This is a genomic window from Paenibacillus sp. NPDC101420 (genome assembly GCF_050277435.1).
Classification (GTDB): Bacteria; Bacillota; Bacilli; order Paenibacillales; family Paenibacillaceae; genus Paenibacillus_AQ.
Genome location: NZ_JBNNSE010000003.1, coordinates 461,374 through 576,716, shown reverse-complemented (window position 1 = coordinate 576,716; position 115,343 = coordinate 461,374). Strand labels below are relative to the sequence as shown.

The 115,343-nt window shown below is 44.6% G+C and carries 90 protein-coding genes and 1 riboswitch (1 of these 91 running past the window's edge); of the genes, 11 read left to right on the top strand and 79 right to left on the bottom strand.

The window, feature by feature from the left end; genetic code table 11:
* The 4 genes from ACQKMP_RS17730 to uvrB form a co-directional block, all read right to left on the bottom strand.
* Positions 1 to 225: the 5' end (the start) of a S1C family serine protease gene (locus ACQKMP_RS17730; RefSeq protein ID WP_427470207.1), read on the bottom strand. It extends 885 nt beyond the left edge of the window; only the first 225 of its 1,110 coding nucleotides appear in the window; the start codon lies at positions 223 to 225; its stop codon lies off the left edge, out of view.
* Positions 226 to 377: 152 nt separating this feature from the next.
* A complete protein-coding gene (locus ACQKMP_RS17725; RefSeq protein ID WP_042192275.1) occupies positions 378 to 587 on the bottom strand; it encodes a hypothetical protein in 210 nt (69 codons plus the stop codon).
* 1,058 nt (positions 588 to 1,645) lie between these two features.
* Positions 1,646 to 4,519 (bottom strand): excinuclease ABC subunit UvrA, encoded by a 2,874-nt coding sequence (uvrA, locus tag ACQKMP_RS17720; RefSeq protein WP_042192277.1) that lies wholly within the window; start codon positions 4,517 to 4,519, stop codon positions 1,646 to 1,648.
* 379 nt (positions 4,520 to 4,898) lie between these two features.
* Positions 4,899 to 6,890, bottom strand: coding sequence for an excinuclease ABC subunit UvrB (uvrB, locus tag ACQKMP_RS17715; RefSeq protein WP_042192280.1), 1,992 nt, complete (start codon positions 6,888 to 6,890; stop codon positions 4,899 to 4,901).
* A gap of 277 nt (positions 6,891 to 7,167) precedes the next feature.
* Between uvrB and ACQKMP_RS17710 the strand changes: the two genes are divergently transcribed.
* Together ACQKMP_RS17710 and ACQKMP_RS17705 are read left to right on the top strand one after the other, a co-directional pair.
* Positions 7,168 to 7,950, top strand: coding sequence for a flagellar motor protein (locus ACQKMP_RS17710; RefSeq protein ID WP_042192282.1), 783 nt, complete (start codon positions 7,168 to 7,170; stop codon positions 7,948 to 7,950).
* Positions 7,947 to 8,783 (top strand): flagellar motor protein MotB, encoded by an 837-nt coding sequence (locus ACQKMP_RS17705; RefSeq protein WP_427470204.1) that lies wholly within the window; start codon positions 7,947 to 7,949, stop codon positions 8,781 to 8,783. Before ACQKMP_RS17710 ends, ACQKMP_RS17705 begins: the two co-directional genes overlap by 4 nt.
* A 455-nt stretch (positions 8,784 to 9,238) precedes the next feature.
* On the opposite strand, the gene gcvH is transcribed toward ACQKMP_RS17705, so the two are convergent.
* Positions 9,239 to 9,631 (bottom strand): glycine cleavage system protein GcvH, encoded by a 393-nt coding sequence (gene gcvH / locus ACQKMP_RS17700; RefSeq protein WP_042131286.1) that lies wholly within the window; start codon positions 9,629 to 9,631, stop codon positions 9,239 to 9,241.
* A gap of 179 nt (positions 9,632 to 9,810) precedes the next feature.
* A riboswitch (glycine riboswitch) is annotated at positions 9,811 to 9,909 on the top strand.
* A gap of 185 nt (positions 9,910 to 10,094) precedes the next feature.
* Here gcvH and gcvT point away from each other — a divergent pair.
* The 3 genes from gcvT (at position 10,095) to gcvPB (ending at position 14,123) form a co-directional block, all read left to right on the top strand.
* Positions 10,095 to 11,207, top strand: a complete 1,113-nt coding sequence (gene gcvT / locus ACQKMP_RS17695; RefSeq protein WP_042192287.1) for a glycine cleavage system aminomethyltransferase GcvT — start codon at positions 10,095 to 10,097, stop codon at positions 11,205 to 11,207.
* A gap of 106 nt (positions 11,208 to 11,313) precedes the next feature.
* Positions 11,314 to 12,666, top strand: coding sequence for an aminomethyl-transferring glycine dehydrogenase subunit GcvPA (gene gcvPA / locus ACQKMP_RS17690; protein WP_427470201.1), 1,353 nt, complete (start codon positions 11,314 to 11,316; stop codon positions 12,664 to 12,666).
* Positions 12,663 to 14,123 (top strand): aminomethyl-transferring glycine dehydrogenase subunit GcvPB, encoded by a 1,461-nt coding sequence (gene gcvPB / locus ACQKMP_RS17685; protein WP_427470199.1) that lies wholly within the window; start codon positions 12,663 to 12,665, stop codon positions 14,121 to 14,123. The genes gcvPA and gcvPB overlap by 4 nt, the downstream gene beginning before the upstream one ends.
* 178 nt (positions 14,124 to 14,301) lie before the next feature.
* Here gcvPB and ACQKMP_RS17680 read toward each other — a convergent pair whose 3' ends face one another.
* From ACQKMP_RS17680 to ACQKMP_RS17655, 6 genes are all read right to left on the bottom strand, one after another.
* Positions 14,302 to 17,316 (bottom strand): efflux RND transporter permease subunit, encoded by a 3,015-nt coding sequence (locus tag ACQKMP_RS17680; protein ID WP_427470197.1) that lies wholly within the window; start codon positions 17,314 to 17,316, stop codon positions 14,302 to 14,304.
* 252 nt (positions 17,317 to 17,568) lie between these two features.
* Positions 17,569 to 18,723 carry a cation:proton antiporter gene (locus ACQKMP_RS17675; RefSeq protein WP_042192295.1) on the bottom strand — a complete coding sequence of 385 codons (1,155 nt, stop codon included), beginning with the start codon at positions 18,721 to 18,723 and terminating at the stop codon, positions 17,569 to 17,571.
* Between the two features lie 222 nt (positions 18,724 to 18,945).
* Positions 18,946 to 19,269 carry an L-rhamnose mutarotase gene (locus ACQKMP_RS17670; protein ID WP_042192298.1) on the bottom strand — a complete coding sequence of 108 codons (324 nt, stop codon included), beginning with the start codon at positions 19,267 to 19,269 and terminating at the stop codon, positions 18,946 to 18,948.
* Between the two features lie 117 nt (positions 19,270 to 19,386).
* Positions 19,387 to 20,547 carry an ABC transporter permease gene (locus ACQKMP_RS17665; protein ID WP_076285708.1) on the bottom strand — a complete coding sequence of 387 codons (1,161 nt, stop codon included), beginning with the start codon at positions 20,545 to 20,547 and terminating at the stop codon, positions 19,387 to 19,389.
* Positions 20,540 to 21,712 (bottom strand): ABC transporter permease, encoded by a 1,173-nt coding sequence (locus tag ACQKMP_RS17660; RefSeq protein ID WP_042192302.1) that lies wholly within the window; start codon positions 21,710 to 21,712, stop codon positions 20,540 to 20,542. Before ACQKMP_RS17660 ends, ACQKMP_RS17665 begins: the two co-directional genes overlap by 8 nt.
* 16 nt (positions 21,713 to 21,728) lie before the next feature.
* Complete coding sequence (locus tag ACQKMP_RS17655; protein WP_076285706.1) at positions 21,729 to 22,664, bottom strand: ABC transporter ATP-binding protein; 936 nt, start codon at positions 22,662 to 22,664, stop codon at positions 21,729 to 21,731.
* A 166-nt stretch (positions 22,665 to 22,830) separates the two neighbouring features.
* Between ACQKMP_RS17655 and ACQKMP_RS17650 the strand changes: the two genes are divergently transcribed.
* Positions 22,831 to 23,988, top strand: coding sequence for a sensor histidine kinase (locus ACQKMP_RS17650; protein ID WP_042192307.1), 1,158 nt, complete (start codon positions 22,831 to 22,833; stop codon positions 23,986 to 23,988).
* A 57-nt stretch (positions 23,989 to 24,045) separates the two neighbouring features.
* Positions 24,046 to 24,699, top strand: coding sequence for a response regulator transcription factor (locus ACQKMP_RS17645; protein ID WP_076285705.1), 654 nt, complete (start codon positions 24,046 to 24,048; stop codon positions 24,697 to 24,699).
* Positions 24,700 to 24,747: 48 nt separating this feature from the next.
* Here ACQKMP_RS17645 and ACQKMP_RS17640 read toward each other — a convergent pair whose 3' ends face one another.
* The 5 genes from ACQKMP_RS17640 to ftsE all read right to left on the bottom strand — a co-directional run bounded on the left by ACQKMP_RS17640 (position 24,748) and on the right by ftsE (position 30,762).
* Positions 24,748 to 26,058: a PDZ domain-containing protein gene (locus ACQKMP_RS17640; protein ID WP_427470193.1), complete on the bottom strand. Its 1,311-nt coding sequence runs from the start codon at positions 26,056 to 26,058 to the stop codon at positions 24,748 to 24,750.
* Between the two features lie 177 nt (positions 26,059 to 26,235).
* Positions 26,236 to 27,702, bottom strand: a complete 1,467-nt coding sequence (locus tag ACQKMP_RS17635) for a S41 family peptidase (RefSeq protein WP_042192313.1) — start codon at positions 27,700 to 27,702, stop codon at positions 26,236 to 26,238.
* A gap of 125 nt (positions 27,703 to 27,827) precedes the next feature.
* Positions 27,828 to 29,141 carry a murein hydrolase activator EnvC family protein gene (locus tag ACQKMP_RS17630; protein WP_339243708.1) on the bottom strand — a complete coding sequence of 438 codons (1,314 nt, stop codon included), beginning with the start codon at positions 29,139 to 29,141 and terminating at the stop codon, positions 27,828 to 27,830.
* A gap of 30 nt (positions 29,142 to 29,171) precedes the next feature.
* Positions 29,172 to 30,086: a permease-like cell division protein FtsX gene (gene ftsX, locus ACQKMP_RS17625; RefSeq protein WP_427470190.1), complete on the bottom strand. Its 915-nt coding sequence runs from the start codon at positions 30,084 to 30,086 to the stop codon at positions 29,172 to 29,174.
* Positions 30,076 to 30,762, bottom strand: coding sequence for a cell division ATP-binding protein FtsE (gene ftsE / locus ACQKMP_RS17620; protein WP_042192319.1), 687 nt, complete (start codon positions 30,760 to 30,762; stop codon positions 30,076 to 30,078). The genes ftsX and ftsE overlap by 11 nt, the downstream gene beginning before the upstream one ends.
* A gap of 229 nt (positions 30,763 to 30,991) precedes the next feature.
* Between ftsE and ACQKMP_RS17615 the strand changes: the two genes are divergently transcribed.
* The gene (locus ACQKMP_RS17615) at positions 30,992 to 32,419 is read left to right on the top strand and encodes a VanW family protein (RefSeq protein ID WP_339799020.1); all 1,428 of its coding nucleotides are present in this window, start codon (positions 30,992 to 30,994) and stop codon (positions 32,417 to 32,419) included.
* Between the two features lie 151 nt (positions 32,420 to 32,570).
* Positions 32,571 to 32,972 (top strand): CBS domain-containing protein, encoded by a 402-nt coding sequence (locus ACQKMP_RS17610; protein WP_339267497.1) that lies wholly within the window; start codon positions 32,571 to 32,573, stop codon positions 32,970 to 32,972.
* A 45-nt stretch (positions 32,973 to 33,017) separates the two neighbouring features.
* Here the strand turns inward: ACQKMP_RS17610 and ACQKMP_RS17605 are convergent, their stop codons facing one another.
* The 8 genes from ACQKMP_RS17605 to ACQKMP_RS17570 form a co-directional block, all read right to left on the bottom strand.
* The gene (locus tag ACQKMP_RS17605) at positions 33,018 to 33,620 is read right to left on the bottom strand and encodes a DL-endopeptidase inhibitor IseA family protein (RefSeq protein WP_339267499.1); all 603 of its coding nucleotides are present in this window, start codon (positions 33,618 to 33,620) and stop codon (positions 33,018 to 33,020) included.
* Between the two features lie 195 nt (positions 33,621 to 33,815).
* Positions 33,816 to 34,421 (bottom strand): type 4a pilus biogenesis protein PilO, encoded by a 606-nt coding sequence (locus tag ACQKMP_RS17600; RefSeq protein ID WP_427470187.1) that lies wholly within the window; start codon positions 34,419 to 34,421, stop codon positions 33,816 to 33,818.
* Complete coding sequence (gene pilM / locus ACQKMP_RS17595; RefSeq protein ID WP_427470185.1) at positions 34,405 to 36,030, bottom strand: pilus assembly protein PilM; 1,626 nt, start codon at positions 36,028 to 36,030, stop codon at positions 34,405 to 34,407. Before pilM ends, ACQKMP_RS17600 begins: the two co-directional genes overlap by 17 nt.
* 14 nt (positions 36,031 to 36,044) lie before the next feature.
* Entirely contained in the window at positions 36,045 to 36,794 is a 750-nt protein-coding gene (locus ACQKMP_RS17590; RefSeq protein ID WP_427470183.1) for a prepilin peptidase, read from the bottom strand.
* A gap of 167 nt (positions 36,795 to 36,961) precedes the next feature.
* Positions 36,962 to 37,402 (bottom strand): type II secretion system protein, encoded by a 441-nt coding sequence (locus ACQKMP_RS17585; protein WP_427470181.1) that lies wholly within the window; start codon positions 37,400 to 37,402, stop codon positions 36,962 to 36,964.
* Between the two features lie 167 nt (positions 37,403 to 37,569).
* The gene (locus ACQKMP_RS17580) at positions 37,570 to 38,775 is read right to left on the bottom strand and encodes a type II secretion system F family protein (protein ID WP_076119116.1); all 1,206 of its coding nucleotides are present in this window, start codon (positions 38,773 to 38,775) and stop codon (positions 37,570 to 37,572) included.
* On the bottom strand, positions 38,775 to 39,824 hold the full coding sequence (locus ACQKMP_RS17575) for a type IV pilus twitching motility protein PilT (protein ID WP_427470179.1): 1,050 nt from the start codon (positions 39,822 to 39,824) through the stop codon (positions 38,775 to 38,777). Before ACQKMP_RS17575 ends, ACQKMP_RS17580 begins: the two co-directional genes overlap by 1 nt.
* 43 nt (positions 39,825 to 39,867) lie before the next feature.
* Positions 39,868 to 41,532 carry a GspE/PulE family protein gene (locus tag ACQKMP_RS17570; protein WP_427470177.1) on the bottom strand — a complete coding sequence of 555 codons (1,665 nt, stop codon included), beginning with the start codon at positions 41,530 to 41,532 and terminating at the stop codon, positions 39,868 to 39,870.
* A 375-nt stretch (positions 41,533 to 41,907) separates the two neighbouring features.
* Between ACQKMP_RS17570 and ACQKMP_RS17565 the strand changes: the two genes are divergently transcribed.
* The gene (locus ACQKMP_RS17565) at positions 41,908 to 46,530 is read left to right on the top strand and encodes a DUF5057 domain-containing protein (RefSeq protein ID WP_427470175.1); all 4,623 of its coding nucleotides are present in this window, start codon (positions 41,908 to 41,910) and stop codon (positions 46,528 to 46,530) included.
* A gap of 75 nt (positions 46,531 to 46,605) precedes the next feature.
* On the opposite strand, the gene ACQKMP_RS17560 is transcribed toward ACQKMP_RS17565, so the two are convergent.
* The 3 genes from ACQKMP_RS17560 to ACQKMP_RS17550 are packed head-to-tail and all read right to left on the bottom strand — an operon-like array spanning position 46,606 to position 49,427.
* The gene (locus ACQKMP_RS17560; RefSeq protein WP_427470173.1) at positions 46,606 to 48,378 is read right to left on the bottom strand and encodes a hypothetical protein; all 1,773 of its coding nucleotides are present in this window, start codon (positions 48,376 to 48,378) and stop codon (positions 46,606 to 46,608) included.
* A gap of 13 nt (positions 48,379 to 48,391) precedes the next feature.
* Complete coding sequence (locus ACQKMP_RS17555; protein WP_427470171.1) at positions 48,392 to 48,913, bottom strand: PulJ/GspJ family protein; 522 nt, start codon at positions 48,911 to 48,913, stop codon at positions 48,392 to 48,394.
* Positions 48,897 to 49,427, bottom strand: a complete 531-nt coding sequence (locus ACQKMP_RS17550; RefSeq protein WP_427470169.1) for a type IV pilus modification PilV family protein — start codon at positions 49,425 to 49,427, stop codon at positions 48,897 to 48,899. The genes ACQKMP_RS17555 and ACQKMP_RS17550 overlap by 17 nt, the downstream gene beginning before the upstream one ends.
* Before the next feature lie 188 nt (positions 49,428 to 49,615).
* Here ACQKMP_RS17550 and ACQKMP_RS17545 point away from each other — a divergent pair, with 188 nt between their 5' ends.
* Positions 49,616 to 50,404: an alpha/beta hydrolase gene (locus tag ACQKMP_RS17545; protein ID WP_427470167.1), complete on the top strand. Its 789-nt coding sequence runs from the start codon at positions 49,616 to 49,618 to the stop codon at positions 50,402 to 50,404.
* A 140-nt stretch (positions 50,405 to 50,544) separates the two neighbouring features.
* Here ACQKMP_RS17545 and ACQKMP_RS17540 read toward each other — a convergent pair whose 3' ends face one another.
* The 52 genes from ACQKMP_RS17540 to ACQKMP_RS17285 all read right to left on the bottom strand — a co-directional run bounded on the left by ACQKMP_RS17540 (position 50,545) and on the right by ACQKMP_RS17285 (position 115,232).
* On the bottom strand, positions 50,545 to 51,375 hold the full coding sequence (locus tag ACQKMP_RS17540) for a phosphoenolpyruvate hydrolase family protein (RefSeq protein ID WP_076297888.1): 831 nt from the start codon (positions 51,373 to 51,375) through the stop codon (positions 50,545 to 50,547).
* 43 nt (positions 51,376 to 51,418) lie between these two features.
* Positions 51,419 to 52,627, bottom strand: a complete 1,209-nt coding sequence (locus ACQKMP_RS17535; RefSeq protein ID WP_427470165.1) for a Tm-1-like ATP-binding domain-containing protein — start codon at positions 52,625 to 52,627, stop codon at positions 51,419 to 51,421.
* Positions 52,628 to 52,726: 99 nt separating this feature from the next.
* Positions 52,727 to 53,926, bottom strand: coding sequence for a phosphoenolpyruvate hydrolase family protein (locus tag ACQKMP_RS17530; protein WP_379424767.1), 1,200 nt, complete (start codon positions 53,924 to 53,926; stop codon positions 52,727 to 52,729).
* 145 nt (positions 53,927 to 54,071) lie between these two features.
* Positions 54,072 to 55,487 carry an argininosuccinate lyase gene (gene argH, locus ACQKMP_RS17525; protein WP_076285684.1) on the bottom strand — a complete coding sequence of 472 codons (1,416 nt, stop codon included), beginning with the start codon at positions 55,485 to 55,487 and terminating at the stop codon, positions 54,072 to 54,074.
* 93 nt (positions 55,488 to 55,580) lie between these two features.
* Positions 55,581 to 56,816, bottom strand: a complete 1,236-nt coding sequence (locus ACQKMP_RS17520; protein ID WP_042192353.1) for an argininosuccinate synthase — start codon at positions 56,814 to 56,816, stop codon at positions 55,581 to 55,583.
* A gap of 311 nt (positions 56,817 to 57,127) precedes the next feature.
* Positions 57,128 to 58,096: an ornithine carbamoyltransferase gene (gene argF / locus ACQKMP_RS17515; protein ID WP_379424766.1), complete on the bottom strand. Its 969-nt coding sequence runs from the start codon at positions 58,094 to 58,096 to the stop codon at positions 57,128 to 57,130.
* Complete coding sequence (locus ACQKMP_RS17510; RefSeq protein ID WP_427470162.1) at positions 58,093 to 59,379, bottom strand: aspartate aminotransferase family protein; 1,287 nt, start codon at positions 59,377 to 59,379, stop codon at positions 58,093 to 58,095. The genes argF and ACQKMP_RS17510 overlap by 4 nt, the downstream gene beginning before the upstream one ends.
* A gap of 70 nt (positions 59,380 to 59,449) precedes the next feature.
* Positions 59,450 to 60,280: an acetylglutamate kinase gene (argB, locus tag ACQKMP_RS17505; RefSeq protein WP_427470160.1), complete on the bottom strand. Its 831-nt coding sequence runs from the start codon at positions 60,278 to 60,280 to the stop codon at positions 59,450 to 59,452.
* A 41-nt stretch (positions 60,281 to 60,321) separates the two neighbouring features.
* Complete coding sequence (argJ, locus tag ACQKMP_RS17500; RefSeq protein ID WP_341126672.1) at positions 60,322 to 61,554, bottom strand: bifunctional ornithine acetyltransferase/N-acetylglutamate synthase; 1,233 nt, start codon at positions 61,552 to 61,554, stop codon at positions 60,322 to 60,324.
* Between the two features lie 20 nt (positions 61,555 to 61,574).
* A complete protein-coding gene (gene argC, locus ACQKMP_RS17495; protein ID WP_076285680.1) occupies positions 61,575 to 62,630 on the bottom strand; it encodes an N-acetyl-gamma-glutamyl-phosphate reductase in 1,056 nt (351 codons plus the stop codon).
* Between the two features lie 175 nt (positions 62,631 to 62,805).
* Positions 62,806 to 63,690, bottom strand: a complete 885-nt coding sequence (locus tag ACQKMP_RS17490; RefSeq protein ID WP_427470158.1) for a YitT family protein — start codon at positions 63,688 to 63,690, stop codon at positions 62,806 to 62,808.
* A 151-nt stretch (positions 63,691 to 63,841) separates the two neighbouring features.
* Positions 63,842 to 64,955 (bottom strand): peptide chain release factor 2 gene (gene prfB / locus ACQKMP_RS17485; RefSeq protein ID WP_143759238.1). Its coding sequence is split into 2 segments (ribosomal slippage): positions 63,842 to 64,882 and positions 64,884 to 64,955, totalling 1,113 coding nucleotides; the frame shifts between segments, so codons are not numbered across the junction.
* Between the two features lie 364 nt (positions 64,956 to 65,319).
* Complete coding sequence (gene secA / locus ACQKMP_RS17480; RefSeq protein ID WP_042192370.1) at positions 65,320 to 67,827, bottom strand: preprotein translocase subunit SecA; 2,508 nt, start codon at positions 67,825 to 67,827, stop codon at positions 65,320 to 65,322.
* A gap of 279 nt (positions 67,828 to 68,106) precedes the next feature.
* Complete coding sequence (gene hpf / locus ACQKMP_RS17475) at positions 68,107 to 68,655, bottom strand: ribosome hibernation-promoting factor, HPF/YfiA family (protein WP_427470156.1); 549 nt, start codon at positions 68,653 to 68,655, stop codon at positions 68,107 to 68,109.
* Between the two features lie 229 nt (positions 68,656 to 68,884).
* Positions 68,885 to 70,330 carry an S-layer homology domain-containing protein gene (locus ACQKMP_RS17470; protein ID WP_427470155.1) on the bottom strand — a complete coding sequence of 482 codons (1,446 nt, stop codon included), beginning with the start codon at positions 70,328 to 70,330 and terminating at the stop codon, positions 68,885 to 68,887.
* A 387-nt stretch (positions 70,331 to 70,717) separates the two neighbouring features.
* On the bottom strand, positions 70,718 to 70,915 hold the full coding sequence (locus tag ACQKMP_RS17465; protein WP_019915069.1) for a cold shock domain-containing protein: 198 nt from the start codon (positions 70,913 to 70,915) through the stop codon (positions 70,718 to 70,720).
* Between the two features lie 235 nt (positions 70,916 to 71,150).
* Positions 71,151 to 71,486, bottom strand: coding sequence for a hypothetical protein (locus ACQKMP_RS17460; protein WP_339243743.1), 336 nt, complete (start codon positions 71,484 to 71,486; stop codon positions 71,151 to 71,153).
* Positions 71,479 to 71,877: a flagellar export chaperone FliS gene (gene fliS, locus ACQKMP_RS17455; protein ID WP_427470152.1), complete on the bottom strand. Its 399-nt coding sequence runs from the start codon at positions 71,875 to 71,877 to the stop codon at positions 71,479 to 71,481. The genes ACQKMP_RS17460 and fliS overlap by 8 nt, the downstream gene beginning before the upstream one ends.
* A gap of 28 nt (positions 71,878 to 71,905) precedes the next feature.
* On the bottom strand, positions 71,906 to 73,444 hold the full coding sequence (gene fliD, locus ACQKMP_RS17450) for a flagellar filament capping protein FliD (RefSeq protein WP_379424759.1): 1,539 nt from the start codon (positions 73,442 to 73,444) through the stop codon (positions 71,906 to 71,908).
* A gap of 17 nt (positions 73,445 to 73,461) precedes the next feature.
* Entirely contained in the window at positions 73,462 to 73,878 is a 417-nt protein-coding gene (locus ACQKMP_RS17445) for a flagellar protein FlaG (RefSeq protein ID WP_427470150.1), read from the bottom strand.
* A 198-nt stretch (positions 73,879 to 74,076) separates the two neighbouring features.
* Positions 74,077 to 75,282: a flagellin gene (locus tag ACQKMP_RS17440; protein WP_076297901.1), complete on the bottom strand. Its 1,206-nt coding sequence runs from the start codon at positions 75,280 to 75,282 to the stop codon at positions 74,077 to 74,079.
* Positions 75,283 to 75,523: 241 nt separating this feature from the next.
* Positions 75,524 to 75,766, bottom strand: coding sequence for a carbon storage regulator CsrA (gene csrA / locus ACQKMP_RS17435; RefSeq protein ID WP_076297902.1), 243 nt, complete (start codon positions 75,764 to 75,766; stop codon positions 75,524 to 75,526).
* A 1-nt stretch (position 75,767) separates the two neighbouring features.
* Positions 75,768 to 76,223 carry a flagellar assembly protein FliW gene (fliW, locus tag ACQKMP_RS17430; RefSeq protein ID WP_379424757.1) on the bottom strand — a complete coding sequence of 152 codons (456 nt, stop codon included), beginning with the start codon at positions 76,221 to 76,223 and terminating at the stop codon, positions 75,768 to 75,770.
* 109 nt (positions 76,224 to 76,332) lie between these two features.
* The gene (locus ACQKMP_RS17425) at positions 76,333 to 76,899 is read right to left on the bottom strand and encodes a DUF6470 family protein (protein ID WP_379424756.1); all 567 of its coding nucleotides are present in this window, start codon (positions 76,897 to 76,899) and stop codon (positions 76,333 to 76,335) included.
* A 15-nt stretch (positions 76,900 to 76,914) separates the two neighbouring features.
* The gene (gene flgL / locus ACQKMP_RS17420; protein WP_379424755.1) at positions 76,915 to 77,832 is read right to left on the bottom strand and encodes a flagellar hook-associated protein FlgL; all 918 of its coding nucleotides are present in this window, start codon (positions 77,830 to 77,832) and stop codon (positions 76,915 to 76,917) included.
* A 15-nt stretch (positions 77,833 to 77,847) separates the two neighbouring features.
* Complete coding sequence (gene flgK / locus ACQKMP_RS17415) at positions 77,848 to 79,431, bottom strand: flagellar hook-associated protein FlgK (protein ID WP_427470146.1); 1,584 nt, start codon at positions 79,429 to 79,431, stop codon at positions 77,848 to 77,850.
* A 54-nt stretch (positions 79,432 to 79,485) separates the two neighbouring features.
* On the bottom strand, positions 79,486 to 79,986 hold the full coding sequence (locus ACQKMP_RS17410; protein ID WP_042192416.1) for a flagellar protein FlgN: 501 nt from the start codon (positions 79,984 to 79,986) through the stop codon (positions 79,486 to 79,488).
* 12 nt (positions 79,987 to 79,998) lie between these two features.
* Entirely contained in the window at positions 79,999 to 80,283 is a 285-nt protein-coding gene (gene flgM, locus ACQKMP_RS17405) for a flagellar biosynthesis anti-sigma factor FlgM (protein WP_042192418.1), read from the bottom strand.
* 102 nt (positions 80,284 to 80,385) lie between these two features.
* Complete coding sequence (locus tag ACQKMP_RS17400; RefSeq protein ID WP_076285720.1) at positions 80,386 to 80,796, bottom strand: TIGR03826 family flagellar region protein; 411 nt, start codon at positions 80,794 to 80,796, stop codon at positions 80,386 to 80,388.
* Between the two features lie 168 nt (positions 80,797 to 80,964).
* Complete coding sequence (locus ACQKMP_RS17395; RefSeq protein ID WP_427470144.1) at positions 80,965 to 81,783, bottom strand: ComF family protein; 819 nt, start codon at positions 81,781 to 81,783, stop codon at positions 80,965 to 80,967.
* Positions 81,780 to 83,795 carry a helicase-related protein gene (locus ACQKMP_RS17390; RefSeq protein WP_427470142.1) on the bottom strand — a complete coding sequence of 672 codons (2,016 nt, stop codon included), beginning with the start codon at positions 83,793 to 83,795 and terminating at the stop codon, positions 81,780 to 81,782. The genes ACQKMP_RS17395 and ACQKMP_RS17390 overlap by 4 nt, the downstream gene beginning before the upstream one ends.
* A 127-nt stretch (positions 83,796 to 83,922) precedes the next feature.
* Complete coding sequence (locus ACQKMP_RS17385) at positions 83,923 to 84,369, bottom strand: glycosyltransferase family A protein (protein WP_042192424.1); 447 nt, start codon at positions 84,367 to 84,369, stop codon at positions 83,923 to 83,925.
* Positions 84,370 to 84,606: 237 nt separating this feature from the next.
* Positions 84,607 to 85,329, bottom strand: coding sequence for a response regulator (locus ACQKMP_RS17380; protein WP_042131342.1), 723 nt, complete (start codon positions 85,327 to 85,329; stop codon positions 84,607 to 84,609).
* Positions 85,330 to 85,333: 4 nt separating this feature from the next.
* Positions 85,334 to 86,494 (bottom strand): sensor histidine kinase, encoded by a 1,161-nt coding sequence (locus ACQKMP_RS17375; RefSeq protein ID WP_042192427.1) that lies wholly within the window; start codon positions 86,492 to 86,494, stop codon positions 85,334 to 85,336.
* Between the two features lie 57 nt (positions 86,495 to 86,551).
* On the bottom strand, positions 86,552 to 89,284 hold the full coding sequence (locus ACQKMP_RS17370) for a stalk domain-containing protein (protein ID WP_081951226.1): 2,733 nt from the start codon (positions 89,282 to 89,284) through the stop codon (positions 86,552 to 86,554).
* Positions 89,285 to 89,513: 229 nt separating this feature from the next.
* A complete protein-coding gene (locus ACQKMP_RS17365; RefSeq protein WP_427470139.1) occupies positions 89,514 to 93,554 on the bottom strand; it encodes an Ig-like domain-containing protein in 4,041 nt (1,346 codons plus the stop codon).
* A gap of 201 nt (positions 93,555 to 93,755) precedes the next feature.
* Positions 93,756 to 94,958: a methionine adenosyltransferase gene (gene metK / locus ACQKMP_RS17360; protein ID WP_042192431.1), complete on the bottom strand. Its 1,203-nt coding sequence runs from the start codon at positions 94,956 to 94,958 to the stop codon at positions 93,756 to 93,758.
* 341 nt (positions 94,959 to 95,299) lie between these two features.
* Positions 95,300 to 95,566, bottom strand: a complete 267-nt coding sequence (locus ACQKMP_RS17355) for an alpha/beta-type small acid-soluble spore protein (protein WP_042192433.1) — start codon at positions 95,564 to 95,566, stop codon at positions 95,300 to 95,302.
* Between the two features lie 153 nt (positions 95,567 to 95,719).
* On the bottom strand, positions 95,720 to 96,256 hold the full coding sequence (locus tag ACQKMP_RS17350) for a hypothetical protein (protein WP_339243769.1): 537 nt from the start codon (positions 96,254 to 96,256) through the stop codon (positions 95,720 to 95,722).
* Between the two features lie 87 nt (positions 96,257 to 96,343).
* Complete coding sequence (locus ACQKMP_RS17345; protein WP_427470136.1) at positions 96,344 to 99,085, bottom strand: Ig-like domain-containing protein; 2,742 nt, start codon at positions 99,083 to 99,085, stop codon at positions 96,344 to 96,346.
* Positions 99,086 to 99,874: 789 nt separating this feature from the next.
* Positions 99,875 to 100,216, bottom strand: coding sequence for a hypothetical protein (locus tag ACQKMP_RS17340; protein ID WP_042131350.1), 342 nt, complete (start codon positions 100,214 to 100,216; stop codon positions 99,875 to 99,877).
* 155 nt (positions 100,217 to 100,371) lie between these two features.
* On the bottom strand, positions 100,372 to 104,289 hold the full coding sequence (locus ACQKMP_RS17335; RefSeq protein ID WP_427470134.1) for an S-layer homology domain-containing protein: 3,918 nt from the start codon (positions 104,287 to 104,289) through the stop codon (positions 100,372 to 100,374).
* Positions 104,290 to 104,448: 159 nt separating this feature from the next.
* Positions 104,449 to 105,576: a glycosyltransferase family 4 protein gene (locus ACQKMP_RS17330; protein WP_339243775.1), complete on the bottom strand. Its 1,128-nt coding sequence runs from the start codon at positions 105,574 to 105,576 to the stop codon at positions 104,449 to 104,451.
* 116 nt (positions 105,577 to 105,692) lie between these two features.
* A complete protein-coding gene (locus tag ACQKMP_RS17325) occupies positions 105,693 to 106,448 on the bottom strand; it encodes a WecB/TagA/CpsF family glycosyltransferase (RefSeq protein WP_042192439.1) in 756 nt (251 codons plus the stop codon).
* Positions 106,449 to 106,454: 6 nt separating this feature from the next.
* On the bottom strand, positions 106,455 to 107,591 hold the full coding sequence (csaB, locus tag ACQKMP_RS17320) for a polysaccharide pyruvyl transferase CsaB (RefSeq protein ID WP_427470132.1): 1,137 nt from the start codon (positions 107,589 to 107,591) through the stop codon (positions 106,455 to 106,457).
* Positions 107,567 to 109,603, bottom strand: coding sequence for a DUF5693 family protein (locus ACQKMP_RS17315; RefSeq protein ID WP_076285657.1), 2,037 nt, complete (start codon positions 109,601 to 109,603; stop codon positions 107,567 to 107,569). Before ACQKMP_RS17315 ends, csaB begins: the two co-directional genes overlap by 25 nt.
* Before the next feature lie 134 nt (positions 109,604 to 109,737).
* Positions 109,738 to 111,459 carry a phospho-sugar mutase gene (locus ACQKMP_RS17310; RefSeq protein ID WP_427470130.1) on the bottom strand — a complete coding sequence of 574 codons (1,722 nt, stop codon included), beginning with the start codon at positions 111,457 to 111,459 and terminating at the stop codon, positions 109,738 to 109,740.
* A gap of 47 nt (positions 111,460 to 111,506) precedes the next feature.
* Positions 111,507 to 111,929, bottom strand: a complete 423-nt coding sequence (gene fabZ / locus ACQKMP_RS17305) for a 3-hydroxyacyl-ACP dehydratase FabZ (RefSeq protein ID WP_042192447.1) — start codon at positions 111,927 to 111,929, stop codon at positions 111,507 to 111,509.
* Between the two features lie 257 nt (positions 111,930 to 112,186).
* Positions 112,187 to 112,423 carry a DNA-directed RNA polymerase subunit beta gene (locus tag ACQKMP_RS17300; RefSeq protein ID WP_042192450.1) on the bottom strand — a complete coding sequence of 79 codons (237 nt, stop codon included), beginning with the start codon at positions 112,421 to 112,423 and terminating at the stop codon, positions 112,187 to 112,189.
* 10 nt (positions 112,424 to 112,433) lie between these two features.
* On the bottom strand, positions 112,434 to 113,255 hold the full coding sequence (locus ACQKMP_RS17295) for a flagellar hook-basal body protein (protein ID WP_339243781.1): 822 nt from the start codon (positions 113,253 to 113,255) through the stop codon (positions 112,434 to 112,436).
* Positions 113,256 to 113,307: 52 nt separating this feature from the next.
* Entirely contained in the window at positions 113,308 to 114,186 is an 879-nt protein-coding gene (locus ACQKMP_RS17290; RefSeq protein WP_149645345.1) for a flagellar hook-basal body protein, read from the bottom strand.
* 47 nt (positions 114,187 to 114,233) lie between these two features.
* Positions 114,234 to 115,232: a rod shape-determining protein gene (locus ACQKMP_RS17285; RefSeq protein ID WP_042192456.1), complete on the bottom strand. Its 999-nt coding sequence runs from the start codon at positions 115,230 to 115,232 to the stop codon at positions 114,234 to 114,236.
* Between the last annotated feature and the right edge of the window lie 111 nt (positions 115,233 to 115,343).

Sequence of the window (115,343 nt, the reverse complement as noted above, 5' to 3'; positions counted from 1 at the left end):
CCCCCCACTATCGTCTTTGCCGATAATGCCCACTACGGAGGGGGTGATACTTTTAATAATCCCTGGTACGGGGTCTTCCGCTGATGTTGAATTTTTGATTTTGTCTCTCTGGGTTGTGGTCGCCGCGCTAACCGTCTTAGTCGTATCACCCAACGCATAAACCGACTCACTCCATACTCCTGACAGCAACACACCGCACAGCAGCAAGCCCATTCCTTTCTTCACCAGTTTCTCCACAGTCCTCATCAACCTTCACCAGACCCTCTCTCTGCGAATGGATAAATTTTACATTATATAATTTGAAAAAAGACACCTTCAATGCGCCCACGGCGTTAAAGGAGTCTTTTGGTGCAAAGCTGTTCAATTTAATTCTTCCGTTAACTTAACCAATGCATCACCATGGCATAGTCAGAGATTATAAAAACCAACAAACTAACCGCTCCGAAAGCAATGGCGAACTTGTTCTTTTGGGGAGCTCTCAGTAACCGAACGACTCCAACCAAAATTAGGATAGTGAATAAAATCATAAAAACATCAAAGGTATGAAATTTAGACGGTCCTTGCGCGGCAACTTCTGCAAGTAGCATTACCTTACCTCCTCAAAAATGTTGTCAAGCAAGATCCAGTATTCCCCATATCCTCTTCTATGTTATCGCTACCATTTGGGCGATGCAATAGGTTTTGTAGAAAAATTATGCATTTGTCGCAAAAAAAATATTTTATTACTGCAAAATCGGATAAATTATTGATTTTGTTCATTGACATTTGGTGTTTTCCGGCGAAAATGATGAGACCTAACGGGTAATGGTCGATCTTTGTGAATGTAACTAAGGAAGTTATTTAGCATCTCTGCCGGGAGTTAGTATCTTACTAGTCAATTTGTAATTTTGAGGTTAGGGGTTAGAATTTAGAATTAAAAATCTGGTACTAGAGTCTATACTTTTAAGGATTAGGGAAATCCTCCCTGAAATTAGCCGTTTATTACTTCAATTTGAGGTTTTTAGGGAATTCCTCCCTAATAAACACGAGAGAACCCTCATTATGGATGAATCGCCTCGATAAATAGGGAGGTTTTCCCTGATTTGAGCTTAAAAGCTGCAAAACATCAGATTATTAGGGAGGTTTTCCCTAATCTAGTATCACAAGCATTTGATAGAGCTAGCAATATAGCCGTTTGTTATTTATTTTTCAAAGAACCATTGAGCCTGCTGTTATTCTTTTAACCATTAAGCGAACATACAGCAAAAGCATGCTCCTCATTCAATCTTACGACGGACACGCCCTACATATGCCTATCTCTTCTACTATTTAGTTTTCTTTTTAAAGGAGCCGTAATACTTTTACTAGAAACTCATATCAGATCGGATAATCAAAATACGTAACTCACACGAACAATCAAGCAACACTCCAACGAAGATTTTGACTACATGCAAATAACCCGAACTGATAGATGATTTGATTTTGATTTTGAAATTGCCTATGAGCTTAAAGTTGCTAGTGAGCTCTAATTTACTGGTGACTACCAGCAATTGTACCGATCAATTGTTTTCCCAAAATAATAATTTTGGACAACAAACAATAAAGGCCACGGCAAATTGCCGCGACCTTTATTATTTAGTAGTTATACTATCCAGCTATTTATAGCTTAGGTAGTTTCCGCCGTCTCAAGCATAAGCGCTTCAGTACGCTCTGTATCACGAATCAGAACTGGCTTCAGATACTTACCTGTGTAAGACTCCGTAACAGTAATGATCTTCTCTGGTGTTCCTGTTGCCAGTACGGTTCCGCCGCCACTGCCGCCTTCTGGTCCCATATCGATGATATAATCAGCAGTCTTAATAACGTCCAGATTATGCTCAATGACAAGAACCGATTCTCCGGAATCCACCAAGCGGTGCAATACTTCTAGTAAACGACCAATGTCGTCCACATGCAGACCTGTTGTAGGCTCATCCAAAATATAGAGTGTCTTGCCTGTACTACGACGGTATAGCTCAGAAGCCAACTTCACACGCTGCGCTTCACCACCGGATAATGTTGTACCTGGCTGACCAATCTTAATGTAGCCAAGACCCACATCCATCAGCGTTTGCATTTTACGGTGAATACGAGGGATATTCACGAAGAACTCTGTAGCATCCTCTACAGTCATCTCCAGCACGTCGGAAATGTTTTTCCCTTTATATTTCACTTCTAGTGTTTCCCGGTTATAACGTTTACCTTTACATACCTCGCAAGGAACGTATACGTCAGGCAAGAAGTGCATCTCAATCTTGATAATTCCGTCCCCACGGCAAGCTTCACAGCGTCCGCCTTTTACGTTAAAGCTAAAGCGTCCCTTTTGGAACCCCCGTACCTTTGCCTCATTCGTCTTCGAGAACAGATCACGAATGTCGTCAAATACGCCAGTATAGGTTGCTGGGTTAGAGCGTGGTGTACGCCCAATTGGCGATTGGTCGATTTCAATAACCTTATCGAGATTTTCCAAGCCACGAATTTCTTTGTGCTGACCCGGACGAACCTTCACAGCCTTATTCAGCTGCCGTGCCAAGCTCTTGTACAGAATTTCGTTAATAAGTGAGGATTTACCGGAGCCCGACACACCAGTCACCGCCGTAAATACACCCAATGGAATCTTCACATTCACATTTTTCAGGTTATTCTCTTTAGCGCCACGAATTTCTATCCAACGATCATCGGTAGCACGACGCTTAGCGGTAACTGGAATAAACTTACGACCGCTCAAATATTCACCGGTTAAGGAATTCGGATCTTTCATAATCTCTTCCGGTGTTCCTTGCGCCATAACTTGTCCACCATGAATACCCGCACCCGGTCCGATATCAATAATATAGTCCGCTGCCATCATCGTATCTTCGTCATGCTCTACAACAATCAACGTATTGCCTAGGTCACGCATATGAGCAAGCGTAGAGATCAGGCGATCATTATCCCGTTGATGCAGACCAATACTTGGCTCATCCAGAATGTACAGAACACCCATCAAACTGGAACCGATCTGAGTGGCCAACCGGATACGCTGTGCTTCACCACCAGATAGCGAGCCTGCTGCGCGGCTAAGTGTCAAATAGTCCAGTCCGACATTCACCAGGAATCCCAGACGATTGCAGATTTCCTTAAGAATGAGATTGGCGATAGCTGTCTCTTTCTCACTTAACTTTATTTCTTCAAACCAATGCTGACAGTCACCAATCGAGAGATCGGTAATATCCGAAATATTTTGTTCGTTGATCGTAACCGCCAAAATTTCTTTCTTCAGACGTTTGCCCTTACAGACATGACAAGGCTTAGCACTCATAAATCCTTCAATAAATTCACGAATACCGTCAGATGCGGTCTCCCGGTAACGACGCTCCAGATTCGGAATAATCCCTTCAAAAGCAACCATCGCATCTTTCTTTTGTCCAAAATCATTCTCATATTTGAAGCGAACCTTCTCGCTACCTGTACCATGCAGTAGTTTATTCATATGATCAGGTGTTAAACTGCTCACTGGAACGTTCTGTGGGATATTAAAATGCTCACACACGGACTTCAGAAATTGCGGATAGTAATTAGAAGTACTTCCGGTCCAAGCTAAAAAAGCACCTTCTTCAATCGATTTCTCAGCATCAGGAATAAGCAGATCTGGATCGACCACCATCTTCATTCCAAGTCCATCGCACTCTGTGCAGGCTCCAAACGGACTGTTGAAGGAGAACATACGTGGTGCCAGCTCTTCAATACTAAAACCACAAATCGGACAAGCAAAATTAGAGCTGAACAGAAGCTCTTCCTGACCGATGATATCCACAAGGATTTTACCGCCAGAAAGTTTAAGTGCCGTCTCCAGTGAATCCGTCAGCCGGGTCTCCACATCGTCTTTAACGACGATCCGGTCTACAACAACTTCTATGGTGTGTTTTTTATTCTTCTCAAGTTCAATATCCTCAGACAGATCTCTTAGCTCACCGTCCACACGCACACGTACGAACCCTTGCTTAGAAATGTCTGTGAAGAGTCCTTTGTGTTCCCCTTTACGCCCTGAAATGATAGGTGCCAGGATCTGCAAACGAGTCTTCTCTGGATACTGCATAATCCGGTCTACCATCTGTTCTACAGTCTGGGAGGTAATCTCAATTCCATGCTCTGGACAATGAGGGTGACCGATCCGTGCGAAAAGCAACCGCAGATAGTCATAAATTTCAGTTACCGTACCTACCGTAGAACGTGGGTTGCGGCTTGTTGTCTTCTGATCAATAGAGATTGCCGGGGATAATCCGTCTATCGAATCCACATCCGGCTTCTCCATTTGCCCCAAGAACTGACGAGCATAAGCTGACAAAGATTCAACATAACGCCGCTGTCCTTCAGCATAAATCGTATCAAATGCAAGCGAAGACTTACCCGAGCCGCTCAGCCCCGTCAGCACGACGAAACGGTCACGTGGAATCGTCACATCGATGTTTTTGAGATTGTGCGCTCTCGCGCCTTTAATTACAATATTATCGTTCGCCAACGGAACCTCTCCTTAATGAATCAAATATCAAAGCTTTAACGATTTCAGAGACTTTATTAAAAGCGTTTTCGATCCCTCCCAAACCCTCCCTTCCAAGGGAGGGCCCCAAGGGTTGCACCCTCTGGACACCCGCATTTTTTTGGCGAAGGAGGTTGGGGGACGGGACTTAGTGACGACGGCGTTCGGATCGCTTATCCCTACGGGACCGCTTGGACGTTAGGCGCACACTAGGTAAGAGGTGCGAGATTACCGCAACTGCTATAGCGTTGCGGGGCGCTGTCCCTGCGGGATGCGCGTCCATCTATTTATTCAAAAAGAACGGCCAGGACAGCACCGTTCAATTACTTATTTTAAATATCGGTGATGCATTTAAGGTTTATTACTCGGCCCGAAGCTCCAACAATGCGTCACGCAGTTCTGCCGCGCGTTCGAATTGCAGGTTCTTCGCAGCGTCCTTCATCTCCGCTTCCAGACGCTGGATTAGGCTTTGTTTCTCTTTCTTATTCATCTTGCCACCAACACCCGTGAGGTAATCCGCTTTAGACTCGGCAACCTTCGTTGCCTCAATGATGTCACGCACCTTTTTATTAATGGTGGTTGGGGTAATGCCGTGTTTCTCATTATGGGCGATCTGGATGGCGCGACGACGCGACGTTTCGCTCATCGCCTTCTCCATCGAATCAGTGATTCGATCACCGTACATGATTACACGACCCTCGGAGTTACGGGCTGCACGACCAATCGTCTGAATTAGGGAGCGTTCGGAACGAAGGAAGCCCTCTTTATCCGCATCGAGAATAGCGACCAGCGATACTTCCGGAAGGTCGAGACCTTCTCTTAGCAGGTTAATCCCTACCAAAACATGGAATGTACCAAGTCGAAGATCACGTAAGATCGCCATCCGCTCCAGCGTTTTGATATCAGAGTGCATATAACGAACCTTAATCCCAATTTCCTTAAAGTAATCCGTCAGATCCTCCGACATCTTCTTCGTCAACGTTGTGACGAGTACACGTTCGTCTCGTTCCACCCGATCACGAATTTCACTAATCAAATCATCGATTTGTCCCTCTGTAGGACGCACCTCAATGATCGGATCCAAAAGACCTGTAGGCCGGATAATCTGCTGCACCATGGTGTCGCAGTGCTCCATTTCATAGGGTCCTGGTGTCGCTGAAACATATACGATCTGCTTCACTTTTTCTTCGAATTCCTCGAACTGGAGTGGACGGTTATCCAGCGCAGACGGCAAACGGAAACCATGCTCTACCAGTACCGTCTTACGCGCCCGGTCACCATTATACATCGCCCGAATCTGTGGAAGTGTTACATGGGACTCATCAATAATGATCAGCATATCATCCGGAAAATAATCCATTAATGTATACGGAGTTGCCCCTGGTTCACGGAAGGTGAGCGGTCCGGAATAGTTCTCAATCCCAGAGCAGAAGCCCACTTCTTTCATCATCTCAATATCATAACGTGTCCGCTGTTCCAGACGCTGAGCTTCAAGAAGCTTTCCTGCGTCACGAAGAACCGTTAAGCGGTCTTCCAGCTCTTTTTCAATGTTGACCAGTGCCACTCGCATCGTTTCTTCCTTGGTAACAAAGTGAGACGCCGGAAAAATAGCGACATGATCGCGCTCCCCGATCAGTTCACCCGTCAGTACATCAATCTCAGTGATTCGCTCAATTTCGTCACCGAACAATTCGACCCGAATGGCATGCTCACCCTGAGATGCCGGGAAAATCTCAACCACATCACCACGTACACGGAAGGTTCCGCGTACAAAATTGATATCATTACGCTGGTACTGGATATCCACTAGCCTGCTCAAAATCTCATTTCGAGGCTTCTCCATCCCTACCCGCAAGGACAAAAGCAAGCTTCCGTATTCCATCGGCGAACCGAGGCCGTAAATACAAGACACACTCGCCACAATAATAACGTCACGCCGTTCGAACAAGGAGCTCGTTGCGGAGTGGCGCAATTTATCAATCTCTTCATTAATACTGGAGTCTTTCTCGATATAAGTATCGGAGGAGGGAATATACGCCTCTGGTTGGTAATAGTCGTAGTAGCTGACGAAATAGTCTACCGAATTATGCGGAAAAAACTCCTTAAACTCACTCGCCAGTTGGGCAGCCAAAGTCTTGTTGTGCGCAATAACTAACGTCGGGCGGTTTAATTTGGAAATAACTTGTGCAACGGTAAACGTCTTACCCGTACCCGTCGCGCCCAGCAGCGTCTGGTGCTTCTTGCCCTGCCGGATGCCTTGTAGTAATTCCTCTATGGCATGAGGCTGATCGCCCTGGGGTGTATACTCGGACTCCAATTCAAAAGTCTTTGTACTGACGACAATATCACTCATTTGCCCGTCTCCCCTCTATCGTCTAAACTAGATTAATATATTATAATTGTTGTCTGAATGTTCTCTCTCCATACGATGGCAAGCTAAAACGCCTTTGGCGTCTCTAAAAGACGTTAAGCGTTTGTGCGAGAATTATAAGGATTAAAGTATAACGTGAAACTTATACTTTCTTATAATTAAAAAATATGGAAGATAAGAATATGTGTTCCCGTTCATTATACAGTGTTGCCTAGATCGTTGCAAACCATAATACATAGAAATGTTAGGAGCTTGAAGCATGGATATTACCTCAATAATCGGCCTATTGGCTGGACTGGCTGCGTTAATCGGCGGCTATCTCTGGGAAGGCGGAAGCCTCTCAGGACTGCTGCAGCTTAATGCAGCTTTGATTGTGTTCGGGGGTACATTTGCCGCCGTTATGATCAGCTTCCCGGCATCTAAGCTGCGCTCCATTCCAACAGCATTACGCATGGCTTTCGGTAGCAACCCTGATCGTGATGAAGAAAAAGCAGAAGAACTCATTGCAATGGCAACCGTGGCTCGTCGCGGCGGCGTTCTAATGTTAGAAAAACAAGCTGAAGAACATCCGGACCCTTTTACACGTGAAGGTCTACTTCTTATTGTCGACGGCACTGATCCTGAGCAGGTAAGACAGATCCTTGAATTAGAAATGGATGCTAAAGAATTGAAGCATGAGAACTATGCTAAGATTTTTGAAGCTGCAGGTGGATATGCACCAACGATGGGAATTATCGGGACGGTGATGGGGCTCATCCGTGTACTTGGCAACCTTACAGATCCGTCAAATCTGGGCACATCTATCGCAGTGGCATTTACCGCAACACTGTACGGTGTTGCCATCGCTAATTTAATATTTTTACCCATCGCTTCCAAAATCAAATCCCGCAGTCAAAGCCAGCTACATAGTATGGAAATGCTGCTCGTCGGCATTCTTTCTTTGCAGAACGGGGATCACCCCTTGCTGGTGCGTAAAAAACTGAACTCATTCATCTCAGACACGGACACGAATGACCGTGCGGAAACTAGAGGTCTTCTATGAGACAAAGAGACCGGCGCAAGCGGCGTGTAGAGACTCGGGAAAGCCGCGACCGTTGGATGATTACTTATGCTGATCTAATTACACTTTTACTTATTTTTTTCGTTATATTGTATGCGATGAGCAGCCTGGATACTGACAAATATAACATCGTGACAGGCTCGTTATCCGAGACCTTCAAATCTGGCAGCACTGTCCTTGAGGGTGGGAACGGCATTTTAGATGCTGGGAAATCAACTGAGAACAAACCGGAAAGTACAGACGGGAATGGGAATGCAGCTGCAACTGCGAGACCGAATGATGGATCTGCTGAACAAACGGAGAACGAAACACCTTCGGCACGTGAACTTGCTTTTCGAGAACAAGAGGCTAAACTTGCTGAATTAATGGGTGTGATTACGAACTATGTAGAGGAAAATAATCTCGGAGAACAAATTTTTGTTGCCGACAAACCGCAGGGGATAGAAATCACGCTCAGTGACCGTTTTCTCTTCGATATAGGTAAGGCAGATCTGAAGTCTCCAGCCCTGCCTGCTCTTCAGCAGTTATCTGGCTTATTCAGCGATATCGGCGCAAAGATCAGCATTGAAGGACATACCGACAATACTCCAGTATCTTCGGCTTCTCACTATAACGACAACTGGGAGCTATCTGGTGCTCGTGCGCTGTCAGTGCTTCGCTTTTTCTTAGATCATGAAGGGTTGAACCCCGACAATTTTCAATATGCAGGGTATGCTGATACCCAGCCCACCGCGGAGAACACATCAGCTGCAGGTAAGCAAAAGAACCGCCGTGTAGAGATCATTGTGCTGCGGCAGCTTCAAGAGGGTACCTAAAAAATGTTTTACTCAGAGCTAGTTACAGTAGCTAGGCCTGTGCGGGAGCGAATCTGCTTATCAACATACCAAAATGGGCTCGCCACTATTTATTACGGAAATACTCCCTGATTATCTGCCTATTCCCTTGTCCAGGCGCAGAATTAGGGAATTCCTCCCTGATTAATACCCTATTTAGTCAGAAATAGCGCTTTTCACTGAAACTTTAGGGAGGAATTCCCTAAACCCCTTAGTGTCACGCTATACTCGTCTAAAATAAGGGAGGTTTTCCCTAATTCCACAATCAGTAGATTCGCTTTAAATAAAATCCCATAATTCCAAACAGTCCCAGGATTTAACTCAAAGATCCCGACCGCTATCTATATAAAAACACCAAACAGCAAGTCCCCAAAAACGGAAACTTGCTGCTACAAATATCACATGCAGTGAAATTAATATACAGTGAAAAATCCCAATTACTCTCCTACCAATGCACGATATCCAGCTGCATCTAGCAGTCCTTTTACAGCATCAGCGTACTCTCCGTCCACTTCAATTTCAAAAATCCAACCCTCGCCATAAGGCTTATCGTTGATCAGTTCTGGACTAGCTTCTAAACCGTCATTAATCTTGGTAACCGTCCCTGAGACGGGTGAATACAGTTCCGATACGGTCTTAACGGATTCGATACTGCCTACGCTGTCGCCAGCTGAAATGGCCGAACCCACTTCTGGAAATTCCACAAATACGATATCGCCTAACAAATGCTGAGCATGATCCGTAATCCCAACACGTACTACGCGTCCTTCCACTTGCTGTGCCCACTCATGCTCTTCGCTGTAAAGAAGGTTATCTAAAACTTCACTCATTTCAAGCCGCCTCATTTCCAAATTGGAATTCTAAATTTAGTTATAGCCTAAGTGATCGCGGAGCATAATGTCAATATTACTAAAAGTAAAATAAATTTGTCGTTTTTTTGACTTTTTCTTGTTGACAGCGCCCTCCTATACCCGTTTAATGGAGACATAAGAAACAAATACAGTTGCGGATGATGGCATAGGGAGAGACTGTCTCACTTGAAGACGGCGCCGAAGGAGTAAGCCCTAACAGGGGTGAATCTCTCAGGCAAAAGGACCTTTGTCGGACGTACCTCTGGAGAGCATCAGACGCGAGGCTGAGTGCGTCAGGTCACCAACGGGGAAACTTGCATGTTAGTTACGCAGGGTAACTCTCAGGTACAAAGGACAGAGCAGAAAGCGATTAGTGCATTTATGCATGATTGCTTCTGCCTGTCCTTTTTTTCGTATGTAATCAGACTAGGGGAGTGACGACATGGATGCTTTGAAAAGAACGCCTTTTTATGATCTCTATTCCGCATATGCGGAGTCCAGGTGCATTGATTTTGGCGGCTGGGAGCTGCCAGTACAGTTTACAGGTATCGTGAAGGAGCATGAGGCTGTTCGCCAGCAGGCTGGACTGTTCGATGTATCGCATATGGGTGAATTTATGGTGATCGGAAGCGGCGCTGAAGCCTTCTTACAAAAAATGACGACCAACGATGTCAGCCGCCTTACCGATGGTGCGGCACAATATACGCTGCTCTGTTATCCAAACGGCGGGGTGGTCGACGATTTACTCGTGTATCGACTAAGTGAAGGCCGTTATATGCTTGTCGTAAATGCCTCCAACATCGATAAGGACTTCCAGTGGCTGCAAGAACATCTGACCTCTGAATTCGGTGAAGTCACACTCACTAATGTCTCTGACGAGACGCTTTTGCTCGCCTTGCAAGGTCCGCTGGCAGAGACCATACTCGCAGAAGTTACTGATGCACCGATCTCAACGCTCAAGCCTTTCCACTTCATCGAACGCGCAACCGTCTGCGGTGTAGAAGTACTGATCTCCCGTACGGGTTATACCGGTGAAGATGGCTTCGAAATTTACGCTCCGCTGGATGGGGCAGCAACGTTATGGAACGGCCTTCTCGCAGCTGGCTCTCCTCACGGATTAACACCTGCTGGACTGGGCGCACGGGATACGCTTCGTTTCGAGGCAAAATTGCCATTGTACGGTCAGGAGCTGTCGGCTGACATCACGCCTCTTGAAGCTGGAGTACAGTTCTTCGTGAAGCTGGACAAAGCGGACTTCATCGGACGCGATGCGTTGATACAGCAAAAAGAAGCCGGTCTTCCCCGCCGTCTTGTCGGTCTAGAAATGATTGATCGAGGCATTCCACGCTCCCATTACCCAGTCTATGCGGACGGCATCAAAATCGGAGAAGTCACAACCGGAACCCAATCTCCAACGCTGAAACGAAACCTGGGATTAGCTTTACTTGATACAGCTTACAGTGAAATAGGCACAGAGGTTTTCGTAGAGATACGTGGCAAGCAGCTTAAAGCTGTCGTGATTAAGGCCCCTTTTTACAAGTATAAACGCCTTTAGCGTCCATATTAGGACGGTGAACTTTTAAGCGAGAAATAAAAGGATAAAGTATAACGTGAAAATTATACTTTCTTATATTTTAAAAAAGCCAAGGAGTGAAACCTTAATGAAGCACCGTTATCTGCCCATGACAGCACAGGACCGCGTAGAGATGATGGAAACCGTCGGGATTCAGTCCATAGATGAGCTGTTCTCCGATATCCCTGAAGCCGTCCGTTATCAAGGCACTATGCCGATGTCTGAACCGCTCGATGAGTACGCCCTGCTACGTCACATGAAAGGTCTCGCTGACCGCAATGCTGACTTCGATTCGCACGCCAGCTTCCTCGGCGCCGGATTATACGACCATCACATCCCCGTGGTGATCAACCATGTCATTTCCCGTTCAGAATTCTACACTGCTTACACCCCTTATCAACCGGAGATCAGCCAAGGCGAACTGCAAGCGATCTTCGAATTCCAATCCTACATTTGCGAACTAACCGGTATGAAAGTAGCCAATGCCAGCATGTATGATGGCGCAACCGCATTATCCGAAGCAGCAGTCCTCGCAGCTGGTGCTACCAAACGCAAAAAAATAATTGTCTCCCGCACCGTTCATCCTGAAGCGCGCCAAGTGTTACGCACATCGGCTAATGCTTGGGGTCTTGAGGTAGTGGAGATTGACTATAGAGACGGTGTTACCGATCAGGCTAAGCTTGCTGAGGCCATTGATGGTGATACGGCTGCAGTACTGATGCAATCGCCTAACTTCTTTGGCAGCATCGAAGATCTTAGCTCCGTTGAGCCGCTGATCCATGCTGTTAAAGGGTTGTTCGTCGTCAGTGCAAATCCGATCGCTCTTGGCGTACTAGAAACACCAGGCAAGCTCGGAGCCGACATCGTAGTCGGTGACGCTCAGCCACTCGGTATTCCCGCTTCCCTCGGCGGTCCAACCTGTGGATTCTTCGCTGTAGCAGAGCATTTAATGCGCCGCATGCCAGGTCGTATCGTTGGTCAAACTGTTGACCGTAACGGTAAACGCGGCTTCGTTCTGACACTCCAAGCTCGTGAACAGCATATCCGTCGTGAAAAAGCGACATCGAATATTTGCTCCAATCAGGCGCTGCTCGCACTCTGCGCATCCGTCTACCTGTCCGTAATGGGTAAAGAAGGGATGCGTGAAGTAGGCGAGCTGAACATTCGTAAAAGCCATTACGCCGCTAATAAACTAAGCGAACTAACAGGGGCTGAACTTACCTTTTCCTCCCCATTCTTTAACGAGTTTGTCGTGAAGCTTCCGGAAGGAAGCAGCGTAAGTGCAATTAATTCGAAGCTGCTGAAGGAAGGCTATCTAGGCGGTTATGATCTGGGCCGTGATTATCTTGAACTTGCTGGACATATGCTGGTAGCCGTTACGGAAAAAAGAAGCAAAAACGAAATCGACCAATTCGCTAGCGCACTGGAGGGCTGTTTATGAAACCGGAGCAAAGTCTAATTTTTGAATTAAGCCGTCCCGGCCGTTCGGCCTATTCCTTGCCAATATGCGATGTGCCGCAGGAAGAAACCTTGGAAACTCTGATTCCATCAGGTTTACTCCGTAGCGAACCCGTCGTGCTTCCAGAAGTATCCGAAGTGGACGTCATTCGCCATTACACTTCCTTGTCACGCCGCAACTTTGGTGTAGATAACGGCTTCTATCCACTCGGTTCATGCACGATGAAATACAATCCGAAGATTAACGAAGATGTTGCCCGCATCGTAGGCCTAGCTAAGATCCACCCTTACCAGCCAGAAGAAAGCATTCAAGGTGCACTGGAAATAATGTATACCCTGCAAAATGACTTATCCGCACTAACCGGCATGGATGCTGTATCTTTACAGCCTGCCGCAGGTGCTCATGGTGAATGGACCGGCCTCATGATGATCCGCGCCTACCATGAAAGCCGCGGCGAGACCCGCACGAAGGTTATCGTGCCGGATTCCTCACACGGCACCAATCCTGCTAGTGCTTCAGCAGCAGGACTTGAAACGATCACGATCCCTTCCACAGATAAAGGGATGGTTGATCTTGAAGCACTCAAAGCAGCTGTTGGCAGTGACACAGCCGCACTGATGCTGACTAACCCAAGCACACTCGGCTTGTTCGAGACCCAAATCGTCGAGATTGCTGAGATCGTGCATGAAGCAGGCGGCTTACTCTATTACGATGGAGCCAACTCCAATGCCATTATGGGCATTACCCGCCCTGGCGACATGGGCTTTGACGTTGTGCATCTGAACTTGCATAAGACAATGAGCACCCCGCACGGCGGAGGTGGCCCTGGAGCCGGACCTGTCGGCGTAAAATCCATCTTGATTCCGTTCCTACCACAACCAACTGTGGTGAAAAACGAAGATAGCAGCTTCTCACTCGACTTCGGCGGTCCTGAATCAATTGGACGCGTGAAAGCTTTTTACGGCAACTTTGGTATTCTCGTTCGTGCCTACGCCTATATCCGCACCTATGGTCCAGACGGACTGCGTGAGGTATCCGAAAATGCTGTGCTGAATGCGAACTATATGATGCACCGTCTGGCGCCGTATTTTGAAATCCCATATCCGGGCGTATGTAAACATGAATTCGTAATGTCCGGCAAAAACCTCAAGCAGTATGGTGTACGCACCTTAGACGTTGCTAAACGATTACTCGACTTCGGCTACCATCCGCCAACCGTGTACTTCCCTCTGACTGTTGAGGAATGTATGATGATCGAGCCGACGGAAACGGAAAGTAAAGAAACGCTCGACGGCTTCATTAATACGATGATCCAGATCGTAAAAGAAGCTCAGGAGACACCGGAAATCGTAATCAACGCACCTCATACCACAGAGATTAGCCGTTTGGATGAGACCCAAGCCGCACGTAAGCCGGTATTGAATTGTTCTTGCGGTTAACAGCTAATGAGTAGTATTAAAAAAGCAGGCCACGATACCAAGTATCGTCGGCCTGCTTTTCGCACTGTCCAACTACACGAAAAGTTCTCATCCTCTAAATCATCAGGCCCTTCCCAGCATCATTAAAAATGTCTGAGAAGGGCCTGTTTCAGTTGTTTATCACTATAACTTTTTGATATTACGCACCATGCGTCGGAGTTTCTACTTTCGCCACGCCTTTGCGCTCCTTAGCCGATTTACGGAAGTAGAACAGCTCGTAAATCGCTGGAACCACAACCAGCGTAAGCAGCGTTGCCGCGGTCAAGCCACCGATGACCACAATCGCCAAGCTTTGCGAGACGATGCTGCCCATCTCGGCATGGCCGAACAGCAGTGGAGTCATGGCACAAATGGTAGCAATAGCCGTCATCAGAATCGGGCGCATCCGTGTTCCGGCCGCTTCCAGAATGGCTTCGCGAATACCCATATGCGTTTCATTCTGCTTAATACGGTCGATAAGCACAATCGCATTCGTAACGACGATTCCAATTAGCATCAGAGCCCCGAACAGGGCAGTGAAATCAGGTGTTACGCCGGATACGATCAGTCCAACAATTGCCCCAATCGCAGCCAAAGGCAAGGAGAACATGATTGCCAGCGGAGCACGAAGGGTTTTGAAGGTGAGGACCATGATCAGATACACCAACCCGATGGAGATCAGCGCTGTCATACCAAGGTCAGCGAAATCCTCTGACTGATCAACCGAGGCTCCGCCTGCAAATAGAGTCACACCCTTTGGAAGGGTAAGACTATCGGTTTGCTTTTTAATATCCGCTCCGATTTCAGACACCTTCTTCGGATCGACTTCCGCTGTAATTCTCGCATATGGCTTCCCATCTTTATGGAACAACAGTGCTGGTTCATTCCGAACCTCATAGGTTGCTAGTTGAGACAACGGCTTTGGACCTTCAGCAGTCATGAGCGTCATTGCTTTTAAATCTTGCTCCGACTTCGGCTCAGCCATAGGATCTAACACTACTCCTGCAGGTGTACCATCCAATTCGATTTGCCCCATAGGGATCGGATTCAGCATAGCTGACAATTGCATGGTAATTTCTTGTGCATTCGTCTGTGCTGGATCTACCTTAAATGTAAAGACAGGCTTGGTATCCTCCATATTGCTACTGACCTTCTGAATACCCTCCACAGTCTTCAACTTATTCGTAACTTCTGCTGCAACAGCAGTAATATCTGTAAGATTATCACCCACGATATCAATATATTCGCTAGTGGAGCTTGAACCCATCATACTCATTTGATTAGCAACAAGTGTTGCCCCAGCGTAGGAATCCTTCACATCACGGACATGATCGATGAAGCCTTGCGCATCCGCACCTTTTTTCATCACAACGGTATAGTCCACTAAGGTCTCCGAGCTGACAGACCCCCACTGGGCCGCATCTGCACTGTTCCCTGATTGCATGATCACCGTTTCCGCTTCAGGCTGTTTCATCAAATCTTGCTCTAACTGCTTTCCTTTTTCTAAAATCTCTTTGACAGGAACATCCTTCGGATAATTCAACTGAACAGAGACATAGCTGGCATCTGAAGCATCAAGCGCGCCTTTTGGCATAGTCACGTAAGCAGCGATGGAGCCAATCAGAAGGAGAAGACCTAGCGATAAAGTTATCCATTTCCGGCGCAGATTCCAATCGAGGAATCGAGTGAACCATTTAGACGGCTCGTGTTCTTTCATTGAAGTCCTTCTCAGCAGCCATGAGCTTAACAGTGGCACTACCGTCAAAGCTACAACGAGTGAAGTAAGCAATGAATACGTGACTGTTAAGGCAAACGGAAGTAGAAACGCCTGTAAACTACCACGCAGAAGACCCATCGGCAGAAATACCGCTACCGTTGCAATCGTAGATGAAGTAATCGCTCTAGCCACTTCCCCAGTTGCGCTTATAATCATTTCACGGGAGAAAGGTTCTTTTTGCAGCCTACGGTAAATGTTCTCAATCACTACGATACTATCATCAACCAAGCGACCGACCGCAACGGCCACACCACCGAGCGTAATAATATTCAGACTTATGCCGGATATATCAAGCAGATATAAGGTAACTGCTAGAGAAAGCGGGATAGAAACCGCCGTAATCAGGGTTGCCCGCAGGTTGCGTAGGAACAGTAAAATTACGATCGTCGCGAACAATGCGCCCAGCAATACTTCACGCATCATACTGTTCACTGAGGTAACCACCATATCTGATGTGCTGAAAACGACCGCTGCCTCTGCATTTGGAATGGTTTTGTTAATATGTGCTACGGTATCCTGTATATGATCTCCGACACTTACTGCATTCGCATTAGCTTCTTTGGTTACTATGGCGAAAAGAACATCTTTCCCATTCGAGCGGCTAACGCTCTCTTGATCTTCCTTCAATTCGATGACAGCAATATCCTGTAGCTTAACACCCGAGGATACGGGTAGCTTTTTTAGAGTATCGATACTATCAATTGTAGAAACCACATTTACGTTACCTGTCTGACCACCAATCGTCTGCTCTCCAAGGGATGCCGATACATTACGTCCCTGAAGTAACCCTAGTACTTGAGGTGTCGTAATTCCTTTCTCAGCCATTAATTTTGGATCTAGCTTCACCCGCACTTGCGGAGTTACTTTCCCATATAAGGCGACGTTGGCTACACCTTCAGCTTGTTGCATCTCTGGAATGATCGTTTCTTCCGCAAGCTTAAGGTTTTCTTTAGTCAGACCTTCGTCAAACGAAAGGGTGACCTGCGACACAGGAATCATGGAAGTATTCAGTTGAAGTACAAAAGGGGCCATCACACCTTCAGGGAACTGCAACGAATCTACAACCTTTTGCACCTCCCCAGCTGCATCCTTCATATTTGTTTTTGAGTCATAAAAAATATTCACCTGTGCGTATCCGTCTCCGGAAGTGGACAGTATTTCTTTCTTTCCCTTAACAAATGCGGCCCCAGCCTCAATCGGCTTCGTAACCTTCGTCTCCATCGCATGGGCATCCTGACCCGGACCGAGCACCGTTACAGTCACTTGCGGATTATCTGCCTCTGGCATAAATTCCATTGGTAGCGAAGTGTAGCTCAGCCCTCCCACTACAAGCGCCATTACTACTAAAAGCCCTACCGCCGCCTTGTTACCGAACGACCATTTGGTTAACCATTTCATTATCGTTTCCCCTTCCACCCCGTATATTTCTGGTACTCCTCTTATGACTGCCCCATTATGTATTATTTTCCATCCCGAGATTTAGTTTAGACATTTTTGGTCGAAGTCAAAACAGCCCTACGGCTGGTTTTATACTCAGTCTTAAGACGGGGGGCTTTCTCCTTCCGAAGGATAGGGAATTAGAGCAAACAAAAAAAGAGCACCCCAAAAGCCATGTAAAATGGCTTTCGAGACACCCTTTTGCTATGATTATTATTTTTGTTTAGCGCGCACTGGATCGCGGAACATATATTTTAAGAGTGGTGGTGTTACAAGTGTAGTTACAATGACAACAATAATTACGGAAGTAAAATACTGCTGCTGCAACAATCCGCTTTGCAGACCTGTTGCCGCGATGATCAATGCAACCTCACCCCGCGAAATCATCCCTGAACCAATAATAAGCGATGAATGGTTATTAAATCCTGTAAGACGCGCCCCCAGACCGCCACCAAACAACTTGGTCAGAATGGCAATCACCGTCAACAAGAGGACGAATCCTAGTTGACTGCCAACCCCTTCAAAGGAAACATTAAGTCCGATACTGACAAAGAAGACCGGAACAAAAATCGAATAGGCGATAGGCTCAAGCTTAGATTCCACAGTGTGCTTAAAGGAGGTTTGTGAAATAGCAATCCCAGCTGCAAAAGCACCGATGATGCCTGCCATCCCCATAATTTCAGCAAAATACGCGAACGCAAAGCAAATCATTAGCGCCGCTGCGATAACAGCCTCTGTCACCTTTAACGGAGCCATCCATTTCATAACCCGCGGCACAACGAACCAACCCACAACAAGCGCTACAGCGAAGAACAACACTTTTTTCGTAATTAAAAGACCAATGGACACTGATTCTCCTGTGCCGAAAAAGCTCATTAATACAGCGAGCAAAATAACAACCAGAATATCATCGACTACAGCGGCTCCCAGAATGGTAGAACCTTCACGTGTATTCAACTTATTCATATCCTTCAGTACCTGAACCGATATACTGACCGAAGTTGCACTAAGAATGACACCCATAAACATAGCATTATGATAAGCAAAACCAAACATTTCTCCGATGGCGAATCCACCTAGAAAAGGTAAAATAATACCTCCGACGGCTACTGCGAAAGCTGACTTCCAGTTCTTGCGCAGTTGATCCAGATCAGTCTCAAGCCCTGCTATAAACATTAACAATAGAACACCGATCTCCGAAAAATAATGAATAAACTCTCCATTTTGAATCCAACCCAGTACCGCAGGACCTAGTATAATACCGACAATTAACTTACCCAGTACCGACGGTTGTCCCAGTCGTACAGATAAATCACCAGCTAGCTTGGTGAATAGTATAATCAGCATAAGATATAGAACAAACTCCATGTTTCATCCACTCCCTTGTTGTATATAAGAACTGCCAACCAGGGACATCTCCAAGCCAAAAAAAGACAAAGAGGAGCCCTTGTTGACAGGCTCCTCCAAAAAACAAAAAATTATTCAATTAAACAATATTAAATATATTATAACCGTAATATAAAAGACTGTAAACAAAATACGCCGATATTTTACCTTATGCAAATTTTAGTTAATAAAGAATCAGCTTCACTATTTTAGATAGAACACTTCACGTAAAGGCAACATTGGCACCTCATCATTGAAATCAAATGACCCTTCAACCATCTTTGAAGTAATGGCATTCCATCGGTTGCAGGCGTCACTTTTAGCAATGTAATCGAAAGCCGCTTCTGTATCCTCACATTCAAAGCAATAAAAAAATTGATTACCATTCTGAAAGATGGAGTAGTTAGAAATACCAGCCTTACTGTGCTCCTCCAAAACTTCTGGCCAAGGATTTAAATGCATCGCTACATACTCTTCCAGACATTCTTCCTTCACCCGCCATGTCCAAGCCAATTTATTGCTGCTCATCTGTTCATCCTCCTAGAAATGTCCTCTATTGTACATAATAAGAATCAAATACATTTGATACCTATTATTGTACCTGAAGGTAACAGCCCAAGCTATGAATATCTAGCCTTATGCTTTCTAAGCATTAATTCCAGCTTCACTTGGGCGGAGAATGGCAGAACCAATCGCCAGTAGCACAGCAGCCATAAGACCTAAGATGGCAAAGGGTAACCACAACTCATTCCAGCCCCCACCGGTTGCAGCGATGTCGACCGCTTGGATGGCCCATTTTTGCGGAACAAAGTTAGCCGCCTTCTGCATATAGTCCGGCATAATGGATAAAGGCCAAAAGCAGCCGCCAAGCATACAAGTCGGTGTGATAATAAGGGAATTCAGCATACCAGCATTATTAGGATTACGAATTAATCCTGCCACTGTACTCGCGATCCCCATAGACACCAGCATAAATGCCGCAAGAACAAGGAAATAGAGATAGATTGGAACTTCATAATCATAGTGCAGCACCCAGCGACCTAAGGCGAGCACTACGACGATCTGAATCAGTCCGACCATGAAGCTACCCAGAAAATTACCAATAGCAATCTCGTAAGAACGAACCGGAGCACTGAACATCCGCATCATCGTCCGGCCTTTCCGATCATCCATAATCAGAGACACAGAGCTCGTGACCAGGCTCATGAGAAACATTAGCGTTAAGCCCGTAACGACTCCCAATCCCTCCCGAGGATATAGATTATAATCAGTTCGAATGCTGCCAATACTGTGCTGTTCCGCTCTTTGCATAACCGTAGTAAACTGTGCGTCAACGTCCTTAGATCCGTTATTAACTGCCCCTATGATCGCGGCCGTACTCCTCATTTCATCAGCAATTGTGCTCGCTTTTAATTTAATCATAACGGAAGTTTCATTCGTCTTCAGCTCATACACACTAATTTGTGGTTCTTCTCCAGCAAGTAGTGCCGAAGTGAAGCCTGCTGGAATTAGAATCCCAGCTTCTCCATTCTGATCGACTACGCCTTCTCTTAAAGCAGTCTCGTCAGTCTTTTCTACAAATTTATATTCTCCGGAATTCTTTAGTTCAGTGAGCAAATGCTTACCTGCTGCCCCGTTATCCATATTCGAATACAGCACAACAGCTGGGTTCTCTCCCATCGTTCCAGTAACGGAAACAATACCTGCAAGTACAATACAAGGAAGCAGAATATAGATGAGCACCCCCTTCCTAGTACCAATGGTTCGTTTCACCATGTTCCAGGCAATCGTTAAGATTTTATCCATGATAACCCACCTTCCGGTACGAGATAGCCGCTGCACTGAACAACACTAGGCAGATCAGCGATAACACTCCCAAATTCGGCATGATTTGCGATACATCGGCATGTAACATCATTTTCAGAATAGCCTGCATTGCCCAATGATTAATCGTAAACGCCCCTATAGAGTTCACCCACGATTCTGGAAGTGGTGCCATTCCCCCGCTAATGAAGGTCATGCTTACAGTGAGTACCGTAACCACACTTCTTGCGCTTGCTCCAGTCTTGCTGAACATAGAAATAACGATAGATAAGGTCATTGAAGCCACTATCATCAGCAGGCAAAATAGGAGTAACAAGCCCGGGCGATTTCCCCAATTCACACCGAACAGCACATTCGTCAGAATAATAATCGCTGCGCACTGTACTATACTTACAACACCCACACCAAGCATTTTGCCAATAAACAATTCTGAGCCTTTGACTGGCATTGAATTTATCCGGAAAAGGGTATGATTTTCTTTTTCATTAAAAAGAGAAGTACATACCGTCAAGCCGCTATACAGCAAAAACATCAGCATCATGGATACCGCATAGAACTGGGAAGAAGTATATGAATATCCTCCCTCGCTCAGTTCTCCAAGCTTTACGGAAGGCTCATTACTGGTGGAACTAGGTGCCATAACATTCAAAGCTTCTGGACCCAGTGTCATCGCCACAGACTGTTTATAATTAAGATTCCTCAGAAAATTATCGAAGACCGTCCCTGCCACCCTGTTATCTGTACTTTTTTGGCCCAGTATAAATTCCAGCTGTGCGGCTTCACCGCTCTGTACCTTACTATCAAAGCCTGGAGGAACAACAACCGCATAACCATATTTTCCTGTTCGCAGACCGCTTTCTGCCGCCTCTCGACTATCCACCATAACCGGAGTAATGATATCCTTAAGCTCTGTTGACTTCAAAAAGCTATCCATCATCGCCGAGCTCTCATAGCCCTCGCCAGAAAGATTAACAACAGCCACTCGCACAACATCAATAGTAGTGGAGCCTTTGTCACCAACGACACCGGAGAGCGAAGCACCTAAGAGAAAGATCAATAACAGGGGCAACAAAAACATATTTAATATCATAGAACGTGAGCTAAATAGTCTTCGCAGCTCATAGATCATAATCGTCCAAGTATTCATCAGAATAATCCCCCCTTTAATCTCTTAAGGTCCTTCCGGTCAAGCTTAGAAACAACGTCTCCAGATCAGGTTCTTCAATATTTAGCGAGCCGATAATCCCCTTATGCTTGGCAAAAATAAAAAGGATGTCCTGTAGCTCCCCTTGTGAAGAAGGCAGATACAGCTCGACTACTTCATCCTTTGCTTCTACGCGTCTAATTCTAGGGTGAAGCGTCAGCTCCTGAACAAGCTCCGGTGTGATATTAGCAGCTTTAATGACGATTTTTTCTTCCTTGGCAACGCGTTCTCGCAGTTCTTTTTCCGTGCCGCAAGCAATGATATGCCCTTTATCCATAATGGCTACCCGATCGCAAATGGCCGCAACCTCCTCCATATAGTGACTGGTATAAATAATCGTTGAACCGAGTCGATTGAGCTCCTTAACCGATTCAAGAATATGATTACGAGATTGCGGATCAATCCCCACCGTAGGTTCATCCATAATAATCAGCTTGGGACGATGCATAATAGCACAGGCAATATTCAGACGTCTTTTCATCCCTCCGGAAAAGGTTGAGGGTTTCTCTTTAGCACGATCGCTAAGGCCTGTGAACGCAAGAGCCTCTTCTACCCGTTCCTTCAAGAGCTTGCCACGCAAACCATACAATCTTCCGAAAAAGGTAACGTTATCCGCCGCTGTCATCGTGTCGTATAAGGCTAATTCCTGTGGAACCAAACCAATTCTTTTCTTCACCTCAAGTGATTTCGAGGAAACGGGCAGACCGTCGATAACAATGTCTCCCCCGTCAATCTTAAGCAAGCCGCAGATCATACTGATCGTTGTACTTTTACCCGCTCCGTTCGGGCCTAGCAAGCCAAAGATTTCTCCTTCTTCTATCGTCATGTTCACATGATCTACTGTTAATTTACCTTCATATCGTTTCACCACATCGGTTAATACGGCGATTGCCATCTTTTCATCGCTCCTGTCTTTGCGCTTCTATATTTACAATTTTAGCTTAAAGGGATTGACCACGGAGGTACGAAAGGTCATCTTTTGAAGGTGACTTAAGTCATCTCCTGAAGAAGTAGGCGAATATGCTAAGATTAGAAGAAACTCTATAAAGGATGTCTTAGGTGTGACTAGAGAACTGACCCTATTGCGATACCTACTCATCATAATTCCTGCTTGTATTAGCATTTACATCTACCCATATGCCGACTATGGAATCTTCACGCTGCATATTCTGATGCTTCTATTCCTTGTGGTCATGGTGCCAAAGTTACCCCGTTCCTTTCATGCCTTAATAAGCATTGTGGAAATACTGTTCACTGCCTGGTTATGTTACCAGTACGGCAGCATAATGATTTTCCCGGCCATTTCAGCATTACTTTATTATTCTAGACTTCAGCCCCAAGCAGTACCTCTCGTGTTTACGGTTGTGCATCTGATTACCTTGAACATAGCGCTCTGGGATTCTCCAAAGCTTATAATCACATTCATCAATATTACTTTTCTGCTCATCGCCTATCTCAACGAATTGTTACAGAGGGCGGGTCGGGGCCGTGAGAACACCCTCAATCTTTACGATGAGCTGCGAAAAAAGCATTTCGAGCTGGATGAAGCCCGCAACCGACTGCTGGAGTTTAACGCCCAAATAGAAGATGCAGCCCAGTCCAAAGAACGGGTTCGCATCTCCCGCCAGCTCCATGATGATATCGGCCACCGCCTCATCCGCATTAAAATGATGATGGAAGCCGCGCTACTCACCTTACCCACCTCCCCTGAAAGCGGAATGCAGATGATGGAGCTCATTCGAGATCAATTGTCAGCCAGCATGGACGATATGCGCTCTGCAGTGAAGCGTATCAACTATACGCCACAATTAGAGGGAGCTTATGCGTTAGACCGTCTGCTAGAAGAGATCGGCCGCGATACGGGAATTGAGACCTCATACCAAGTGCATGGGATACCTTACCCGCTATATCCTAGTATTCAGGTGATCTTGTATAAGAACGCCCGAGAAGCCATAACCAATGCCCTACGTCACGGAAATGCAACTGCGATTTCGATTAAAGTCGACTTTAGTGATACTGGAGTTACGATGGAGGTCAGCAACAACGGGACGCTTCCCGAAGGCAATAAACTAACCAAACTGCCGGAAAGTGGAGGGGTCGGGATGAAAGGAATGTTCGAACGAACACATCTGATCGGCGGAACCTTGGAATGGCGGCAGGAGCCTCAATTCACCATTGTTACGCGGTTGCCCATTTATAAGCAGGGAGAGATTGTATAGGCAACGTAGGACTTGAAGCAAAAAAGAAATCTATATTATGAAGAAGGAGCCACGCTAATGATTAAGGTGATGATTGTAGATGACGATCCTTTTATTCGTCAAAGTCTGCAAGTACTGATAGGGATGGACCCCGATATTGAAGTGATCGGAGCTGCCAGTGACGGAAATGAGGCCTTGAATTTGCTCCAAGCGGGAAATATGGCGGATGTGATTCTGATGGATATTCGGATGCCAGGCTGCGGTGGTGTTGAAGGGACAGAAAAAATTAAGCAGGCTTTTCCTCAGGTTTCGATACTGATGCTAACTACCTTCGATGACGATGAGTATATCATTGAGGCGCTGCGGAACGGAGCCAGTGGATATTTGCTCAAAAACATACCGCCTGACCGTATCATACAAGGTGTCAAAACAGTTAATGAAGGCAACATGCTAATCCACCCTGATATCGCGCGTAAACTAACCACCTTTCTACAGCCCGCGGCCCGTCCTGAATCTCCACAGGTACAGCCACTGGAATCTTTCGGACTGACCAAAATGGAATTGGCCGTTGTCGCTTCTATCGCTGAGGGGCATACCAACAAAGAAATCGCCGGACAGCTATTTCTTAGCGAGGGTACGGTCAAAAATTACATAACGGATATTCTAAGTAAATTAGAGCTGCGAGATCGTACGCAAATCGCTATTTTCTATTTGAAGGGTGGGCGTGGATAGGAGTTCTACAAAAAAGCCCGGACTCGATTTCCAGAGTCCGGGCTTTTTTTATCCTTCCGCCGATTCCTTGTTGGCTTCAGCGGCTTTGTTCCGTTTGAGTCGGCCGTTCGGAAGATTCCGGCTGCGAGTACCTGTCTTCATTGCGATGATGCTGAAGATGCTGGATGGCTTCGCCTCCGCAGTAACCGCTCCATCTGTCTCCGGTACCAGAATGATGCCGAGCTGATGATGGTCCCCGTCGTAGATCGGGCTCTGAAGGTATTTGCTCTCCCCTTCACGGTTCTGCACCTCCAGCTTACAGAACGCTGGATTCATGCGCAGCGCCTCATGTAGCTGCGCGGCATCGGTCAACAGGACCCCGTTGACCTTCAGTAAAATCTCACCGGGCAGAATGCCCAGCTCCTGTCCGGGACTGCCCGGCAGCACGGCCAGCACCTTGCGGCCGCGCGGTGGATGCACGAAGATGGGGCTGATGCTGCGCTCTTCCAGAGCGCTGTACCAGCTTAACCCTTCGTGCAGCACCATCGCTGCGAGCGCCGCGAGCAGGGTCAGCGGGCTCCACCAAGCGGCAAGCAGGCTTAAGCCGAGCAGGACGATGCTGTACATCAGCAGCCGTCCTGAAGTGCGGGCCGCCTTGCGCCCGGGCAGCATGCCCTGCGTCATCTCGCTGAAGCCGATGATGACGGGCAAAGAGACAATGCCAAGCCCGCCGCCCAGCAGCGGCTGCCATGGCAGATCCGTTCCTGCGCCCGAAGGGATCAGCAGGAACAGCGGCAGCGGCCAGAAAGCCTGCAGCTGATAGCCGCCGACAACCATGCCGCGCTTGCCCTTCAAGAAAAGGGGCGTCGCAAGCTTCGCCCCTTGCCAGCGGGCCAGCAGCGCCTCTGCCATGTGCAATAGCGCAGCTAGAACTAGCAAAGCGGGAATATCCATCTCCCGTATGGCTGTTGTAATATTCCCGACCGTTCCGCCATGTAAGGCATCCGGAAAGAAAGACAGTATAAATTGAATCACACCTAGCAGACCTATAGAATAAGCGAAGCACAAATACCGCACTCGCAATAGCGACAACAGAATACTAACTACCCAAATGCAGGCCACAGCTGTACCTGATAAGGATACCCCTAACAATATGGCTGCAATAGAAACTACTAGTCCCATCACCAGCCCGCTCCACACCGTTCGCCACGTTTCTTGACCCCAGCTATGTAACTTCACATGAATTAGCTTACGTTCTAATGCCACCTGCCGACGGTAATACAACGCAATAAATATAATAGCAATATAGTAATATGGCTGGATCAATAAGTGTAAGAACGCAGTGCCCAAGCTTCCTAACCATTCCTGAATCACATTCAAACTGTTCGTCACACTCCTTTTCTTCCGGTTAATGATAAGTTTATAACAAGCAGAGACGTCTTCGGCGTCCTTTAGAGACGACAAAAGATTCTGCTGCGCATTGAACTGTACCCTTCTGCCCTAAGTGTTTACCTTTTCTAATCTTAACAGAAAAAAAGAAGGCTGAATTCAGCCTTCTTACTTTTTCGACGCTGCCGCCTTAATTTCCTTCTGAATCTCAGCAATCCCTCTATTCCGTTGGTTGTCGTTGGCAGGGTCCTGGATCACTTTGATCAGTGCCACCTCCAGCGCCTCCGCAGTCTTGGCATCAATCATGCCTGTGACTTGAAGTTTCGCTTCACTCTGGAATTTCTTCACTGCATTCTTAGTGCCAGTATCGAAATAGCCATCTTTGCGACCAGGCTTGTAGCCTAAGCCATCCAGCATCGTCTGTGCACTCTTTACATCACCGTTGTTCATGTTATATTGCAGCGTCACGCTCTTGTTAATCGGAGCCACTGAGAAGTAATCCGGCTGCGCTACCGCGATATCCGGTTTAATTCCCTTGCCGTGGATCCATGTGCCGTCCGGTGTAAGCCATTTAGCAATGGTAACCTTCAGTAAGCTGCCATCTCCAAGCTGTTTGTCAAAGCTTGTCTGCACCGTGCCTTTACCAAATGAATTATCACCTATTAGCTTGGCTCCCGCTGACTGCTGCAAGGCACCCGCCAATATTTCCGAGGCGCTCGCGCTACCTTTATTCATTAGCACTACCACTGGATAAGCCTTGCTAGATCCCTTGGAGGTGCTAACTTCGCGTTTTTTATCTTTGTATTCTATTTGAACTATGTTTTTACCAGCTGGAATGAACTCTTCAGCCATCTCAATAACAATCGGGAGGACACCGCCTGGATCATTACGGACATCAATGACCAATCCCTTCATGCCTTGCTTCTCTAGCTTTCCAAGCTCTTCCTTGAATCGTTCTGCAGTATTTAGGGAGAACTGAGTGACCTCGATTACCCCTACACCGTCTTTTTCCATAGTTGAGTATACCGTCTCAAGCTTCACATCATCCCGAGTAAGAGCGAACTCTAGAGGCTCTACAGAGCCGGAACGTTGTATTTTCAAAGTAGCCTTACTGCCTTTAGGTCCGCGTATCTTCGCAACAGCAGCATTTAGATCCATGCCTTCTAGCGATTCTCCGTTAACGGACAAAATGACATCTTTAGCCTGAATTCCTGCTTTTTCAGCAGGTGAACCCTTGATTGGGGAGACCACGACTACTTTACCGTTATCCGAAGAGACTTCTGCACCGATACCTGAAAAGGAACCCTCAATGCTCTCTTCAAATTTCTCAGCAGTTTCTTTACCCATATAGTTGGAATAGGGATCGCCTAGCGCTTCCATCATACCGTTGACAGCACCATCTATCAGCTTCTCCCGATCTACCGTCTCGTAGTAATTGCTCTCAATCAAACTGAGCGCAGTCCCAAGCTTCTGGGATTCCTTCTGCTGTAGACCTGCAACCTGCAACGCAGAGGCTAATCCTTGTCCTGCAGCTTGTCCAAAGACATGAGTATAACCCGTCACGCCCAAGGTTACTAAACTACCGCATAGCAGGGCGGCGATAATCATAAACGCCGCGGTGCTTTTTTTTAACATGATGTTCCCACCGTCCCTTCTTGTCCATCTTGTAAACAACATCCTAAGTCCGTCCTGAAAGGTACGGTATCTCTTCCAGTATATGCCGTACAATCAAATAATATGAGTTATAAGTTCGTTAAAAATTAGAGATAAGGCATAGGATTTACAATCTTACCGTCAATCCGTACTTCGAAGTGAAGGTGGGGACCCGTTGAATTACCTGTGGAACCTGATTCAGCAACCACATCTCCGCGATTGACTTTATCCCCGGCACTAACTCTAAGACCGCCTTTACGTATATGTCCGTAGAGCGTCCAAACTCCGCCTCCATGATCAATAATTACACAATATCCATAGCCGCTCCACCATTCAGCCAAGATAACCGTTCCGGAATCCGCCGCATGAATATTGGTTCCTTGTGGAACCGCAAAATCGACGCCGGTGTGTACTTTCCCCTTCTCACCCGTGATTGGATGTGTCCGTGGTCCATAAGGGGATGAGATTCTTGCGGATCCTACAGGAAGTAGAAACGGCCCATCTCCACCTGAATATCCCGTATCACTAGAACTGGAGCTAGAACTACTGCTTCCCTTACTAGCTGCAGCTGCAGCTGCAGCCTTCTTGGCAGCCGCCGCAGCTCTACGAGCCGCTTCCGCCTTAGCCGCTGCTGCTCTGCGAGCGGCTTCCTCCGCCTTAATCTTATCCTTTTGCGTTTCCAGCGCAGAGCGTTCGCTTGCCAGTTTGACTAGCTTTTCATTCTGCTCTTCACTTAAATCATCACTTTCTTGAATTTGCTTATCATAGAATGCGATAAGCTCCTGTTTCTCAGCTTCTTTCTCCTTCAGCAAACTTCTCTGTTGTTCCAAAGAAGTATACAGCTGCTTGGCTTGAGCATATTGCCCTTCAAGCTCTTGTTTCTTCTCTATCACCGTCTGCTTGTCCAGCTTATGTTGAACTAACAGCTCCTGATCCTGATCCACAATCATCTTAAGTGAATCCGCGCGATCCAGAAAATCAGCAAAGCTTGTCGAGGAGAGCAAAACATCCAAGTAAGAAACCGCTCCATCGGTATACATTAATCGAACACGGGATCCTAAGACTTCCTCTCTAGAGGCGACTCGTGCTTCTGCTTTATCCAATTCCGTTGCCGTAACATTCAGAGATTGTTCTGTATCGGAAATTTGGGTAGAGATTTCGGTCATTTTGCCCTTAACTTGATCCACTTGCTGTAAGACATACTGCAGATTGAGATTCGTCTTATTCTTATAATGCTGTGCTTCCTGCGTTTGGGACGCCGCTTTCTCCTGCTGCGCCTTAGCTTCCTGCACCTCTTTTTGCAGCTGCTTTAGCTGCTTATCGATTTCGGCAACACTTGTTTTTTTGGCATATCCATCAGAGGGCTGGAATATAGTGACAGCTAGTAACATTACGGCTAGTCCGGCAGCAATCTTCTTCAACTTGCACTCCCCATCCTTCACTTTTTAATATTAAACTTTCAAGAACCTACGAATAGAAACCGTACTTCCCCAGACGCCGATCAGCACGCCTAGTCCAACTAGTACACCGACGACCAGCATCCAAATATTATCGAACGGAATTAGCTGCAATTGGAGCATAGGATCTCCCTTTACGGTCGATTCCAAAGTGCTGTAACCCAAATACAAGACAACGGAGGTAATGAGCGATCCGATCAGACCGATCAATGCCCCTTCTATAAAGAAAGGCCAGCGAATAAAATAATTTGTCGCGCCTACGAGCTTCATAATGCCAATCTCCTTACGACGAGCAAGTATCGTAACCCGAATCGTATTAGAGATGAGGAACATAGACATGAGCCCCAGACCTGCTACAAAAATAAAACCAATGTTTCGTACAGCGCGTGTTATTTTGAACAAGGTTTCTATCGAACCCTTGCCATATTTCACTTTGTAAATGGGCTGATCAGCATGTGTCTTGTTGAGTGCTTCAATCTTCTCAGCCACAAATGATACTGTAGTAGGTTCGACAACTTCTACCTTAAGCGTATCTGGGAGAGGGTTATTGTCTTCATCGAACCCTTCCAGAAGCTCAGCCGCGTCCTCACCCATATCTGCACGGAGATCTTTAAGTCCTTGATCCTTGGAGATGAACGTAATCTTGCTGACCTCCGGCATATTGCCAATTTCAGTCTGCAAAGTCTCACGCAACTTCTGATCTACATTTAGTGCCAAATGAACATTAATCTGTACCTGGCTGTCTGCCTCATCCGCTACAGCATTCACATTAAGAACAAGAAGAATAAATACACCTAGGACAAAAAGAGAGACGACGATGGAAGTGATCGAAGCAATCGACATCCATCCATTACGGAATACGCTTTTGAAGCCTTCCCGCAAGTGTCGCAAGAAGGTCTTAAAACTCATAGCCATATTCCCCTCTCGCCTGGTCTCTCACAATGTTTCCGTTCTCAATCGCAAGCACCCGCTTGCGCATTTTATTCACGATATCTCTATTATGGGTAGCCATTACAATTGTTGTTCCACGAAAATTAATTTCGTCCAGCAGCTGCATAATGCCCCATGAAGTCTCAGGGTCCAAGTTACCTGTAGGCTCGTCCGCAATAATAACAGATGGGTTATTAACAATAGCCCGAGCAATTGCAATACGCTGCTGTTCTCCACCTGAGAGCTGTGAGGGCTCACGATTTGCTTTATTTTTGAGTCCAACCAGATCGAGAACTTCATTCACACGTTTCTTGATGACCTTCTTCGGGGCTTCAATAACTTCCATGGCAAAAGCAATATTCTCATACGCTGTCATCCTTGGTAATAATCGAAAGTCTTGAAACACAACGCCGATATTACGGCGCACATATGGGATTTTACGTTGTTTAAGCTTCCCTATGTTAAAGCCTCCCACAGAAATTTGACCTTTAGTTGGCACTTCTTCTCTATAAATCAATTTCATAAAAGTAGATTTACCCGCGCCGGATGGACCGACAACATACACAAATTCATTGCGGTCAATTTTTACTGAAACTCCTTGCAGTGCGTGAGTTCCGTTAGGGTACGTCTTCCATACATCTTGCATTTCAATCATTTTCTCACTTCCCAATTATGACATTTTCCACTTGTGTGAATCGACAGGGTACAGCTTAAGTTTCCATAAACTTCAATATTTCCGCAATGTATCTATTGTAACAAATCTGTAACCGATTGAGTACCCCGTAACTGCCCCACTATTCGAAAGTTTTGTAATGTCTGTACATATACATATAAAAAGCACCTACTGTGCCGCTCGCAGAAGCCATCCAGGAAGGAGATTATTCATGAAAAAAATCCATCTTACCCTCATAATAGTCATTGCACTCATTCTTATCGGCTCATTAATCTATGGGGGACTTCAACTATATGGCCATAAAAACACGCTTCCAAAAGGTACAACCCTTGCCGGATGGGAGGTGGGCGGGCTGAATATCTCAGAGGTACGTTCCGAACTGGAGAAAAAGCTACAGGCACTTGAATCTATCCCCCTTGTGTTGCAGGTCGAAGGGAATTCTGAGCTTACCCTCAAGCTTAAACAAGCTGGAATGACCTATGAAGCCGCTGCTTTTGAGCAAGGTCTACAAGATCTTACGGAAGGGCGGCTATGGGATCGTGTCAAAGCCCGCTACAGCTTCCCCCAGAATTGGAGTCTTGAAGCCCATCTGGATATTGCTCAATTACAGACCATTCTAAGTCCCGCTTGGGAGAGAGAATCCTTCGGTGATCCAGTAGATGCTACGCGGCGAATTACCGGGGATGATCGTGTAGTGTATACGCCTGAGAAGACTTCCCTTGAGGTAGACTGGACAGGAATGGTGACCTCACTATGGGCCGCTGCCCCCACTCGTTTTAGTCGTCTACTCTCGCTGCAAGAGAAGGGGATTACTTTGGAAGTTCCATTAACCATATTACAACCGGACATCACTCTAAACGCTCTAAAGGAGCAAGGTATTGAGCGAAAAATCATGCAATTCAGCACCTCTCTCGGAGCAAGTGGACCTGGACGAATCTACAACGTCGAATCAGCAGCCAAAGCTGTGAACGGAACCGTGCTCCCACCTGGAGCCGTTTTTGACTATGGCAAAGCTATTGAAAAAGCAAAAATAGAATACGGCTTCCGCGAAGCGCCAGTCATTGTGAACGGTAAGCTACAAGCCGGCGTCGGCGGCGGAATCTGCCAAGTTTCCAGTACGCTGTACAATGCCGCTTTGCGCACCGGACTGGAGATTGTGGAGCGCCGCAATCACTCCTTGCCGGTCAACTATCTACCCAAAGGTCAGGATGCCACCTTCGCAGAAGGCTATATCAACTTCCGTTTTCGCAATACGACTGGCAAATATCTAGTCATTAAAGCGGCTGTGCAAGGCCGATCACTAACGATCAAGCTCTTCGGTACTTTTCCGAAAAATGTTACATATAAGGTCCATTCACAAATCGTAGAGGTGCTGCCTCCAGTCGACAAGTACGTAAACGACCCTTCCCTCCCCCGTGGAGGCTCACGCGTTATACAAAATGGGAAGACCGGATATGTTGTTGAGACTTACAGCACCCGGTTTGTTGACGGTAAATCCACTGAGGTAAAGAAATTATCCCGTGACGTGTATTACGCACAAAAACGGTTAATCGCCATCAATCGTGGAGGCGTAAGTAAATCTGTTATTCCAGAAGCACCTAGAAAGCAGTTGGTAGAGGATGGCGTTCGAAGTGAATAGATTACCTACAAAAAAAACGGTCAGACCTCGTGAGGTTCTGACCGTTTTTGCTTGTGCATCTATTTTACCTGCAGATGACCTTTCTCGCCTTTAAAATTTACGATTCGGGGGTACATTAGAAATAGATCTATAATCAGAAAGGATGAACACCATGTCAACAGCTCTTGTAAATGATCTCTCTAATATTGTCCGCAGTGCACCTGCTATTTTTGCCTCACGTACTTGCAGAGAAGCCCTTCGCGTAATGTTCCAGCACCCAGAATCCAAATGCATCGTCGTCTGTAACGCCACGAATGAACCGCTTGGATTGTTAATGTGCGACCGTTTCTTTTTAAAAGCCACGGGAAGATCAGGAGTAGATCTGTTCTACAAAGAACCTGCCATGAAGCTTATGAACAAGACACCACTGGTCTATGACATCTCCACTCCACTTGAGACCGTATTAGCTACTGCAATGAATCGCCCAGAACCTATGAAGAATGACTGTGTCATTATTACCCGTAAAGGCAAATTCGCAGGTGTTGTTTATATCTCTGACCTGAAGCGCTGTTAGTTGTAGCCCTTCCCCTTTTCATTCCTCTCCTGCCTACCCATTTCCTCAAAAAAGAATATCCGGCGACGTGTCGATTCTCCAGTATCCCTCCACTTTCTTCAGCTTCACATACACCGACTCACTACTTTGCTGCGCATCTGGATAAGGAACAGTCAGTTCAAATTCAGCGGTTGTCGCAGTTTTGGAGAGCATGCGGGCGGTGGCTTTTTCATACATTAATAAATTGCCTACATCTGCATTAACCTGCGACATTCTTCCGTTATACTCCAAAAATTGAGTCTGCACATAATATGCCGCTGCATTGTGAGTGTAGGCTTTTTTTATGTAATTCATCAGCTTCGTCTTTGTGCCAATGTCACTGGAAAGATAACGGTACTCCTGCGCTTTATACGTGAAGGTTTCTATCGGGAAGATGTTTCCGCCTCGATTACTATAGAAATAAAGAGCTCTTGCATGGACTACCAGCGGTATGATACTTTTCACCGTCAAATTATTGATGGTAGCAGGGCCCTCTTTCCCAGGCGCAGACACAGCCACCTTCTTGATTGCCGTACTTCCTGCTGACGGTGAAGCTGCCATAGCTCCTCCACTTGCTGAGATCAGGCCTATGGAAAGGGCCAACGAACCAATCATCCACTTTTTGTTCATTCGGAATTCCTCCTTTTTGATCTGAAAAATACAGGCGATAGCCACTGTTCCAGCTTATGCACCCCGCAAGCTAAAATACCCAATAAACAGAGGAATGAAAACGCATTTATATTTTATAGTAAAGAAAAAAATCCACCCTCCTGATTTACAGGAAAAGTGGAGTCGTGAAATAGTGTTATTACAACGGTTAGAGATCTAATTCGAAGATGGAGTAACAACCTCATAATAAGCTGTGAAAGCTACGTTAGCCGTCAAGATACTTTCAGGACTATCCTTAGATCGCTCTTCATAGGATTGCTGGAAATTAAACGAGTCTACATTCACAATACGAGCCAGCGTTTGTAGCTCCTCCATCCACTGCCGTATACTTGTATAGGTGCCCTCTACTACAGCAGTCATTTTGATCTGTTTGATCGTCGGGAACAGCACTTCAGCCGAACCAGTCATTTGCTGAATCGGATTAGCCTCATCCAAAATAAAGCTGACATCCTTTAAGCGTGCTTGTGAGGACATCCCAACCGCTCGTAAATCATCAATCAATCCTTCGCTGTCATCGCCTTTCGGGAGTGCTGCCAGAAGTTCCTGTTGTTCGGAATCTAAAGAAGTAGCGCTGCTTTTTAGTTCATTAATTTTAGTTTGAAGAATCTCTGCTTCTTTCTCCAGCTGGCTGATCTCTGCGTTCTGTGCGGATATTTCCTTATTTGTCGGTTGAACACCCAGCATATAAAAGGCAAACAGCATCAAGAACAGAATCAATACACCCAGTACAATTGGAGAGCGATACTTATTGAACTGTTCCATCGCTGTTCACCTCCTCTTGGCTTGCATCCGTTCCATTTGTCTGTTGATTATTTGCTAATAAGTTTACTTTATAAATGGCTGTATACATATTTAAGGAAGTGGCTGCATTCGTTGACCCCGCACTCTGATCCACAGTTCCTTCGGTCAGCTTCGAAATAGAAGCATCCACTGTAAAGGACATCTGACGCAGTTGTCTTAAATAGTTAGAGGCATCTACCATAGTAGGTACATTAACAGTCAGGTCAATCGATGTCCGGTAGGTGTAGTTAATGTCACGGAGCAGAGAACCCGATGGTAACCCTTTGACTAATTCATCTAGTATGGGAACAGCAAATACTTTATTGTTCTGAATCTCTGCGATTACCGTCTTCCGATCTAACTGCCCAGGTCCGCTGTTTTTAAGCTTCCCAAGCTCTACCTGCAGCATTAAACTGCGATCCTGCAAGCCTTGCAGCTCCTCTTTACCATTAGAGATTTGACCCTTATTAGCCGAAAAATAAATCCCCGTCCCAATCGTTCCCACCAGCCAGATCGCCACAAGACCCATGGTCACGTAGGGGAATAATAACGTCTCCCGATCTTCTCTTGGCAGTAGGTCAATCGTGTCCACGCTGATGATGCTTTTTAGAGCCGTCCCTGCCGCTACTCGGTAATCATTTAACTCAAGATCAGATACAGCATCTTTACCCATCTGGTCTAGGCTTATCGGTGTAATGTCGAGTTCTGCCAGCGACTGTTGAAGCTCTAGATCTAGCTGTTTACGAATGGAAGGGACACCTGTTATAACTAAATTTTTGATACGAGTCGAGCCATCGTGCAAGCTATATTGGTAGAAGCTGAGCATCCGCGAGATTTCCGCAGTGATCTCCACCATTTGTTCCGGTGATAATTGCTCTTCCACAGCAACTGCTGTTTCTGCCAAAACTTCACTGTCTGCCATAAATTCCAATGCCGCAACATTTCTACCTTTATGCAGATCAAGCAAGTTAATCGTACGAATGAATACCGGATTCCCGTTTCTAAACATATAAACGTCCATGACGGATGGCTCTAGATTAATCAGCATCGTTTCCGCAAAGCTTTCCCCATGTGCAGTTGCTATACTTCGCGCCAAGGCGGTTGCCGAAATTTCAACACTGCTTATTCGTAAGCCCGCACGTTCTAGAATTTCGACATAATCCTGAATTGATTTTCGCGGAGCGGCAAATACAAGTAAATGGCTATGCTCCTCATCCACTTCGAGCGTCACATAGTCGTAAACAGGATTTTCAAATGGCAAATGCAGCCCCGTCTCCACTTCGAGCTTTACGAGCTGCTCTACCTGCTTGTCGTTGGTACTTGGGATGCTCATTTTGCGGATGATGATCTGTGAAGGTGGAATGGATAAGGAAACCTTACTGCCCCTTAACCCTTCCTTCCTCACCCACTGCCTAACCCGATCATACAGCGCCTCGCTATCTGCCACCTGATTCTCAATGATCATGCCTGGAAGGAGCGGGAGATATCGTTTTTTGCGGACTTCCCATGACTGTTTATTCTTAAAACTAATATAACGGATTCCGGTAGCTTCAATTGAAAGCCCGGCCACTTTAGGGCCTAATCCAAGCATATGTCGATGTCCTCCTATCCGATGAGCGAGAGATATGCGCCAATGATGTCTGAACCATATCCGTAACTAATTAAAGCCCCTATTGCTAACCATGGACCAAAAGGAACCGGTTGTTTGCGTTTGATGATTCCGAGCAGCATTAGCAGTCCTCCGACCACACTTCCAAGCAGACAAGCCATCAGAAAAGCCAAAATCACATTAGGAAATCCGATGGCCAAGCCCAGTAGCGCAAATAACTTCACATCCCCGGCACCCATCCCTCCTAACAGAACAAAGAGGATAAGAACCCCTCCCCCAAGCACAGCTCCCAGCAAGTGATGCCATAACGGCCCCTCTGGAAAGAGAAATACAAGAATGAGCAGTATTGGCAAAAAGAACAGCAACACCTTGTTCGGAATCAGCATGTACTTCAAATCTGCAACCGTCACAATAACCGCCAGACTCACCAGAATGAATCCAAGAATCCCCTTCCCCGTCAGACCAAATTGTAAGTACACCCATAGAAAAAGCAAACCAGTTGCCGCTTCTCCTAGCGGGTATAAAGGCGACACCCTTGTGCCGCAATAACGACACTTGCCTCCTGACAGCAGATAGCTTATCACCGGAAACAAATCCCGCGCCTTTAGCCGCGTATTGCAGTTCGGGCAATGTGACGGTGGATTAAGCAACGATTCCTTAGCTGGCACCCGCAGTGCCACTACGTTATAGAAGGAGCCTAGAATCAGGCCCAGTAAAGTGATGTAACTTGCGATGAATATTGTCATGGATGTCCTCTGTTAGCTTCTGGATTTTAAAAAAGGAATCGGGAAGTCCGATTCCTTGTAAGGATACTTGCCTAATATCCAATTAATTCGGTTTATGAACATAATATTAGAATAGTTCATCTTCGATATATTCCAACATTAAAAGTAATATTCAGCAAATTCAGAATCTATTTCTTAGCGGTTAATACACTATTAGCGCTAAATTTAGTCGTATTTAAAGTAACAGCATCATTAGTAGCAGTAGTGTCCTCTAATTGACCACTTGCATTAAAATTAACAATCCCGCTAGTAATCGCTTCTTTTGTACTAGGAAGATAAATCTTATCTAAATAGCCTTTATCTATGATATCTTCAACTTTCACTTTTCCTACGGTTTTAAAATCCCCACCCTCTTCACCTATTACATATAACCTTGCCGCATCATAAACTTGCCGAGCAGTAGCAACATCTGAATCACTTTTAGCATTCGATATTACATTCCCAATTAAAGGTATAGCAATAACCGCAATAATCCCCAAAATAACGATAACCGCCAATAGCTCGATCAGCGTAAACCCCTTTTGGCTTTCCTCTTTGCTCAATCTTCTCTTAATCGCTTGTGCTAACATTTTATTTCCCCCTCTAAGTGGTGTGTGATGATATAGCCTATATCTTTTATTTCCGTGAATCCCGCTACAATGCTCGTCCTTCCTTGTCTAGCGCTAGCAAAGGATCTGTAACCCTGCCCCGCCTCCCCGGCGTCACCCCTTTCAATATTTACAAGGAACCGCAAGGTTCACATATTGCCATAGAGACTGAACATCGGCAGCATAATAGCGGCCACAATCACACCTACAACACCTGCTAGAAAAGCAATCAGCAATGGTTCAAGCAGTGACTTCAGACGATCAACGGTATTTTCTACGTCCATCTCATAGAAATCAGCTACCTTAGACAACATCGTGTCGAGCGCCCCCGTCTCTTCGCCAATCGCAATCATTTGTGTAACTAGCGGTGGGAAGACCCAGGCTTTTTTCAGAGGTTCAGACAGTGGATTTCCTTGTCTCAGCGAATCTCCCGCACTACGGATAAATCCCCCAATGACCTTATTTCCTGCTACCTCTTCTACAATCACCAAGGATTGCAGAATCGGAACTGAGCTAGCATAAAGAGATGAAAAAGTTCGCGTAAACTGAGCAATCGAGCCTTTTTGATTTAGCTTGCCAAACACCGGAATCTTCAGCTTGGCATAATCGAGTGCGTAGGCTCCCTTTTCCGTGCGTTTTGTAATCTGAAAAGCTATCACTAGGAGAAGAACTCCGAGTATCCAAAAATACCATTGACCTTGAATACTTTTGCTAAGTGCCAATACCATCTTTGTAATCGCCGGAAGCTCCGCATTCATCGATTCAAACATTGTTACAAACTGCGGAACAATCGCCCAGAGGAGGTATATAACCGCTCCAATCGCCATAACCCCGACGGTAATCGGGTAAGTGAGAGCAGATTTGATTTTCTCCGTCGTGGAATGCTGCTTCTCAAAAAACATCGCCAGTCTGTCGAGCGTCCCCTCAATATCACCGGATTCTTCACCGGCACGGATCATGCTGACGAATAGCTGCGGGAAGATTTTTTTATGATCCTGAACGGCTTGTGAGAACGATATCCCACGCATCAGGCTGGAGTTAACATCTACTAGCGCTTTGCGTAGAGGCTTACTCTCAGTCTGCTCCGCCAAAATACGCGTTGCATCTACAATCGACACTCCAGCACGCATAAGCGTGGCAAACTGCCTACAATAAATAATGAAATGAAGCGGTTTGACCGGATTACCGATATAAATATCCATCGATAGAATCGTTGTTTTGCGTTCGATCAGCGAGAATACCGTAAGGCCCCGTTTGCGTAACTCCTCCATTGCCGTGGGTTTATCTGTTGCGGTTAGCTTTCCTTTAATGGACTTGCCTGCGGTTGTCTTTACTTGATATTCAAAAAGAGGCATCAGCTACTCACCTCCGCCATAAACGCCTTAGCTACTACTGGTTCAATGAACCCCTGTGATAAATACTCACGGATACTCATGTCCAACGTATGCATGCCTTGCGAGCGTCCGGTTTGCATCACATTTTTAATCTGATGTGTCTTTTCGGTACGAATGAGATTGGCTACGGCTGGTGTATTCACTAAGATCTCTGTTGCACATATCCGCCCACGTCCCCCTGCTCTTGGAAACAACCGCTGACTGACAACAGCCAGTAATACTGAGGCTAGCTGGGATCGGATCTGTCCCTGCTGATGACCCGGAAAAGCGTCAATAATTCGATCAATCGTCTGCGGTGCGTCTGTTGTATGTAAGGTTGCCATCACAAGATGACCTGTCTCTGCGGCAGTAACTGCTGCTGTAATGGTCTCCAAATCCCGCATCTCTCCAACGAGAATAACATCCGGATCCTGACGTAATGCGGCACGTAGTCCGCTCGAAAAACTAGCTGTGTCGCTGCCCACTTCACGTTGATCCACTAGACAGGTTCCATGACTATGCAGAAATTCTATAGGATCTTCAAGTGTCACAATATGCTTGCTTTCGGTCTTGTTAATGTAATTCAGCATAGCTGCTAACGTAGAGGATTTACCGCTGCCCGTAGGCCCTGTAACTAATATCAAACCTTGTGGTTTAAGTGACAAAGTGGACAAAATCGGAGGCATCGACAGCTGTTCTAGACTCGGAATCTCTGCTGGAATTGCCCGGGCAGCGATACTAATCTCACCCCGCTGACGAAAAACATTCACCCGAAATCTTGCACCGCCATCCAGCGGATAAGAGAAATCCACCTCGCCTGCATTCCGAAACACTTCGTTTCTTTCACTGCCAAGGAGCGCTTCTGCCATTTCTGCAGCTTCATCGACTGTTACTGGTGTTCCCTCAAGTGGGTGAAGTGTTCCATCCATACGTATCACCGGAGGCGAGCCTACAGAGATATGTAAGTCGGAAGCCTTGGAGGAGTAAGCCGTCTGCAAAAGCTGTCTAATATCCCGCGTATACGTTGGCATCCGCTGCTCCCCCTATTTTAAAATGAAAAATACCTAATAGACCCTAATGTGAGACCGTCTCGCGCATTACTTCTTGAAGCGTTGTAATCCCTTGACTAACTTTGAGTAAGCCATCATCCATCAGTTGAACAAGTCCACGCGCTTTACCTGCGACACGCAGTTCTTCTACCGAAGCAGTGTTCGTAATAAGCTGCCGCAAATGATCGTCAATGCTGAGTACCTCATGAATCGCTATTCGGCCACGATAGCCAGAACTGCTACAGCTACCGCAACCTCGACCACGATGTAGTTCATCCGCTGGCAACCCCAAGCTACGTAGCATAATCGCTTCCTGCTCAGACGGTTTGTAGGTTTCTTTGCAGTCGGTGCAGATTTTGCGAACGAGCCGCTGCGCTACCACACCAATTAGTGAAGAGGCAATCAGATAAGGCTCTACCCCCATATCTCGCAATCGAGAGACCGAGCTAATCGCATCATTTGTATGTAAAGTAGACAACACTAGATGACCCGTTAATGAGGCGCGAACCGCAATTTCAGCAGTTTCCGCATCTCGTATCTCACCGACCATTACAATATTCGGATCTTGTCGAAGAATCGAACGTAGCCCAGCAGCAAAGGTTAGCCCAATAGCCGAGTTTACGTGCACCTGGTTAACCCCTTCAAGCTGATACTCCACTGGATCTTCAACCGTAATAATATTTGCACTTTCTACATTGAGTTGATTCAGCGCTGAATATAAAGTCGTTGTTTTTCCACTACCTGTAGGTCCAGTAATTAGCAGAATTCCATAAGGACGAGCAATCATTTCCTTAAAAGCTTCCGCATTCCCTTCACTGAATCCCAAAGCATCTACAGATTTGACACCTGTGCTTAAATCTAGCAACCGCAGTACAATCTTCTCCCCGTGCATCGTAGGTAATGAGGACACGCGAATATCTACCATTTTGAAATCAAACTGCATTTTGATTCGGCCGTCTTGTGGCAAACGCCGTTCTGCGATATTCAGTCGAGCCATTATTTTCAGACGAGCAGTGATAAAGCCCTGCATCTGCTTAGGAATAATCCGCTCTGTCCGTAAGGCTCCATCAATGCGGTAGCGGATCGTTAGATTATTCTCACCTGGATCCATATGTATATCAGACGCCCGCAGAGCAACAGCCTGCTGAATCATCTGGTTGACCAAACGAACAATTGGAGAGTCCTCGTCTGTAATCTCTGTTTCTTCTATTTCTTCCTGTGTCGGGAGCTCTACTAGCATCTGATTCATAGAATCACGCATGCCATAATGACGTGCAATCGCCCGCTGTAGCTCATCCCTAGTGGAAATAGCGGGTTCGATCCGGAACCCTGTACTCATTCGTAAATCTTCTATCGCAAAATAATCTAGCGGATCGGCCATCGCAACCATCAGCTTACCGCCTTCTTTTAAGAAGGGAAGCACCTGATAACGCTTAGCCATACTTTCGGGAATAATCTGCGTGATCGCAGGATCAATCTGGTATTTAAATAAACTGACATGTGGAATGCCGAGCTGGAATTCAAGCACTTCAATCAGCTGCTGCTCCGTGATATAGCCTTGAGAGATTAGCAGATCGCCAAGCTTACGCTTGCTTTTACGCTGTTCCGCAAGTGCTTCAAGCAGTTGCTCCTGCGAAATAATATTATTTTCTACCAGCAAATCTCCAAGTCTCTTTTTGGCGATGGCCATGTCCGTTCAGCTCCGTATGCCGTTATTGGTTATACTTTTACACTGACCTGAATAATGGATAATACTAGAAATAACCAAAGATGAATTACCAGTTCTATTTCTGCAAAATATGAAAATTATTTTTTCCATAATTACGGATTCATCAATTTTGTCAAACTAGCGTATTTTTAAATATAATTGGGACTTTAGTAATAAATTTATAGGTATATTTCAATAGATTTATGTTGTCTATCAATGCTGAATGTCCTAGAATGTATATAACATAGATTGGATAATTTTACAATGAAATCAGCTGAAAAAGCTGTCGTAAACTAGCATATATAACATACGATTCGACCATATCTACCAATAGTTAACAATCAGGGAGAGATGACCATGAAATTTGCCAGTAACAAACGGTTCTATCTTTTTACAGTAACGATCTTGCTTCTCCTTCTGCTTTTTCTGCCACTCAAAAATCACTTCATGAATGTAGAAGCCAGTTCAAATGAATACCAGATTCGGATGCTGGAGGTTACTGAGAACGGGACTAGCGAGCTTGCATCTCTAACCTCTGGTTTAGCTAATTTTACGATTGATACGATGAGTATGAAGCGCTTTGTGGCGCTGCGAGATGATCTGGACGGGCGATATGATGCGGTTTATATCGGGAAGGGGACTTACAGTACGAGTGGGGTCTCCGGAAAAGATCATAATACCAAAGCAGTTATGAATGACATAACTAATTTAAAAGCGAAAGAAATCACCGATTATTTTATTAATAAAGGACTTTACGTATTAATCAACAAAGAGCCGTTTGATAAGCAAACAACTAATCAGCGTGGAATATTGTACAACACCTTTAATACCTACCGGACATTAACACCAAAATCAAATGTTAAGTTCGTCGATAACAATGAGTTAAATACATGGATCGAGAATTTGAAGAAAGATCCTTCCGCTCAGAAGGATCTTTTAAAGCAACGTCCTCGTATTCAAATTACTAATAAAGCTAACATTATTGATTACAGCCAGAACCAGGAGCATGTTTATAAACCTGGAAATACTCTTAGTTTTAAATTCAATGTATCAAATGTAAACAGTCTTAACGAACGCCCCATCCTAGCAAAACTGTACATCAGTGTAGATAAGTCTATTAAAATGACCGAAAATGATGTCGTGGCTGTACAGACTTTGAATCAAGATCCTAATGGCGAAATCGTATACAAACTTCCTAATACATACTCTGGTCTTTTGTACTGGAAGCTAGAAATTGTAGACCACTTAAATCCGAACAAATTAAAAGACTTTGACAGTGGCACGATTCAATTCCTTGGCAAGAAAACAATCGTTAACATTCTTCAGGTATTGCCTACTATTCCTAATAGTGAAAGAAGTAGCAGTCTTCTCAGACCTGAAAATATGACGCAAAGTTTCCTAAGTAATAGCAGTTACGAATTAAAGATTACTACTAAGACCATTTCTGAATTTAATACCGATATTGCGACTCAGTATACCAAAGATAATAAATATGGACTTAACGGCGTATACGATATGCTCATATTCGGATTTCGTGATATTTATAATGACAAAGCTGTATTAAGTGAACTTGCTACCCAGGCTGTTATTGATTTTACAGAGGTTACTAAACAGAGCGTCATGTTCACACATGATACGGTATATCAGAATAATAGCAATTGGGTCAAAAATTTCAAGAAAATTACAGGTCAAATCGAACCGGAAACAAACTTAGGTCTAAACGCTCCTAATCCATCAACTACAGTCAAACCAATTAATGATGGCTTACTAACGCAATACCCTTTTTACTTGAGTACTATTAATGCAAACAATGAGCAGAGAAACATTATTACACCACAGATAGCAACAACACATAATCAATACTTTACTTTAAATCTAGAGGATCCTTCAGTCATCCCTTGGTATAACATTATAGGAAGTTCACGGGATATTGATGATAGCTGGAACCACTACTACACCTACTCTAAAGGAAATGTAACATACTCTGGTACTGGTCACGTATTTGGAACATCCAGCGTTCAGTTCCCGGTATGGGAGCAAAAGCTCTTCGTCAACACAATGTACCGAGCTTATATTGGTGCTAATCATGCGCCAGAAATCACGGTATCTACGCCACAGCAAGATGAAATAAAACCGTCTTATCAGAATGAACTGTTAATAGATTATGTAGTCGAAGATCCCGATTTAAAAGATCGCGATTTATTTACAACTATTCGTTTTAAGTCCGGGAATACCTATTTACCTAATACAGGGATGGCTGAGAAGGCTATTCTTTCGGGAGAGACCATTCATCAGGTATTCCCAAACCCTCTCCCTAGAGGTGGTAAACTAACAATAGAAATTACAGCGCGTGATAAACAAGGCGCTTATGCAGCTCCAAAAATCATTGATATTACTATTTTAGAAGCTAAATCGAATCTTGAATTATCACGGGCGTTGTCAGCCAATGTTAGTACTAGCGGCGAAGTAGCAAAAAATGAACCTTTTACTATTACTTATATCATCCAAGCCAAACCTGTTCCATTTGAGGAAGTAAGTACAACCAATCAATCATCTGAACATCAAGTAATTTCAAACATTGTATTCCGTGACATTCTTCCAGCGAACATTAAGCTTGAAGCATCAGGCTTACCTGATGGGATGACCAACCCTTCTGGTAGTGTTGGAACAGGACTAGCATTAGAGAAGTCACTTAATAATATTACTTATACATTAAAGAACGTGAATGGGATTAAGACTTTCCTGCCTGATTCCAATGAGCCCATCAAATTTTCAATTAATGTATCAGCAAATGTAGCCGCAACTTATAAATTCGATAACGCCTTAGTTGATTTCGTAGATATTCATGCTGTTCCTTCTGCATCTCCTACTCCAACGGCGACAGCAGTTGTTACTGCTAGTCCAACACCTAGTACTACTAATTTCAACCCATCCGTTTCTACAACCGGATCCGGGCTTGGAATTGCTGGTGATTACAATGCTTTTATATTTGGAAAAGCCACAGTGACTGCTTCTTTGAAAGGTAATTTGGCAGCTGGGGGTGATGTAACTACTAGTGGAGTGGACATTAACATGTCTAATGGTAACAAAGTACCTTATGCTATCGTTACTGGTGGAAACCTGAATTTCACCAATGGTACTGTGTATGGAAATATCATTCACCAAGGAGAATTCAACAGAGTTGATAGTGGTAGCATTATCTCAGGAACATACACGAAGGTTAATGATACACTAATCGATTTTTCAGCAGCTAAGAAATATTACGAGAATCTATCTAATCAATTAGCGGCAGTTCCGCAAAATGGAACAACAGAGCTGAAAGATGGTGGTTTATATGTGACAGGAAACCGTGCTGTTAACATATTTAACTTTACCGCAAACTATTTTAATCAAACAGGATGGACTAATGTTACTGCTCTTTCAGGTTCTACTATGATCTATACCATTACCGGATCAACTGTTAATGTCCATAAAGCCTTTGCTCTGCCTCAAGATACAACAGGAAACAACATCCTTTATAACTTTCCAGATGCAACAACGGTCAATATCTCAGGAGTTGAAATTAGAGGTTCGATCCTAGCTCCCAAAGCAGCATTAAGTATTAGCAACGGGAATGTTTATGGAAATGTAATCGCTGCTTCCCTGAATACTGCATCATGCTTAATTGATATTCTGCCATACAGAGGACCCGTTCCTGTACCAACACCAACTTCGACACCATCGCCGACACCGACATCAATACCATCGCCAACAGTAACGCCGTCGCCGACTTCTAATCCGCTGGTGCGAACGATCATTAAATTTCCTGAGATGACGATTACCGCTATCGACAGAATAACTATTTTAGAGTTAAGTGGTGCACAACTTTTATTAGGAGATATTCAAATGCTTCCTCTAATTATCAAGCCGTCGGAGAAATTTAATCAACTGATCTGGACATCAAGCAACGATAATATTGTTAGTGTTAGTCCATTAGGCGTCGTGGTTGGTAAAAAAGTTGGCTCTGCTGAAATTACAGTGACCACTAACGATGGAAGTAATCTTATTAGTAAGGCTATCGTGAATGTCCTCGATCCCCAATTAAATATTAACGGACCTAATAGTGCTCTTGTAAATAAGAGAATAGATTTCAAAGCAGAATATAATAATACAAACGAATCGGGAATCCAATATTCATGGAGTGTCGTGGATGCAAATGGTTTACCAACAAATAATGTAACTCTTGATACTCTTGATAGCACGCCTGAGACTACCAGTTTCACAGCTAACAAATCAGGAGAGTACAAGTTAACTGTTACTGTAACCTCTAATTTAAATTCAATAGGAATTCGAAAAACGATACCAATAACCGTTGGTCTTGATTCTTTGACAATTACCGGACCAAAAAAAGTGCCATATGAAGGTACCACTGACTTAAGTGTTAGTACCATTCCTGACAGCGCAAGTAATGAACAGTTTGAATGGAGTTTGGTCAACGACAGTGATCTTAAATATGCTGGATTCGTCACGTTAGATAATCCTATTCCAGTTTCCAAAATAATAACTTACGGCAAGAGGGTTAGTGTAAAGGGGCTAGAATCGAAAAATGATATACAGATTCAAGTTAAAGCCGCTGGAATCACCAGTAATATCCACAACATAATTGTGCCTAAACCAGGGTTGGTATTCTATCCCGATTCAGGAATAATCATGGAAGGTGAATCCCTAAATTTATTAACACTCTTAAATACACGGGATCCTTTTGGGGCTCTACCTACTAGCCTTATAAACAAAATGCACTGGGAGATTGTTAGCAACAAATCGGGTGAAGACGCTTCTAAACCAGCTATTCTACAAGTACAAAACGGACTCTATCGTGGAATCAGTAAAGGCCAAGCAACGATTAGAGCCTATTATTTCACTTTAAGTAATGAGATGATTGAAGCATTCTACACAATATATATTATTGGATCACAAGATACTATTGAGAATCGGTACTAAAGCACCTTGAATTCTGTTAAATAATGAGAAAGCAGCCGATCAGATACTGATCGGCTGCTTTCTCATGTGCGCCCATTACTTACCTGGAGTTAGCAATTCGATGGGACCTACATGAACGTTTATTTGATTCACACGTGGCAGTCCCACATTTTGGTCTTCAAATACTTGTTCATTATAATTAACAATAAAACGAGGGGATTCAACCTCCGTCTGGATATCAAAATTAAAGTTTGCAGATCCTGTCTCCTTCTTGACTTTGCCAACAACCGCATTGATAATCAAATCTCCTTTAGCAAAAAAGCCACCATCGAGTGAAAATATAGAGCCCACGCCGTACAACTCTGCCGTACTATCCGTATAAAAAAAGGCTCTTAATCTTGTAGCCTCATTTTTAAACTCTTCAACCCGGTTGATAAGTATAGCTCCCTTTGAGATCAATACAAGTTCTTTACTTCCGCTACCTGCAGTCGGTATTCCTGATATCGTGGCATCCACAATATCAGTTTTTCCAAGCACAAACATAGTAGAATCAAATTCAGCTTTTCCTCTGATATATAAATTCCCTGTCACCAGAATGTTACTTTGGATAATGGCCGTTGAATAACTATCTATTGTTAAATCACCGTTTACAATAAGCCAATGAGCCCCAGTGCTTAGATTAAGCTTAGAAGTATCCCTTATCTGATTTAACATAACTCCATCCAACTTTAGATTCCCTATAAAGATCGTGCTTCTCTCCAATCGCTCAAGGTTTTGCTTCAGTGATAGCTTCGCTTCTTCGAAAAGTCTATGTTTCTCCTGCTCCTTCTCTTCATCTGTATCACCAGTTGCAATGTCCTCAAAATCATCTAACATAGGCATCCATAAGGTGGAAATGCCCCCGGGTTGCTGAAGCGAGGTAATTAATCTTGTTCCTCTAGCAGTGGGTTCTTCACTACTATTAGATACAGCCGCTCCATAATATATATCGCTGAATAACTTCTTATTTCCAGCTGACCCTGAAGCTTCAGCAACTTTATCCAGAAAGGAATCTTCCACGTTCACTTGGACAAACGTCGTTTTCTTTTTGATCTTTGCCTTTTCAATAATCGTCTTCACCCTATTATCTAGTGAAGAATAGTCGGCATCATCAATTGTCGGTACCTTTTCAAATATATCCCCTGTTCTGGAATAAAGCAGATCGTTCATTGATTGGATATGTGCCTCTCCATCGATTAACGGAAATAGACTGCGTTTTTCCAACTCTGCGTTATGTTTATACTTAGCCACCTGGCTAACTTTTAATTGATTTCCAGCATAAATATTCCCCTGAATATATGGAGCGCCATTCAAATAGATCGTTCCCTCAGAACCCAATGAATAATTCAAAAAATCTGGGAATGTCGTAATCACAACCTTTTGTTGCAACGATCTTAACACGCCGTTCACTGTTGCATTGGCTTTAATCGCAACTACATGCTTACTACTTGTAGAACTGCCATCGAGAGTAATTCCCGTGATTTCATTGCTAGCTCCCTGTAAACTTGTATTGGTAACAAAAGCTCCTTTATTAGAATTGAGGCCCCTTAAAAACATCTCAATTTCTTGATCAAACTGTGCCTGAGTAGTATTACTACTAACTTGTATTTTCTGATTTAAATCTGCTGTAATATAAGCAATCGCCTCATCAATCGATTTCTGCGCTAAGTGAAGGCTCTGTACATCATTCTCACGAGTTTCTGCACGCCTCGCGCCTCCAATCGTAGCACTAAGCACTGTAACTCCCAAAATAGTGAGCAGTAGGACGATAAACATTACAAGTACCAAAGCCGACCCTCTTTCTGATCGGAGGCTTGCTCGCCTCAACATCTCTGTTCTCCTCCTAAAATCCAAATTGGCTTTCCAATTCCATTTTATCTGCATCATTTCCCTTATACTTTAATACCAGCTTAATCTGGATCAGACCGGAGTTGCAAAGCGAGGCTATATTACATGATCTACCATCTGATGTGGAAGCGGTTATGATAGAACCAGCCATTTTCGATTGTACCGCAAGAGGAGAACCAGACTCAGCCCCGCTTTCTTTGCCATTTATAACGACTTCATTTCCTGATACCCGAATTACACGCGGAGAACTCCCGTCTTTTATTAATTCAATTCCTCCAGAAATGTTTTGTAGCCGTTCAGGACTATATGTATAGAGTTCAGTAATAATAGAGGACATGATCAGATCCGCCTCGTCGCGTAAAGCATTCTGAATTGAGATTTTATGATAGCTTCGAAAGCCGTACATAGTAACTCCAGATATTAGGCCGACTATCATTGCAAATACAGTGAGTGCCGCAATTAATTCCACCAAGGTAAAACCTTGTTCCGACCTAAGTCTTTTAGCGGATTTTTTCATCAGTTATGTATCCCTCCAACATTACGTTATAAGCGGGCTGTTCATTATTTTCTACTCGTCTTACCTCAACTTTAACGGGTATTAAATAATCCTTTACAGCTGATTTATCAATTGGAGTAGTGGACGGATTATCGACTAATTCCGGTTGATAGATAATATTGATCTTATAACGGATATCGTTAACTGTTGGATTCAATACATTCGCCAAGGCTGTCATGTTTGAGAATAAATTACTATAGCTGCAGTTGACTAGGGTACACTCTTCAGCTTCTATCGCATCGTTCCCCTTCGTTATGAAATAATCCTTCATCTCCTTAAAATCCTGTTTCTCCACATAAAACAGCGCGTTTCGCGCCAGATTGACCATAATCGTCTTGTTTTGGTTCGATTTAGAGTAACTCATGGCGTTTGTAAAGTAAGACGTAAGTACCAGTGAAACTATCGATAAGATCACAATAGCGGCCAGCACTTCGATCAATGTAAATCCTTTTTCCTGCTTTAGGCCTGATTTCATCCTACTTTCTTCCTCCCGCCTACGAGAATGCTTTCATATTTGCACGTTTTTTCCTTATTTTTCTACTTCCATTATATTCTCTCATATCCAGCTACAGCAATCCTCAAAACCCTTATAATTCAGATATTTCTACAATATCTCTCACTTTTGCTCTGTGCTATCATTTGAAAAGAGAGGGGATGGATGAAATGGCTTTAATAGAGTGTAAATTTTATTCGGAAGTACTAGGATTGAATACCTCAATGACTGTAATTTTGCCGCAAAAAACAACCACACAAATCGGTATGAGCAACGTAACCAGGGGAGAACTACACCCTACGTTGTATTTGCTACATGGTTTGTCCGACGATGATTCGATCTGGCTTCGCCGGACTTCGATAGAACGATATGTAGCAGAGATGGGAATAGCTGTAGTTATGCCGAATGTGCATCGCAGTTTCTATACGGATATGGCTGTTGGCGGTCGTTATTGGACCTTTATTAGTGAGGAGTTGCCTATGCTTGCGCGCTCATTCTTCCCATTGTCAGATAAACGCGAGGATAACTTTGTAGCCGGGTTGTCGATGGGTGGTTACGGGGCGATCAAGCTGGGACTGCGTAAACCGGAGTCTTTTGCAGCGGCAGCGAGTCTGTCAGGAGCACTTGATATGGCGCATAATTTTATGAACGCGGAAGACCCTACCGTCAAAAGCAAAGAATACGAAATGATCTTCGGAACAGAAGATATCGTCGGAACACCCGAAGACCTGCTATGGCTGCTTGAGGAAGTGAACCGCTCCACGGGACCGAAACCAGCGCTGTATCAATGCTGTGGCACAGAAGATTTCCTGTACACAGATAACTTGAAATTTCGCGATGCCTGCCGAGCAACCTCCCTTGATTTCACCTACGATGAAGGTCCTGGCAACCATGAATGGGGTTATTGGGATGCCAAAATCCGCGATATATTAGCTTGGCTACCGTTGAGTAATAACTAGCTTCTTCTAATAGACAACAAAAAGGTGCAGCTATAAGCTACACCTTATTCTATACTACTCAGATTGCCCTCTCCGGAGGGTTATTTTATTTCTCGCTTAATTGCTTACCGTCCTTATAAGGATGCCGAAGGCAATTATGCTTATTTGGTGATTTTTTTAAATAATCCAGTCTGTTCTGTGATTCCTTTTTCAGCAGCAAATCTTTCAATACTGGATGCACCAAAGAATCCGTCTATACCTTCTGTCCGTTCAATTACGTACGCAGCATCTTCTGGTTCAGCAATCGGTCCACCGTGACAAATAACCATAATATCGGGATTTACTGCCTTTCCTGCTTTAATAATCGCTTCAATTCTTTCTACACAATCATCTAAAGTAAGAGCTGTCTTAGCTCCAATTGTACCCTTAGTAGTCAAGCCCATATGCGCCACCAAAATATCTGCGCCTGCTTCTGCCATAGCTTTAGCTTGTTCAGGATCAAATACATAAGGCGTTGTGAGCATATCCAATTCATGCGCCGCTCTAATCATATCTACTTCTAAACCATATCCCATCCCTGTCTCTTCCAGGTTCTGTCTGAATACGCCATCGATCAAACCAACGGTTGGGAAGTTTTGCACGCCGCTGAAACCTTGTTCCTTAAGTTGTTTTAAATAAACCTCCATCACTCTAAAAGGATCCGTTCCGCATACGCCTGCTAATACGGGAGTATTTTTCACAACAGGTAATACCTCAGAGCCCATTTCGACTACGATTTGGTTGGCATCTCCATAAGATAATAACCCCGCAAGTGATCCTCGGCCTGCCATTCTGTATCTTCCTGAATTATAAACAATCAGCATATCCGCTCCGCCAGCTTCACTGCTTTTTGCAGTAATCCCTGTGCCAGCCCCAACACCTAAAAGAATCTTTCCATTTGCTACTTCTTCTCTAAACTTCGCCATGATTTCGGTTCTTGTATTTTTGTTCATGTGTAACGCCTCCATTTAAATATTTATTTATCTTATAAAAGCCTTATTTGCTCATGAGATCTATTAGCTTCTGAGCTGCTGCTTCTGCAAACTCTACATCATTAATGGCACAATCCATCTCGATAACCTCGACAACATTTCTGTTCACACCATTTCTCAAGGTATCAAATAACATTTGATCTTCCTCTACGCCATAAAAAGCTTCCCCTGCAACATCAATGCCGGATATCCCTTTAAGAGGCAACATTAATACTGTTTTTTCTTTGGCCATATTTAATTTCTCGACAAGTTTTTTGCCGATGGCTTCATTTTCTTCTACCGTGGTTCTCATCAAAGTAACTGTAGGGTTATGCTTATAGAACTTATGCCCAGCAAATTTCTCGGGTACCGTATCATAAGGGCCAAAGTTACACATATCAAGCGCACCTACCGACACAACCTGTGGAATATGATGTTTTCCAGCAGCTTCTAACCGATGAGGTCCAGCATTTAGCACACCACCAATAATTTCGTCCGCCCATTCTGTTGTGGTCAGATCCAATACGCCTTCAATAAAACCAGCCTCGATTAGCGCTTCCATGGACTGGCCACCTACACCTGTTGCATGGAATACAAGCACTTCATATCCTCTAGCTTCAAGATAGTTACGGGCTACCGTCACACAGGGGGTTGTTACCCCAAACATTGTTGTAGCTACTAATGGTTTTTTCTCTATCACTTGTTTATTCTCAAATTTAAGCATACCAGCGATGGCGAAAGCTGCATTGGTAAAAATCTTTGTTGAAATGGAGTTCAGTCCAGCAACATCCACTACGGATGGCATCATGACAATATCACTAGTGCCTACATATGGAGCAGTATTCCCTGAAGCTACGGTCGAAACCATCACTTTTGGTACACCAATAGGCAATGCCCGCATACCAGGGGTTACAAGTGAAGTCCCTCCAGTGCCCCCAAAGGAGATAATTCCATCAAATTTGCCTTGCTTATATAATTCAGGTACTAATTTTTCCATACCTTTGGCTAATAATTCTGTTGCTAGTGCCCTATCTTTCTTGGCAACGAGCTCATCTATACTTACACCCGCGGCTGCTGCTACTTCTCGGTTAGAGATATCCGGTGTAAAGGTGGGTTCAAACACACCCGTATGAATCGTAAACGTACCTAGCTCCAAGCTTTCCAGCAAATTTTTAATGTAGAGATATTCTTCACCCTTGGTGTCAAAAGTTCCGGCAATGGCAATCGTCTTCATTTCTTCAACCTCCTCTTCAAATATCTACAACAAAAAAGCATGATCAACTTATGAGTTAATCATACTTCTTTGGTTTATCAATGAAAACGCTTTTATGTCTTATGTTTTTGTGTTTATGTTAGATTTATATTGTTTTGGAGAGAACCCTTTATACTTCTTAAACATTTTGCTAAACTGCGCATAGTCTTGGTACCCAACTAATGGTGCTAGCTCAGATAACTGGATAGGGTCTCTATGTAATATTTCCGCTGCCTTATCCATCCGAAATTGTACGAGATACGTTTGAAAGCTGCAGCCTACTTTTTTGGTAAACAAACTACTTAAGTAACTTCGGGATACATGGGCCACCTTAGCTAAATCTGCAAACAAGATCTCATTCATATAATTTTGAGCTACGTATTCTTTTACAAATTCAACATAATCATAGTGCTTTGTGATGCCGTCTAACATTTTGACCATAAAATCATCTTCATCCAACGTCCCCGACACTTTAAAAGCTTTGGTTATATTCGTAATGGACTTCTCCGAGGGAATTCTTTCAAAAGCAGAGCCCCCAATATACCCCATCAAGTTTTGATTATTACTGTACATATACTGCACATCAATTGGCGTTTTCACCGGACCACCATAAACCAATTTAATTAAATCTGGCTTTAGCTCATTGCATGTATTAAAAATCTTGTCCGCCTTAGCCTTGGCAGCTTCCAGCGAGAATACCTTCTTGGCTCCTAATAATCCCCCTTCGGTTAAGCCTAAATGTGCACAAATAATATCTGCTCCTGCCTCGATCATCTGAGCGGCTTGGATTTCGTCAAATACAAAAGCAATGGTAAACAAACCTTTTTCGTGTGCTATTCTTATAGCTTCTACTTCGAGTAGATAACCATTCCCCTCATCTTCGAGCGCTTCTCCAAATTGACCATCTATTAATCCAACCGTGGGGTAATTATTAATTCCGGAAAACCCCTTATTCTTTATTTCACTGATGTAGCTCTCCATATCTTTTGTCGGATCGGTTGCATTGAGTCCAAAAATAATAGGAATATCTCTTACCAAAGGTATGATCTCTCTAGACGCAAAGTCCATCACCATATCATTACTATTGCAAAATGGCAAAATCCCAGCGAGAGAGCTCCTCCCCATCTGCCGGAATTTCCCCGAGTTTAACATCAGAAGGAAATCTGCTCCACCCTGCTTCGCATACTTTGCCGTTATTCCAGCACCTGTGGCTACTCCAATAATATGATTCCCCAGTTCTAATTGCGATCCAAGCTCGTCTAGGATTTGCTCTCTACTCATACTTACGTGCCCTCCTATCCCTAATATAAGGATAACCGTAAAGAACACTGTGAATCCAGTTATGTTATAAGTAGAGCCCATTTAGATAAAAAAATCCCGCCTGCGACCTATAAAAGTCTGAGGCGAGATTTGGTATTGATACGGTTTACAATATAGCGTCACCGTGTTTTACAACCCATTCATTAGCTTCGTGCAGTGCCTGCTCCGCGCGTTCGATTGCAGCCTTCACCTGAACCGTGGCTGTGCCGCCATAAACGTTACGGGCGTTAACTACAGCTTCCGGTTGAAGAACAGCATAGATATTCTCGTCGAACAGCGGTGAGAATTGCATGAACTCTTCCAACGTCAGATCCAGCAGGAACTTGCCTTCGTTAATGCAGTAGAGCACGGTTTTTCCGATTACTTCATGTGCTTGGCGGAAAGGAAGACCTTTACCTACCAAAAAGTCGGCGATATCCGTTGCATTCGAGAAGTCCGTGTTCACGGCTTCACGCATACGTCCCTTGTTCACCTTCATGGTGGAGATCATCGGCGCGAACAATTGCAGTGCACCAGTCAGTGTAGTAACGGTATCGAACATGCCTTCTTTGTCTTCCTGCATATCCTTGTTGTACGCGAGTGGCAGTGATTTCAGTACGGTCAGCAAGCCAATCAGATTTCCGTAAACGCGGCCTGTTTTGCCCCGTACCAGTTCTGGTACGTCCGGGTTCTTCTTCTGCGGCATAATGCTGCTGCCTGTGCAGAAAGCATCATCCAGTTCCACAAAGCTGAACTCCGTGCTGCTCCACAACACCAGTTCCTCGCTGAGTCTGGATAGGTGAGTCATTACAAGCGCAGCATTTGCCAGAAACTCAACGATGAAGTCACGGTCGCTGACAGCATCCAGACTGTTCTCGTAAACACTGTCAAAGCCCAATTGCTCGGCCACAAAATGGCGATCGATCGGGAAGGTCGTTCCCGCAAGCGCTCCTGCTCCGAGTGGCAGAACGTTGATCCGTTTGTAGCTGTCCGTCAGACGTTCTGCATCGCGGCGGAACATGGAGACGTAAGCCAACAAGTGGTGAGCAAACAGGATCGGTTGTGCCCGTTGCAAATGCGTATAACCAGGGATGATCGTCTCCACATTGTCTTTGGCTTGCTCGATCAAAGCTTCCTGCAATTCATGCAGCAAGCTAACTAGCTCAACTACACGGCCCCGTAGGTAAAGGTGCATATCCGTTGCCACTTGATCATTACGGCTGCGTCCTGTGTGCAGCTTACCTCCGACTGGACCGATTTCCTCAATCAGATGTTTTTCAATATTCATATGGATGTCTTCATCCGCTACGGAGAAAACAACCTCTCCAGCGTTAACCTTGTCCAATACTTTGTTCAGACCTTGCTTAATGGTCTCCACATCTTCTTGTGGAAGGATTCCGCATTTGCCCAGCATTGTGACATGCGCCAGACTGCCTTGTACATCTTCTTTGGCCAAAGCCTTATCAAATCCAATGGAAGCCGTATACTCCTCCACCAGCTTGTTTGTTCCTTTAGTAAACCGTCCGCCCCAAAGCTTGCTCACCTGTAGTTTCCTCCTCTTGGACGCCAGAGGGCCGCTCCTATCCTGACGGGAGGAACGGCCTTCGGGTTGCCCGTTTAAGTTTATGTTATCGTTCTATTTCGAAGCTCCATTTACACCAGTAGAAACTTTAAGGCGCAATGCGTTCAAGTGGATAAAACCAGTTGCATCCCCTTGATCATAAGCTTGTGTAGGATCAGCTTCCATCGTTGCAATTTCAGGGTTGTACAGGCTGACTGGGCTCTTCACTCCAGCGCCGATGATGTTGCCTTTGTACAGTTTAAGACGAACAGTACCCGTTACATTTTGTTGGCTCTGTGTTACAAGAGCTTGCAGTGCGATACGCTCTGGAGCGAACCAGAAACCGTTATACACCAAAGTGCTGTAACGAGTGATCAGGCTGTCACGCAGGTTCATCACTTCACGGTCCATCGTGATGGACTCCATTTTGCGATGAGCGACAAATAGGATTGTTCCACCTGGAGTCTCATACACACCACGGCTCTTCATGCCGACAAAACGGTTCTCAACCATATCCACACGTCCGATACCGTGTTTACCGCCTAGCTCATTAAGTTTCTCCATCACTTGAAGTGGGTTTAAGGACTCACCATTCAGCGCTACGCAGTCTCCCTTAACGAAATCGAGTTCCAAATATTCCGCTTCATCCGGAGCATCCTCAGGAGCATTGCTCAGTAGGAACATTCCTTTGTTCTCAGGTGCACTTGGATCAAACCAAGGATCTTCCAATACGCCGCTCTCATAGCTGATGTGCAGCAGGTTACGGTCCATCGAATACGGCTTCGCCGCAGATGCTTGTACCGGAATATCATTAGCTTCCGCATAAGCGATCATTTCCGCACGACCCGGGAATTGATTGCGGAACTCTTCCAGACGCCAAGGTGCGATTACTTTAATGTTTGGTGCTAGAGCAGCTACGCCAAGCTCGAAACGCACTTGGTCGTTACCTTTACCTGTCGCGCCGTGCGCGATAGCCGTTGCGCCTTCAGCGATGGCGATATCCACCATACGCTTAGCGATCAGTGGACGAGCAATACTAGTTCCGAGCAAGTATTGGCCTTCGTAAAGCGCGCCGGATTGGAACATAGGGTAGATGAAGTCGCTAGCGAACTCATCGCGCAGATCATCGATGTATACTTTCGATGCGCCGGTTGCTAGTGCTTTTTCCTCCAAACCGTCGAGCTCTTCTTTTTGGCCGATATCGGCTGTGAAGGCGATGATCTCAGCATCATAAGTTTCTTTAAGCCATTTCAAAATAACAGATGTATCTAGTCCGCCGGAATAGGCGAGTACAATTTTTTCTTTAGCCATGGTGTGGCAACTTCCTTTCGTGTGGGGGGTATAAGATTCGCTTAAATGCGCTTATAGAACTCCGGTGATAAAGCGCAACTACGTGAAATGTTTGGACTTCCGGTCGCTGTTATAATCAGATTTCTATGATTGTAGTCTGCCTTCGCAGATGAAATCTGATTATAAAGGCGAACGCTAACGCTCCTACAGTTCCAAACTTTCACTTCATTGCTCCGCACCGGAATTCCAACGCTACTTATTAAGTTCATCTTATATAGTATTTTATATAATCTTAGACCAATATAAGTTCAATCCTAATTATCTATGATTCCTTAACTCATCAGCGCAGCCATTAAAGCCTTTTGCGCATGCAGGCGGTTCTCAGCCTGATCAAAGATGACCGAGTTAGGGCCGTCAATCACGCCTGTGCTGACCTCTTCCTCACGGTGGGCTGGCAGGCAGTGCAGGAAGAGATAATCGCTCTTCGCGCCTTTTACAAGCTCCTCATTGACCTGATAGTCCTTGAATGCCGCTTCACGCGCCTTTTGCTCCTCTTCGAAGCCCATGCTCGCCCACACATCGGTGTAGATGACGTCAACGTCTTGTACAGCATCTTGCGGGCTGTTAGTAACCACAATCGTAGCTCCGGTTTCTTTAGCGATCTCACGGGCTTCTGCTACAACTGCTGCATCCGGCTCATAACCTTCTGGTCCAGCGATTGATACATCAACACCCAGCTTGGCTCCACCAATCATCAAAGAATGCGCCATATTGTTGCCATCGCCGATGTAAGCCAGCTTCAGGCCTTTGAGCTTTCCTTTGTGCTCATAAATGGTTTGGTAATCCGCCAGCACTTGGCAAGGATGTGCCAGGTCGCTCAGACCGTTGATTACTGGAATAGAAGCATAACGAGCCAGATCCTCTACTTTGTCATGGCCGAAGGTACGGATCATAATTCCGTCGAGGTAACGTGACATTACTTGTGCTGTATCGCCAACCGTTTCACCGCGTCCAAGCTGAATGTCATTTTTGCTCAAGAAAAGGGCATGCCCTCCCAGCTGATACATTCCAACTTCAAACGACACGCGCGTACGAGTAGAGGATTTTTCAAAAATAAGACCAATCGTCTTTCCCTTCAGCGGCTGAAATTCTTCGCCATTTTTCTGCTTCTTCTTCAGCTCAATCGCTGAATCAATCAGATACGTAATTTCTTCCGGGCTGTAATCGTTCAGCTCCAGTAAATCACGGCCTTTCAGTTGCTGTGCAATGGTGTGCTTGTTACTCTGTACGCCCTGACTCATGAGCTTACCTCCCCGTTTGCTTGTTTAGCATAAGTATGAATGAGTTCGGAGACGATGTCTACCGCTTGGTCGATCTCCTCTTTACTTACATATAAATTAGGCAGCAGGCGAAGGACATTAGGACCCGCTGTCACGAACAACAGGCCTTTCTTTTGTCCAGCCAAAACAATATCGCCCACTGGTGATTGACATTCAATCCCGATCAACAGTCCTTTACCACGGATATCCTTCACAAAAGAACAGTCTGCCAGCTTCTCTTTCAAAAGACCTGTCAGGTATTTACCCATTTCCTCGGCGCGCTGTGGAAGCTCATCCTCCAGCATCGTCTCAATCGTCGCTGCCATAACCGCTGTTGCGAGCGGTGTTCCTCCGAAGGTGGACGCATGGCTGCCAGGTGAGAATGCTTCACGCAAATACCCTTTGCCAAGCATTAAGCCCGCTGGGAACCCACTAGCAATCCCTTTAGCCAAAGTGAAAATATCTGGTTCAATTCCATAATGCTGATGAGCGAACAGCTTGCCTGTGCGTCCCATTCCTGTTTGTACTTCATCTACTATGAGAAGCAATCCATGTTTCTTGCACAAGGCTACTACAGCGTTCAAGAACTCTGGTTCTACCTCTAGCACGCCACCCTCTGCAAGCACCATCTCCAGCATGATAGCAGCGGTATGATCACCGATAGCAGCTTCCAACGTCGGGAGATCATGCAAGGGCACAGTCTTGAAGCCTGCTGGAAGCGGAAGGAATCCTTCTTTTACCTTTTGCTGACCTGTAGCTGTTAGTGTGGCTAATGTACGTCCATGGAAGGATTGTTCAAATGTGATAACCTCATAACGATCCACACCTTTAATCTTCTGGTGGTAACGACGAGCCAGCTTAATAGCAGCCTCATTCGCTTCTGCCCCACTATTGCAGAAAAACACTTGATCAGCGCAGCTATTCTCTGTCAAAAGGTTTGCAACTTTGTCCTGTCCAGGAATATGGAACAGGTTCGAGACATGCCAGAGGGTATCGATCTGTTCCTTCAGCTTAGCACCGACTTTTTCAGGAGCATGACCTAGACTGGTCACAGCCAATCCACTTGTGAAATCAAGATACTTATTGCCCTTATCATCCCATACCCAGGTGCCCTTGCCTTTAACTAAGCTAAGATCATATCTGGCGTAAGAAGGGAATACCGCGCTCAGCTTGCCTGCTGCAACATCCGGTGTACCTGATCCTACTGTATCGGTCTGCTGTGCCCCTGCTTGCGAATCCAATTCCGCTTGTGTAAGCTTGCTCATTCTAAGTCACTCTCCCACCTTGTGCTCCTGTGTACCAGGCTGCACCTCTAATTGATATTCATCTATGATTCTACGAACGAATAATACGTGTGCCTATCGCTTCACCTTGTAGTACTCGGCTAAGCACCCGCGGTTCTTTTCCATCCACAATAATAACCTCTGAAACGCTGCCTTGAATGCAATCGATAGCTGCCCGTACTTTTGGGATCATGCCGCCGTAGATTTCTCCACTTTCAATTAAAGCTTCGATTTCCTGTACGGTAACGGATGGAAGCACAACCTTTCGACCCTCCACCGTACTCATAATGCCAGGCACATCTGTAACTACGATCATTTGGGGAGACTCTACATAAGAAGCGACTGCCCCTGCTGCTGTATCTGCGTTAATATTGTAGCGCTGACCTGCAGCATCTACACCGATAGGTGCAATGACAGGAATATATCCCATACCTATAATCCCTGTTACGATATCAGCTTTCACTTCCGTTACTTCGCCTACCAAACCTACTTCAGCGCTATTAGCTACGGGTCTAGCAGTAATCATATTTCCATCGATGCCGGATAGCCCTAGAGCTAGACCGCCACTTCCTTGAATTCGCCTTACAATCGCCTTGTTGATACTCCCTGCCAGCGTCATCTCTACGACATCTAGTACTGCCTCGGTGGTTACTCGCAGACCGTTCACGAAGCTGCTTTCAATGCCCAGCTTTACTAGATTCTCTGAAATGGCTGGCCCTCCGCCATGAACAATTACAGGCTGAATGCCTTCCTGCTGCAAATCTCGTAAATCTTCGAAAAAAGAATCAGGAAGAGCAGCCAGCGTACTACCTCCGCATTTCATCACAAACAATCCACTACCATCTAATGCATCTATAAGTTCAAGCTCGCTATTTAGCGTCATAAGTTCGGTATCCTTCCCTTGTGGACTTAAGCCGCCACAAATTAGGTACGGTATGCAGCGTTAATACGCACATAATCGTAAGTTAGGTCACAGCCCCAAGCTGTAGCCTTTCCGGTTCCATCATGCAAATCTACAGTGATCAGCACAGTTTCACTTTTTTGCAAATAGGCCAAAGCCTTCTCCTCATCAAAAGCAACCGGCTTCGAATGCAGTAGCACCTCGATATCACCTAACGAAATGTTCACACGCTCCGGCGATACTGGTACACCCGCGCGTCCAACCGCAGCAATGATCCTTCCCCAGTTCGCATCCGCTCCAAAAATAGCAGATTTCACTAGACTAGAACCCACCACTGTCTTGGCAATCGCTGCAGCAGCTTCGTCATGAACAGCACCATTCACTTGAACCTCAATCAGGTGGGTCGCACCTTCTCCATCACGTGCAATCGCCTTGGCAAGCGTCTGGCAGACATACGTGAATCCTGCGGCAAAAGCGTCCCAATCCGGATGCAGTCGGGTCAGCTTCTCATTACCTGCAAGCCCACTCGCCATCGACACTAACATATCATTCGTGCTTGTATCTCCATCAACTGTAATCATATTAAAAGTAACGTTCGTAGCAGAACGAAGTAGACTGTGTAAATCTTCCGCTGAAATATCAGCATCTGTAGTCATAAAACCGAGCATGGTAGCCATGTTAGGATGAATCATCCCGGAGCCCTTCGCAGCTCCAGCAATAATAACTTCTACACCGCCAACAAGCACCTTCACGGCAACCTCTTTTTTAACTAAATCAGTTGTAAGTATGGCCTGACAAAATTCTTCCGCTCCAGCAGCCCCACCGTCCAGCTTCTCTGGTATTGCAGCAATACCGCTACGTACGCAATCCATCTTCAGCAGCTCACCGATCACACCAGTCGAGGCGACAGCAACATCATTAACCTCTACACCCAAATGTTGAGCCGCAGCAGCGCGCATCTCATAAGCATCGGCCTCGCCTTGTTCACCTGTGCAGGCATTAGCATTCCCGCTGTTCACGACTACCGCCTGCAACGTTCCGTTCACAAGACTTTCTCGCGTCACCTTCAGAGGAGCCGCCTGAAAAACATTTGTCGTATACACGGCAGCAGCCGTAGCTGGAACCTCACAAAGAATCACTCCGAGATCGTTGCGGTCTGTTTTTTTCAATCCACAGTGCAGTCCTCCGGACTTAAATCCTTTAGGTGAAGTAATGCTTCCACCTTCCAAGGTAGTAAATAATTCAATCTCGCTCATGTTATTTGTACCGCTGATCCTTATGGATACACAGGTGTGTAGCCGAGGCCAAGGGTTTCCTCCCATCCCATCATCAAATTAAGGTTCTGTATTGCCTGACCTGCCGCACCTTTTACAACGTTATCAATGACGGAGACTATGGTCACCCGCCCTGTACGAGCATCTGTCGCGAATCCGATATCACAATAATTAGAGCCGCTAACTTCTTTTGTCGCTGGAATCACACCTACATCGCGCACCCGCACATAAGGTCTGCCCGCATAATATTCACGATATAAATTCACAAAATCCTGCTCCGTATAATTGCCCGTCATTCCAGCATACATCGTACTCATAATTCCTCTGCTCATAGGCACGAGATGTGTGGTGAACGTTACGGTTACCTTTTCTCCAGCAATCTCCGTGAGTGTCTGCTCGATTTCTGGTATATGTTGATGTTTATTTATTTTATAAGTTTTTAAGTTCTCGTTTATCTCTGCATAATGCACCATCAGGCTCGTTCCGCGTCCTGCTCCGGTAACCCCGGATTTGGCATCAATAATAATACTGTCATGCTTAATCCAGCCTGCCTGAATCGCAGGAATTAGTCCAAGAAGTGTAGCCGTAGGATAACAGCCTGGATTAGATATAAAATCAACCCCGGCCACACGCTCTCCGAACACCTCGCAAAGTCCGTACACAGCTTGTTCTAGGTACTCATCAGCAGGAGCTGTATGTTTGTACCAGTGCTCATACTCTGCGCCATCCTTCAATCGGAAATCACCGGATAGATCTACGACCTTAAGTCCAACTTCCAGCAGCTGCGGCACCAGCTTTGCACTTACACCAGACGGCGTAGCCGTAAAAACCACATCCGCCCGCTCAGCCATCTGCGCCGGATCAACGCCATCCAGCCTTCGGTCAATAATGCCCGTCAAATGAGGAAACCCTTCCTCTATCGCATCCCCTGCACTAGATGAGGAAATTACCGAAGTAATTTCTACTTTAGGATGACTTTGTAGTAACCGAATCAGCTCTACGCCTCCATAACCCGTTGATCCAACAATCGCCGCCCTCAGCTTGCCTTCCACTGTCATCCCCACTTCCTGCTTATCATGAATATATTATTTAATATAATGCATACCGTCTTAGAAATATGTATTATTATACATCCCTATTAATATAAATACAACATAATATGTGAACTTTATTCATCCTAAATATAACCTCATTTAGAAAAAAAGAGAAGCGTCACCTCCCCTGTAGGAGAGATTACGCTTCTCTTTTAAATCCTTCGCCTAACACTTCATGTGCTTCGGTAATAATAACAAATGCACTTGTATCTACGGATTGAACAATCGCCTTTAGCCTTGATACTTCATTCTGACCTACCACAACCATCAGAACAGTACGTGCATCTCCAGTGTACCCGCCATGTGCGTCCAGCTTTGTCAGACCACGATCCAGATCATTTAATATCGCCGCAGATATTTCATCTGTCTTGTCCGAGATAATATAAGCAACCTTCGTATAACGGAAGCCTACTTCTATTGCATTAATGGCCTTACCTGTAACAAACAATCCGATCAGCGCATACAGCGCCTGCTCCATGCCGAGTATAAATGCAGCCAGCACAATAACCGTCCCGTCCAGCAATACAACGGAAACCGAGAAGCTGAGACCAGATATCTTTTGAATGATCTGCGCCAAAATCGTAAGTCCACCTGTTGAGCCCCGTCCGCGGAATACAACGCCAAGTCCCACCCCCACACAGATACCGCCATAAATGGAGGCTAAAAGTGGATTGGTTGTAGGTGCAGGCAAATCTTTTGTCAACAAGATAAATAGCGGCAACACAAAGCTTCCGAGCAATGAGCGAACGCCGTATTGTTTCCCCAGGAAGATTACTCCTAGTACAAACAATGGAATATTAAGCGCCCACTGTGTAAATGCCGGTTCAGCCCCAAACCAAGCTTCAGCCAATACTGAAAGACCCGATACACCACCAGAAGCTATATGATTAGGCAGAAAAAAAAGATTAAACCCCAGTGCCGTGATTAGCGAACCGATCAGAATAAGCGTTGTATCCACCACATGACGGACGGGTCCATTCAGTGGAATCAGCGGGGGTTTATTACGAGAATTGATTTTTTGCATTTCATGGCGCTCCTTAAAGTGTCATCTTGCTCTACGTAAGAAGAAACGGCTATTCCATCCATATTAAAGAATGGTATCCGTTTCCCCTAAAAAAATATAAAGATAAAGTATGGAGTAAGCTTATACTTTCCTATATTCCCGAAAAAACCCCTTAATCCGCCTCAACCTTGATCTGGCTACGCAAGTACCCATCAATGAATGCGTCCAGGTCTCCGTCCATCACTGCACCCACATTACCTGTTTCCACGGAAGTACGGTGATCCTTGACCATGTTATACGGATGGAATACATAGGAACGAATCTGACTGCCCCAAGCGATTTCGGATTGCTCGCCGCGAATCTCATCCAATTGCTGCTGCTGCTCTTGCAGCTTGCGTTCATAAAGCTTGGAACGCAGCATCTTCATCGCTTGTTCCCGGTTCTTGATCTGTGAACGTTCGTTCTGGCAGGTTACCACTACGCCCGACGGCAAGTGAGTAATCCGTACCGCAGAGTCCGTGGTATTGATATGCTGTCCACCGGCGCCACTCGCACGATACGTATCGATCTTAAGATCCTCAGTCCGAATCTCAACTTCTACATCATCCGTAATTTCCGGAACGACATCACAGGACACAAAAGAGGTATGGCGTCTACCCGAAGAGTCAAACGGAGAAATCCGCACTAGTCGATGGACACCCTTCTCAGCTTTTAAATATCCATATACGTTGAAGCCCTTGATAAGCAGTGTAACACTCTTAATTCCTGCTTCATCACCCGGTAAATAATCGAGCACTTCAACCTTAAATCCACGTTTCTCAGCCCAACGTGTGTACATACGCAGCAACATCTGTCCCCAGTCTTGGGATTCTGTTCCGCCTGCACCCGGATGAAGCTCAAGAATAGCATTTAACTTGTCGTACGGTTGGTTAAGCAGCAATTGCAGCTCGAATTCATCCACTTTACTGCCTAGGCTACGGATCGTCTCTCCGATTTCTGTTGCCAGATCCTCATCGCCCTCTTCATCCGCAAGCTCTGCCATCATCGCAGCATCATCGTATTCCTGCTGAAGCTTCTCGTATTGATCTACGGAAGATTTCACAGCGTTCATCTCAGCGATTACACTCTGCGCTTGCTCACTATTATCCCAGAATCCTGGAGCCGCCATTTTCTCTTCAAAGTTAGAAATCATCTCTTGCTTAAGATCTAAGTCAAAGAGACCCCCTAAGGTCAGTTAGTTTCTTGCCTATTTCACGCAGATCCTGCTTTACATTTGGTTCTATCATAGGTCACTTCACCTTTCAAAATGGGTTGTTACGGTCTTCGCTATTGGAAAGTTAGTAATGAGTGAATGTTCAGCCATTCCGAGAAGGATTGGACTTCCGATCGCTGTTGTTTCCAGATTCCTTGAATTGATAACCGCATAGCGGTTGGAATCTCGAAACAAAGGCGAACACTCCGTTTCTACAGTTCCAAACCTTCTCTCCATTCCAAATTCACTCAAGTGCTAAAGATCCAAAAAAGCGACTGGGCCGTAAACGGGGGATACCCCCGGGCCCAGCCGCTCTTTATGGTTAGTATACCCATAGAGATCAGGGTTAAAGACTTACATCTTCAACACCTGAATATGAGCGCTACTAAACGTTTGTCTTATGCGTTTTGACCGTGGCAATTCTTGTACTTCTTGCCGCTTCCGCAAGGGCAAAGATCATTACGGCCAGTCACAGCCTCAACATGAACCGGACGTTTCTCAACAGGTTCGCTGTTTGTAGAGATCTTGTCTTCATCAATAACGGATTGACGTTCCTGATTCGCCTCGATGTGAGCCTTCATAATATAAGTAGCTACTTCTTCTTGAATCGTAGCAGTCATAGTATTAAACATCTCAAAGCCTTCGAATTGATATTCACGAAGTGGATCCGTACCACCGTAAGCACGCAAGTGAATCCCTTGACGTAATTGATCCATTGCATCAATATGATCCATCCATTTGCTATCTACGGAACGAAGCACGATTACCTTCTCGAATTCACGTACGAGTTCTGAACCCAGACGTTCTTCACGTGCAGCATATTTCTCAAGCACACGTTCGAAAATAAACTCGATGATCTCCTCAGCTTCCTTACCCCATAGAATATCACGGGTCAAAGCACCTTCTTCAAGCAGCTTGCTGTTTACGTAATCAGCAACTTCTTGCAGTTCCCAGTTCTCAGGAATATCATCGCTGCAGTGTGCTAGAACGATACGCTCAATTACTGGCTTGATCATTTCAAGCACGACATCTTTAATATTATCAGACTCCAGAATCTCACGGCGTTGTTTATAAATAATTTCACGCTGCTGATTCATCACGTCATCATATTGCAATACGACTTTACGGATATCAAAGTTATTGCCTTCAACACGTTTCTGAGCAGATTCAACCGCACGTGTGATCATGCGGCTCTCAATCGGCTGATCTTCCTCGAATCCGAGACGATCCATCATAGTCAGAACGTTGTCAGCGCCAAAACGCTTCATAAGCTCATCGCCAAGCGACAAGTAGAATTGTGTAGAACCAGGGTCACCTTGACGACCCGCACGACCGCGCAGCTGGTTATCAATCCGGCGCGATTCATGACGCTCTGTACCAATGATATGCAGACCTCCAAGATCTGTCACACCTTCACCAAGAACGATGTCCGTACCACGTCCAGCCATGTTGGTAGCAATCGTAACTGTACCTGGCTGACCTGCATGGGTAATGATTTCTGCTTCCGCAGCGTGATGCTTCGCGTTAAGCACTTGGTGTCTAACACCTTTGCGCTTCAGCATTTCAGATACGAGCTCTGAATTCTCGATCGACACTGTACCAACCAGTACCGGCTGGTTCTTTTTGTGACGCTCTACAATTTCTTCCACAACAGCCTTGAACTTACCGTTCTCACTCTTGTAGACCACATCCGGCATATCTACACGCTGATTTGGTTTGTTCGTAGGAACTTGAAGAACTTCAAGACCATAAATCTTCTTGAACTCCTCTTCCTCAGTCTTCGCTGTACCTGTCATACCACCGAGTTTACGATACATACGGAAGTAGTTCTGGAATGTGATTGTTGCAAGAGTCATACTCTCATTCTGTACTTCGATTTCTTCCTTCGCTTCAATCGCTTGGTGCAGCCCATCGCTATAGCGACGACCTGACATTAGACGTCCTGTAAATTCATCAACAATAACGACCTCACCCTCGTTTACAACGTAATCTACGTCACGACGCATAATTACATTTGCTTTTAGGGCTTGGACGATATGGTGATTCAAAGTTACATGACTGTGATCATACAAGTTCTCAATACCAAAAGCGCGCTCAGCAGTAGCCACACCTTTTTCAGTCAAGGCTACAGACTTCACCTTAATATCAACTGTGTAGTCTTCTTCAGCCTTAAGCTTTTTCACGAAACGGTCTGCTGAAAAATACAATTCTGTAGACTTCTCAGCTTGTCCGGAAATAATAAGAGGTGTACGTGCTTCATCAATAAGAATAGAGTCCACTTCATCAATAATACAGAAATACAGAGGGCGCTGAACCATTTGCTCTTTATAAAGCACCATGTTGTCACGCAAATAATCAAAACCAAATTCGTTGTTTGTGCCATACGTAATATCGCAGGCATAAGCAGCTTGTTTATCAGCATGGTCCATACCGCTCAGGTTAACCCCAACCGTCATGCCCAGGAAGTTATAGATTTGTGCCATTTGTGCGCTGTCGCGCTGAGCCAAATAGTCATTGACCGTTACTACGTGTACGCCTTTACCTAGCAAAGCATTCAAATACACTGGCAATGTACCTACTAGTGTCTTACCTTCACCAGTTTTCATCTCGGAGATTCGGCCTTCATGCAGAGCCATACCACCAATTAACTGCACATCAAAATGCCGCATACCAAGTGTCCGCTTGGAAGCTTCACGTACGGTTGCAAATGCCTCAGGAAGAATTTCTTCCAGAGTTTCGCCTTTCTCAATACGGGCACGGAATTCTGCTGTCTTAGCTTGTAACTGTTCATCAGATAGCTTTACAAATTCCGGTTCCAATCCATTAATTACATCGACTGTCTTCATGAGACGTTTAACGTCACGATCGTTGGTGTCTCCGAATATTTTCTTTACAAGTCCTAGCATGGTTAACCCCTTTCATGCAACACAGATGGTGGAACCGAGCCCATCCTCACAAAATTGAAAGGGCCATTTATAAATTCGATTCCGCTGCTTCATAAATTGTAACAGTTTGTAAGAGATGCCGCAATACAAGGTGTATCAGCCACATTTTTCAAATATAGTCGCTTATACGCACAAGAGCCCTATTCGCTACAAGCGAATAGGGGCTCGGTTTAAATTTCTTAGGTTCTGACTAACTCTCGAGGCCCTTTATACTTAGAGCATAATTGGCATCATTGTATCTTAGCCCTGTTCAATCAGTCCATATTTACCATCATCACGTTTGTAAACTACGCTTACTTCCGAGGTGTCGATATTGGAAAACACAAAGAAATTATGTCCCACCATGTTCATTTGAAGTATTGCTTCTTCCACATCCATCGGCTTCATTGTAAAGCGTTTGTTCCGCACAACTTCTAAATCATCATAATCTTGTTCTTCTACAGCAACAGCGGTACTAGCTCCATCCACAAACAGCGTCTTCAGTCCCTCTTGACGGAACTTACGATTGATCTTCGTTTTGTGTTTGCGAATTTGACGTTCCAGCTTGTCCACAACGGCATCTATGGAAGCATACATGTCATCGCTGCGATCTTCCGCACGAAGCGTCACGCCAGCAAGCGGAATGGTTACTTCCACCATATGAAGGCCGCGAACTACGCCAAGCGTCACAGACCCTTCAGAGGTAGGGGGTGCTTCGAAATACTTCTCAAGTTTGCTGAGCTTCTTATCAACATACTCTCTCAAAGCGTCGGTCACGTCAATTTGTTGACCTCGAATGGTGAATTGCATGGCCACTCCTCCTTTAGTTACACCTTCATTATACCAAATTGTTAAGGCTAAGTAAAAAGTAATTCCTTACAGCCCTTACAATTAGATAACAAATATTGTCGTAGTGTTCACAAATAAAACAAGTCCGGTAAGAGCAACTATTCGCCTCACCGGACCAAGAGTAAACCTGTCGTTATTATAGTACGAATTCCATTCTTATATTCCCAAACTGAGACAGTATAAGATTAAGTTACTTAGTATGAATTTGGATGATTTCTACAGGTGACAATTGTGTACCTGATCCTGTAATAAGGTATACCTTATAAGCAGTTTTAGCTGACAATCCAGTCAAAGTTTGTGTATATTTTACGCCTGGAGTAATGGAAGGTGTGCCGGTCCATGGTGCATTCAATGCAGCACCTGTACTATCCTGCCCCGCAGCAATCTGTGCTGCGCTAGGCGCTTTTTCATTTGCCGGCAATACTACATATCTTACCGGTGTTGGAGCGCCACCAGTCACGCCATATTTAACATATACATCTGCTGTAACTGTACCTACTTGTCCTGGTTCAAAAAGCGTAATCGAGTTTGCTGTTGCCTGAGCAGTAGTTAATCGGACGGTAGTTACATCAGAAAGATTACCTGAAGCATCAGCTACCGCAATATAAGTCGCATACTCCGTACCAGGATTCAATCCGTAAACCGAGAATGTAACCTTTGTCTTAGCTACAGTAGCAGCGCTACCATGATACACGCCTGCAGTTCCGTCACTAAGTTGTCCTTTTTCTACTTGCAGGGCACTTGGTACACTTACATTAGTAGTATAAGGAGCTACAACATAGTACACAGCACCCGTTACGGAAGGAGTTAGGTACACATCAGCTGTTACCGAACCAACGTTACCATAGGTTGCCCCAGATACGGTTGGTTTTGTTTCATTTCCTCCACCGTTATCGCCGCCAGATCCACCACCGCTGCCTCCACCTGTACTACCACCAGGGGTAGCTGTTGGGGTTGGTGTAGCTGTTGGTGTCGGAGTAGCCGTTGGCGTTGGGGTAGGAACTACTCCACCACCTGTACCACTACCTGGATAATAGATGACTGAGGTATTGATGATACCTACAGCCTCTGCACGTGTTAACGATCTCTTAGGACCGAAGGTTCCGTCCGGATAACCGTTAATGATCTTCTTATCCGCTGCAGCGGCTACTGCACCTTTTGCCCATGCTGCAATTTGTGCATTGTCTTTAAATTTGCTAGTAGTGCTATTAGTACTCAATTTAAGTAATTTCGCAGCCATTACTGCTGCCTCTTGTCTTGTGAGCGGACTATTAGGACGGAACGTATTGTCCTCGTATCCTCCGATATAGCCAGCTTCCACGGCTTTAGCCACTTCACTGTAGTTCCAGTTTGTGCTTTTCATATCTTTAAAGCTTACAGTTGCTTTTTCTTTAAAACCGAACAGACGATTTACCAGAGTCACATACTCTCCACGTGTAATTGCCTTGTTGGGTTTAACTGTACCGTCTGGGTATCCTCCAAGGTATCCACTATCTAACCATTCCTGTAGCTGAGCTTGGGCCCAGTGACCTTGAATATCCTTAGGTACGGAGGCGGCAGATACGCTGCCAAGAGATCCTAATAACATACTAACTCCTAAAACTCCGGTCATAAGACCGCGCAACTTCTTTTTCATCCTGCTAATCATCCTCCTAAAAGTTTTGATAGCGTAGGCTATATGAATCTCTTCTTGGAAGTATTGGCCTAGGCTAACATAGTGTGCGTCGAGGTAAGATAAACAGCTCAACGTAAAGCTATTACCCACATTTCGAAGAGTTCTAACATTTTCCATATTATAAATTTACAAAGTACGCTATTTTCTTTCTATTAACAACCTTGATAGAGGCTTATGAGCACACAAAATATCCCCACAAAGTGGAGCTTTACTTCGATGCATACTCAGGTACTTTGCGGGGGCTCCAAGCACACAAAAAAAGGACCTCGGGAGAATTCCCAAGATCCTTGCTAGCGCTGTCTAAATTGCTAACCATCTACTTATATGTAGGTCGGCTTAGCCGTATGATTATAATTTGATTACGTTAGCTGCTTGTGGTCCGCGTGCGCCTTCAACGATATCGAACTCTACGGATTGGCCTTCATCCAAAGTCTTGAAACCATCTGTTTGAATCGCGGAAAAGTGTACGAATACGTCGCCACCGTCTGCAGTCTCGATAAAACCATAACCTTTTTCTGCGTTAAACCATTTTACTTTACCTTCCATTGATTAAACATTCCCTTCGTCATCAGATGAACGTGAGTCTTGCTCACAAATCGACTATACCACCGTAACTTCTTCATTGTCAATTGGAAAAGTAAATGTTTACATGCAATAATTTACCACGTAAAATAGGACGTTTAATTTACCATAATCAAGAAATAGCTGCGGCGTAAGGATCAAAAAAAGAGCAGACGGTTTTTAATACCCGTCTACTCCTATAGTGAAACACCGAAATATATTATTTTCTACGATCCATTAGAAAACTATCTGGGGTATAAGCGGCCTCGTAGGCGCTGCGCTGTACCTTGGCCTGATTGCGCTTCTGCAACCAGTCTTGGGCTTCCAAACGAAGAGCGTTCATTCTATCTAAAATCACATTATCGTATTCCAGAATTCGATTAATTTCTTGTTTTTGTGCGGACGTCGACTTACAAATTTCGGCTTGTTCTGCAATGGAGTCGACAAGCTCCTGACGATCCTCGACAAAAAGCTCTAACTCCTCATAGGTAGTCTCATCGAGTCTGTCCGTAATGTCCAAGGTTAGTTCCTTCAAGTGCTGAATTAACTCATCCATGAGCACTTTCAGCCTGTCCCTGGCCTGCAGCGATTTTGGATGCTTGGAGCCAAGTTTCCCGAAGTTCAGTAAGGTAGCCGATAGCCTCTTCCGCTTTTTCTGGGCTTTTGCGGATGTTAGCTTCAATTAATAGATGATTTGTATATTCGTAAAGTGAATAAAGATTATTAGAGATTTCATAGGAGTAGTCCAATGTACTCATTAACTCACTAACTATAGATTGTGCTTTACCAAAATTAAGACTTGTCTTCTCATAGTCCTGTTTACTGAGTCCATCCATTGCTGTTCTCACGAAGCGAATAGCTCCATCGTACAACATAATTACTAGTTGTGCAGGTGTTGAGGTTTGAACAGAAGACTGACGGTATTTCTCATACGGAGATGTAATCAATAATCTCACCCTCTATTTTATAAATTTCTTAGCTGGATGTGGGGAAAAGACTGGAAGACTGTGCCTGTAATTTATTCATTGCCGTTTCCATTGCTGAGAACTGCTTGTAATAGCGTGTTTCGGCATTATTTAGCATGGTTAACATATCGCTTATACGAGTGTTATAATTTTTGAGCTTCTTCCCCATAACACTTTCTTCTTTGAAGGTACTGGTAAGATCAGTCGAGTACTTGTTAGTACCTACCCTCGAGACTAGTGCATCCAGTGTGTTATTGACTTTACTAGCTAACTTGTCAAATACCCCTGTAGTGGAGGCGCTGGCTGGGCCCTGGAGTAGATCCATAACCCCTTGAGCATCGTTGGCAAGAGCCTTTTTCAAAGCAGTCTCATCTAACTTCAGTTTTCCTCCCTCAAAGTAAGATCCGGTAGTCACCCCGATAGAGCTCAAGGCACCGATCTGGTTCGAAATAACCCCACGCAAAGAGGATACTGCTTCTCTTAATATATCATCGTTTTTCAAAAGTCCGCTTTTGGCTTTTTCCGTCCAAGTCGTGATATCTGCCTCTTTCATTGCTGACTTTTGTTCATCAGACAATGGTGCAAAATCGCGGTACTTCTCTTCAGCTATTTTATCGTTCAACAATTTCAACAAACTGTTGTAATCTTCAACAAATCCTTTTATTGCATCTACAGCTTTTTGAGGGTCTGATTGAGTTTTGATTGTAATAGGCTTATCCGTTCCTGTTGATGGATTCACCTCAGGATCGGTCTGGGTGGATGTTGTAGCCAATAATGTCAGTTGGACCCCGTTAATCAAGAAACTATTACTATCTTTTTTTATCATCGTATCATTAACAAATACAATAGCATCCATGCCAGGTTTAACATCTTTACCAGTGTATTGTTTAATGCCTTTAAAAGCCTCAAATAAATTATTACTACCATCAACTGATTCAATAGATAAGGCACCTTTACTTCCAAAAGTCTTAGATGAAATAATCAGCTTCCCAGTGACTTCATCAAAACTCGCGATAGCGTTAGCTTTAGTGTTACCATTAATCGTTGCAATAACAGTAGAAATCTCTGTCGCTCCTGTAAAAGAAAAAGTTTGCTCATTGATCTTCAAACTATATTTCTCTGCCTTATCAGCATCCGTAATCTCAACATTTGAACCGTTAGTCTTTGCCTTAGCTAGTGAAGAAGCTGTAGTTAAACCAGAACCTGCACCATTTGATTCAATTGTAGCCTTGGTAGCCAGCTGAGTAATACTTACTTTCATATCAATTCCGTTAGCAGTTGCTGTAGCTTCAACGGTTAGCGCTTCCGTATTACCGCTTGTAACAGCCTTATTGGCATTCAAGGCTGAGTTAACGCCATATTTGTCAGTAAGTTTATTTGTACGAAAATCAACCAACTTACTATTAATTTCGCGATAACTGTCTCTAGTCCAGTTAAGGATCTGTTTCTGTTGATTAAGCTTATCTAAGGGGACACGCTTAGCGGTCATCATACTCTTTACCATGCTATCGATATCCATCCCTGAAAATCCATTTACACGTGTAACCAAAACAGCACCTCCTACTCCTAAATTTTCTCGTCTACAAGTATTCCGGCAATTTCCATCATCTTAGCTACGAGATCCAGAGTTTTCTCTGGGGGAACTTCGCGAATGAGTTCACCGGTATCCTTATTAAGCACCTTGACCATAATGTCATGCGTCTTCTCGTGGATGCTGATCTGCAGTGTAGTTTGGGGTCCCTGTAGAGATTTCACCGCCCGTTCAATGGTACGAATGAGTTGTTCTTCCGCAACAGACACATTTACGCCCTGCTTCTCTCTCAAACTCATATCCTTAGCATTTCGGATAGGCGTTTCTTGATTTATGGATGACACCGATGCAGTACTGGACTTTGCTTCAGATACACCCTGTACACTTGTTACGGAACTAGCAGAACTAGCAGAACTAGCAGAACTAGCAGAAAGAGAAAACTGTACATTCATAAAGCCCGACCTCCACCAACGCTCATTTTATACTCTTTATATCGGTTAGATTCAGGGATAATTTAGGACTTAAGAAAGATAAACCTGAAAAAATCCCGGGAATTGCGAAGTTTTATTAATAATCACAAATATTCAAAAAAAAGAACCTTGGAAAAAATCCAAGGTTCTTTCTGTAAAGCTATAAAGTTAATTTTTAAATTAACGAAGCAATTGAAGAACGCCTTGTGGTTGTTGGTTAGCTTGAGCCAACATAGCTTGAGCAGCTTGAGCAAGGATGTTGTTCTTAGTTTGTGACATCATTTCTTTTGCCATGTCTACGTCACGGATACGAGATTCAGCAGCAGTCAAGTTCTCGGAAGAAGTTCCCAAGTTATTGATTGTATGTTCCAGACGGTTTTGGTTTGCACCTAATTTCGCACGTTCGCCGGAAACTTTATCAATAGCTGATTGGATCTTTGTAATTGCATTTGCTGCATCCTCATGAGTTGTTACATCAAGAGCCTGTTCAGTAGTTGTATTGTTTGTACCATCAGTTACAGCAAGTTTATCAGTCGTACCTGCAGTAGTAATACCCAACGCGGATGCTCTCATGTCAGCAACATCAAGAGTCAAGCTTTGGTTTTGGTTTGCACCAATCTGGAACTTCATACTCTTAGCATCGTCAGCTACTACTGCAGCTTTTGCTGCTACACCTTTTGTTACTGTTTCAAGTAGGGTACCGCCACCAATAGTTGGAGTATGATCTGCTTCTGCACCTGCTTTTTGGGTTATGATCAATTTGCCAGCATCCCCACCTGTACCCGCAGTAACAGTGTACTTAGCACCCAGCGTTGCATCTGCATTAATTGATGTAATCAGCCCAGCAAGATCAGCAGATCCAGCAGCAATGGTTGTACCATCGATTGTGAATGCTGCTGTCGGATCTACTACGCCCGCTTTAAATACACCCGCTACTGCGTCTACCTTGGCAGAACCAGCTCCGTTTTTATCGCCATTCAATAGTTTTTGAGTATTGAACTCAGTGGTGTTACCGATACGGTTGATTTCAGAAGTTAGTGAGTTAATCTCTTTCTGAATTTCTCCACGGTCAGTTTCTGTGTTAGTACCGTTTGCCGATTGGTTTGCAAGTTCACGCATACGTTGCAGGATGCTGTGTGTCTCATTCAATGCACCCTCAGCTGTTTGAATCAAAGAGATGCCATCTTGAGCGTTACGGGAAGCTTGGTCAAGACCACGAATTTGCCCACGCATTTTTTCGGAGATCGCGAGACCAGCAGCGTCATCGCCAGCACGGTTGATTCTCATGCCAGAAGACAGTTTCTCGATGTTTTTGCTAGTGTTAGCAGTGTTAATGGATAATTGACGATGAGTATTTAAGGCTGTTACGTTGTGATTGATAATCATTAGATATTTCCTCCCTGAAATTGAGTTAGTTCCACATCCATGTGGTAAACGCCGAACCATTAAGGTCGGCCGCCCTGCCGGATCAGCGTCTACTACATATATCGACGGTATGTATCCAAGTGTTTAGAGCAAATTGAAGTTTTTTTGAAATTCCTTGAATAAATCTCTTAAATCAAATAAAAAACCTGAGTCTGCATTCGTGCAGTCCCAGATTCTGAATTCAGTATATACGTTATAACCATTAATCGTTATTATTCACTTTGCGAAGTTGATGGATCAGTGCCTTCAGATCAGACTGCTGTGGAGCAACGGATTCGCGGTTAGATTCTTGTATAGAAAGATATACTTCTTTGCGAAAAATATCGACATGCTTCGGTGCAGAAATACCAACCTTTACCGTATCACCTTCCACACTTAAGATCGTCAGCTCTATCTGATCTTGGATGACGATGGACTCCCCTTTTTTTCGAGAAAGCACAAGCATATCATCCACCATCCTTTCCATCGATAACCGACTGCACCTGCAGCAAGCTATGCTTTGTATGATAAGGTGCTTTATGAAGAACGATCTGTTTAGCTAAACGAGCAGTAGGATTCAATACAATAGGAGCCAGAAGATTAATTGTCGAATGTTCGATTTGTTCCTTTAGCGTGATAATACAACGAACGACAATCCCATCATTTATGCTTAATTCTTCAGCTTCATCATCCGGCAACTCAAACTCATAGGACAGATAAAAAACAAATGGATCTCCTAACAGAAAGGATAGACCCCTATTTCTAACAGATTGTAGATAGCAAAAAGGCGTCTCCTCCATCGCAATCAAAGCAAAATCGGTTTCTTCATCAAAGCCAGGTAGTCCTTTCGGAAAATGATATATTTGCATTTCATCTACTTCCAGTTTGCCCCAAGATAGTGTTTCTATAATCAAGTTATTCACTCCTCAAAAGTTTCGCTTCGCAAAACTAACATCTTATGAAAATCCCACCACATTATATATAGCACAAAAGCTATAGAGGCGCTTTCTGGCACATCTATAGCTTAAAAAGCTACGTTTGAACATTCAATTCTGGTGGAATAAACTGAATAGAAGCATATTGCTGCATATATATATTTAACTTTCCACGGGTATATTCAATTTCTGGATTACGTCTTTCCACCTGAATGTTCACTCTCGCGGCTCGAAAATCGATTTGTGGGGCTCTCGTTTCGATGTGAATGTCCACATTGTCGTATGATGCTGGGCCTCGAATCTCAGGAAAAGAATTTGGTTCGGTATCCATACCGTAAACTTCTGCAATTGTATTACCAGGTCTAAAAAACTGAGCCATCCGATTCCCTTGCTCGACCTTTCTGGCAATTCCCTGAAGATATAACTGTTGAATGCCGGAATAAATCCGTTTATTCATATCCAGCATTTTCCCACCGTTATAAGCCTCCCAAGCACGGGATTGATCAATAGTAAGCTCCGGTCTAGTAGATTGAACAGTTAATTCACCTGCAGTAGTCGTTATATTAACCTCAGCTTTAGGCTGAGTGATCGAATAAGTGCCCGGATCAGCATCAATACCAATCACAGCAGGCGTCTGACGGATTTGCAATATCGGTTGTAGCAACGAGAACCACCTCCGTTATCTGATAAAGTCTACGAGAGTTGTGGAAATAATCTTTGCACCCACAGACAAGGATGCATTATAGATATTCTCTTGAATCTTAGAGTTCATAATCAAACCTTCATAATCGGCATCTTCAGTCTTAGCCTGTAAGTCCGTTAAGTTAATATTCAAATCACTAAGCCGATCCTGCATTAATTCTACACGGTTGGTTTTGGCCCCTATTTCAGAGCGTGCCGTCAGAATTTTTTCCATCCTTGTATCAATTAAACCAAGTTGTGCCGATATTCCTTTGGAATCACCCGATTTCAAGGCAACTGATAATTGATTAATGATTGCAAACAAATTATCCGCATCCCCAGTGTTACCGAATACGTCATTACCAGTCGTACTAATAGGCATACGCACATCTTCACCTACAATAAACTGAATCTGCCCGGTATCTGTTGTAATCGGCTTAGATACATCATATGTACCATCTGCACCTTTAGCGAACTCATAAGGTTTCGTGTTGTACTGCTCACCATTAAAAATGTATTTACCATTCAACGTACTATTTGCAATATCCACAAGTTGGTCTTTTAACTGCATCACTTCGGCATTAATACTGTCCAGTGCTGACTGTGGATTAGTCCCTGTCGCAGCTTGTACAGACAGTTCACGAATCTTCTGAACAACATCTCCAGCTTGTCCTAGGACTGTATCATTATAATCTAGCCATGAAAGAGCACTATCTACATTCTTGGTATATTGCTCGTTAGATGAAAGCTCCGCACGATAACGTAGTGAATATGTAATCCCTACCGGATCATCGGAAGGCTTGTTGATTTTTTGTCCACTTGAAAGCTGTAGCTGTGTGTCGTTCATTGTACGTGCATTACGGTTTAGGTTAAGCAGAAGCTGTGAATTCATCATGTTAGAGGTTACTCTCAACATACGCTATATCTCCTTTTATCTGCCGACTGTGCCGGTGGAATTAATCAATTTGTCGAGCAGTTCATCAAAAGTAGTCATAAAACGCGCAGCGGCACTATAAGCATGCTGGAATACGAGCATATTCGACATTTCTTCATCCAGTGATACTCCGCTGACAGATTGACGACGTGAGTTAACCTGCTCTACCAGATAATCTGAGTTATCGGTTTGACGCGCAGCCTCCTGTGATTGAATACCCAACTGACCAACCATAGAGCCTAAAAGCCCACCCACTGTATTGCTAACTTTACCGTCCGGCGTAGTAAATTTACTATCCTTGAGGTTCGTCAATAAAAGAGCCAAGGTGTTATTTCCTTTAACGACCTGCGTATTCCCAGCTGCATCTACAGTAGTGCGCAATGAGGTTGCGAATAAGCTAACATCTGCAGCAATTTCGGGATTTAACTTGATCGTTCCAGCGTCACCAGAGGTTACAAAGAAATCACGACCAGCGCTTCCATCCATCGCATAACCTAACTTGTGTAGTCCGTTCAAGCCTTTGACAATGGTTTTAGCGTCCTCATACATCGTTGCTCCCTTAGGCATTGCCTGACCAGCGGCCAAAGTAACTACGGTGCCATCCGCTTGCGTAATCTTAGCATCATTAGTCAACATCGTACCCTCAGGAAGATTAGAACCTGCCGGTATTGTAATTTCAACGTCACCAGTAGCGATCGTACTAGCCATATCGTTAAGTTGTTTCTTGTAGTCAGTAACATAAGTATTTTTGGAGAAAATCATTCCGTAGGCCTCGCCGCCCTTCAAAGTTCCAGCGGCATAAGCATTATTAAGAAATGCACTATCTACGGTTGCAGTAACTTCTCCACCCTCTACCAATGGCTGTCCACCCAGAGAAACGTTATAACCAGCTTCCGTCTCTACAACGGTAATATTAGCAATCTTGGATAGCTTGTCTGCCATCAGATCACGTTGATCGCGTAAATCATTCGCTTGATCGCCCATACCTTCGATCTTATAGATCGATTTATTCAAGTCTGCGATAGCGGTCAGGTAACCCTGAGCCTCTTTTGCTTTAACGTCAATATTAGTAGTTAGATCCCGATCAAGATTATCTAATTGCGTGCTCATATAATTCATGGCATCAGTCAAAGATTGTGCAGTTTGCACTACAATCTTACGAGCAGTAGGATCCTCAGGGTTTTTACTAAGGTCAGACCATGATTTCCAGAAGTTATCTAAAACGGTACGAATACCTGTATCCGATGGTTCGTTAACAATCGCTTCTAGTTTAGAGAGGGTATCTGCTTGAAGCTTCCAGTTTCCAAATGCAGAATTCTCACCACGGTACTGATCATCCAGAAACATTTCCCGAATCCGATCGATAGATGAGAATTCCACCCCTGTACCCATTTGACCAGGAACGGTAGATTTATTAAATCCGTACGCTTCAATAGGTAAAGCAGCCTTCATATTTACACGTTGACGAGTATAACCCTCGGTATTCGCATTAGCGATATTATGTCCAGTCGTATTAAGAGCTGCGGTCTGAGTAAAAAGGCTGCGTCTCGCCGTCTCTATCGAATGAAATGTGGATGTCATGCTACTTACTCCTCCTTATGTTCTGCTCTTACAGAACACTTCATCAGTACAATTCTAGCCTCGTGCATCAAAAATCCCCGACCGATTTACGCCATTCCCCTTATCGGACGGACGATGATACGTGATATCCTGATTCGGTCTTCCGACCAGCAGATCCAAAGAATAATCTATAAAAGTAAGCGACTGCTCTATCAGCTTCTGATTAAGCTCATTTGCTTCTTTCAAGCGGTGCAAAGTGCCAGAAAGCTTCTGCTGAATATGCAGCAGTCGTGCCTTGTCTTCAGGGTCAAATATAAGTCTGGACAGCTCAGTTAGGTTCAGGTTCAGGTTGGAACGAATACCTACGCCTTGCAGAACGGTATATGCCGCCGCGATTCGCTGTTCCTCGAGCTGTCCAATCAGTTTCATTAACTTGGACTCACGGTTCAGGATGTCGATTAATGCATCCACCTTGTTGTCCATAATCGTCTGTTTTTTCTCAGCGGCCAGCTCCAGCATTTGGTTATGAACTTCGTCCAGCCGCTCCAATAGTTCTATTAATGTCGTCAATGCCATGGATGGTTTCACCTAATTCTCGGAGGATTGCTTAAAGTAAGGGGCGAGTTTCTCTGCTAGCTTAGCTGCATCTACTTGATAGGTACCTGCGGAGACCTGTTGCTTCAAACTGTCGATCTTAAGTGCACGTTCAGCATCATTACCAGAATTCTGTGCTTGCAAGAGCTGAATTGCTTCATCAGAGATCGAAACCTCATCCTTGCGTGAACTTTTCTTCATTTGTTCCTGCCTTTGCGCATCCGCGCTGCGTTGATACGGATTCATCGCGTTAATTCGTCCGGTCTCGTTAATTTTCATAACTTCACCTTCCTTCTAATATAAAAAAGCCGATAATCTTTACTAAGTTTATCGGCGTAGACTGAAACATTCTTTATAGCTGCAAACGTTTTTTTGCAGATTTTATAGGTCACGCAACTTGTCTATGGCACGATATGCACCGTCTGTTGTCTTTTTGGTAGAATCCTCAGCAGCACTTTCCTTGGCGGCATTGGAGAGATCCTTCCTTAGCCGAGAACGGCAGCTATCACACATATGCCCATCGCGAATCAGCGTTCCACACACCTCGCAGGGATACATCATATTAGGAGCATTAGCTATAGATATCCGGCCCTCTCGAATAAAGCGGGTGATCTCCTTAATCGAAATTCCTGTAGCATCGGACAACTCTTGAATGTTGGTTCCTTTGTTCTCCCGCAAATAATCCACGCAGATCTCATATTCATGCTCCAGCTCTTTGATGCAGGGCTGGCACAAACCCATAAGATTCTTAACAAACAACCGGCCGCACCTTGGACAATTGTCTAGATTCATAACAAGCAGCCGCTCCTCTCCGTACATTCTGTACAATGCATAATATTCTTATGCTCCTAGATTACATGATTGCAGGGAATTCGTCTATGGGACGGAAGAAACGCTATTACGGGCATGGATCTCTTCTAAAAGTGAATGGGTTGTTCACAATCATGCATTCCGCTCTCCTCAGGAACGTGCCCAAGTTAGGCTATACACCTCTACCGTATAACCATAATCTGAACCCATTTGTTGTATGATCTCAGCGCACGCACGAATGGTACTGCCCGTCGTATAAATATCATCAACAATAATAATCCGAACAGGACGATTTAGAGGTACCTCCCTATTTAACCAATCCGCAAATTGTGTTGTTACTGCCGGATTTTCTGCAAAAGCGTGCTTCATATCCGCCAGTCGTTCCGCTCGGCTCTTAAAGCTCTGTTTTCCCGTATGGTGTGTACGGATCAGCAGCGGAAGCTGTGGAATCTTCCTACATCTAGATAGTACATCAGCCAATCTTTCCGCTTGATTAAATCCTCGCTCCATAAGCCGGGAATCACTGACAGGCACTGGCACTAACAAATCAGCAGACCAAGAACGATGGATGATGGATGGTTTTCGGGATAAAAGAGCGCTCTGCTTCTCTTTTTTTAGGGTTAGATAGGCTCTATCCAGCATGAGGCCAAGTAAAGGGGCATACCGTTCATTCCCGCGATATTTATACTGACCCAACCATTCTCGCATAACACTAGTGTAAGCCACTGCACTTCGATTACAAATAATCGGAGACGGTTCACTACTGCGGGTACAGTCAGGACAGCCCACATGCCGACCACAATTCAAGCAGCGTGGGGAACGTATCCAAGGAATGGATTCTACGCAATTCCTGCAAACTCCAGGAAATTGCGAGGATCCAGGGTTGCGCTTGCCGCAAGTTAAGCATGGAGTTACGGAAGAGGACAAGAGTGCCTGAGATTTAGTTAACCATGAGAACAGAGAATTCATCTCGACACATCCTTACTGATAAATCCTTTGCGGCGAGCGATGATGTTCATAGTACGGATCTGGGAAATCGCTCCACGCTGTGATCGGGTCCACTGGGGAGAGACAAATACAACACGCCCAGCAGGATCATCCTTAGATCGCCCGGCACGACCCGCCATCTGAACCAAGGAAGCTTCGTCAAAAAGATCGCTGTCCGCATCCAAAATAAATACATCGCTACGAGGCACTGTAACTCCTCGTTCCAGAATCGTAGTCGTTACTAATAGGGAGATAGCGCGGCTACGGAAAGCAGTTACCTTCTCTGCCCGGAAGGGATCTTTGGAGGAGGTACCTTCGATGACTACGCCGGGAAAGCTCCGACGAAGCAGAACCAGTAATCCTTCAATATGTGCAATACGCGACACAAAACAAAAGATTTGCGCCTCGCGCTCGAGCGACCTACCAAGCGTATGTATGATCGATCTAGGTAAGTTCCCACGCTTTAGGCATGTTTGAATGGATATCATACTCAGGTGCTGCGGCACAGGCAAAGGATGACCATGGAAGCGGACAGGCACTCTGGCATGTGGAAGTCTGCCTGAGCGTACCAACCGCTGCATTTCTTGCGGTGGTGTGGCTGATAAGTAGATAAAAAAGCCGTCTACCTTACAGGCTTGTTCTGCGGCATAAGCCAGCATAGGATCATTATGGTAGGGGTACGCATCAAGCTCGTCTATGATAACGAGATCAAAGCCTCGATGGAAGCGCAGCAGCTGATGGGTGGTCGCGAGCGTTAAGCGACCACTCACCCAGCGTTCTGCGCTGCCGCCGTAAAGCACGGCGAGAATCTCCGCCGGGAAAGCCTTCGCGAGCCGCGGAGCGAGCTCGAGTACGACGTCGCGTCGCGGCGTCGCTACGAGCGCCCGCCCACCGGCGGCGAGCACGGCCTCTAGGAGCGGGAAGATCATCTCCGTCTTCCCGGCTCCCGTCACCGCCCAGAGCAGAAACCGCTCTGGGCACGAATTGGCGGAGCGCTCACGCCGCTCCGCCAGAAAACCCAGCGCAGCGCCAGCGGCTCCCGCCTGCGCTGAGCTGAGTCCCCACCGGCCTGCGGCCGCGGTGGGGTCAAGGGCGGCCGTGCACCGCACGGCCGGAAGCGCTGCGCTGCGCAGCAGCAGCGCGCAAGCCCGGCTGCGCCCAAGTGCGAGGCAGGCCTCGCAATAGGCGCAGCCCATAAGGCCGCACGCGGCGCATGCCGTGCGGCCGGTGGGAGCGCTGCCGCAGCGCAGGCAGCGCGAAACCGCGCGGCGGGCGACAGCGCCGCGCCACAATACGTGCGGCAGCTTAGCCGCCGCACACGCCAGAGCGCCAGCACCCGCAGGGAGCTGGCGGGCCCACGCCCCGTGCGCAGCCGGGGCGTGACTACCAACGGCGGCCGAAAACGTAAGCCGCCCCTGCAAATGCGCCAGTTGTGCCGCCTGGCGCCAACGACCTGTCAGCTCTGGCAACCTCTCTGCCAGCAGCGTTTCTATTTCCGGCTGCAGTAAAGAGCGGCCGGCCACCGCATGTACGAGTTGTTCTACCTCCGATTCAAGCAAAGCATAATCGAGATCATTTCCTCTACTGTAACTTCTGCAATCATTGTTCTCCCTAGACTGTTCTATAAATATCTCTCTTTGCCCAGAAAGTCGCCATAGCGACACTCTCTCACTAAGCAACTCTTCCTCGCCTTTCCCTCCTGCTTCCCTTTCCTCCTTCAACTCAGGCTCAAGAACACTGCTTACGTATTGACCCCACTCCTTAGCCCCCCAGTTCCTCATCCCGTCTCTTTGTTTAAAACGATCGCGCAACTTCACCGCCCACCCCAGCGGCAGCGCAGGAGATAATAAAACCAGCTTGTCCTCCGTTACTAAGCCTCTACCTTGACTCTCCAGCCCAGCGCCAGACCACCACCATCTATCTACTGTAAGATCTAAAGAAATCCAAACACTCCAGATCCCCCTACATTCCAAGGCATATACAGCAGCTCGCATAAAATCGGCCTCCTTTAAGTCTCACCATTAATCACTCTTGCCCACACCACTTTCCCAGCCTCTAACGCAAAAAGCACACTCCTCCATTTCTTGGAGAGTGTGCTTCACCCGTTACTCACATATTCACTTAAAATCTGTCGCGCTTTGATTCGCATCCCCTACTTCCTGCCATCCCCATAAAAGGCAACGAAACAGACTGCCCTGACAACCGCAAGTCTACCACAATCCCTTGTTGCTGCAACTCTTCTTTACTCACCTGAAAAGTGTACATAGATGTTGCAAGATCGATAGAGCAGCCACTATCAGCCAGCCTGGAAACAATTCCAAGGGTTCCATCGCTCGAGCCATCATCCATGAACGTTACTCGAAATCGTTTTCCGGTTAAAAATGCTTGAAATGTCAGCGCCCGAATGTACCATTCCACAACAGATGCATGATTGCGAGTAATCAAAATATAATGAATCCATTTCACGGACTGCGGTGTCTGCCGCACCTTCTGCCGATTATGCAGCATATGAATAATCACTGCAGCGGATACATAAACAGCCGCAATCCATATCAACTGGGCTACCATGGAGATGCACCTCCTCTGTATACCAACACTATATGCCGGCTTTAAAAGGTCGGTGACTGCCCAGAGTTCCTATCAAGCATAAACGCCTTCGGCGTCCTTGCGAGGACGGTAAGCGTTTAAGCGAGAAATATAAGACATAAAGTATAGTGTGAAACTTATACTTTCTTATATTTTAAAGGAACAAGCTGTGCTCTCCTTGATTTCATTCCTATATGTACCGTAAATCTGTAAAAATTTTTATAAAGTTACCCATCCATACTTGATGGAGTTGATTACTGCTTGCGTACGATCATCAACTTCCATTTTTTGCAAAATACTGCTAACATGGTTTTTGACCGTTTTTTCACTAATAAACAAATACTCACCGATCATTTTATTACTCTTACCTTCCGCCATCAGCCGCAGTACTTCTGCTTCACGACGTGTTAGAGGATTGTTATCACCGGCCACAAACTTAACTCCGGCTTCCTTCACTACCGTATCAGCAGCTACTCCAGTCTCATTAAGGTAAGTCATGCGCCGCAATTGATTGATTAGCTTTCCGGTAACCTTTGGATGAATAAAAGCGTGTCCCTCACAGACCGAACGGATCGCATTAATAAGGGATTCAGCCTCCATATCCTTCAATAAATAACCATTGGCACCCTTACGAAGGGTTTCAAACACATAACTCTCATCATCATGAATCGATAAAATAATTACCTTAACCTCTGGGAACATTTCCCGCAGTTTTTGAGTGGCCTCCACGCCATTCTCAATAGGCATATTAATATCCATCAGTACGATGTCTGGTTTAGTTCCGTTACAGAACTCTAATACCTGGATACCGTCACCACATTCACCAATGACTTCGATATCCTCCTCCATATTCAAAATACGTTTCAGCCCTTCACGAAAAAGCTGATGATCATCCGCCAAAAGAACTTTAATGGGCGTTTTAGTAGAGTTTAAGTTCTCCATCACATTACTCCTTCCCTTTCTCCACGTTCGTCGGAATGTGGATCACGATTGTTGTCCCCTGATTCTCGGCTGATATGATTTCCATTCTGCCTTCAAGCAGCTCTACACGTTCCCGCATACCTACTAGCCCGAAGCTTTCACGATTGCCCTGCGGATTTTTTAATTTCTGCACATTAAAACCTAATCCATTATCCTTGATCACAATCTTAATTAACTGCGCTTGGTAAGTAATCTCTACCAATACGAAACTCGGGTAGGCATGTTTAGCTGCATTAGACAAAGCTTCCTGGACCAATCGGTATACCGCTGCCTCCATGGCTGAAGATAGTCGATGTTCCTGACCTCTGGTTTCCAAGGTCGTCCTCAGCTTCGTCTTCTCCTCAAAATCATGCACATATTTCCGCAAAGTCGGAATTAATCCCAAATCATCGAGAGCCATCGGTCGTAAATTAAAGATGACCTTACGCATTTCTTCCAGGCTGTATCGAACCTGTCCTTTCAAATCTATTACTTCGTCCTGCACCAACCCAAATTCCTGCTTTACCAGCATTCTTTCTACAATTTCCGTCCTAAGGACTAGATTCGCCAGCATTTGAGCAGGACCATCATGAATTTCCCGGGCAATTCTCTTCCGTTCTTCCTCTTGAGCCAGGATTATCTTGAGTCCTATCATCTGTCTGTTCTTCGCAGATTCGACAATTCTCGTCACCTGACCTAGTTCTCCCGACAAATATTCGAGCACTACGCTCATTTGCGAACCAATTGACTCTGCGCGCTCTACAGAATTTTCGACACTGCGCACTCGCATTTGTAATTCATCACGTCTTGATCGAAGATAGACCTCTCGCTCACGCGTCATCATGAGTTCGAGCTGTAGCTCCGTAGCCTTCTCATAGGCAATACGGATATCCTTCTCCGAGTAGCGGACAAAGTCCCGGCTGACCTCTGTCAGCCGGATTCTGGAGCGATGATACTGCAGCTCCAGCTTGTCTACTTTTTTCAATGTCTCATCCGTTTCGTCCATGACCCGCTGCAGTTCTTTGTTGAGTGCAGCAAGTTCATCACGCGCAACCTGCAATATTTCAAAAATCTGATACTTGCTGCTCTCCATCACGTCGATGGTATTTTTAATGACGCGATCAATCGCATCGGTTTGAAATTCCACGGATGCTTGCCCCTTTTCTATCGAATCGTTTTAAAGGTTTTCCTTTATATTAACATATCACGATTCGATAGTTACGGTCTTCGTTTTCTGTTCCCATTTTACAGTTAATCCTAGCTGTTCAGAAACTAGTCTTAACGGTACTAAAGTCCTACCTTGTAAAATGATTGGTGCTACTTCAGCACTCTGACGTTTACCGTTCAGCAGATATTCTTTTTTATTTACAGTAAGATCCAGTGCCTTGGCTCCGCGTAATACCATGATCTTCTTATTCACCTGATCCCAAGTAGCGCTGCCTCCGAAAGCATCAAGGACATACCGAATTGGCACATAAGTACTGCCGTCTTTTACAATTGGAGCTACATCAATAGCTTTCTTTGTTCCGTTTACAGTCATTGCTTTCGAACCAATGCTCATGGAAGCCGTACCTTTCGGTAAGCCTGCATCACTAGAAAGCGATGGCATTGTAAACTTGATATTATCAACGGCAACTGTACCCGTCTTCGCCCGTTCATCTTGGCCTTCCTCTACGTTAACAACATAGAGTCTCTTCAGTGTTGCTGGGAATTTAATGCCTGAGCCTGACAAGTCAATGTTAATGTTCTTCCAACCATTCCAATCGATGATCTTCGCAAGATCCACATAAGCTGTAGCTCCACTGTTGTCTACAAATTCAGCACGCAGCCAATTCAAGCTCATATCGCCCATCACATCAACCGACATCGAAGTTGCAAGCGCTGGAACTGTTTTACCGCTTGTACCATTAAGCTGAGCATAAGCATACATTTTGCCGCTACCAGCTGTCATATCATAACTGAGTGACAGAACCTTGGAGCCTACTCTTTCAGCCGTTCCATCCACTATCGTTGCAGTACCCTGTACCGCTGGAACATTAGTAGTAAAGTCGATTGGATAGCTTACTTTCTCGAAATCTTCCCATGTTGTAGCTGCTGCTGTTGATAATACAACCACTGCACTAAATCCATCATAACGGGCAATAGCATAACCCGTAGTAACCCCTGCATCAACGGTGTTTACAGTAAGCTTGCCATCTTTCACGGCTCCCTTAAAACCTACAAACTCCCACTTCAGTGCGGAATCCGGAACATTGATAGTCGTTCCACTTTTCGTTGCCGCTGTAACAGGGACAGACACAGTAGTTCCGGCTGTCAGTGGCGCTGTAGCTGTACCTACACTCATACTGGAAAGATCATTACCACCCAAAACTGTAACAGTTGTAGAGGCGCTTGCAGAACCGCTTTTAGCCGTTAAGGTAACGGTACCTGGCTTCACTGCCGTCACTTCACCTGCACTTACCGTTGCGCTTCCGCCGCTTGATACCCAAGTAGGATTACCCGCTGCTACATCAATAGGGTTGTAGTAAGTGTCATAACCTTTTAAAGAATACGTTGCCTTTTGTCCAACCAGCAGTGCGGAACTTCCGCTAATTTTGATTCCTTTCACTTCACCTTGCGGTGCGTTAGTGTAGACACCAAGCCCGTTAACGATGCTACGTTGCTCTGTGCCATACTCTGTATTAAAAGTGAGTGTAGTAGCGGTTTCACCGAGGGGCCGGTCTACCATCGTTGTAGAGCCGCCTCCATCGAGATTAAGACCTTTCCAGACTCCAATATTCGTCATAAATGATTGCAGTTCGGTTAGAGACATCCCTGAACTATTACCATTTTTCTCAGCAGCAATTATATATACATAACGTCCGTCTTGGGAATATCCTAAAGCCGTGCGTGCACGATAGCCTCCAATGCTGCTAGTAGAACGAGAGAACGTTGCTGCTTTTCCGTTATTTACTAGAATCGTATGTCCGCCAATCATTGTTTCCAGATTCGCAGGATCTAACGATTGCTGTGTAGTCTTAGATTTCAGGGAATACACACTTGTTACAGGTTGTCCTACCGTCAAATGGGCAGTAACATATCGTGCGGCTAAGCCATGTGCCCGCAAAATATAAGCTCCCTTTGGAACCGCCATAGGAAGTGCAGCATTTTCAGAGATTTGAGTAACTATACCATTCTCAACAAGTACCTCAGTTGGAGTGGTGGAGCTATTTTTAGGACGATCAAGTGCAGTCCATACATCTGTGTAAATATACATAGCATTAGCATGACTATAAGTCGAGCTTCCGCCTTCAGGGCTATAAGCGCCTTTATTGATACCGGAGATCTCAAACTGTGCGCCATCTGGTGCGGTTACCATCCCCTCAAAGCTGTACTCGTCAATAATAGGTTTGCGATCTTTTGTCACTGCAAAGGCATACATTCCATCCAATTGTGAAGGTGTAGACACCAGTACTCCACCTGATACTTGTCCACCGATCGGAGCACCTTCTCCACCTGTATTAAAATAATCGCCATTTACTGCGGCCACGGCTCCCGTTTCCTTGGCCATCCCGCCAGTACTTTGCCGCGTAGTCAGGTTTCCACCTTTACCAGTCATTACATCTAAAGAAACATATGGATTGTTAAGATCTACTCGAATAACATCCGCTAGACCAGAAGCACTCGCCCCAGAACGTGTAGTAGTATATTTATATTTCATCATAATGGCGCCCGAAGTAATTACTTCTTCTCCCAGCTTACTTACCTTAAAAGGAGCTGTAGCTGCTGCCGCAATTGGTGCAGATCCCTGACCCAAAAGCATCATACCTTCACTGCCGATTACCGGCATAATCCATAACACACCAGCCAATGAAGCAGCAATCCACTTTTTAGTGGAAGATAATCTTATTCCCCGTACAACCTCGCTACTCTTCTTCTCCATGAAAACTTCATTCATTTCAACGTAACTCTCCCATCTCTTTTGTACTCTATCAGTCCATATCAATGTCTGGAAACTGGTTCCTATTTTTCTAGTACTCTTTTAATAGACTGAAAATAAGCCAAAAAGTTGCGAAATTGAGAGATTTCAAGCTTTATAGAGTCGAAATTGTCATAATTAGACGACAAAAAAAAGCCCGGCATAATTACCGGACTTTACCAATTAATTCTTTGTTTACAAGAGTTGTTTACAGGTAATCTGCCTGTTTCAACATCCGCTGCAGCATCACGGCAGCTTGAGCACGGGTGGCATTGCCCTGAGGCTGGAACTCACTTGCTGTCATGCCCAAAATTATCCCTGATTGCACTGCCTTGGCGACGAACTCAGCACTTTGATTCTGAATCTTCGACTTATCCTTGAATTTTGCAAGCGTTGAGGCAGAAGTACCGCTTAGTGTAATAGGATGATTGGTATATTCCATCGCACGGATCATCATGATCGCCATCTGCTCGCGTGTTATATTATCATTCGGACGGAAAGTACCATCCGTGTTCCCTGTAATAATTCCAGCTTTAGCCGCTGCGCCAATGTAGTCTCCAGTTTGTGTAGAAGGCTGCACATCCCGGAAACGTTGTGCGGTCTCACGATCTCCTAGCAAGCCTAGACCTCGACTGAGCATTATAGCAAACTCAGCACGGGTAATTTTTTTCTCCGGATTAAACGCACTACCGTAGCTGCTATCAATAATATTCTTTGCGTTAAGCTCAGCTACGATTGCATTACTCCAATGCTTACCCATATCCGTGAAGGCTCTGGTGGACAAGAAAGTCCCTAAAATCTGATTACCAGCGGTACGAGCACGGATAACCGTATAGTTACCGACCGTACTGACCTTTGTAGGTAGATAAGCCGCATCGTAGTAGGAAAGGTCCAATCTGGCCGCAGATGTCTGCGCACTATTTAATGAAGAAGTAGTACGTACGGTATATTCTCCTGGTACAGTCAGTGCCTTGGCATTCGAATAATTACCACTAACGATCGCCGTCACCCGGACATCCATAAGACTAGTAATAGTTCGCATACCCATCGTCTGTAGCTTTTGCTCAAAAGGTGTAAATGTACCTGCTGGAACTTTATCCAAGCGGAACACGAGCGAGATATTTTTACTGTCCGAGATTAGGCTGCTCGCCAGCCCATTCATATCAATATCATCAAGCCCTACGCTAAATAGGTTGTCTCCATGACGAATCATGAACTTAGTATTTTTATTACGGTTCACCGCGTCTAGTAATGGTTTTAGCGGAGCAGTTACAAAAGCTGCTTGCTCCGTGGAAGGAACCTCAAAAGCCAATACATCATTATTCATCTTATACAGATATTCATAACTGGCAGCTATTCGATCTGCGTTTAAAGTATATCTTTTTACCGATTGATTATATACAGAACGGTCATCCACAATTTGCGAGGAATCGCTCTTTAATAGTGCATACTCTTTTCCAAACTCACTCGTTGCAAGTGTTCCTAGGTAGGATGGACGATTTCCAGATCCAGTGGTCACGCCAGTTAGATTCTGAACTGATAAAGCTGAGAATGAGGATAGTGTATTCCCACTCAAATCCTTAATCGTTCCGGTACCAGACATATAGGACAGGTCCACTGTTTGACCGGTCTTCACAACCGAGGATAACGTTATTTTCAGAATATTGCCTGAGATATAGTAGGATTGCACCCCCAAGCTGCTGCCATCTGCTCGAACTCCAAACTGATTCGCGTAGAGGGAACCGGATGCCTGCATATTCTTTGCAAAAGTAACGGTTAACTCGTCACCTGAAACGGTCGCTGAATTAATCTCAGGTATAGTAGTGCCGCTGTTTTCTGAGATGGATACAGGCTGCAGGTTAATATACGCCGCTCGGTTTCCATTCAAATCGCTCACCCCGGCAGAACCCGGCACATAAGATATAGTCACATTCTGATTCACCGTCAGCGCTGTCTGAAGCGTCAAAGTGACCTGAGTGCCGCTGACCGATACATTAGTTACATAATTAGGCGTGCTGCCCACTAACACAGAGAATTGGCTATTCAGTGGGAGATTGGTTGTAGACAAGCCTTCATTATAATTCAAAATGATTTTAGTGCCGCCTCCGGTTGCACTTTGAAACACTGGCGCAATCGTATCGTTACTGTTACGGATATTGAAATCAGTAAAGTCCGCAATATTTTGTCCATAAGAATTCAGCAAAGGATACGAACCTGCATAGTAGGACACCCGAACGTTCTGTCCATTTGATGCTTCACTGCCCAATGTTAAATATACTGTATTGCCACTGGAACTGATCGAGTTGACCCCAAGTGAGCTTCCATCTGCAGTCACTGAGAACTGGTTATGAGCGTAATAGGAAACCGATTTAAGTGTGTCGTTAAAATTTAATACTACAGATCTCCCCGTGATTCGCCCGTCTTTAGGTGTCGGCATGGAGGACTCAATGGAGTTCGTGATCTGTTTAGAGCTAAAAGTGCTCGCTGCATTTCCGCTTGGATCCTGAATCGTCCGCAGTCCGCCATTATAGCTGACCTTTACAATCTGCCCAACTGCTACTCCTGTACTCAGCACCAAGTAGGCACTGTCTCCCTGAATATAAACACTTTCAATCGCTCGATTCTCGTCGTTCACCGTAACTCCAAAGCTTGAGGTTAACAGCGCTATGGATGAATTGAGAGATTCATTATATTTCAGACGAATGGTTCGGTTATTCTCAAGCTGTGCTGATGTGAGCTGTGGAGCTGTTTTGTCCAGAGACAAGGTCTTGAAGCTCCATGAATTTTTACCACTTAATCCGTCATATAGAACGTTAGCATCACTTGCATCTACAAAAGCCCCTTTGGCGATATCAATGTAATAAGTTGAATCACTATCTAACGCTACAGAAGGTGTGATTATAAATTCTTTAGCTGTAGTGGTACTCCGAGTAACGTTAACCGGCACCTGAGATCCTCCGCTTTTATATAGAGCCACACCATTGGCCACTGCACTGTTGTAATTCACATCCCGATTAAAAGCGATCGAAAAGGATCTGTTGTTAGCAATAGATTCACTTCGATCAGATGGATTCAAAGCACTTACGCCAAGTCCAGTCAAAGATACCGTTGTGAAGGTCCAAGTGTACGGGCCCGAGGCAGGAAATACATTTCCATCTTGATCATAAAAAGCACCCTGGGGGATCGTAACTGTATATTGTGTGCCGTTTAGCAGAGGTGAGGCTGATGACGCTGGATTCAATGTTATGGTTCTGCTGCTTCCTCCAGTAACGGCTGGGGAGTTCACATCAAGCCATCTTGTTCTAGCATCGTTAGCTGCCCCTGGGGACACCGTAATTACACCTGATGCAGGCATCATAGGACGGTCAAAAGTGAGCTGTAGCGCTCCTGTGGTAGATATACCGCCTGCACCGTTAGCCGGGGATGGAGTCATTGGTATTTCAGCTACACCTTTTGTAGAGAAACTCCATACATTGCCGCTAGAAATACCAGAGAACGTTCTATTATCAACATCCTTAAAAGCGTACGCATCAATAAGAACATAGTAATTCCCTCCGGCCGCCAATGCTTTCTCCAACGTTAATTTAACTGTGGTAGAGTTTGCATCAGTTTGAACGTTAACTCTAGTGTCATCATCCTTTATTCTGAACTCTTGCACTGTTGTATTATCTGCTGAGGACAAGATTCGGATAGAGCCCCCACCTTTTAACAGCTGCTTATTTAGTGTCAGACTAAGTTCCTTTAAACTCCCGGCATCTACTCTTGCATTACTAGCCGGTGAAAAGTTGCCTGCCGTGATAGCCGTATTACTCTCAGGAGCGGTGGTAAATGCCCATGAAGTAAGTCCTGATTCATTACCCTCGTTATCTTTGAACAATCCTTTGGGAATTGTGACCGTGTATGCCTTATTCGGAGTGAATTGTTGGTTTGGCCCTAATTTAAGCTCGTAATCTTTTGAACTACCAATTAAACCATAACTACCAATAGGAATCGTCACAAAAGGTGTACTATCACCCTGACCCGTGATGGTAATTTCTCCAGCCTGTGGGTTTACTTGACGATCAAAGCTTAATTTCAGAGATGACCCGATATTTACATAGGTTGCTCCAGGTGCTGGCGACACACTAATGCCAAATTCCGCTGCAGCATGTACTGCCGATATTCCAATTCCGATAGAAGGATACCCTGCTCCAAGTACCAGTTCTCCTGCTAGAAAAATTGCCGTCCATATTGAAATTTTTCTTTTCATGCCGTGATAGACTCCTCTCAAACCATACTAACGTCTTTATGTATATTCTTATATTTCGGTTAAAGGGCTTACAAAGTTTAGTAGTCTACTTCTCTATGATTAGAATCAATTCTAATTCTGCCCATTACATAAAAATAGCCCGCAGAGCTGACACTAAGTGCCAACTTGCGGGCTTAACGTATTATAAGAACATATAATTAACTACAATCCTGCCTGACCTCTGAGTAATTCCGCTTTATCTACGCGTTCCCAAGGAAGATCAACATCAGTCCGTCCAAAATGGCCGTATGCTGCAGTCTGTCTATAGATCGGTTTACGCAAATCAAGCATGGAGATAATACCCGCAGGGCGAAGATCAAAGTTGTTGCTGATCAGTTGAACCATCTTTTCCTCACTGATCTTACCTGTTCCGTATGTATCCACATTAATCGAGACAGGAGTAGCCACACCAATGGCATAAGCAAGCTGGATCTCACATTTATCAGCTAGACCCGCAGCAACAAGATTCTTCGCCACATAACGAGCAGCATAAGCCGCAGAACGGTCCACTTTAGTTGGATCCTTACCAGAGAATGCGCCGCCGCCATGACGAGCATATCCGCCATACGTATCAACGATAATCTTCCGTCCAGTTAGACCGGCATCCCCTTGAGGACCACCAATCACAAATCGTCCTGTTGGGTTAATAAAATACTTAGTTTCAGCATCGAGCAGTTCCGCAGGAACAACCGGCATAATTACATGCTCTTTAATATCTGCCTGAATTTGTTCAAGAGAAATTTCTTCCGCATGCTGTGTAGATACTACGATAGCATCCACGCGTACAGGCTTCTCATCTTGATATTCGATCGTAACTTGTGTCTTCCCGTCAGGACGCAAATATTCCAAGGTTCCGTTCTTACGAACTTCAGATAAGCGACGAGCAATACGGTGAGATAAAGCGATCGGTAACGGCATCAGTTCTGGTGTCTCATTCGTAGCAAAACCGAACATTAAGCCTTGATCACCCGCGCCAATATTTGCCGTTTCTTCAGCCAATTGTGCTGGATCACGGTGCTCGAGAGCAGAGTTTACACCTTGAGCAATATCAGCTGACTGTTCATTAAGTGAGCTCAACACTGCACAGGTATTATAATCGAAACCATATTTTGCACGTGTGTAGCCAATTTCTTTAATGGTATTGCGTACGATGGCAGGAATATCTACATACTCAGATTTTGTACTGATTTCCCCGATCACCAAAACAAGACCAGTTGCTACTGCTACTTCGCAGGCTACACGAGCATTTGGATCATTAGCTAAAAATGCATCGAGTACCGCATCGGAAATCTGGTCACAGATTTTATCCGGATGCCCTTCCGTCACGGACTCGGAAGTAAACAAATGACGCCCTTTAATAGACAAGTATAACAACCTCCCTTATGGTTAGTCTGACACTGTATAAGGAGTTCCTTAATAATCACAGGCCAAATTAATAAAAACTATAAACAAAGAAACTCAGGGGCCTGTTCTTTTTATGAAGGATGATTGCAGTATTTCATGTTTATATTCACTAAACTCTTCAAAAAAATGAACCTTTCCCATATGGAAAAGGTCTAAGGCTTTCCTCAAAAGTCATATTATCTTATTTGGGAGGTGGTGTCAATTACTCCGAAGCCCCTCCATCACAGTATAAATATTGATTCCGCAGTATTAAATAGTAATATCAGATAGGATTAATAAGAATTCTTTCACCCCTGATATTATTAAAGAAGAGACTGTTCGGCTTGCTTAATGAGTCTCTTCGTGATTTCTCCGCCAACAGAGCCATTATCTCTTGAGCTAAGATGTCCAAGATACTGGCGACGGCCAGAACCACTACCTCCGATTGCTCCTAATTCAGAAGCAAACTCTGTGTCTGCTCCGCCTCCATAATGCGCTCCATATAAACCAAATTCAGCTGCAATTTCATATTGCATTTGCTTCAGCATTGCCCGACTTTCCGGTACCACTGTACGATTGTTACGTGCCATGTTTCAGCACCTCCTGTGAATTTGTAAGATTACAGGAATATTGTGCGTCCAACATCTACTCTTCAATCGCGCCAATGATTTGTAACTTTGGAAATCAGTTTGAAGGTATGATTAAGTACTTTTACGGGCATTATGAATATATACTATTACAAATTATTTTAGTGTATATCCACCACGAACCATGACAACAAGGCCAAGAGTTTGTCCTGATTGCACAGTAATACCACGACCATCACGAGGGAAAGATAATAAATGGTTAGTCGGTGCAGCTACTCCATTGGCAAGGTCTTTACCATCCGTTAAATCAGCAACACCATTTGCATCCTGAGAATAGATAACCGCTTTACCCGCACGAACGATAAATTCAGCGCCTGCGGAAGCAATTAAGGTTTGTCCTGGTTTCACATCGACAATTACGGATTCATTACTGCTAGTAGTCGGGTTTGTTGTAGCTGTTGGAGCTGAGCTAGGACTCGGAGTAGCCGTAGCTACTGGAGCTGTACCTGTACCACCTGTAAGTGCTTTCTGAATTTGCTGATCAACATAGCTTTTGGTAACCACAGGGTCATCTGCTGTTCCAGGCTGTGAACCCACACCTGCACCTTCAGCAGTAACATTCAACAGTGATCCAGCCCATACACCACCAGCCAGCAATACAGCAGCTGTTGTTATTTTCCATACCGATTTCAATGAAGTACCTCCTCATGAGTGGGGATAAATGCCTATAAAAAAAGAATAGCCTCCGAAGAGGCTATTCTGTGCTTCGGTAATCGGAGATTACTTAGCTTGTACTGTAGTGTCAACAACTGCTTTGTTACCTTCAACGTCCTTGATGCCGGAAGTAGACAGAACCTTAACTTCGATACTATTAACATCGTTAGCGTTAAGATTTTGGTTACCAGCAGATCCATCAAGTTTCTTGAATGTTACATAGAATTTACCAGCGTCAGTTCCTGCACCAGGAGTAATTTCGTTAGCAAATATTTCTTTTTTAGCAGTGCTCTTACCATTGATGATGAAATCAAAGTCAGCTGCACTAATTGTGTTTGCATCCACTTTTCCATTGAATCCAAGAACCAATACAGTGTTATCTCCAGCGGAGACAGCAGCAGTATTCAGAACTGGCTTAACGCGGTTAGTCAGAGTGGATTTGTTCTCAGCAACCAGAATTCCATTTCCAGCTTTATCGGCGATACCGAATGCTGTGAATTTGTATTCTTGAGTTTTGTCAAATGTGCTTGCTGGGATTGAAACTCTTGCAGTAGCACGTTTTGGAGCTTTTGCATCATCACCAGAAGGTACATCTTGAATAGTCACAAGAGTTCCAACAGGGAGTGCTTTATCGTCTAGAGTATAGCTGTTAACATCTCTAAGCGATTGAACATTCAATCCATCATTATCAGTAACTGTAACATCATAGTATACATCTCCAGTTACTACAGCACCCTTCTCGATAGCGAAGTTGTTATGAGCAACGATGCCTACAACTACAGGTCTTTCAGTATCGTTAGTAGCAGTAGATCCTACTGTCAATGCAACTGTTGTAGCAGCAAAAGCATTGTTTGCGAAGGAATCATCAGTTACCAAGCCTTGTGGCAAGCGTACTGTGTAGTCAGCACCACTAAGGGTAGTTGCGAAAGTCAAAGTTTTCTTGTCAGAAGACAAGGTACCAGCTTTCACATTAAGTGTAGCAGCAATTTGACCTGTTGCATCATTAACGATAGTGATTGTTTTAGTGTTAGTGCTAGTAGTATCATGAATTACCTCTTTGCTGAACTTGATAACCAAGCCTTTAGCAGAGTAAGTAGCACTTACTACTCCAGGAGCAGTTGTATCCTTAGTGAATGTGATAGCTTGAGTAGCAGCAGCACTCAAAGTGTTACCAAGAGTATCACGTACGGATTGACCAAACACAATGGAACCAGTGAAAGTTCCACTTGTTGGAAGACTACCCAGTGGAGATCTCAATTTGATAGTGTCGCTATCGGATGTGGTCACTACTGTGAATACACCTTTGCTATCACCGTTAGCATCCAACAAACGAACATTACCCACTAGGGAATCTTTGTTGATTTTCTTATCAAACTTAACTTCAACATAACGGTCACCAATTGGTGTTACACTCTTTATTACAGGTGCAGCAACATCGGAAACAACTGTTACAGAAGTTTTGATTGGGTTAGGGTTAGCAACGTTACCTGCGAAGTCAGATACGTTGGTCAAGGATACATCATAAGTAGTACCACTAGTCAAGTTGCCAGTAGTCAATACAAATGTATCATAAGTATCTTTTTGTACTGTTGCAGCTTGACCATTTACATAAGCAATGATACCAGCTGGTTTAACAGGTTCGCTGAATTTCACATAAACTTTGTTTGTAGTTGTTTTTGCAACAGCATTCACAGTAGCTACTGTAGGAGCAGTTGTATCAGCAACAGTCAACAAAGTAGTGAAAGCAGAGATTTTTTCGCCTGCAGTTGTCTTAACAGCGTCGTTAACAACAACTGTGTATTGACCTTTCAGGTACTCAAGACCAGGAACAGTGATTGTAGCTTGTGTACCATCTGCATTCAAAGTTACTTCAGCGCCAGTTGTAGTTACAGCAGGAGCGCTGCTCAATGCAGTTACTTGAACTACATCTTTGATCAATTTACCGTCTTCAGCAACAGTATCGCCATCAACAGCGCGGTTGAATTTAACAACCAATTGCTTAGCGTTTGGAGCTTCTACGGAAACAACTTTAGGAGCTTGCAAAGTTACTTTAGTAGTGTAGTCGTGATCGTTGTGTTTGAAGTTGATTGTAGTTTCAACGCCTGCTACAAGAGCAGTAGTCAATTCAACAGTTGTAGTAGTTTTGTCAGAGAAAGTAACAACTACTTTAGTTGGGCTTACTGCTTCAGCAGAAGCTACAGTAGGAGCTGCTTTCAATTGATCAACTGCATAAGCTGTTTCAACTACCAAAGAACGGCTAGCGTTAGCTTTAAAGTTTGTGTCTTTAGCAATCAGACCAGCATTGATTACCGCTTGAGCATAACCTTTAGCCCATGCAGATGCAGTGTTGTCAGTTGTAGCTGGTGTTTCAAGTTTCAAAGCGCGGAACAATACAGCCGCTACTTCTTCAACTGTTACTTTACCGTTGTAGTCGAAGATACCTTTAACAGTATCTTTACCTTGCATCAAGTTAGCTGCAGTAACAGCTTCGATGTAAGGAACTGCCCAGTTCTTAGCGTTGTAACCTTTGTCTTTGTAAGACAATTTGTTAGTTACTTCAGTAAGATCGAACAATTTAGTAACAATCTTCGCGAATTCAGCGCGAGTAAGATCTTTTTCAAGGTGAGCTTGACCATCTGGGTATCCGTTGAGAATACCTTTCGCTGCCAAAGCATCAAATTTTTGTTGCGGAGTTGTTGCTGCGTCACCAAACGCTACAGAGGCAAACATCGAGAATGCCATTGCTGTAGATAATGCTACGGATAAAATTTTCTTCATAACCTTTTTTTCTCCTCCTTGGACGTTCATAAACTGAGATTTTTCTTTAGTTGAGTAGCTCGTGTCACTCATTAGCCGATGCACCCCCTTTCCAGAGTTGAGCAAATTAAGTATAAATAATGTCTGTGACGGGTATCACAGAAACTGGTAAACAATGATCAGGACATGACAATACTAGATTCCTAATTATACCTAAGTATTATACAATGTGCCTCAAGTCACGTAAAGCTAATTTTTCCAATTTGTTAAATTCGCTTTACCACCGGTTAATTTCAACTGCCTGTGTAAATGACTCTACACCTTAAACGCAGAAGATTTGGAAAAGTTGCGGTTTCTCAAAAAAATTCTTTTCTTTTTTTGTTTTCCGGTACAATCCCAATAGAAGATACATATGTATGTTCTACTAACTATTGTTAATCTTGGGTCGCTACGGAAAATAGTATACCATAATCGTTTTCTAAACGTCATTATGCAATATTTACTAAGTATCATTAACACTAGTACCATTTATTTAAACATTCCTACAAAATTTGAGTATACAGGGGGCGAAAAGCCCTTATTTCTCACAACACAGTAAGCCGATCTTATGGTGGTTTGCCCTCCTGGGGTTCGATCTTAGTCCGCATTAAAGCTATAACTATAACCTAGAAGCTTTCGCTTCTAGGTTATAGCTAACATGCTCTTTCTTGGTTCGTTCCTATTTCATTCTTGCATCGATGATTCGTATGCTAATGGCTACTACTTACCTTCACCATTCAGAGCTTGTTGAACGCAACAAAAAAGCGCCGTTGCCGGCGCTTGCTTCTATTACAGTATGTTCTAACGAATCTTCATAGATAACTGGATCAATTCCTGACGCTTTTCAGGACTTGAGTTTACATTGTCATACATTGCATCAATAGCTGCGCGATTCTCGCGGTAGCTCTTCTCATGCTTAATTGTAGTATGAGACCATTCGATCAGAGCGTTCTCAGCAACGACAAGCTCATTGTAAGAATCATGGAATCCTGTAGCCTGCACAAGCTCCTCCATAACCTCCTGTGTAATCTCCTGTAGTGCCCGCTTAGCCGCAATTTCCTTTTCTAACACTTTTGCTCTATTCTCAAACATATTCTTGGCTTTCATGTAATCCAACTGTGCTTTTGCTAAAATCGGTTTCATGGTTGGCTTTCACCTTTCAGAAAATAATATTTTCTACGTTATTGTATCGTAAATTGAAGCAGAATACAAAATATATGTCCTTGGTAATTGCTCTCATTACATTAAAACACCGGTCTGCGAATATTTTTTCGCAGGCCGGTGAACATTTTTTTGCTCTAGTTAAAGTTCTTAGGGAAGATGCTTGTACTCTTTTGCAAGAGTGCGACTGTAATCTTTCCAGCCTCAGCTCTAGTCAATTTACCCTTTGGATTAAAGTTATATACGGGTTTCTTCTGTCCTGTAACCGTCACGGCGCTTCCTTCCATAATCTTAGCTTTGGACACAGCCTCAATGGCAGGGCGTGAATAGAAATCCATATTACTCGTATCAACAAACGATTTACTTAAGGTTGCCAAGAGTTTACTGTCATTCAAAGACATCTTCAGCTTCAGCGCCCTAGCGATCATCACTGCCGCTTGTTCACGTGTTAAAGCTTGGTCAGGTCCAAAGAAGCCGTCACTTAGTCCTGTAACAATCCCCGCCCTAGCAGCAGTCTCAATATGTTTGAAATCCCAGGTAGCCGAAACCGCTTGTGGCACAATATCGAAGAATGTTTGCTTGTTGGCATCATAATTCAAAGGAATACTCAATGATTTCACCAGCAAGGTCGCGAATTCACCACGTGTTGTTAAATCATCTGCGCCGAATGCATCTGCGCGAAGATTAGTCATGAACCCTTTGGAGTACAATCCATTCATAATATTTCTGCCCCATGGATGATTCGTAATATCAACAAAACCACGACGTAGCTTCATAACAGTATAATAACCAAACTCATCAAATGGAACTGTAATGGTATGTTTCTTCGTATCTACTACACCACCTACGTTTTCCCATTTTCCTGAATCGGTATACCGGAATACTGTAATTGTCGAACCCACTTCATCTACGATGCTAGAATTAAACGTAAGCGTCAATTCACCGCGTTGAGAAGGTACAATTTTACGAGTTTGACTGTACTGCGTAAAATACCCCGTCTTCCCGCTAGCGTCCACAAAATGCGGAGTAACGCCATTGGTTTCAATGTTAACACCGTCTTCTCCTAAGCCACCGCTGAGCCAGTAGATATCGGATACTCTTGAAAAGTTATTCGTGGAAACGGTTGATGTGAAACGCAATGCGAGATCCTGCGGGATCACAAGTTGACCTCCGCCGCCTTCAGTTCTGTCATCGCTACCAGTGACGTTAATAATATTTCCGTAATCATTCTTACGTTCAACGACTCCATCAGTGGGATCCGCAATACCAAACAATAATTTTGTATTAGGATAATATTTCGCAGCACCAGAGCTAGTAAATCCCTTCATAATTGTTCCTTTAGGGAAATTCAATTCTAGAGCTTTATTGAAAACACTATACTTCGTAGCTACCTTTTCTGCCATATACTGCGTGTCGATCTGTACTGCACTGGCATAATAGACATCTATAGTATCGCTAATTGTAGAGTTAGCACGAACAATTTGAATCTTAATTGGCGTGGATTTGTCTGCCTTCAAACCTACATAATCATAGGTAAAACGATCTGAATTTGGAATATCTGTACGTTTCTTAGCTTCATCTTTACCAATTATTACTTTAGACGCGCCCTCGGCCTCAATATCAAAACGAACAAAGTTTTTGTTAACGACGATTTGTTTACCTACTGTCGGTACAGGTGAAAGAAGACGATATGGCGCTAATTCTCGTACTACCTCAAGACGTTGTGTAGTTCTTGCTCCTGTTTTGTTAATAAGCTCAAGCGTATAAACTTGACTTCCTGGGGTATCAAACCTGATATCACGTAAACGCAAGATAAAGTTCTTAGCACTTCCGATGTACTCATAGTACAAGCCATTTGCAGTCAACTCATCTGGATAACGTTTTGGTCCAATAGGTTCCTGTTCGATGTCCGTGAGCAGCTTATCTTGTCCTGTCGAAGAAAAGACCAACGTAGAACCTTGATACAGATTCAGGGTCGTAGCACCACTACCTTGTAGCACCAAATCGAATTTATCTTTGCTCGTTGTATACTTTTCATCCTTGTATACAATTTCTGCTGGCAATGCCAAAATGGCATTGCGCTCAACTTCATTAGAAAGTGTTGTTTTTGTAAAAGGTAAGCGATTATCTCCCAAAGTAGGGTGGAATTGTTTTACACCAGAAATATTAGTATCAATGATATAGAGTTTCAGTTCCTTTTTGATAATCCGTTGATTGCCTGCATTATCAATTGAGACTCCTGTAAATACGATTTTGTTCTCACCATACACAAGAGGCCCTGTCTGACTAATTTTCAAGTCAAAATTGAAAGTGGTTTTGTTTACTGTTGAATTTTTTTCTACCTCAAGCTTAAATGGTTTATCCGTTAATGAATTACTATCAATACCATTAATTTGTACTTGTGCACCAGCGATATTTTCAAATCCAATATATTCGCCGGCTACCGTTAAAGTATTTTCGGCACTAGAATCGAATTCGTAGGTTTGTCCGTCCTGCAGATTGCTTACGTAAATATAGTTTTTAGATACATATGAAATATCAGCATTATAATAAGACTCCGATCCTGTGTATCGGAACTGTACTTTCTGTTGACCATTCGAGAAACCCGTTATTTTATATACGTATTCGTTTGTACCGAGACTTGGAACAGTAACTGAAGTTATGAGTAAAGGTTTATTACTCAGAGGTAAATAGTTAGCAGTTAAAACAGCTGAAGTTGATTTATTTGTTTTTGCCATAATGTAGAAAGTATCTGTCTCCACCTGTTGTCCATTTAATGGCAGTTTTGAGATATTAGTAAGATCTCCTGAACCCGTATATCCAGGAAGAAAATACATTTCTGTTATAACAGTCTCATCTTTCAAGAATTTATAAGAATAGAGATGAGAACTACTGTGAGTGCCATAATCCAAACTTAACTTAAAGTCATTTACACCAGGGAGAATATCCAGATTTGTGTTAGTCGTAAATTTAACCAACTTGTACGTTGGAGTAACGCCATCAGGACCAGGAATAGTTAATTCCTCTTCCACTTTTTTTATTGTAACAACTTTCTCATTACCAGTACCTTTATTGAGGGTTAGTTTAGCATTTGTTTCGAATGGAGCTACGTTATAAGGCACCAATACCTGCCCTGTAAAGCCGGCAACACTAGGTGTCAGGTCAGCAGTTAATGTCGGTACTTTGTCATTTAGAATATTATAGTCGACTGAATTATGATTGATGTTCAAAGAAGCAAACGGTTGATCCTTATCAAAGAAATAAACCGATCTGTCAATGGTTATAGAATCCGAAGCATTTTGAATTACGATTTTAAGAGTACTTAATCCCGGATTCAAATTCAAAGCAGGTGTAAAAAATGTTCCGTCTTCCAATAAGGAGGTTTGCAGAGCTGTTCCACCATTCACGGAGACACTAACTTTAGTTGCATTCGCTACTTTACCTTGGAGAGTAACTGTAGATACCGGCACAACTACCTGTGTTCCTTCATTTAAGTTCAGTGCAGAAGGTCCACCCAATACTTTTAATTCCGTTACGTAAGGTACTTGATCATAAAGCACATAGAAAGATTCAGAACGTTGGAGATTACCTTGCATACCAGAGAAAGTAATCTTATTAAAGCCTGTATACAGAACAAGACCAGACGCTACGAAGCGATTGTCTGGACTGTTGTTATCTGTCGTAACTGTTCCAGTAGTTAAGCGAGTCGAATCCGTTACCCATTTTTTAGTTGTATCCTGAGTAAGCTGCTCAACAGTAACCTTCATTGTAGATGAGGTTACTTGTGAGTAAGTCCCTGTAATCGAAAAGGTAGGATTACTTATTTTGTAGACACTAGAACGGCTAATTAACCCCTCTGGATTTGGAGTTGCTGTTGTTGGCACAACATCTTGCTTCAACAGAACGGTATTTCGTAATGTGAGATCATCCGGACTGAAGAAAGTCGTGGAGCTCGTGGTAGCCGCTGCCGCTATCGGCGTGTATTTACCTGGGAACATAGAAACGATCAAAGCCGCCAGCATCAGCCAAACGAACGGTCTCTTAAAGCGTTGCATGTGTTATATCTCTCCTTTGAGTATAAGTTCTCGTAAACCTTCACTTTGTTCTTTATCGGTCATAAGTAGTGATATTTTTAGGGAAAACAACAAAAAACTCATCCGAAATCGGATGAGTTTTGTTAAGTTTAGAAAATTTTAGAATAATTGCTTAGTCGCTTAAGACTTAGAGCCTCTTTCCGGATTAGCCTTCATACGCATTCTTAAAAAGAAATCAATCAGCGGCCGTTTAGTCTTACCGATCAAACCAGTGATTTCAGCACCGATTTGCAGGAAGAATAGCATGATACAGATAACCACGAACGTAACCCAGTTCGCTTCATAAAGAGCTGCGGATGATTGAATGACAGCTAGAATACCGAAAAATGCAGCAATACCATAAATAATGAGTACAGTCTGGCGGTGGCTAAAGCCAAGCTCGCGTAAACAGTGATGCAAGTGACCTTTATCTGGTGCGAAGATTGGTTTCTTTTGCAGCTTACGGCGCACGATCGCAAAGAACGTGTCCGACAATGGTACACCGATAATAAGCAAAGGTGTAATAAACGAAACCACTGCAATCTGTTTAAATCCTAGCAAAGCAAGTAATGCCAAGCAAAAGCCTAAGAACAGCGAACCTGTATCACCCATGAAAATCTTAGCAGGATGGAAGTTAAAGAACAGGAATCCGATGATGCTACCCAGAAGCAACAGACACAGCATTGCCACCATGGTGTTTCCCATCACGAAAGCCATTGCCGCAATCGTAGCAATTGCAATTCCTGATACACCAGCCGCAAGCCCGTCCAGTCCGTCGATCAGATTAACGGCATTGGTAACACCGACAATCCAGAAAATCGTAAGCGGGATAGCAATCCAGCTCTCCAGTGAGGAATACGTATTGTTAAATGGAATATTCACAAAATCTACAGTAATACCAAAGCCGAAAACAACGATACAGGCTGCGATAATTTGGCCCAGTAGCTTCACTTTTGCTGATAATTCGAATCGGTCATCAAGTGCACCGATAAGTACAATCAGTCCGCCACCACACAGCAGCGCTTTGATGAAGTTGACCTCCCGCGGAGTGAACTCGTATGGAATAATCGGCAATACGGCAAGCAGGCCTAACACAAACGCTAGAAAAATAGCTAATCCGCCAAGGCGGGGCATAATTTTCGTGTGCACTTTACGAGCATTCGGCACATCTGTTGCACCAATCTTAATGGCGAATTTCTTCACCAAAGGTGTGAGGCCAAGTGCGAGTCCCATGCATACGATAAATCCAGCGATGTATATGATTAACATTTGATCAGTCGACCCCCATTTCTCTACCGCATTGAATTATACGCTGTTACAAAAACAAATTCCAATCCTTTATTTAGGCTATTTATCTCATTTTCTAGGTGAATATCGGCATTTTGCTAGACTTTTGTTACTTTATCTTTCTCACGCACCACTTTTAATGCGAATTTCGGCAGTGCAAGCATTCGTTTGTACCGTGTAGGTTCTTTTAGGAGACGGTACAACCATTCAATTCTCATTTTTTGGAAGGCTATTGGCGCTCTTTTGCTCTTCCCAGAGATCACGTCAAAGCTGCCGCCGACCCCCATCATGATCGGAACGCCCAGTTTGGACTTATATTTAGCAATCCAAGGTTCCTGACTATCTGCACCTCTGGCAACAAATAATAAGTCAGGATTAGCTTTAACAATTCCAGCAACAATTTCTTCATCTGCATCCGGGCCAAAATAACCGTCGTGATATCCTGCAATGATAACACCCGGATATTGCAATTGTAACCTTTCAGCGGTTTCCCGAATCACTTCAGGCGTAGAACCTAGGAGATATACCTTCCAACTATATCTTTCACCCTGCCGCATCAATTCATGTAACAGATCATAACCTGCTACCCGTTCTGATACCGGCTCATTACAATAATTAGCAGCCCATACAACGCCTGTCCCATCGGGGACAACCAATTCAGCCGATTTCATAATATCCATATAAGCTGGATCTTCCAGTGCAGCCATAACCATAATTGGATTAGCTGTAATCACTTGATGCGGGATACGGGTATGAACAGCCTCCGTCAAATAGGCAACTGTTGCTGCCATATCAACTTTCGAGACTCTAATTCCAAAAATAGGAACTGTAGGTACCGCGCTTTCTGCTTTCACTTTAGATCATCCTTTATGGTGAAAATATTCTACGATTTGCCGAGCTGGTGCCTCTGCTTCTTGAATCAACTTGGAAATGACATCTTCCCGTGCCGCTCTCCATTCCTGTCCTGTGTTCAAAAGATGAACAATCTCGGCAGCAACATGTTCAGCATCAAGTGTGTTCGTTGCTCCAACAGGATGGGTCTGAATTCTGTCCAGAAAATGATCGATCTTCGGATCATAAGAAATACCAATCAGTGGAACACGTCTTCCAGCCGCGTAGATCAAGCTATGAAGTCGCATACCAATCAGAACATCGCATTGTCCCACTTCCCGTAGCATATGCTGCGGGTGAATGGCATCCTCACAAATACTGACCTGCCCACCATGCTCGGTTATACTTCCCTTCAGCTTATCCATCAGATAACGTGAAGCCTCATTGTCCGAAGGGGTGTGAAAAGGGAGGAATCGCAAATGTAACGGAACCTCACGGTTGGCCTTAATCAAGCCTTGTGCAAGAGCCTCCAGTTCTCTGCGGTCTTGCTCCCAAAAACGTACCGATATCCCAATCACCGGAAGTGAATCAGATAACTCTGAAGATTGTGTAGCAACATCCGTGTCCTCTGGCAAAGACAAGCCCATTACCGGATCGGGAACAACTTCTACGTTCTTCTGTTCTAGCCCCATAGATAGAAGAAGCTCGCGGGATTGTTCATCCCGCACAGATATATAGGTACATTTACGAAACACGGATTTGATTAAAGGGTGAAAAAGTTTACGATTCACTGGCCCAATGCCTTGAGCATAGATAAAGGTTGGTCTACCCATCCACTGCGCAAGTTTGATAATACCTAAATAGTAAGGAATAGTCTTGCTACCTGTTACATCCTGCAGCAAGCTACCCCCACCGCTGATCAGACCAGCGCTCTCATAAATCGCTTGACGGACTTCAACAAGCTTCATCCGGTGCACGGATTTCACTCCGTATGTGGCGCTGGTCCACTCAGGATCAATGGATAACACTATAGGTTCAATGGATATACCCAAAGCTTGAGACTGTTTCTGCAGTGCATTTAGAATGGACTGCAACACCGCCTCATCTCCACTGTTACGGAAACCATAGTAACCAGAGATAACTATCTTTTTAGGAGTGGCGACCATCGTTTCCAACACCCTTCTGCAATCTGCCATACGATTACGGCAATTATACCAATGATCAGTCCGAGTCCAAGACCGAGCAACCCACGAACCAGCGAGATTAGAACAGGTGAATGAATATGTGCAAAGGTATCCACCATGGATAGCTGACCAATTACGGCAATGATCATGATAAATGCTGCATTCCGATATCTAAAGGCCAGGAATGCACCAAGAATTAATAACGGATGTGCGAGCAAAAACTCTTTATTACGCGGCCGGACACCAACCGTATTCTCTAGGAATGTACGGAAGGCCATTTCTAGAGGTGTTACGTTACCACCATTTCCAGTACGGCTTAAATAATACATACCTACGACCCCAAGAACCATAGCGGCAAGAACCATAGCTAATGTGATTGGTGTACGCAGCAGCTTACCTGTCTTGTTAAAGACAAACTCTCCACGATAGAGGAGTACATAAAGTGCTACAAGGCCGATAGGCGCCATATGGAGCAGACTAACACCACGGAACTGGTCCAGCACTAGGCTGTAGGTTATATTGTTGAGCAGTGCGATCACGAAAGGTACAGCGCTCAAAGAAATTAATGAAGTCTTCAAATAAAGCACCAGACTATGCGTAAACCGACGTTGCGGGCTCATAGCCTTATAGGTAAGGGTATTGTTCCGTAGCGGAGGTCCCATTTCATTGACCTTACGAATGGCAAGTACAACCGCCAGGGTTGGTGCACTTATCGCAGCCGCTAGCGCCAGTGCCTGCTCAAACAGCTCTGGTTTCAAGACCAGCAGGCCTGCACTTCCCAGTAATCCTAGCACCCATGCTGGGATCGTAAGCCATGGAATAAAGTAAGAAATCAGCAGCGCTACTAATGAGACTGCGCCAACTACCGCAACTAGCTTGAAGTAACGCTGATAAGACGAATCTACAACCTCAAAAGCCGTAGCTTGTCCTAACTTAAACCCATTGTCTTTGATCTGCTCAACGGCACCACCAGGATCACTCAGACTCGTGACAAGGTTGTCTAGCGTATCTGTAATCTGTGCCTTAGCTGTATTCCGTGAAGGAATCGTATTTAAATAAATCATGCGGATATTGCGATCCTTTGTTGCCAGCGCGAAACGATCTGAGATCACTTTTGGATCTAAGGCAGAGTCCCCTTCGCTAAGGGAGTATAACCGTGTTACGTTATAGTCCAGCAAATAAGCAAGCTTGTTAAAGCCCTTCTGCTGCTTCTTAATATTTTCAATTGCTGCAATTCCGATTCCACGTTCCTTAAGGAGATTTGCAAAGTCAGTGATACTAGCCGTATCCGCATCATCATTAAACCCTTTAACGGACTCTCCCTCGAATAGGATTCGTTTTACACCCAATTCTTCATAACGATCTAACAGCTTCTTAACTGTTGCTTTATTATAAGTCAAAGAATCCACAAGACGCGGTACAATGGTGAACCCTTTGTCATGCAGCATCTCCAGTGTAAATGGATCCGGCTGAAGTGGCTTCAGTGTAGCATCTTCTATTGGAGTCTCAATAATAAGACCTTGTTGTCCGCGGAAACTCCATTCCTTCGAAGTAATCCCAAGATTACCGAATGCCTCTTTAATGACAGGCGCCAGGGCCTGGTAGTAATCAGGATTAGTAAAAAGAACATAAGTATAGTTCTCATTCACCGGAATGATTGTATCCGTAAGATTAGCGATATCAGCCGCACCCCACATCATTAGACGACGCGCCTTCCGATAATCTTCCAGCGTGCTTTCGTAAATCGCCATACTCTGAACACCAGCATCTTTTAGACGATCTAATTGTTCGGAAATATAATCCTGCGGATTTGCACGATAGCTTGCTACTTCAACTAAATCACGGTAATCAAATACAAATTCCACTGTCTTGGAAGACTTCTCCGTCTGCAGACGGTCATAGACAACTGGCAAGGCAGCTAAAACGCCAACCACAACTATGATCCACAGCCACTTTCGGGAAGAAATATTCCAACGTTGCCATTTTTGCTGCACCAAAAGTACCTCCTCTTTCATTTCAAAACTCTTTTTACAAAAGTAGAAACGGATCGTCATCCTTTTAGAGACGGTACCCGTTTCTACGTAAAAAATATAATTTCACAATATAGAGCGCAATCTATATTCTTATTTTATTGTTCCCCGTCAACACGAGCCATAACCTGCTTGGATAGTGTAGTTACCTTATCCTTAGCATTCTGCAAGGATTCACCCACAACCGCAAAATAAACTTTAATCTTTGGTTCGGTACCGGAAGGACGCAGGCAGAACCATGAACCGTCAGCCAGCAAATACTTCAGTACATTTTCCTTCGGCAGACCATTCAAGCCTAGCGAATAATCCAGCACCTCTGTAACGGCAGATCCCGCAATTTCTTGTGGTGCATTCGTACGCCAATCATTCATGATACCTTGAATTTGCGCAACGCCATCCTTACCCTTCAATGTACGGGACTCCAGGCTTTCCAAGAAGTATCCGAACTGCTCATACAATTCCTGAAGAACATCATATAATGTTTTGCCTTGAGCTTTGTAATAAGCACCTGCTTCAGCGATCAACATAGCCGCAAGAACGGCGTCCTTATCACGAGCATAGTTACCTGCAAGATAACCATAGCTTTCTTCATAACCGAAAAGATATGTGTAATCTCCGGATTGTTCGAATTGAGTCATTTTTTCCCCAATATATTTGAATCCCGTTAGCGTATTAAATACAGTTGCACCATAATGAGAGGCTACAGCTGCCCCCATCTCGCTCGTCACGATAGTCTTCACAACTGCACCATTGCTAGGCAACTTACCTTGTTCCTGTAAACGGCTCAAATAATAATGAATCATCAAAGCTCCAGATTGATTGCCCGACAAAACAACAAATTTACCTTCATTATCGCGAACCACTGCCCCCATACGGTCTGCATCGGGATCCGTGCCAATTAAGAGGTCTGCATTCAACTCTTCGCCCAGCTTCATAGCCAGTGTAAAGGCTTCGCGTTCTTCTGGGTTCGGTGATTTTACAGTGGAAAATTCGGAATCTGGTTGTTCTTGCTCAGGTACAACATGCACATGTGTGAAACCTATTTTCTCAAGCACATGGCGGACTGGCAGGTTACCAGTACCATGTAGCGGGGTGTATACGATTTTGAAGTCTTTTCCAAGCGTAGAGGCGATCTCTTCACTTGCAAGACTAACCGCAGCGACAGTATCGGTAAACGCTTCGTCATCCTTCTCACCAAGCCAGTGCAGCAGACCTTGACGCTCCGCTTCTTCTTGGGAAATCCGCTTCACACCATCAAAAGTGTCAACCCCTAATATGTAAGAAATGACCTTTTCGGCTTCGTCAGGGACAAGCTGTCCACCTTCAGAATTATAAACCTTATACCCGTTATATTCAGGCGGATTATGACTTGCAGTAATAACAATACCGCCCGTTGCCTTCAAATGGCGCACGCTGAACGACAATTGGGGTGTTGAGCGCAGAGAAGTAAATAAATGAGCCTCAATGCCATTAGCAGCCAATACAAGAGCAGCCTCAAGTGTGAATTCAGGCGAGAAACGACGGGAGTCATGAGCGATAACAACAGAAGGTCTTCCCTCTCCAGTATGCGTCTCCAGAATATATTTAGCGAAACCTTGTGTAGCTCTACCTACCGTATAACGATTGATACGATTACTACCTGCACCAATTACACCGCGTAGACCACCTGTACCGAATTCCAGATCTCTATAAAATCGTTCCTCGAGCTCCTGTGGCTCGTTCTCCAGAGCGCGCAGCTCCGCCTTCGTAGACTCATCAACAGATGCGTTCTCCAGCCAGCGAGATAAGGTTTCTGCCGCTTTTGGGCTTAATTGAGTCATTTAGAATCTCTCCTTCTCCATGTATAATATATATTCGCTAATTAATATTAGCTGAGCGCAAACATAATTTCCCCAGAGGCAACAACTTTCCCCTCAACCGACGCAGTAGCTTGTCCTTTTCCAATACTGCCCTTAAGGCGAGTAATCTCCACTTCAAGAGTGAGCGTATCTCCTGGTACGACTTGACCACGGAAACGGAATCCATCGAGCCCGGCTAAAAAGCCAATCCGACCGCGATTCGCTTCTACCCCTAAAATAGCAACCGCACCAACTTGTGCAAGAGCTTCTGTAATCAGTACGCCCGGCATTACCGGATAACCTGGAAAATGACCTGCGAAGAAAGGTTCGTTGATCGTTACATTTTTAATGCCAACAGCCCGTTTACCCATTTCAATCTCAGTGATCTTGTCCACCAGCAGAAATGGAGGCCGATGGGGGATGATTTCTTGAATTTGGTTGATATCCAGCATTATTAACAAAACTCCTTTCGGATGTTACTTCATTTATTCTTCGCCGAACTGCATAAATTTAGGCAGCTTCGGTAAAAACTATATATATCCTTCACCACCTGCAGAAGTGGAGGTTGAGATAAGGGGCTTTCTCCACCGGATGCGATAGCATGGCGGAGAGGGCCCTTTTTGCTGCCCGAGGCCCCCCACCATTATACATTTATCCGTATAAAAAAGAAAACTCCCTTAAGCAAGAAGGGAGTCGTTATCATCTTAAATTATGGAGCAAAAACCAAATCATAGACATGTTTCCATGTGCTCCATTGTAGAACATCGCTAAACTCTTTTTTGCCAAGGACAACGTAACCGACAACCAGTCCGCCTCCAAGTGCAGCTATGAGAAGCAAAGGAATAAGAATCCACTGGATAAGTGTCCATTTTGATAATCCTCGCCGCTTCGGCTCTTTCTTGTCTTCTGGTTTGTCTTCCGACTTCACCTTTTTCTGACGTTCCATTCCTTCACCTCTACCCGCGCATGTTATTGGCCAGACCTAGCATCTGATCACTGGAAGAAAGCGCCCGAGCTGCGAGTTGATACGTACGTTGAATCTGCATCATTTCTGTCATTTCTGTGGTCATATCGACATTTGACTGCTCCAGCCACCCTGAGCGTACTCCAATTCCAGACGCCTCACCTGCCGCTCTTTGTACAAAAGCCTGCTGTGCTGTAACTCCATCGGCAAGCATATAGAAATTCCCGTCCACTGCCTTTAAAGCATTCTGTGTCTTAGGTTCTACAATCATTATAGTACCTGCTACCCGAACAGGTCCATTCTCTGACTGTTTCGTTAATACACGACCGGATTCATCGATAGCTGCATTCACACCCACAGGGACCGTTAAAGGATTACCTGCTGTATTCAGTACCGGATTCCCCGTATTATCTACAAGGACCATCTTGGTTGTATCGGTGGTGTCAGGCGTAAAGTGAAAGTCACCTTGTCTTGTATAAGCTGTAGTTCCATTGACCTGAACTCCAAACAGCCCATTACCCTGAAGCGCCAAGTCGGTTGGATTACCTGTTTCTTTAAGGGGACCTTCTTCCCAATTAGTCGTAATCGAAGGCACATAAGTCCCGAAACCGATATTAAAACCTAGAGGTGTAGCGCGGCCCGGCTGATCATAGTCATCCGATTGCTGCTGCACACGAGTCAGCACATCCTCAAAGGAGCCTTTCTTGCTCTTATAACCATTTGTATCCATATTGGCTAGATTATCCGCTATAATATCAAGCCGCTGCTGAAGGCTGGACATGGAGACTGCTGCACTAATCGTTGAGTTGTTCATAGATCAAACCTCCTATAAGCTGTACCTGTAAAACCCATTTCATAAGCAGCACTTATACCCTGCCGACTTCAGTTACAGCCTTCTGCAAGCTGCTATCATAGTATTGGACGATCTTTTGGTTCGCTTCATATGCCCGGTATGCGGCATTCAAATCAACAGTAACCTGAGTAGGGTCAACATTGGAGCCCTCTAAATACCCTTGACGCACCTGTAAGTTATCAGTTGCATTGGAGTAACGAATGTCCGCCGCCGCTATATCATCAGCGTGAAACACACCTTTACCATCACGCACAAGCTCCTGCGGCTTTGTAACTACACTCACACCAATCTTGGTCCCTGTCGGAAGTCCTGTTACTGGATTTAGTACATTACCCTGCCCGTCCACTTTAAGGGTGTCCTGATTTCCTGTCAAGACAAGTGGCTTGCCAGTGGAATCCAGAACCTTGAAGCCTCCACTGCTCAACACTTCTCCCGTAGCCGCATTTACTGTGAAGCTTCCATTTCGGGTAAATAAGTTATTGCCCTCAGCATCCTGAACGGTAAAGAAAGCCTGTGGACGGTAAATAACCTCACCCTCAGGACTTACATATTTCCCTGAACCATCAAAGGCTATATTTTGACCCGTCACAGGGTCGGCGACTTGCAAATCTGTAGATAAAGCAAAATCCATAGACTTGCCGCTCTCCCTTAAATCACCCTGTAAATATTGGGATATTGACTGTTCTGCAAAAACTCCCGTGTTAAGGCGCCCCACCGGCGTGGTATTGCCATTAATCATAGCAGAGATCAAGACATCCGGAAAAGCATGATTAACACTGTCAACCTGCTTATATCCCGTAGTATTTAAGTTAGCGATGTTCTGTGTTGCCGTATCGTGTCTACGTTGCTGCGCAACCATACCTGCAGCGGCCGTATATAAACCTCTTATCATGAAGGTAGTCTCCTTCCGAATCTAATGCTACCTTTTATATCGGCTGCTTAGAACTTTTTCTTAACGACCTTGTCCAAATTGTCCAGCATAATTCCTGTTCCTTTTACCACACAGTGCATAGGGTCTTCCGCTACCCAAACAGGTACATGTAATTCTTCTGAGAGTAGCTCGTCCAATCCGTTAAGCAAAGCACCTCCACCAGTAAGAACCACACCCCGGTCAATGATGTCCGCAGACAATTCTGGTGGTGTACGCTCCAGTACCGATTTAGCTGCAGCCACAATGGAAGAAACCGGATCCCATAATGCTTCCTTTACCTCAGCCGCCGTAATAGTGAGCGTTTGGGGAAGTCCGCTTACCATGTCCCGGCCACGAATATCCATTTCGGACTTCATCAAACCAGGTCGAACCGTACCAATAGTAACCTTAATATCCTCTGCTGTCCGTTCACCGATCAACAATTTATACTTTTGTTTAATATATCTTAAAATGGCCTCATCGAACTTGTCTCCAGCGACTTTAATCGAAGAAGCGGTAACGACGTCGCCCATAGAAAGTACGGCTACATCCGTCGTTCCGCCACCGATATCGACGACCATGTTTCCACTTGGCTGATAAATGTCCATTCCCGCTCCAATCGCAGCGGCCTTTGGCTCTTCTTCCATAAATACTTCCTTAGCCCCGCTGCGTTCTGCCGCTTCCCGAATGGACTTTTGTTCCACAGATGTAATATTTGTAGGGGCGCATATCAGAATGCGAGGCCGTGAATACCAGGTGCGACCGCCAACACGGTCGATAAAATACTTCAGCATCATTTCCGTGACTTCAAAATCTGCAATGACACCATCCCGTAAAGGACGGATAGTTGTTATATTTCCGGGTGTACGTCCAACCATGCGACGTGCCTGTTCTCCCACCGCAAGGACTCTCTTCGTATCACTTTCAAGTGTGACCACGGAAGGTTCATCCAGAACGACTCCCCTTCCCTTAACATGTATGAGCACATTGGCCGTGCCGAGGTCGATTCCGATATCCTTGCTAAACATAATGAAAGAGCCCCCAAAGTGTTATTTTAATTGAAAAAACAGCAGTTAGTACTAAATTTAAAAATAACATACTTTAGGGGAACTACACAATGTTTTAAAGCTGAATATTTC

Coding starts and splice junctions, on each gene's coding strand:
- csrA (WP_076297902.1), bottom strand. CDS start 75,766: ATGCTTGTGCTTTCTCGAAAAAAAGGGGAGTCCATCGTCATCCAAGAT.
- ACQKMP_RS17660 (WP_042192302.1), bottom strand. CDS start 21,712: ATGAATACTTGGACGATTATGATCTATGAGCTGCGAAGACTATTTAGC.
- ACQKMP_RS17550 (WP_427470169.1), bottom strand. CDS start 49,427: ATGAAATCAGGCCTAAAGCAGGAAAAAGGATTTACATTGATCGAAGTG.
- ACQKMP_RS17380 (WP_042131342.1), bottom strand. CDS start 85,329: ATGGAGAACTTAAACTCTACTAAAACGCCCATTAAAGTTCTTTTGGCG.
- gcvPB (WP_427470199.1), top strand. CDS start 12,663: ATGAAACCGGAGCAAAGTCTAATTTTTGAATTAAGCCGTCCCGGCCGT.
- argC (WP_076285680.1), bottom strand. CDS start 62,630: ATGACAGTGGAAGGCAAGCTGAGGGCGGCGATTGTTGGATCAACGGGT.
- ACQKMP_RS17580 (WP_076119116.1), bottom strand. CDS start 38,775: ATGCCTCTTTTTGAATATCAAGTAAAGACAACCGCAGGCAAGTCCATT.
- ACQKMP_RS17490 (WP_427470158.1), bottom strand. CDS start 63,690: ATGCAAAAAATCAATTCTCGTAATAAACCCCCGCTGATTCCACTGAAT.
- ACQKMP_RS17670 (WP_042192298.1), bottom strand. CDS start 19,269: ATGAGCAGCAATAAATTGGCTTGGACATGGCGGGTGAAGGAAGAATGT.
- ACQKMP_RS17560 (WP_427470173.1), bottom strand. CDS start 48,378: ATGTTGAGGCGAGCAAGCCTCCGATCAGAAAGAGGGTCGGCTTTGGTA.
- ACQKMP_RS17520 (WP_042192353.1), bottom strand. CDS start 56,816: ATGGCTAAAGAAAAAATTGTACTCGCCTATTCCGGCGGACTAGATACA.
- ACQKMP_RS17615 (WP_339799020.1), top strand. CDS start 30,992: ATGAAAAAAATCCATCTTACCCTCATAATAGTCATTGCACTCATTCTT.
- ftsX (WP_427470190.1), bottom strand. CDS start 30,086: ATGAGTTTTAAGACCTTCTTGCGACACTTGCGGGAAGGCTTCAAAAGC.
- ACQKMP_RS17335 (WP_427470134.1), bottom strand. CDS start 104,289: ATGCAACGCTTTAAGAGACCGTTCGTTTGGCTGATGCTGGCGGCTTTG.
- ACQKMP_RS17460 (WP_339243743.1), bottom strand. CDS start 71,486: ATGGATGAGTTAATTCAGCACTTGAAGGAACTAACCTTGGACATTACG.
- flgK (WP_427470146.1), bottom strand. CDS start 79,431: ATGACATCCACATTTCATTCGATAGAGACGGCGAGACGCAGCCTTTTT.
- ACQKMP_RS17510 (WP_427470162.1), bottom strand. CDS start 59,379: ATGAGCAAGCTTACACAAGCGGAATTGGATTCGCAAGCAGGGGCACAG.
- ACQKMP_RS17725 (WP_042192275.1), bottom strand. CDS start 587: ATGCTACTTGCAGAAGTTGCCGCGCAAGGACCGTCTAAATTTCATACC.
- ACQKMP_RS17370 (WP_081951226.1), bottom strand. CDS start 89,284: ATGAATGAAGTTTTCATGGAGAAGAAGAGTAGCGAGGTTGTACGGGGA.
- ACQKMP_RS17665 (WP_076285708.1), bottom strand. CDS start 20,547: ATGGATAAAATCTTAACGATTGCCTGGAACATGGTGAAACGAACCATT.
- ACQKMP_RS17555 (WP_427470171.1), bottom strand. CDS start 48,913: ATGAAAAAATCCGCTAAAAGACTTAGGTCGGAACAAGGTTTTACCTTG.
- ACQKMP_RS17330 (WP_339243775.1), bottom strand. CDS start 105,576: ATGTTAATCATATACATCGCTGGATTTATCGTATGCATGGGACTCGCA.
- ACQKMP_RS17570 (WP_427470177.1), bottom strand. CDS start 41,532: ATGGCCATCGCCAAAAAGAGACTTGGAGATTTGCTGGTAGAAAATAAT.
- ACQKMP_RS17385 (WP_042192424.1), bottom strand. CDS start 84,369: ATGGTAGCCCAGTTGATATGGATTGCGGCTGTTTATGTATCCGCTGCA.
- ACQKMP_RS17675 (WP_042192295.1), bottom strand. CDS start 18,723: ATGGAGTTTGTTCTATATCTTATGCTGATTATACTATTCACCAAGCTA.
- ACQKMP_RS17565 (WP_427470175.1), top strand. CDS start 41,908: ATGAAATTTGCCAGTAACAAACGGTTCTATCTTTTTACAGTAACGATC.
- gcvPA (WP_427470201.1), top strand. CDS start 11,314: ATGAAGCACCGTTATCTGCCCATGACAGCACAGGACCGCGTAGAGATG.
- ACQKMP_RS17600 (WP_427470187.1), bottom strand. CDS start 34,421: ATGGAACAGTTCAATAAGTATCGCTCTCCAATTGTACTGGGTGTATTG.
- ACQKMP_RS17680 (WP_427470197.1), bottom strand. CDS start 17,316: ATGAAATGGTTAACCAAATGGTCGTTCGGTAACAAGGCGGCGGTAGGG.
- ACQKMP_RS17655 (WP_076285706.1), bottom strand. CDS start 22,664: ATGGCAATCGCCGTATTAACCGATGTGGTGAAACGATATGAAGGTAAA.
- ACQKMP_RS17395 (WP_427470144.1), bottom strand. CDS start 81,783: ATGAATTCTCTGTTCTCATGGTTAACTAAATCTCAGGCACTCTTGTCC.
- ACQKMP_RS17400 (WP_076285720.1), bottom strand. CDS start 80,796: ATGAATCTAGACAATTGTCCAAGGTGCGGCCGGTTGTTTGTTAAGAAT.
- ACQKMP_RS17355 (WP_042192433.1), bottom strand. CDS start 95,566: ATGGCACGTAACAATCGTACAGTGGTACCGGAAAGTCGGGCAATGCTG.
- fabZ (WP_042192447.1), bottom strand. CDS start 111,929: ATGCTGGATATCAACCAAATTCAAGAAATCATCCCCCATCGGCCTCCA.
- ACQKMP_RS17390 (WP_427470142.1), bottom strand. CDS start 83,795: ATGCGAGCTGCTGTATATGCCTTGGAATGTAGGGGGATCTGGAGTGTT.
- ACQKMP_RS17345 (WP_427470136.1), bottom strand. CDS start 99,085: ATGAACGTCCAAGGAGGAGAAAAAAAGGTTATGAAGAAAATTTTATCC.
- pilM (WP_427470185.1), bottom strand. CDS start 36,030: ATGCTTGGATTAGGCCCTAAAGTGGCCGGGCTTTCAATTGAAGCTACC.
- secA (WP_042192370.1), bottom strand. CDS start 67,827: ATGCTAGGACTTGTAAAGAAAATATTCGGAGACACCAACGATCGTGAC.
- ACQKMP_RS17310 (WP_427470130.1), bottom strand. CDS start 111,459: ATGACTCAATTAAGCCCAAAAGCGGCAGAAACCTTATCTCGCTGGCTG.
- csaB (WP_427470132.1), bottom strand. CDS start 107,591: ATGGTCGCCACTCCTAAAAAGATAGTTATCTCTGGTTACTATGGTTTC.
- ACQKMP_RS17705 (WP_427470204.1), top strand. CDS start 7,947: ATGAGACAAAGAGACCGGCGCAAGCGGCGTGTAGAGACTCGGGAAAGC.
- argB (WP_427470160.1), bottom strand. CDS start 60,280: ATGACGCTAAATAGCGAGCTTGAACTTATAGATGCATTAGATGGTAGT.
- ACQKMP_RS17340 (WP_042131350.1), bottom strand. CDS start 100,216: ATGAAACCGATTTTAGCAAAAGCACAGTTGGATTACATGAAAGCCAAG.
- ACQKMP_RS17470 (WP_427470155.1), bottom strand. CDS start 70,330: ATGAAAAAGAAGTTGCGCGGTCTTATGACCGGAGTTTTAGGAGTTAGT.
- ACQKMP_RS17610 (WP_339267497.1), top strand. CDS start 32,571: ATGTCAACAGCTCTTGTAAATGATCTCTCTAATATTGTCCGCAGTGCA.
- ACQKMP_RS17440 (WP_076297901.1), bottom strand. CDS start 75,282: ATGATTATCAATCACAACGTAACAGCCTTAAATACTCATCGTCAATTA.
- ACQKMP_RS17300 (WP_042192450.1), bottom strand. CDS start 112,423: ATGGAACGTCAGAAAAAGGTGAAGTCGGAAGACAAACCAGAAGACAAG.
- argF (WP_379424766.1), bottom strand. CDS start 58,096: ATGAGTCAGGGCGTACAGAGTAACAAGCACACCATTGCACAGCAACTG.
- gcvH (WP_042131286.1), bottom strand. CDS start 9,631: ATGAGTGAAGTTTTAGATAACCTTCTTTACAGCGAAGAGCATGAGTGG.
- ACQKMP_RS17590 (WP_427470183.1), bottom strand. CDS start 36,794: ATGACAATATTCATCGCAAGTTACATCACTTTACTGGGCCTGATTCTA.
- ACQKMP_RS17445 (WP_427470150.1), bottom strand. CDS start 73,878: ATGAATGTACAGTTTTCTCTTTCTGCTAGTTCTGCTAGTTCTGCTAGT.
- ACQKMP_RS17530 (WP_379424767.1), bottom strand. CDS start 53,926: ATGAGTAGAGAGCAAATCCTAGACGAGCTTGGATCGCAATTAGAACTG.
- argJ (WP_341126672.1), bottom strand. CDS start 61,554: ATGAGCGAGATTGAATTATTTACTACCTTGGAAGGTGGAAGCATTACT.
- ACQKMP_RS17365 (WP_427470139.1), bottom strand. CDS start 93,554: ATGAAAAGAAAAATTTCAATATGGACGGCAATTTTTCTAGCAGGAGAA.
- ACQKMP_RS17605 (WP_339267499.1), bottom strand. CDS start 33,620: ATGAACAAAAAGTGGATGATTGGTTCGTTGGCCCTTTCCATAGGCCTG.
- ACQKMP_RS17635 (WP_042192313.1), bottom strand. CDS start 27,702: ATGTTAAAAAAAAGCACCGCGGCGTTTATGATTATCGCCGCCCTGCTA.
- ACQKMP_RS17295 (WP_339243781.1), bottom strand. CDS start 113,255: ATGAACAACTCAACGATTAGTGCAGCAGTCTCCATGTCCAGCCTTCAG.
- ACQKMP_RS17540 (WP_076297888.1), bottom strand. CDS start 51,375: ATGAACAAAAATACAAGAACCGAAATCATGGCGAAGTTTAGAGAAGAA.
- ACQKMP_RS17285 (WP_042192456.1), bottom strand. CDS start 115,232: ATGTTTAGCAAGGATATCGGAATCGACCTCGGCACGGCCAATGTGCTC.
- ACQKMP_RS17585 (WP_427470181.1), bottom strand. CDS start 37,402: ATGTTAGCACAAGCGATTAAGAGAAGATTGAGCAAAGAGGAAAGCCAA.
- flgL (WP_379424755.1), bottom strand. CDS start 77,832: ATGTTGAGAGTAACCTCTAACATGATGAATTCACAGCTTCTGCTTAAC.
- ACQKMP_RS17410 (WP_042192416.1), bottom strand. CDS start 79,986: ATGGCATTGACGACATTAATAGAACTATTGGAGCGGCTGGACGAAGTT.
- flgM (WP_042192418.1), bottom strand. CDS start 80,283: ATGAAAATTAACGAGACCGGACGAATTAACGCGATGAATCCGTATCAA.
- gcvT (WP_042192287.1), top strand. CDS start 10,095: ATGGATGCTTTGAAAAGAACGCCTTTTTATGATCTCTATTCCGCATAT.
- ACQKMP_RS17645 (WP_076285705.1), top strand. CDS start 24,046: ATGATTAAGGTGATGATTGTAGATGACGATCCTTTTATTCGTCAAAGT.
- ACQKMP_RS17535 (WP_427470165.1), bottom strand. CDS start 52,627: ATGAAGACGATTGCCATTGCCGGAACTTTTGACACCAAGGGTGAAGAA.
- ACQKMP_RS17575 (WP_427470179.1), bottom strand. CDS start 39,824: ATGCCAACGTATACGCGGGATATTAGACAGCTTTTGCAGACGGCTTAC.
- hpf (WP_427470156.1), bottom strand. CDS start 68,655: ATGCAATTCACCATTCGAGGTCAACAAATTGACGTGACCGACGCTTTG.
- ftsE (WP_042192319.1), bottom strand. CDS start 30,762: ATGATTGAAATGCAAGATGTATGGAAGACGTACCCTAACGGAACTCAC.
- ACQKMP_RS17710 (WP_042192282.1), top strand. CDS start 7,168: ATGGATATTACCTCAATAATCGGCCTATTGGCTGGACTGGCTGCGTTA.
- ACQKMP_RS17465 (WP_019915069.1), bottom strand. CDS start 70,915: ATGGAAGGTAAAGTAAAATGGTTTAACGCAGAAAAAGGTTATGGTTTT.
- uvrB (WP_042192280.1), bottom strand. CDS start 6,890: ATGAGTGATATTGTCGTCAGTACAAAGACTTTTGAATTGGAGTCCGAG.
- ACQKMP_RS17290 (WP_149645345.1), bottom strand. CDS start 114,186: ATGATAAGAGGTTTATATACGGCCGCTGCAGGTATGGTTGCGCAGCAA.
- ACQKMP_RS17545 (WP_427470167.1), top strand. CDS start 49,616: ATGGCTTTAATAGAGTGTAAATTTTATTCGGAAGTACTAGGATTGAAT.